Origin of the sequence: Rhodoferax ferrireducens, from assembly GCF_049302455.1 — a bacterium.
Lineage (GTDB): Bacteria > Pseudomonadota > Gammaproteobacteria > Burkholderiales > Burkholderiaceae_C > Rhodoferax > Rhodoferax ferrireducens_B.
In genome coordinates, this window is the sequence record NZ_JBAQMD010000015.1 from 55,273 (window position 1) to 164,787 (window position 109,515).

87 protein-coding genes and 1 pseudogene (1 of these 88 only partly in view) are annotated in these 109,515 nt (G+C 58.2%); 43 read left to right on the forward strand and 45 right to left on the reverse strand.

Annotated elements, in window-relative coordinates:
* Positions 1–459, forward strand: the end of a protein-coding gene (locus tag WA157_RS02045) for an NAD-dependent epimerase (RefSeq protein WP_422619366.1). Its footprint begins 549 nt before the window's first position; the window shows 459 of its 1,008 coding nt (coding positions 550–1,008); its start codon lies beyond the left edge, outside the window; its stop codon occupies positions 457–459.
* A 28-nt stretch (positions 460–487) separates the two neighbouring features.
* Here the strand turns inward: WA157_RS02045 and WA157_RS02050 are convergent, their stop codons facing one another.
* Positions 488–991 carry a low molecular weight protein-tyrosine-phosphatase gene (locus tag WA157_RS02050; RefSeq protein WP_422619367.1) on the reverse strand — a complete coding sequence of 168 codons (504 nt, stop codon included), beginning with the start codon at positions 989–991 and terminating at the stop codon, positions 488–490.
* A 288-nt stretch (positions 992–1,279) separates the two neighbouring features.
* On the opposite strand from WA157_RS02050, the gene WA157_RS02055 reads away from it, so the two are divergent.
* The 21 genes from WA157_RS02055 to WA157_RS02155 all read left to right on the forward strand — a co-directional run bounded on the left by WA157_RS02055 (position 1,280) and on the right by WA157_RS02155 (position 27,914).
* Entirely contained in the window at positions 1,280–1,846 is a 567-nt protein-coding gene (locus WA157_RS02055; protein ID WP_422619452.1) for an XrtA/PEP-CTERM system exopolysaccharide export protein, read from the forward strand.
* An 83-nt stretch (positions 1,847–1,929) separates the two neighbouring features.
* Positions 1,930–3,504, forward strand: a complete 1,575-nt coding sequence (locus tag WA157_RS02060; protein ID WP_422619368.1) for an XrtA system polysaccharide chain length determinant — start codon at positions 1,930–1,932, stop codon at positions 3,502–3,504.
* 7 nt (positions 3,505–3,511) lie between these two features.
* Complete coding sequence (locus WA157_RS02065) at positions 3,512–4,471, forward strand: XrtA-associated tyrosine autokinase (RefSeq protein WP_422619369.1); 960 nt, start codon at positions 3,512–3,514, stop codon at positions 4,469–4,471.
* Positions 4,472–4,539: 68 nt separating this feature from the next.
* The gene (locus WA157_RS02070; protein WP_422619370.1) at positions 4,540–6,027 is read left to right on the forward strand and encodes a TIGR03016 family PEP-CTERM system-associated outer membrane protein; all 1,488 of its coding nucleotides are present in this window, start codon (positions 4,540–4,542) and stop codon (positions 6,025–6,027) included.
* 3 nt (positions 6,028–6,030) lie between these two features.
* A complete protein-coding gene (locus tag WA157_RS02075; protein ID WP_422619371.1) occupies positions 6,031–7,137 on the forward strand; it encodes an XrtA/PEP-CTERM system-associated ATPase in 1,107 nt (368 codons plus the stop codon).
* On the forward strand, positions 7,134–8,330 hold the full coding sequence (gene wecB, locus WA157_RS02080; RefSeq protein ID WP_422619372.1) for a non-hydrolyzing UDP-N-acetylglucosamine 2-epimerase: 1,197 nt from the start codon (positions 7,134–7,136) through the stop codon (positions 8,328–8,330). Before WA157_RS02075 ends, wecB begins: the two co-directional genes overlap by 4 nt.
* Positions 8,327–9,202: an XrtA system polysaccharide deacetylase gene (locus WA157_RS02085; protein WP_422619373.1), complete on the forward strand. Its 876-nt coding sequence runs from the start codon at positions 8,327–8,329 to the stop codon at positions 9,200–9,202. Before wecB ends, WA157_RS02085 begins: the two co-directional genes overlap by 4 nt.
* Positions 9,203–9,209: 7 nt before the next feature.
* Positions 9,210–10,247: a FemAB family XrtA/PEP-CTERM system-associated protein gene (locus WA157_RS02090; protein WP_422619374.1), complete on the forward strand. Its 1,038-nt coding sequence runs from the start codon at positions 9,210–9,212 to the stop codon at positions 10,245–10,247.
* 126 nt (positions 10,248–10,373) lie between these two features.
* Positions 10,374–11,960, forward strand: a complete 1,587-nt coding sequence (gene xrtA / locus WA157_RS02095; protein ID WP_422619375.1) for an exosortase A — start codon at positions 10,374–10,376, stop codon at positions 11,958–11,960.
* A 53-nt stretch (positions 11,961–12,013) separates the two neighbouring features.
* Entirely contained in the window at positions 12,014–13,294 is a 1,281-nt protein-coding gene (locus WA157_RS02100; RefSeq protein ID WP_422619376.1) for a nucleotide sugar dehydrogenase, read from the forward strand.
* Entirely contained in the window at positions 13,295–14,473 is a 1,179-nt protein-coding gene (locus WA157_RS02105; RefSeq protein WP_422619377.1) for a TIGR03088 family PEP-CTERM/XrtA system glycosyltransferase, read from the forward strand. It abuts the gene before it with no gap.
* A gap of 5 nt (positions 14,474–14,478) precedes the next feature.
* On the forward strand, positions 14,479–16,404 hold the full coding sequence (locus WA157_RS02110) for an XrtA/PEP-CTERM system amidotransferase (protein WP_422619378.1): 1,926 nt from the start codon (positions 14,479–14,481) through the stop codon (positions 16,402–16,404).
* Entirely contained in the window at positions 16,401–17,618 is a 1,218-nt protein-coding gene (locus tag WA157_RS02115) for a TIGR04063 family PEP-CTERM/XrtA system glycosyltransferase (RefSeq protein WP_422619379.1), read from the forward strand. Before WA157_RS02110 ends, WA157_RS02115 begins: the two co-directional genes overlap by 4 nt.
* 9 nt (positions 17,619–17,627) lie before the next feature.
* Positions 17,628–19,553: an asparagine synthase (glutamine-hydrolyzing) gene (gene asnB / locus WA157_RS02120; RefSeq protein ID WP_422619380.1), complete on the forward strand. Its 1,926-nt coding sequence runs from the start codon at positions 17,628–17,630 to the stop codon at positions 19,551–19,553.
* Complete coding sequence (locus WA157_RS02125; RefSeq protein ID WP_422619381.1) at positions 19,550–20,764, forward strand: TIGR03087 family PEP-CTERM/XrtA system glycosyltransferase; 1,215 nt, start codon at positions 19,550–19,552, stop codon at positions 20,762–20,764. Before asnB ends, WA157_RS02125 begins: the two co-directional genes overlap by 4 nt.
* The gene (locus WA157_RS02130) at positions 20,761–22,077 is read left to right on the forward strand and encodes a nucleotide sugar dehydrogenase (protein ID WP_422619382.1); all 1,317 of its coding nucleotides are present in this window, start codon (positions 20,761–20,763) and stop codon (positions 22,075–22,077) included. Before WA157_RS02125 ends, WA157_RS02130 begins: the two co-directional genes overlap by 4 nt.
* On the forward strand, positions 22,068–23,135 hold the full coding sequence (locus WA157_RS02135; RefSeq protein ID WP_422619383.1) for a transglutaminase domain-containing protein: 1,068 nt from the start codon (positions 22,068–22,070) through the stop codon (positions 23,133–23,135). Before WA157_RS02130 ends, WA157_RS02135 begins: the two co-directional genes overlap by 10 nt.
* 85 nt (positions 23,136–23,220) lie before the next feature.
* Positions 23,221–24,255 carry a glycosyltransferase family 4 protein gene (locus tag WA157_RS02140; protein WP_422619384.1) on the forward strand — a complete coding sequence of 345 codons (1,035 nt, stop codon included), beginning with the start codon at positions 23,221–23,223 and terminating at the stop codon, positions 24,253–24,255.
* The gene (locus tag WA157_RS02145) at positions 24,252–25,631 is read left to right on the forward strand and encodes a phenylacetate--CoA ligase family protein (protein WP_422619385.1); all 1,380 of its coding nucleotides are present in this window, start codon (positions 24,252–24,254) and stop codon (positions 25,629–25,631) included. The genes WA157_RS02140 and WA157_RS02145 overlap by 4 nt, the downstream gene beginning before the upstream one ends.
* Positions 25,624–26,940, forward strand: a complete 1,317-nt coding sequence (locus WA157_RS02150) for a putative O-glycosylation ligase, exosortase A system-associated (RefSeq protein WP_422619386.1) — start codon at positions 25,624–25,626, stop codon at positions 26,938–26,940. The genes WA157_RS02145 and WA157_RS02150 overlap by 8 nt, the downstream gene beginning before the upstream one ends.
* On the forward strand, positions 26,937–27,914 hold the full coding sequence (locus WA157_RS02155) for a polysaccharide deacetylase family protein (RefSeq protein ID WP_422619387.1): 978 nt from the start codon (positions 26,937–26,939) through the stop codon (positions 27,912–27,914). The genes WA157_RS02150 and WA157_RS02155 overlap by 4 nt, the downstream gene beginning before the upstream one ends.
* Positions 27,915–27,924: 10 nt before the next feature.
* Here the strand turns inward: WA157_RS02155 and WA157_RS02160 are convergent, their stop codons facing one another.
* Complete coding sequence (locus WA157_RS02160; protein WP_422619388.1) at positions 27,925–29,541, reverse strand: hypothetical protein; 1,617 nt, start codon at positions 29,539–29,541, stop codon at positions 27,925–27,927.
* A 171-nt stretch (positions 29,542–29,712) separates the two neighbouring features.
* Between WA157_RS02160 and WA157_RS02165 the strand changes: the two genes are divergently transcribed.
* Both WA157_RS02165 and WA157_RS02170 read left to right on the forward strand, forming a co-directional pair.
* Positions 29,713–30,978: a hypothetical protein gene (locus WA157_RS02165; RefSeq protein WP_422619389.1), complete on the forward strand. Its 1,266-nt coding sequence runs from the start codon at positions 29,713–29,715 to the stop codon at positions 30,976–30,978.
* Positions 30,979–31,218: 240 nt separating this feature from the next.
* Positions 31,219–34,509 carry an Ig-like domain-containing protein gene (locus tag WA157_RS02170; protein WP_422619390.1) on the forward strand — a complete coding sequence of 1,097 codons (3,291 nt, stop codon included), beginning with the start codon at positions 31,219–31,221 and terminating at the stop codon, positions 34,507–34,509.
* 194 nt (positions 34,510–34,703) lie between these two features.
* Here WA157_RS02170 and WA157_RS02175 read toward each other — a convergent pair whose 3' ends face one another.
* Positions 34,704–36,377: an asparagine synthetase B family protein gene (locus tag WA157_RS02175; protein WP_422619391.1), complete on the reverse strand. Its 1,674-nt coding sequence runs from the start codon at positions 36,375–36,377 to the stop codon at positions 34,704–34,706.
* A 251-nt stretch (positions 36,378–36,628) separates the two neighbouring features.
* Here WA157_RS02175 and WA157_RS02180 point away from each other — a divergent pair, with 251 nt between their 5' ends.
* The 3 genes from WA157_RS02180 (at position 36,629) to WA157_RS02190 (ending at position 40,424) form a co-directional block, all read left to right on the forward strand.
* Positions 36,629–37,891 carry a glycosyltransferase gene (locus tag WA157_RS02180; protein WP_422619392.1) on the forward strand — a complete coding sequence of 421 codons (1,263 nt, stop codon included), beginning with the start codon at positions 36,629–36,631 and terminating at the stop codon, positions 37,889–37,891.
* A gap of 300 nt (positions 37,892–38,191) precedes the next feature.
* The gene (locus tag WA157_RS02185) at positions 38,192–39,667 is read left to right on the forward strand and encodes a lipopolysaccharide biosynthesis protein (RefSeq protein ID WP_422619393.1); all 1,476 of its coding nucleotides are present in this window, start codon (positions 38,192–38,194) and stop codon (positions 39,665–39,667) included.
* Positions 39,668–40,004: 337 nt separating this feature from the next.
* Positions 40,005–40,424, forward strand: a complete 420-nt coding sequence (locus WA157_RS02190) for a transposase (protein ID WP_422619394.1) — start codon at positions 40,005–40,007, stop codon at positions 40,422–40,424.
* Between the two features lie 152 nt (positions 40,425–40,576).
* Here the strand turns inward: WA157_RS02190 and WA157_RS02195 are convergent, their stop codons facing one another.
* The 3 genes from WA157_RS02195 to WA157_RS02205 all read right to left on the reverse strand — a co-directional run bounded on the left by WA157_RS02195 (position 40,577) and on the right by WA157_RS02205 (position 44,714).
* A complete protein-coding gene (locus tag WA157_RS02195) occupies positions 40,577–41,791 on the reverse strand; it encodes a Mur ligase family protein (RefSeq protein WP_422619395.1) in 1,215 nt (404 codons plus the stop codon).
* Positions 41,792–42,240: 449 nt separating this feature from the next.
* A complete protein-coding gene (locus WA157_RS02200; RefSeq protein ID WP_422619396.1) occupies positions 42,241–43,440 on the reverse strand; it encodes a Mur ligase family protein in 1,200 nt (399 codons plus the stop codon).
* 80 nt (positions 43,441–43,520) lie between these two features.
* A complete protein-coding gene (locus tag WA157_RS02205) occupies positions 43,521–44,714 on the reverse strand; it encodes a Mur ligase family protein (RefSeq protein ID WP_422619397.1) in 1,194 nt (397 codons plus the stop codon).
* Positions 44,715–44,927: 213 nt separating this feature from the next.
* Here WA157_RS02205 and WA157_RS02210 point away from each other — a divergent pair, with 213 nt between their 5' ends.
* On the forward strand, positions 44,928–46,700 hold the full coding sequence (locus WA157_RS02210) for an asparagine synthase-related protein (protein WP_422619398.1): 1,773 nt from the start codon (positions 44,928–44,930) through the stop codon (positions 46,698–46,700).
* 25 nt (positions 46,701–46,725) lie between these two features.
* Here the strand turns inward: WA157_RS02210 and WA157_RS02215 are convergent, their stop codons facing one another.
* Both WA157_RS02215 and WA157_RS02220 read right to left on the reverse strand, forming a co-directional pair.
* A complete protein-coding gene (locus tag WA157_RS02215; protein ID WP_422619399.1) occupies positions 46,726–47,814 on the reverse strand; it encodes a D-alanine--D-alanine ligase family protein in 1,089 nt (362 codons plus the stop codon).
* A 70-nt stretch (positions 47,815–47,884) separates the two neighbouring features.
* Positions 47,885–48,649 (reverse strand): tetratricopeptide repeat protein, encoded by a 765-nt coding sequence (locus WA157_RS02220; RefSeq protein WP_422619400.1) that lies wholly within the window; start codon positions 48,647–48,649, stop codon positions 47,885–47,887.
* A gap of 348 nt (positions 48,650–48,997) precedes the next feature.
* On the opposite strand from WA157_RS02220, the gene WA157_RS02225 reads away from it, so the two are divergent.
* On the forward strand, positions 48,998–49,693 hold the full coding sequence (locus tag WA157_RS02225; protein ID WP_422619401.1) for a hypothetical protein: 696 nt from the start codon (positions 48,998–49,000) through the stop codon (positions 49,691–49,693).
* Between the two features lie 3 nt (positions 49,694–49,696).
* Here WA157_RS02225 and WA157_RS02230 read toward each other — a convergent pair whose 3' ends face one another.
* From WA157_RS02230 to WA157_RS02250, 5 genes are all read right to left on the reverse strand, one after another.
* Entirely contained in the window at positions 49,697–50,563 is an 867-nt protein-coding gene (locus tag WA157_RS02230) for a hydrolase 1, exosortase A system-associated (RefSeq protein ID WP_422619402.1), read from the reverse strand.
* Positions 50,564–50,817: 254 nt separating this feature from the next.
* A complete protein-coding gene (locus WA157_RS02235; RefSeq protein ID WP_422619403.1) occupies positions 50,818–51,579 on the reverse strand; it encodes a PEP-CTERM sorting domain-containing protein in 762 nt (253 codons plus the stop codon).
* A 394-nt stretch (positions 51,580–51,973) separates the two neighbouring features.
* The gene (locus WA157_RS02240; RefSeq protein ID WP_422619404.1) at positions 51,974–52,831 is read right to left on the reverse strand and encodes a helix-turn-helix transcriptional regulator; all 858 of its coding nucleotides are present in this window, start codon (positions 52,829–52,831) and stop codon (positions 51,974–51,976) included.
* A 54-nt stretch (positions 52,832–52,885) separates the two neighbouring features.
* Positions 52,886–53,758, reverse strand: a complete 873-nt coding sequence (locus tag WA157_RS02245; protein WP_422619405.1) for a hydrolase 2, exosortase A system-associated — start codon at positions 53,756–53,758, stop codon at positions 52,886–52,888.
* 12 nt (positions 53,759–53,770) lie between these two features.
* A complete protein-coding gene (locus WA157_RS02250) occupies positions 53,771–54,022 on the reverse strand; it encodes an acyl carrier protein (RefSeq protein WP_422619406.1) in 252 nt (83 codons plus the stop codon).
* 127 nt (positions 54,023–54,149) lie between these two features.
* On the opposite strand from WA157_RS02250, the gene WA157_RS02255 reads away from it, so the two are divergent.
* The 12 genes from WA157_RS02255 to WA157_RS02310 all read left to right on the forward strand — a co-directional run bounded on the left by WA157_RS02255 (position 54,150) and on the right by WA157_RS02310 (position 70,971).
* Positions 54,150–55,766: an acyl-CoA ligase (AMP-forming), exosortase A system-associated gene (locus WA157_RS02255; RefSeq protein WP_422619407.1), complete on the forward strand. Its 1,617-nt coding sequence runs from the start codon at positions 54,150–54,152 to the stop codon at positions 55,764–55,766.
* 39 nt (positions 55,767–55,805) lie between these two features.
* On the forward strand, positions 55,806–57,050 hold the full coding sequence (locus WA157_RS02260) for a pyridoxal-dependent decarboxylase, exosortase A system-associated (RefSeq protein WP_422619408.1): 1,245 nt from the start codon (positions 55,806–55,808) through the stop codon (positions 57,048–57,050).
* Positions 57,034–59,001, forward strand: coding sequence for a hypothetical protein (locus WA157_RS02265; RefSeq protein ID WP_422619409.1), 1,968 nt, complete (start codon positions 57,034–57,036; stop codon positions 58,999–59,001). The genes WA157_RS02260 and WA157_RS02265 overlap by 17 nt, the downstream gene beginning before the upstream one ends.
* 251 nt (positions 59,002–59,252) lie before the next feature.
* Positions 59,253–60,587 carry a TIGR03013 family XrtA/PEP-CTERM system glycosyltransferase gene (locus WA157_RS02270; protein WP_422619410.1) on the forward strand — a complete coding sequence of 445 codons (1,335 nt, stop codon included), beginning with the start codon at positions 59,253–59,255 and terminating at the stop codon, positions 60,585–60,587.
* Between the two features lie 52 nt (positions 60,588–60,639).
* Positions 60,640–62,751 (forward strand): XrtA/PEP-CTERM system histidine kinase PrsK, encoded by a 2,112-nt coding sequence (gene prsK, locus WA157_RS02275; RefSeq protein WP_422619411.1) that lies wholly within the window; start codon positions 60,640–60,642, stop codon positions 62,749–62,751.
* Positions 62,748–64,109: a PEP-CTERM-box response regulator transcription factor gene (gene prsR / locus WA157_RS02280; protein WP_422619412.1), complete on the forward strand. Its 1,362-nt coding sequence runs from the start codon at positions 62,748–62,750 to the stop codon at positions 64,107–64,109. Before prsK ends, prsR begins: the two co-directional genes overlap by 4 nt.
* A 38-nt stretch (positions 64,110–64,147) precedes the next feature.
* Positions 64,148–66,922, forward strand: a complete 2,775-nt coding sequence (gene prsT / locus WA157_RS02285) for an XrtA/PEP-CTERM system TPR-repeat protein PrsT (RefSeq protein ID WP_422619413.1) — start codon at positions 64,148–64,150, stop codon at positions 66,920–66,922.
* A 171-nt stretch (positions 66,923–67,093) separates the two neighbouring features.
* Positions 67,094–67,747, forward strand: a complete 654-nt coding sequence (locus WA157_RS02290) for a hypothetical protein (RefSeq protein ID WP_422619414.1) — start codon at positions 67,094–67,096, stop codon at positions 67,745–67,747.
* A gap of 16 nt (positions 67,748–67,763) precedes the next feature.
* Positions 67,764–68,081 (forward strand): HPr-rel-A system PqqD family peptide chaperone, encoded by a 318-nt coding sequence (locus WA157_RS02295; protein WP_422619415.1) that lies wholly within the window; start codon positions 67,764–67,766, stop codon positions 68,079–68,081.
* The gene (locus WA157_RS02300; protein WP_422619416.1) at positions 68,078–68,992 is read left to right on the forward strand and encodes an HprK-related kinase A; all 915 of its coding nucleotides are present in this window, start codon (positions 68,078–68,080) and stop codon (positions 68,990–68,992) included. The genes WA157_RS02295 and WA157_RS02300 overlap by 4 nt, the downstream gene beginning before the upstream one ends.
* Positions 68,992–70,110 (forward strand): nucleotidyltransferase domain-containing protein, encoded by a 1,119-nt coding sequence (locus WA157_RS02305; protein WP_422619417.1) that lies wholly within the window; start codon positions 68,992–68,994, stop codon positions 70,108–70,110. Before WA157_RS02300 ends, WA157_RS02305 begins: the two co-directional genes overlap by 1 nt.
* Before the next feature lie 75 nt (positions 70,111–70,185).
* Positions 70,186–70,971, forward strand: a complete 786-nt coding sequence (locus tag WA157_RS02310) for a S1 family peptidase (protein WP_422619418.1) — start codon at positions 70,186–70,188, stop codon at positions 70,969–70,971.
* Positions 70,972–70,998: 27 nt separating this feature from the next.
* Here the strand turns inward: WA157_RS02310 and WA157_RS02315 are convergent, their stop codons facing one another.
* From WA157_RS02315 to WA157_RS02395, 17 genes are all read right to left on the reverse strand, one after another.
* Positions 70,999–72,495 carry a mannose-1-phosphate guanylyltransferase/mannose-6-phosphate isomerase gene (locus WA157_RS02315; RefSeq protein ID WP_422619419.1) on the reverse strand — a complete coding sequence of 499 codons (1,497 nt, stop codon included), beginning with the start codon at positions 72,493–72,495 and terminating at the stop codon, positions 70,999–71,001.
* A 36-nt stretch (positions 72,496–72,531) separates the two neighbouring features.
* Positions 72,532–73,662, reverse strand: a complete 1,131-nt coding sequence (locus WA157_RS02320) for a sugar phosphate nucleotidyltransferase (protein WP_422619420.1) — start codon at positions 73,660–73,662, stop codon at positions 72,532–72,534.
* A gap of 25 nt (positions 73,663–73,687) precedes the next feature.
* Entirely contained in the window at positions 73,688–74,707 is a 1,020-nt protein-coding gene (gene galE, locus WA157_RS02325; RefSeq protein ID WP_422619421.1) for a UDP-glucose 4-epimerase GalE, read from the reverse strand.
* Entirely contained in the window at positions 74,698–75,648 is a 951-nt protein-coding gene (gene rfbD / locus WA157_RS02330; RefSeq protein ID WP_422619422.1) for a dTDP-4-dehydrorhamnose reductase, read from the reverse strand. Before rfbD ends, galE begins: the two co-directional genes overlap by 10 nt.
* A 103-nt stretch (positions 75,649–75,751) precedes the next feature.
* Positions 75,752–76,813 (reverse strand): dTDP-glucose 4,6-dehydratase, encoded by a 1,062-nt coding sequence (rfbB, locus tag WA157_RS02335; RefSeq protein WP_422619423.1) that lies wholly within the window; start codon positions 76,811–76,813, stop codon positions 75,752–75,754.
* A 77-nt stretch (positions 76,814–76,890) separates the two neighbouring features.
* Complete coding sequence (locus WA157_RS02340; RefSeq protein ID WP_422619424.1) at positions 76,891–78,186, reverse strand: acetyl-CoA hydrolase/transferase family protein; 1,296 nt, start codon at positions 78,184–78,186, stop codon at positions 76,891–76,893.
* Between the two features lie 110 nt (positions 78,187–78,296).
* Positions 78,297–79,910, reverse strand: a complete 1,614-nt coding sequence (locus tag WA157_RS02345; protein WP_422619425.1) for a hypothetical protein — start codon at positions 79,908–79,910, stop codon at positions 78,297–78,299.
* A 57-nt stretch (positions 79,911–79,967) separates the two neighbouring features.
* On the reverse strand, positions 79,968–81,959 hold the full coding sequence (locus tag WA157_RS02350) for an acyltransferase family protein (RefSeq protein ID WP_422619426.1): 1,992 nt from the start codon (positions 81,957–81,959) through the stop codon (positions 79,968–79,970).
* A gap of 7 nt (positions 81,960–81,966) precedes the next feature.
* Positions 81,967–83,289, reverse strand: coding sequence for a UDP-glucose dehydrogenase family protein (locus tag WA157_RS02355; protein WP_422619427.1), 1,323 nt, complete (start codon positions 83,287–83,289; stop codon positions 81,967–81,969).
* Positions 83,290–83,410: 121 nt separating this feature from the next.
* Complete coding sequence (locus WA157_RS02360; RefSeq protein WP_422619428.1) at positions 83,411–83,890, reverse strand: glycosyltransferase; 480 nt, start codon at positions 83,888–83,890, stop codon at positions 83,411–83,413.
* Entirely contained in the window at positions 83,887–84,345 is a 459-nt protein-coding gene (locus WA157_RS02365; RefSeq protein ID WP_422619429.1) for a glycosyl transferase, read from the reverse strand. Before WA157_RS02365 ends, WA157_RS02360 begins: the two co-directional genes overlap by 4 nt.
* A gap of 22 nt (positions 84,346–84,367) precedes the next feature.
* Positions 84,368–86,269, reverse strand: coding sequence for a heparinase II/III domain-containing protein (locus tag WA157_RS02370; protein ID WP_422619430.1), 1,902 nt, complete (start codon positions 86,267–86,269; stop codon positions 84,368–84,370).
* A 335-nt stretch (positions 86,270–86,604) separates the two neighbouring features.
* Positions 86,605–87,786 carry a glycosyltransferase gene (locus tag WA157_RS02375; RefSeq protein ID WP_422619431.1) on the reverse strand — a complete coding sequence of 394 codons (1,182 nt, stop codon included), beginning with the start codon at positions 87,784–87,786 and terminating at the stop codon, positions 86,605–86,607.
* Positions 87,779–89,074 carry a polysaccharide pyruvyl transferase family protein gene (locus WA157_RS02380; RefSeq protein ID WP_422619432.1) on the reverse strand — a complete coding sequence of 432 codons (1,296 nt, stop codon included), beginning with the start codon at positions 89,072–89,074 and terminating at the stop codon, positions 87,779–87,781. The genes WA157_RS02375 and WA157_RS02380 overlap by 8 nt, the downstream gene beginning before the upstream one ends.
* Before the next feature lies 1 nt (position 89,075).
* Positions 89,076–90,527, reverse strand: a complete 1,452-nt coding sequence (locus tag WA157_RS02385) for a lipopolysaccharide biosynthesis protein (RefSeq protein WP_422619433.1) — start codon at positions 90,525–90,527, stop codon at positions 89,076–89,078.
* Positions 90,517–91,812, reverse strand: a complete 1,296-nt coding sequence (locus tag WA157_RS02390; RefSeq protein WP_422619434.1) for a glycosyltransferase family 4 protein — start codon at positions 91,810–91,812, stop codon at positions 90,517–90,519. Before WA157_RS02390 ends, WA157_RS02385 begins: the two co-directional genes overlap by 11 nt.
* A complete protein-coding gene (locus WA157_RS02395) occupies positions 91,805–92,644 on the reverse strand; it encodes an esterase-like activity of phytase family protein (protein ID WP_422619453.1) in 840 nt (279 codons plus the stop codon). The genes WA157_RS02390 and WA157_RS02395 overlap by 8 nt, the downstream gene beginning before the upstream one ends.
* Here WA157_RS02395 and WA157_RS02400 point away from each other — a divergent pair.
* Complete coding sequence (locus WA157_RS02400; RefSeq protein ID WP_422619454.1) at positions 92,582–92,761, forward strand: hypothetical protein; 180 nt, start codon at positions 92,582–92,584, stop codon at positions 92,759–92,761. The two genes, WA157_RS02395 and WA157_RS02400, sit on opposite strands and share 63 nt — an antisense overlap.
* A 119-nt stretch (positions 92,762–92,880) precedes the next feature.
* Here the strand turns inward: WA157_RS02400 and WA157_RS02405 are convergent, their stop codons facing one another.
* From WA157_RS02405 to WA157_RS02475, 15 genes and pseudogenes are all read right to left on the reverse strand, one after another.
* Entirely contained in the window at positions 92,881–93,798 is a 918-nt protein-coding gene (locus WA157_RS02405; RefSeq protein WP_422619435.1) for a glycosyltransferase family 2 protein, read from the reverse strand.
* A gap of 5 nt (positions 93,799–93,803) precedes the next feature.
* Positions 93,804–94,277, reverse strand: a complete 474-nt coding sequence (locus WA157_RS02410; RefSeq protein ID WP_422619436.1) for an acyltransferase — start codon at positions 94,275–94,277, stop codon at positions 93,804–93,806.
* Position 94,278: 1 nt separating this feature from the next.
* Positions 94,279–95,292 carry an acyltransferase family protein gene (locus WA157_RS02415; protein ID WP_422619437.1) on the reverse strand — a complete coding sequence of 338 codons (1,014 nt, stop codon included), beginning with the start codon at positions 95,290–95,292 and terminating at the stop codon, positions 94,279–94,281.
* Positions 95,289–96,518: an O-antigen ligase family protein gene (locus tag WA157_RS02420; RefSeq protein WP_422619438.1), complete on the reverse strand. Its 1,230-nt coding sequence runs from the start codon at positions 96,516–96,518 to the stop codon at positions 95,289–95,291. Before WA157_RS02420 ends, WA157_RS02415 begins: the two co-directional genes overlap by 4 nt.
* Positions 96,515–97,231, reverse strand: coding sequence for an exosortase-associated protein EpsI, B-type (epsI, locus tag WA157_RS02425; RefSeq protein WP_422619439.1), 717 nt, complete (start codon positions 97,229–97,231; stop codon positions 96,515–96,517). Before epsI ends, WA157_RS02420 begins: the two co-directional genes overlap by 4 nt.
* Complete coding sequence (xrtB, locus tag WA157_RS02430; RefSeq protein WP_422619440.1) at positions 97,228–98,115, reverse strand: exosortase B; 888 nt, start codon at positions 98,113–98,115, stop codon at positions 97,228–97,230. The genes epsI and xrtB overlap by 4 nt, the downstream gene beginning before the upstream one ends.
* The gene (epsG, locus tag WA157_RS02435; RefSeq protein WP_422619441.1) at positions 98,108–98,998 is read right to left on the reverse strand and encodes a chain length determinant protein tyrosine kinase EpsG; all 891 of its coding nucleotides are present in this window, start codon (positions 98,996–98,998) and stop codon (positions 98,108–98,110) included. The genes xrtB and epsG overlap by 8 nt, the downstream gene beginning before the upstream one ends.
* A complete protein-coding gene (gene epsF / locus WA157_RS02440) occupies positions 98,995–100,371 on the reverse strand; it encodes a chain length determinant protein EpsF (protein ID WP_422619442.1) in 1,377 nt (458 codons plus the stop codon). The genes epsG and epsF overlap by 4 nt, the downstream gene beginning before the upstream one ends.
* Positions 100,372–100,399: 28 nt before the next feature.
* Positions 100,400–101,257: a polysaccharide export protein EpsE gene (gene epsE / locus WA157_RS02445; protein WP_422619443.1), complete on the reverse strand. Its 858-nt coding sequence runs from the start codon at positions 101,255–101,257 to the stop codon at positions 100,400–100,402.
* A gap of 49 nt (positions 101,258–101,306) precedes the next feature.
* Positions 101,307–102,260: an EpsD family peptidyl-prolyl cis-trans isomerase gene (locus tag WA157_RS02450; RefSeq protein ID WP_422619444.1), complete on the reverse strand. Its 954-nt coding sequence runs from the start codon at positions 102,258–102,260 to the stop codon at positions 101,307–101,309.
* Between the two features lie 12 nt (positions 102,261–102,272).
* Positions 102,273–103,502 carry an XrtB/PEP-CTERM-associated polysaccharide biosynthesis outer membrane protein EpsL gene (gene epsL, locus WA157_RS02455; protein ID WP_422619445.1) on the reverse strand — a complete coding sequence of 410 codons (1,230 nt, stop codon included), beginning with the start codon at positions 103,500–103,502 and terminating at the stop codon, positions 102,273–102,275.
* A gap of 2 nt (positions 103,503–103,504) precedes the next feature.
* A complete protein-coding gene (locus WA157_RS02460; protein WP_422619446.1) occupies positions 103,505–104,926 on the reverse strand; it encodes an undecaprenyl-phosphate glucose phosphotransferase in 1,422 nt (473 codons plus the stop codon).
* 573 nt (positions 104,927–105,499) lie between these two features.
* Entirely contained in the window at positions 105,500–106,555 is a 1,056-nt protein-coding gene (gene epsA, locus WA157_RS02465; protein WP_422619447.1) for an XrtB/PEP-CTERM-associated transcriptional regulator EpsA, read from the reverse strand.
* A pseudogene (locus WA157_RS02470) lies at positions 106,515–106,913 on the reverse strand (FxDxF family PEP-CTERM protein); the annotation flags it as partial. The pseudogene WA157_RS02470 and the gene epsA, both read right to left, overlap by 41 nt.
* A 548-nt stretch (positions 106,914–107,461) precedes the next feature.
* The gene (locus WA157_RS02475; RefSeq protein WP_422619448.1) at positions 107,462–108,418 is read right to left on the reverse strand and encodes a 23S rRNA (adenine(2030)-N(6))-methyltransferase RlmJ; all 957 of its coding nucleotides are present in this window, start codon (positions 108,416–108,418) and stop codon (positions 107,462–107,464) included.
* A gap of 482 nt (positions 108,419–108,900) precedes the next feature.
* Here WA157_RS02475 and WA157_RS02480 point away from each other — a divergent pair, with 482 nt between their 5' ends.
* Positions 108,901–109,395: a hypothetical protein gene (locus tag WA157_RS02480; RefSeq protein ID WP_422619449.1), complete on the forward strand. Its 495-nt coding sequence runs from the start codon at positions 108,901–108,903 to the stop codon at positions 109,393–109,395.
* Positions 109,396–109,515 lie beyond the last annotated feature (120 nt).

Sequence of the window (109,515 nt, forward strand, 5' to 3'; positions counted from 1 at the left end):
GGGCCGTGGGGTCGGCCTGACATGGCCTTGTTCCTGTTCACCAAGGCGATCCTGGACGGCCGCCCCATCGACGTTTTCAACTACGGACAGATGCAGCGTGATTTCACATTTGTCGACGATATCGTCGAAGGTGTCGTTCGGGTACTGGATCGTGTGGCCTGCCCCAATCCGGTTTATGACCCGGCGCTGGCTGACCCGGCGACAAGCAACGCGCCCTACCGGGTGTTCAATATTGGCAATAACAAGCCCGTGCCCTTGCTCGATTTCATCGCCTGTATCGAGGAAGCTTTGGGCCGCAAGGCGGAGAAAAATCTACTGCCTTTGCAAGATGGTGATGTGCCCGCCACCTATGCCAATACCGATGCCTTGAACGATTGGGTGGGTTTTGTACCCGGCACCCCTATTGAGCAGGGAATTGCCCGTTTTGTGGCTTGGTACCGCGACTACTACCAGGTGTAGTTGGCTGCACAGTGGCAAGTTTTGGCCACTAGCCCGCTGGGGGTGCTGCGGCATCAATTTTTGAAGGTCCCTGGAGCAAGCGCCGGATCACGCCCCTGGCGCCAGCCTCGCATAACGCCAGCACCTGCTCAAACCCTTCCTGGTTGCCGTAATACGGATCGGGAACTTCCGTCTCACTGATTTCTTCGGCAAAGTCCAGCAGCAGGTGCAATTTGTGCCCCTGTTCGGCCGGGCACAGTCGGTGTAATTCAGTCAAATTACTGCTGTCCATCGCCAGAATCAGGTCAAAGGACTGGAAGTCCTGTTCTGTAATTCTGCGAGAACGAACGCGGCCCATCTCGTAGCCGTGACGCGCCAGCGTCAGCGCCGCTCTGGGGTCGGGCCGTTCGCCCAGGTGGTGCGCGTGGGTGCCCGCGCAAGCCACTTCAAATGGCTGCGCAAGCCCGGTCTCAAGCGCCAGTTTGCGAATCACGGCCTGCGCCATCGGAGAGCGGCAGGTATTGCCCATACACACCATCAGCAGCTTGGTCATAGCCGCCCATTTTATGGGCGCGGCACCCTCAAAAAGCAGAAATTTTGCAGTCTTCGGATCGTTGAGCAATGTGCAGTGTTTCTTGAGAAATATCAATTTAGGAAGTGCCGATCAGCGCAGACTTCAGGCGTGATTCGGCGGGTGGCGCCATAAGCCGGAACGGCAACCGTGTTCCAGCCCGCGAGCCCATCGAACGCCTTCAACCTGTACAGGGGATACGCTTTGAAAAGTTTATATTGCATTACTAAAACCGCGATCCGTTGGGTCGTTTTGGGTCTGATTACCGCCATGGTGGCCGCTTGCGCCAGCTCTTCGGCCTACCCGCCTGCGCCAATGGGCGCAGCCGCAACAGATTACAACTATGTGGTGGGTGCTGGCGACACGCTCAACATCATCGTCTGGCGCAATCCTGAGCTTTCCATGTCGGTGCCGGTTCGTCCCGATGGCAAGGTGTCAACACCACTGGTGGATGAGTTGGTGGCCCAGGGCAAGACCTCGGTCGAAATTGCCCGTGATGTGGAGAAAGCCTTGAGCAAGTTGGTGCGTGACCCGGTCGTGACGATCATTGTGACCAGCTTTGTCGGACCGTACAGCGAGCAAATTCGGGTTGTTGGCGAGGCCGCCCGACCCCAGGCCCTGCCGTACAAACAAAAAATGACGGTGCTCGATGTGATGATTGCCGTGGGTGGCCTGACCGATTTTGCCGATGGCAACGCGGCCTCCATCACACGTGCTTCAGAGGGCGACAAGCGCTATGCGGTGCGACTCAAAGACCTGATCAAGCGCGGCGATATCTCTGCCAATGTCGAGATGAAACCTGGCGACGTTCTGATTATTCCGCAAGGCTGGTTCTAAAGCCGCCTCCTCCTGGCCACCGGCTTGAGTCGCGTGACGACGGCTTGGTAGCGTTTCAACCCTGACCACAAAGATTAAATCCGATGGATGAGCTCATTAGCCAATTAGCCACCGCTGCCCGAGGCATGTGGAAGCATCGCTGGTTGGGCCTGTTGGTGGCCTGGGCGGTCACCGCAATCGGTTTGTTCGTGGTGCTTTCGGTTCCCGATAAATACGAAGCCAACGCCCGTATTTTTGTGGACACACAGTCGATTCTGAAGCCATTGATGTCGGGCTTGGCGGTGCAGCCCAATGTTGATCAGCAGGTGGTGATGTTGAGTCGCACGCTGATCAGTCGCCCCAATGTTGAAAAACTCGTTCGCATGGCCGACCTTGACCTGAAAGCCCAATCCAAGAGCGAACACGAGGCCTTGATTGATCGTTTGATGAAGACGCTTGAAATCAAGAATGTGGGCCGGGACAACCTTTACGTGCTGTCCTACCGCGACACGAGCCCTGACAAGGCCAAGCGGGTGGTTCAGTCCCTGGTGTCAATTTTTGTTGAGTCCAGTCTGGGCGACAGCCGCAAAGATTCCAAGACCGCGCGCAAATTTATTGATGAGCAGATTCAGACCTATGTGACGAAGCTTGAGGAAGCAGAGGCACGGCTGAAGCAATTCAGGCTTCGCAACATCGAGCTTCAGAACGCGGACGGGAAAGACATGGCCGGACAGATTGGTGCTGTCAGCAGCCAACTGAGCCAGGCTCGTCTGGACTTGCGTGAAGCAGAGAACGCGCGGGATTCGGCAAAACGTCAGCTCGATGCCGAAAAAGATCAGAACGCCAACATCACCTCTCGCAGTCTGCTCCAGGAGTCTGCCATGCAGAGTTCAACGCCCGAGATTGATGCGCGTATTGAGGCCCAAAAGCGACAGCTTGATGGGCTGCTGCAGCGTTTTACCGAGCAGCATCCCGATGTGGTTGGAACCCGGCGACTGATCCAGGAGCTTGAGAGCACCAAAGCCAAGGAATTGCAGGAACTGCGCAAGACTGCGCTGGCGAATCCGGCTGCAGCGTCTGCCAATAGCATGGCTTACCAGGAGCTCCACCGCCTGCTGGCCACCTCCGAGGTGCAGGTGGCTGCGTTGCGGGCCAGGGTGGGCGAGTACGAGGCCCGTTACGCACGGGCGCGCGAGTTGATGAAAACCGCCCCTCAAATTGAAGCAGAACTTGCGCAACTGAATCGGGACTACGACATCAACAAGAGGAACTACAACGACCTGGTTTCCAGACGAGAGTCAGCCGCCATGTCCGGCGACCTGGACAGTGCCGCAGGCATGGCCGACTTTCGCTTGATTGATCCGCCGCGTGCATCCCCCCAACCAGTGGCGCCCAACCGTCTGTTGCTGATGCCGCTTGCCCTGTTGGCCGGCTTGGGTGTCGGACTGGCTGCGGCCTTTGCCGCCAGTCAGTTGCGCGCTGTCTTCTACGACGGGCGTTCCCTGAAGGAGACCCTTGGGTTGCCGCTGCTGGGTGTGGTGACCCTGGTGCTGGACGATGGGGCGGTACTGAGAGAGAAATTGGAATTGAAAAAGTTTTGGGCCGCATCCGGCGGCTTGATAGGCGTTTTTTTAACCGGGATGATCATTTTTTCCGTGATGTCCGGACGGCTAGGATGAACCAACTATGAGTAGCCTAATCGAGCAGGCGGCAGTGCGCCTGGAGCAACTGCGTCAGGCTGGTGCCGAGATGCCCGTCGTGACACCTGCGGCTCACGCACCTGACGAAAATTGGAAACCGGTGACCGGGGTCCCCCAAGTTGCGGAGGCCGCAACGGCGCCAGGGGTTCACTCAGGCACAACGTCACGACGCATTGAAATCGATCTGGAGGCACTCGCAAGAGCTGGCATTGTCAGCCCGAATGCGCCACGATCCCAGATTGCGGATCAATACCGGGTCGTCAAGCGGCCCCTGATCAGCAACGCCATGGGCAAAGGCGCCTCCACTGTCACGAGCGGCAACCTGATCATGGTGACCAGTGCACTACCGGGCGAAGGCAAGACTTTTACCGCCATCAATTTGGCGATGAGCATGGCCACCGAACTTGATTACACGGTCATGTTGGTGGATGCTGACGTCTTGCGCCCCTCGGTGATGGCTGTGATGGGCGTAACTGAAGGCCCCGGTCTGCTCGATCTGGTGCTCGACGAATCGAAGGACTTGTCCAGCGTGCTGCTGAGAACGAATATTGACAAACTGTCCTTGTTGCCCAGCGGCACGCCGCATCCGCGCGCGACCGAATTGTTGGCAAGTGACGCAATGACTCGATTGCTCAAGGATTTGGCCACCCGCTATGCGGATCGGATCATTATTTTTGATTCGCCGCCACTGCTTCTTGCCACCGAGGCGCGCGTGCTGGCCTCCCACATGGGTCAGGTGGTGGTGGTGGTTCAGGCGGAAAAAACCCTGAAGTCAGATGTTGTGCAGGCGCTTGCCACGATTGAGGCCTGCCCCGTCAAGCTGATGTTGTTGAATCAGGCGAAAACCGCTTCAAAAGGGGGATATGGCTATGGGTATGGCTACGGCTATGGCTACGGACACGAGCCTGCGCAGTCGGCCTTGTCTTCCTTGTCGACGCAGTCATGATGCGTAGCCCCCTTGCATTGAGAAGGTTGCGGTTTCGGGTTGCTGGCGCCCCAACGGCCGGACTGCTCATGATGGCGTCGGTGGGTGCCTATGCGCAGGCAACAGTTGAAGACGCGGGGTCACGACGCCCGGTATCCGTTGTGCCGCGCATCTCGATCTCCGAAGTCCTGACGAACAACGTGGGTCTGAGTTCAACCAATCCCCAGGCAGATCAAATTACCCAGATCAGTCCGGGCATTCTCGTCAATGTAGCGGGCGCTCGAGTCCACGCGTATTTTGATTATTCACGCAATGAATTGTTCTACGCGCAAGATTCATCGCCCCAAAAATCGCAAAACGCCCTCAACACATTTGGCACGCTGGAGGTGATTGACAACTGGGCTTTTCTGGATTTCAGCGGCAACATTTCACAGCAATCGATTTCGGCGTTTGGCGCGCAGTCCATTGACAACACGTCTGTTAATCCAAATCGGACCGAGGTTTCAACCTATCGTCTCTCACCCTATGTGCGTGGCCGTCTGGGGAGTGTTGCCAACTATGAGGCGCGTTACAGTCGGACCGTCACCAGCAGCGATGCGGCCGTTGGCTCTGACGTGACGACGGTTGATGCTGCTGCCAAGGTGGGAGCAGATCGTGCCTTTGGGAATTTGGGCTGGTCGGCTGATGCCAGTCAGCAAAAGGCTGACTACAGCGCCGGTCGCGAAACTCAATCCGATCGACTCAACCTGGGCTTGTCGTATGCGATCACGCCGCAGCTCAGCGTGTCTGGCAGGGTTGGGCGCGAAGCCAATAACTACACCACTGTTGACAAACAAAATTACGACACCAGCGGTGTCGGAGTGAACTGGTCGCCATCGGAGAGGAGCCGGTTGTCAGCGTCGCTGGATCATCGTCCATTCGGCGATGCGCACAGCGTCAGCTTTGAGCACCGAACGGCCCGCACTGCCTGGAGATTTTCTGACTCAAAAGATGTTTTAACCACGCCCGTGCAAACCGGTCTCTCCAGCCTGGGTTCCGTCTACGATCTCTTGTTCAGCCAGTTCGCCTCCCTGGAGCCTGACGAGATCAAACGCGCCCAGTTGATCAATGCCTATTTGCAGACCAACGGCATCAGCCCCAATACCCCTGTCATCAGCAGCTTTTTGACCTCGACCGTGTCCTTGCAACGGCGGCAGGACCTGTCGTTTGTCTTGTTAGGGGTGCGTGATACCGTGACTTTTGCTGTCACCCGAAGCGAGAGCCGTCGGCTTGACACGGTGACGACCAGTGTTGACGATTTCACGACTTCTCCCTTGGTTCGCCAACGCGGTTTCAGCGTCAATTATGCGCATCGCCTGACGCCCGGCTATTCGTTGGGTGTTCTGGCATCACAGCAAGATACCACCGGGGAATTGAGCGTTCAAGATTCACGCTTGCGCTTGCTGAGTATCCAGCTCACGGGCAAAGTTGGGAAAAACGCCGCGGCGTCCGTCGGTGTTCGGCGTGTTGTTTACAGCAGCGTCACTGCGCCGTATGGCGAAACCGCCATTACCGTCAGTTTGAATGTGCAGTTCTGATCCATGTATGAAACATATTACGGGTTGAATAGCAAGCCTTTTCAGCTCAATCCTGACCCAAGTTTCTATTTTGGCAGCAAGCAGCACCGCCGAGCCAAGGCTTACCTTGAGTATGGTGTGCAACGAAACGAAGGTTTCATCGTGATCACGGGTGAAGTGGGGGCGGGCAAGACGACTATTGTGCGCGGCCTGCTCGCCAGTCTTGACCCCGACAAGGTCGTGGCCGCCAACCTTGTCACCACGCAGCTCGATGCAGAAGACACCTTGCGCCTAGTGGGCGCGGCTTTTGGGGTACGGGTTAAAGATGTTTCCAAGGCCGATGTGTTGATGGCGCTGGAGGCCTACCTGGTCAACCAGACCAGCCAGGGCAGACGCTGTCTGTTGATCGTCGATGAAGCGCAAAACCTCACAGCCAAGGCGGTAGAAGAATTGCGCATGTTGTCCAACTTCCAGTTCGGCCAACAAGCGTTGTTGCAGACATTTCTGGTGGGGCAGCCCGAGTTCCGCACGATTTTGCAGAGCCCGACCATGCAGCAACTCAGGCAACGCGTGACGGCCACTTGCCATATTGGGCCGATGGACAAGGACGAGACACGCGGCTATGTTGAGCATCGTTTGAAGTGTGCTGGCGCCAAGGGTCGGCCACGCTTCGACGACTTTGCATTCGAGGCCATTTTCAAGGCCTCTGGGGGCATTCCCCGTCGCATCAACCTCACCTGTGACCGCTTGTTGCTGTTTGGCTTCCTGGGCAACAAAGACGCCTTTGGTGTGGAGGATGTCAACGAGGTGGTGAACGAAATTAACGATGAGTCGGCAGTCCCGGTCAAGCCGAGTGCGTCGGCTGGATCTGCCTCTGATGACGCGCCCGTGCAAAGCCTGACCAGCTTTGAAGCCGGCGATATCGATTCAACCAAATTGCAAGCGGGGTCGGCGTTGGCCGGCGCCCTTTGCAGTCAAATCGATGGCTTGAGCGCCGAGCAATACGATGGCCGCTTGCGTCGTCTCGAACTTAGCATGCTTCGGATCGAGCGCATTAATCTCGAAGTTCTCGCCATGTTGCAAAAAATGGTGATGGCGGCGAGAAAACCGAGTCAGGAGAGCCATTCATGAATGATCAGTTGCTTGGGCGAGTAACGGATGCTGATCTTGGGCCTGTCATTTGCGTGGTGGGTGCGCGACCGAACTTCATGAAGATGGCGCCTATTCTCAGGGCCATGGCGGCGCATGTGCCAGCGCTGCCTGTGCTACTGGTGCACACGGGCCAGCATTACGACAAAGACATGAGTGAGCGCTTGTTTGAAGATTTGCGCTTGCCAACCCCGGATGTCAATCTTGAAGTTGGTTCAGGCACGCACGCGGTGCAGACGGCGGAGGTCATGCGCCGGTTTGAGCCGGTTGTTGATGCCTACCAACCGTCCTGCGTAGCGGTCGTTGGGGACGTGAACTCAACGCTGGCCTGCGCATTGGTGGCGGTTAAAAAAAACGTGCCGGTGGTGCATATCGAGGCCGGACTGCGTAGCTATGACCGTGCCATGCCGGAAGAAATCAACCGCATACTGACAGACCAGATCGCCGATCGGCTCTACACCACGGAGCGCACGGCGCAAGACAATCTGGCGCGCGAGGGTATCGCGTCACACCAGGTGTGCTTTGCCGGCAACGTCATGATTGACTCGGTTGTTTTTGGTCGGGCGAACGCCCGCAGCGTGAGCCACACCCTGCAAGCCTGCCACGTCGATCCCGGCGTCATTCGTCACCCGCTTGGGATGGGCGTGGTGACCTTGCATCGCCCTTCCAATGTGGATCATCCTGACTCACTGCGCGCCTTGCTGGGCGTGTTGGGGGAGGTTGCGACCAGTTTGCCCCTGGTGTTTGTGCTGCATCCGCGAACCCGCAGCAACATTGAGCGCTTTGGTCTGACGGACTTGATTGACCCCGCGCGCATGGTGCTGTTGCCACCGCAGGGCTACCTTGAAATGCTGGGACTGATGGCCGAAGCCACCTTGGTGCTGACTGACTCAGGGGGGCTACAGGAAGAAACCACGGCGTTGGGGGTGCCTTGCCTGACACTGCGGGAAAACACAGAGCGCCCGATTACGGTGGAGCAGGGGACCAATACGCTGGTGGGGCGCAATCGGGAAGCCATTCTGGGGGCTGTCAAAGACATCCTGGCGGGCAAAGGAAAGCGTGGTCGTTTGCCCGAGCTTTGGGATGGCCATGCTGCGCAGCGGATCGCCGCCGACATGTACCCGTGGTTGAAGCAGCGGCAAGCAGACATGGCGTCGAGGCTGAGAGTGCTATGAAAGACGCCCTGCCAGTGGAGCCCGTCACCAACGCGTTGACCATTGATGTGGAAGACTATTTTCAGGTCTCGGCATTTGCGCCGCACATTGCCCGCTCCGAGTGGAATCTGCGTGAATGCCGGGTCGAACGCAATGTTGACTGCATCCTCGCAATGCTCGCTAACAGCGATACCAAGGCAACATTCTTTACGCTCGGCTGGATCGCAGAGCGATATCCTGAACTGGTGCGACACATCGTGCGCGAAGGGCATGAGCTGGCCAGTCATGGCTACGGCCACGAACGCGCCAGCGATCAAACCGAAGCTGCATTTTTTGCCGATATTCAGCTGGCCAAGATCGTTTTGGAAGATCTATCAGGCAGTGAAGTGAATGGCTATCGCGCGCCGAGTTTTTCCATTGGTAGTGGCAATCTCTGGGCCTTTGACTGCCTGGCTCGGGCCGGCTACCGCTACAGCTCCAGCGTCTACCCGATCCGGCATGACCACTACGGCATGCCAGAGTCGCCGCGCTTTGCCTATGAAGTGCGTCCGGGGTTGATGGAAATCCCGATTACCACGTTGCGGGTATTTAACCGCAACTTGCCATCCAGTGGCGGGGGCTACTTCAGATTGCTGCCCTATGCCTGGTCACGCTGGATGCTCAGCCGGGTGAACGGCCATGAGCATGAGTCAGGTGTCTTCTATTTCCACCCCTGGGAGATCGACCCCGGACAGCCGCGCATTGACGGCATCAGCAGCAAGACACGCTTTCGTCATTACTTCAATATCGACCGGATGGAAGGACGTTTGAATCAACTGCTGGGGGACTTCAAGTGGGGTCGCATGGATCAAATTTTCCTGGACCGATTCAGTCAACCTGTGAGCGTCGCTTGAGCAGCCCATGTTGAACATCAAGCGTCTCATGCCTGCGGACATTGCCACGGCCAAGCGGTGGGACGCGTTTGTCATGGCGTGCCCGGAGGCGACTTTTTTTCATCGCGCCGGCTGGCAAAAAATTGTGCAAGATATTTTTCATCATGACACCTACTTTCTGTATGCCGAGTCTGATGAAGGCGTTCAGGGTGTACTGCCGCTGGGTCACGTCAATAGCTGGTTGTTTGGCAACTCCCTGGCAGGTTTGCCGTTTGCTGTGTATGGCGGCATCGCTGCTGCCAATGAGCAGGTGGCGCAAGCCCTGGAGCATGAAGCACAACAGATTGCCAGGCGACTGGGTGTGGCGCATCTTGAATGGCGCAACATCAATCCGCGCCATGCAGACTGGCCCAGGCAAGACCTGTATGTCACGTTTCGCAAGGAAATTCTGCCTGACGACGACGCCAATTTGTTGGCCATTCCGCGCAAGCAGCGGGCCATGGTGCGCAAAGGTATCAAGAATGGACTGGTAAGCACGATTGACTCTGACGTAGCGCGTTTTTTTGCCCTTTATGCCGACAACGTTCGCCGCCATGGCACGCCCGCTCTGCCCAGGCGCTACTTTCAGGCCTTACAGGCCGAATTTGGTGCAGATTGCGAGGTGCTGACGGTCAGTGACCCCGATGGCAGGGCATTGAGCAGTGTGTTGAGTTTCTACTTTCGGGGCGAGGTCTTGCCCTACTATGCGGGCGACTTTGAGCCCGCGCGCGAGCTCGCTGCCAACGATTTCAAATACTGGGAGTTGATGCGCCGTGCCTGTGCGCGCGGACTCAAAGTGTTTGACTATGGCCGCAGCAAGCTGGGGACCGGCTCCTACGCCTTCAAAAAAAACTGGGGTTTTGAGCCCACGCCGCTGCACTATGAATACTGTCTTTACAAGCGTGATGACGTGCCACAAAACAACCCATCCAATGCCAGATACAAGCTGTTGATCGCCACGTGGCGGCGTTTGCCCCTGGCGGTTGCAAACTGGTTGGGTCCCTTTGTTGTGCGCAACCTGGGCTGAATTCAGCATGGCCAACTTGCTTTACCTGGTACATCGGTTGAGGGTGCTTGAAGGCTACAGCCGGGCCGCGCATTGGGGTCGCATGGACCTCTATCTCAATGCCCGTCAGCCAGCACGAGAGGCACCATGAACGCCGTCGTCACTCCTTACGCTGCCGTGATCCGATCCGAGCTGAGTCAGCCCTGGCGGCAGGCGCTTGTCGCGCTGGTGCTGCTTTTGCTCTGGACGTTTGTGCTCTACCGCGAAACTGGCGCCGCCATGGTGACTATCTGGGCCCGGTCTGACACGTTTGCCCATGCCTTTCTTGTTCCGCCGATCGCCTTATGGCTGGTTTGGCGGCAACGTCAGGTGATCGCAGTGCAGGCTCCCCAGTCGACGCCCGCGGTGCTTGTGTTGATCGCGGCCGCTTCCCTGGTGTGGCTTCTGGGTGAGTTGGCGGCTGTTAATGCGGTGACCCAGTTGGCCTTTGTGGCGTTGCTGGTCTTGACGGTACCGGCCGTGTTGGGTTGGTCGGTCGCAGGTTTAATCATTTTCCCGCTGGGATTCCTTTTTTTTGCTGTGCCTGTTGGTGAATTTCTCTTGCCCCATCTGATGGAGTGGACCGCAAATTTCACAGTGTTGGCCCTGCGCCTCAGCGGCGTTCCTGTCTATCGTGAGGGGCTTCAGTTTGTCATTCCCTCCGGTAATTGGTCGGTGGTGGAGGCGTGCAGTGGCGTGCGCTACCTGATCGCTTCGTTGACCGTCGGTACCCTCTTTGCATACCTGAACTACCATTCGACCAAGCGTCGTGTCCTGTTCGTGATCGCCTCTCTGTTGGTTCCAATTGTTGCCAACTGGGTGCGTGCTTACATGATTGTCATGCTGGGGCACCTGTCAGGCAACAAGCTTGCAGTCGGGGTCGATCATCTGATTTACGGTTGGCTCTTTTTTGGCGTCGTGATGATGCTGATGTTCATCATTGGCACCCGCTGGACGGAGTCCGGGCAAGCGGTGAGTGCGCATGGTTCGGTTCCTGCTGAGAGTAAGCCAGCAATGACCGCGTCAAGGCTGTGGACGGCGACGGCTGGTTTCGCGGCACTGCTGGCGGCGCCGCATCTGGCCCTGTGGGCGCTGGAGTCCGGCACTGAGGGTGATACTGTGCAACTGACGGCCCCTGCGGCGCTGGCGTCAGACTGGCAAGTCAAGAGTCCGGACGTGGTGCATTTCAAACCTGCTTTTCAGAACCCATCCGGTGAAATGGCGGCAAGCTATGCCAGTCAGGGTCGTGTGGTGGGCCTGTATCTGGCTTATTACCGTCATCAGACCTACAGTCAGAAACTGGTTAGCTCCAACAATGTGCTGGTGCGCAGCAACGACCCGCAATGGGCTCAGGTGGCAAGCGCGAGCCGCTCAGTCGAATTGGCGGGTAAGCAGACCTGTGTATTGCGTACCGCAGAGTTACGTAGCGCCTCCCTGGATCAATCAGCCTATCAGGGCCGACTGATGGTTTGGCATATCTACTGGGTCAATGGAATCTTGACCGCGAACGATTACCTGGCCAAAGCTTACAGCTTGTTCTATCGGCTAACCGGACGTGGTGATGACAGCGCTGTCATTGTTGTCTACACCCCAAAAGATCAAACCGGGGGTGCAGAGTCGGTGCTGGAATCCTTTTTGATGGGTAACTACCCGAGCATCAATGCCTTGTTGCGCGCAGCGCAACAAAATAAGTGACGGACAAAAAAATTTAGTTTTCTTTAATAAATAAATGTCATGGAGGTTTCAAAATGAGTGTGGTTGCTGTGATCGGTTTGGGTTATGTGGGTTTGCCTTTGGTGGTGGAGTTTGGTAAACACTTTCGCACGATCGGGTTTGACATTTCAATGTCCAAAGTCGAGTCCTGTCTCAAGGGTGTGGACCCCTCGCGAGAATTGTCGGATGAGGAAATGCGAGCGTCGCCACAGGCCGTGTACACCGCCGACCCCACCCTGCTAGCCGAGGCAGACATCATCGTCGTGGCCGTGCCAACACCCGTAGACAACGCTCACATACCAGATTTTCGCCCGCTCATCGGTGCCAGCGCCAGTGTCGGTCGCAACATGAAAAAAGGCGCTATCGTCGTTTACGAGTCAACGGTTTACCCAGGCGCCACTGAAGAAGTATGTATTCCCGTGCTGGAGCGCGAGTCTGGCTTGAAGTGGAAGCAGGATTTTTTTGTGGGCTATTCTCCTGAGCGAATCAACCCCGGTGACAAGGAGCACACTCTTACCAAAATCCTCAAAGTTGTCTCGGGCGACGGCCCCGACACGCTGGACAAAGTGGCCAGGCTGTATGAGACCATCATCCTGCCCGGCGTCCATCGCGCATCCAGTATCAAGGCCGCAGAAGCTGCCAAGGTGATCGAGAATACGCAGCGGGATCTGAATATCTCCCTGATGAACGAGCTGTCCATCATCTTCGACAAGCTCGGTATCGACACCACCGAGGTGCTCGCAGCCGCCGGCACCAAATGGAATTTTCTTAACTTCAAGCCTGGCCTGGTGGGTGGCCATTGCATTGGCGTGGATCCGTATTACCTGACCCATAAGGCCGAGATGTTGGGCTATACCCCACAAGTTATTTTGGCTGGCCGGCGTATCAATGACGGCATGGGCAAGTTCATTGCCGAACAGACCATCAAGCAAATGATTGCGGCCGGCAGTTACGTCAAGGGCGCCAAGGTCAACGTCCTCGGGCTTACCTTCAAGGAAAACTGCGGTGACCTGCGCAACTCCAAAGTGATCGACATCATCAATGAGCTCAAGTCATACGGCGTCGAGGTGTTTGTGACCGACCCACGGGCCAAGTCGGACGAAGCCATGCATGAATACGGTGTGTCGTTGCTGCCCTGGGCCGACCTGCCCCGGGCTGACGCCATTGTCGCCGCTGTTGCGCACCGTGAATTTGCAGAGCTGACGGCGGAGGATTTCGGCAAAAAACTCATCCGGGGTGGCGCATTCATTGACGTCAAAGCCGCTTTCGACAGCAGCGCTATCGAAGGCGCAGGTTACAAACTCTGGCGCCTGTAAATGACAGACCGTCGCCCCCTCGTGCTGCATGTGATGCACCGCTTTGACACCGGTGGGCTGGAGAACGGTATTGTCAATCTGATTAACCACATGCCACCGTACGCCTACCGTCACGCTGTGCTGGCCCTGACCGAGGTAACGGAGTTCTGCCAGCGCATCCAGCGTGGCGATGTGGAGTTCATTTCACTGCACAAACCGCCAGGCCACGGTATCTGGCAATTTCCCAAACTGTTCAAGTTATTCCGTCAACTGCGCCCCACGATTGTGCACAGCCGCAACCTCGCGGCGCTGGAGGCGCAGGCCCCAGCCTGGGCGGCCGGTGTGCCAGTTCGCATTCATGGTGAGCACGGCCGCGACGTGGGAGACCTGGATGGCAGCAACGTTACCTACCAGCGCGTGCGCCGTTTCTACAAGCCCTTCGTTCACCAGTACACGGCGCTGTCGCGTGATCTGGCTGACTATCTGGTAGACAAGGTGCACGTATCACCGGACGCCATCACTCGGGCCTGCAACGGGGTCGATACCGAACGCTTCCATCCGTCTCCCGGTGGCCCGCAGCTCATCGCCGGTTGCCCTTTTGATCCGGCACAGCACTGCCTGGTGGGTACCGTCGGCCGCATGCAGACCGTCAAGGACCAGCTCACGCTGGCGCATGCTTTCGTGCAAGCTTTGGCCCTGGCTCCTGAACTGCGGCAACGCATGCGATTGATCATGGTGGGGGAGGGACCGTTGCGCGCGCAGGTCCAGGACGTGCTGGACACAGCAGGCTTGGGAGCACTGGCTTGGCTGCCCGGTGAGCGTAGCGACGTGCCAGACATCATGCGTGGTCTTCATATTTTTGCCTTGCCGTCACTGGCCGAGGGCATCTCGAACACGATACTGGAGGCCATGGCCAGTGGCTTGGCTGTCGTTGCGACGGCTGTGGGCGGCAATGCCGACCTGGTACAGCAGGGGCAGACCGGCGACCTTGTTGCTCCTTCCGATCCGCAGGCCATGGCCCTGCGCCTGGTGGCACTGGCCTTGAATCCGCAGCGGGTCCACAGCATGGGGCAGGCCGGTCGGCAACGGGCGCAGACCACTTTCAGCCTGCAGGCCATGGTCAGTACCTACCAGTCGGTGTACGACCAGCAGTTGCGCCGCCTGCGCCCTGTGCCGTTTGCCCAGCAACAACACCCATAGACATCATGTGTGGCATTACCGGAATTTTTGACACCCGCGGCGGCAGTGCCGTCAGCCAGGCCGTGCTCCAGCGCATGAACGACTCTCAGTTGCACCGTGGCCCGGATGAGGGCAGCCTGCACATCGAGCCTGGTGTGGGCCTGGGCCATCGGCGCCTGTCCATCATCGACATTGCCACTGGCCAGCAGCCGCTGTTCAACGAAGATGGTTCGGTGGTGGTGGTTTTCAATGGAGAAATTTACAACTACCAGCAACTCATTCCCGAGCTGCAGGCGCTGGGTCATGTGTTTCACACCAAGAGCGACACTGAAGTCATCGTTCACGCGTGGGAGTCCTGGGGTGCCGACTGTGTCAAGCGCTTTCGCGGCATGTTTGCCTTTGCCCTGTGGGACCGCAATCAGCAAACTTTCTTCATGGCGCGTGACCGGCTGGGCGTTAAACCCATGTATTACGCGTTGCTCGACGACGGCACCTTGCTGTTCGGCTCCGAGCTTAAATCCCTCCTGGCCCACGGTGGCCTGAGTCGCGACATGGATCCGCTGGCAGTGGAGGAATACTTCGCGCTGGGTTACGTGGCCGAGCCGCGCACCATTTTCAAACAATCCAAAAAGCTGTCGCCCGGCCACACCCTCGCCATCAAGCGCGGCGAGCCGCTGGGCGAGCCAGTGGCCTACTGGGATGTCCAGTTCAGTCTGGACAACCCGATCTCCGAAGGCGATGCCCAGGCCGAGCTGGTGCAGCGCCTGCAAGAGTCCGTGCGCCTGCGCATGATTTCCGAAGTGCCACTCGGCGCTTTTCTGTCGGGTGGTGTGGACAGCAGTGCTGTCGTTGCCGTCATGGCTGGTTTGTCGCAAGAGCCCGTCAACACATGCTCCATCGGATTTGACGATCCGGCATTTAATGAGTCTGCCTTTGCGCAAAAGGTGGCTGACCGCTATCGCACCAACCATCGTCTTGAGGTCGTCAAGAGCGACGACTTTGACCTCATCGATACGCTGGCGCGCCTGTATGACGAGCCCTATGCCGACAGTTCCGCCATCCCCACTTACCGAGTTTGCCAGCTAGCGCGCAAGCATGTGACCGTGGCCTTGTCTGGCGATGGTGGCGATGAATCGTTTGGCGGCTACCGGCGCTATCGCCTGCACCTGATGGAAGAGCGCATGCGCGCCGCGTTGCCGCTGGGCGTGCGGCGCCCCCTGTTTGGTGCGCTAGGCAGGTTTTACCCCAAGGCCGACTGGGCGCCGCGCATGTTTCGCGCCAAGACCACGTTCGAGGGACTGTCCCGCAGTTCGGTGCAAGCCTATTTCCATTCGGTCTCCATCCTGCGCGGCCCCATGCGTGAGGCGCTGTTCAGTCCGAGTTTTAAGGCCGAGCTGGCCGGTTACAACGCACATGAGGTCTTTCGCCGCCATGCGGTCCAGGCTGGCACCGACGATCCGCTGGCGCTCATCCAGTACCTGGACCTTAAGACCTATCTGGTTGGGGACATCAATACCAAGGTCGACCGCGCCAGCATGGCCCACTCGCTCGAAGTGCGTGAGCCTTTGATGGACCACGAGTTGGTCGAGTGGCTGGCTACCTTGCCGTCGAGCCAAAAAATCAAGGGCCAGGAAGGAAAGTACATTTTCAAAAAATCGATGGAGCCTTATCTGCCGCAAGACGTGTTGTATCGGCCCAAAATGGGGTTTGCCGTGCCGCTGGCGCGCTGGTTCCGTGGCCCCCTGAAGCAGCGCGTGCGCGATGCGGTGTTGGGCGACCGGCTGCTGGCGACCGGCTGGTTTAACCCGGTCTATCTGCAGCATTTGGTGGAAGCCCATCAGTCGGGTGCGCGCGACTACAGCGCACCGCTGTGGACGTTGCTGATGTTTGATGCCTTTTTGCGTCAGGTGGTCGATGGCCACGTAACTGAACCGGCGGCGGTGGCTGTATGAGCCTGCGTATCCTGCACGTGCTCGACCACTCCATCCCGTTGCACAGCGGCTACACCTTTCGCACGCTCTCGATTTTGCGTGAGCAGCGCAAGCTGGGGTGGGAGACCGTTCATCTGACAACGCCCAAACAAGGGTCCACAGCGTCCCTTCAGGAAACGATTGATGGTTTGACTTTTTACCGCACGCCGAGTGTTGGGCCCGTGGGCTTGCTGACCCAGATGCAACTCACCGCCGCGCGGCTGGGTGAAGTGACCCGGCTGACGAAGCCGGATGTGATTCATGCACATTCTCCGGTTCTCAATGCGTTACCCAGTTTGTGGGTGGGACGGCGCCAGCACACACCGGTGGTCTACGAAATGCGGGCCTCCTGGGAGGATGCCGCCGTGGACCACGGGACCACGGTTGAAGGCAGTTTTCGCTATCGCTTGTCGCGCGCGCTAGAGTCATTTGCACTGCGCCAATCGGACCAAATTACCACGATATGTGAGGGGCTGCGGGGCGATATCGCTGCGCGTGGCGTTCCGGCCGAGCGGATCACCGTGATCCCCAATGCGGTCGATGCCAGTGTGTTCCAGTTTGGCGTACAGCCCGATCCCCATTTGCGTCATTCGCTAGGGCTAGATGGCGCCACGGTGATCGGCTTTGCCGGGTCCTTCTATGGGTACGAGGGGCTTGATCTGCTGCTTGAAGCGGCACGCAGCATGCTGCCACGGCACCCGGATTTGCGTTTACTGCTGGTCGGCGGGGGGCCGCAAGAGAGCAATCTCAAGGCGCAGGCGGCTGCTGCCGGGTTACAGGATCGCGTTATTTTTACCGGTCGTGTCGCCCATACCGAGGTACAGCGCTATTACGAGCTTATCGACGTATTGGCCTACCCACGATTGCCGATCCGGCTGACAGAGCTGGTCACACCTCTGAAACCACTCGAGGCGATGGCGCAGGGACGCATGTTTGTTGCCTCCGACGTGGGGGGCCATCGCGAGCTGGTTCGCCACGGAGAAACGGGTTTTTTGTTCAAGGCTGGTGATGCTGCGGCACTTGAGAAAGCACTGGAAGACGTGCTGGCGCAACGCGAAATGTGGCCGCAGATTCGGCTGCAGGCGCGTCGCTTCGTGGAGTTGGAGCGGACCTGGAGTGGCAGCGTCGCACGTTACCGTGAGGTCTATCAACGAGCGTTGAGCCGTTATGACCGCACGCAACTCATTCGAGCCTGAGGTCTTATCGTGTGCGGCATCCACGGCATTTATCGTTTTGATGGGCAAGGTGTGGCTCCTGAGCTGTTGTCGGCCATGGGCAACGTGACCCGACATCGGGGGCCTGACGACGAGGGTATGCACATCGACGGCCCCTGCGGCATTGCCATGCGCCGACTGTCAATCATTGATCTGGCGGGGGGGCATCAACCCTTGTCCAACCTTGACGAAACACTCTGGTTGGTCTGCAACGGCGAGATATATAACTACCGGGAGTTGCGCTCTGAACTCCAGGCCAAAGGCTATCACTTCAAAACCGGGTCAGACAGTGAAGTGCTGTTGCACCTCTATGAGGCCGAGGGTGACGACTTTGTGCTGCGCCTCAATGGCATGTTCGATTTTGCGCTATGGGATCTTCGTCGTCATCGTCTTTTGATTGGCCGTGACCGGCTCGGGGTCAAGCCGCTCTATGTGATGCAAGACGGCCAGCGATTGGCGTTTGCGACCGAGGCCAAGGCGCTGCTCACATTGCCCGGCGTCAGCGCCGAGTTGAATCGCAGTGCTGTCGCCAGCTACTTGCACCTGGGCTATGTCGCTGCGCCCGACTGCATCTTCAAGGGTATTCGTAAATTGCCGCCCGCCACGCTTCTCGCCGTTGAAAACGGCCAAGTGCGCGAGTGGCGTTATTGGCGACTTTCCCCGCGCATGAATCAGGATCTGTCAGAGCGTGAGTGGATCGAGCGGGTTCGGGCGCAGCTAGACGCGTCAGTGCGCATGCAGATGGTGAGTGACGTGCCAATTGGTGCCTTCCTGTCGGGGGGTGTCGATTCCAGCGCCGTGGTCGGATTCATGGCGAAGCATTCCCAGCAGCCGATACGCACTTACGCCATTGGCTTTAGCGGCGGCGAAGCAGAGGCGCTCTACAACGAGTTACCTTATGCCCGTCGCGTGGCTGAGCTTTTTGGCACGCAGCATCGTGAGATTGTGGTTCGTCCCGACGTTGTTTCCCTGCTGCCCAAACTGCTGTGGCACATGGATGAGCCGCTGTCGGACACCGCATTCATCACCACTTTTCTGGTGTCCGAGTTCGCCCGGCAGGATGTGAAAGTGATTCTCTCCGGTGTCGGCGGGGATGAACTCTTTGGTGGCTATCGCCGCTACCTAGGCGACCACTATGCGCAGCAATACGGCCGACTGCCGGGCTGGTTGCGGCGGTCTGCTGCGTCTGTCGCCGGGTGCTTGCCGGTTGACCGCCACTCCGGCCTGCTCAATACCTTGCGCCTAGCCAAAGGATTTCTCTCTTCGGCTGAAATGGGTGCCGATGACCGCTACCGTAGCTACCTTCAGGTGCTGGATCGGGAGGCCGTCTCCGCGCTATTGATGCAAGCCGATGTTGCTCAAACTGATCCGCTGGAGCTGGCCTTTGCCGGGGCGGGCCATGAAGATTCCCTCAATCGCATGCTTGCTGTGGATGCGCAAACACAGTTGCCCGATGACTTGCTGATGTTGACCGACAAAATGAGCATGGCCGTCTCTCTTGAATGCCGCGTGCCGCTGCTGGACCATCAACTGGTGGAACTGGCCGCCTCCATGCCTGCTGCGATCAAAGTGCGCGGTGGTCACCTCAAACATGTCCTGAAGGAAGCCTTGAATGACCTTCTTCCCGCGGACATTCTGGAACGAAAAAAGCGCGGCTTCGGCACCCCCATGGGGGCATGGCTCAAGAACGAACTCGCTCCCTTGCTGGGGCGTCTGCTGGCCCCTGATGTGACGCAGCGGCGCGGACTCTTTCGGCAGTCTGTGATTGACCGGCTCGTCGCCGATCACCAGGCCAATCGTTTCGACGGCACCGATGTCTTGCTGGCCCTGCTCAATTTGGAAATCTGGAGCCGGATTTATCTGGATCATCGCGATCCGACTGACGTTGCGGCCGAACTCAAAGGCTACGCCTCATGAACATCCTGTATCTCTGCCACCGTTTTCCATTTCCACCCAAGCGCGGGGGAAAAATCCGACCGTTCAATATGATCCGCCACTTGTCGGCGACCGGCCATCAGGTGACTGTTTGCTCATTGGCCCGGTCGCCTGAAGAGGCCGAGGAGAGTAAGGGGATTACGCCTTATTGCGACGGTTTCGAGATAGGGCACGTCACCGAGTGGGTTCAGGTGGCGCGCATGCTCGTGCGACTGCCGGTGGCGACGCCGTCGTCGATGGGGTTCTTCTATTCCCCCGAGTTGGAAAAACATGTGCGCGGCTTATTGAGGTCAAAGCCGTGGGACCTTATTTTTGTTCATTGCTCCTCGGTCGCGCAATACGTTGAGCATGTTCAAGACGTCCCCAAGATTCTGGACTTTGGCGACATGGACTCCCAAAAATGGTTTGAATACGCCAACTACAAGCCGTTTCCCCTGTCGCTTGGGTACCGGTTTGAGGGCGCCAAGATGCGGGCCGCCGAAAAGCGTCTGGCCCGGCGCTTTGACCTGTGTAGCGCCACCACCCGGGCCGAGTGGGAGACCCTCGAGGCCTACGCTACCGGGGCTGATACCGACTGGTTTCCCAACGGTGTGGACGCAGATTTTTTCTGCCCTGCGGATGAGCCCTATGACGCTGACACCATCAGCTTTATTGGGCGCATGGACTACTACCCCAATCAGGAGTGCATGGCGCGCTTCTGTGAAGAGACCTGGCCCCTGCTCAAGAGCGCCCGCCCGGGCATGAAACTCTTGATTGTTGGGGCCGACCCGACGCCTGCGATGCGCAAACTGGGTGATTTACCAGGGGTCACGGTGACCGGCTCAGTGCCGGATGTTCGCTCCTTTGTCCGCAAGTCAGCCTTGATGGTGGCACCGCTCAACATTGCGCGCGGTACGCAGAACAAGATTCTGGAGGCCATGGCGATGGGCGTGCCGGTTGTGACCAGCAGCATCGCCGCTGGCGGCGTCGATGCCGAGTCCGAAACGCATTTTCTTGTCGCTGACACGCCGGTAGCCTGTGCGCAGGCCATTATGAATATTGTCGACAGTCCGGCCGAGCGCAATCGCCTGGCTGTGGCCGGTCGGCTGCGCATGCTCAGCCACCACGCCTGGCCCCGTTCAATGGCGCGCCTGGACGGCATCATTGACCGCGCCGTCAATAATTTTTCAAAAAGCAAGGGAGTAGTTGCATGAAGATCAGCATTTTTGGACTGGGCTATGTGGGGGCGGTGTCGCTGGCCTGTTTGTCACGCGACGGTCACGACGTGATAGGGGTTGACATCGACCGCACAAAACTTGACTTGATCATGGCGGGTAAGACACCGGTGGTGGAAGAGGGCATGGTCGATCTCATGGCGCAAGTGGCCACCAGTGGCAAGGTCACAGTGACCACCGATGCACAAGCCGCGGTGCTTGACAGCGAAATATCTCTGGTCTGCGTTGGCACGCCATCTGCGGCCAATGGCAGTCAGGATCAGGGTGCCATTCTTCGCCTGGCTGAAGAAATAGGTCGAGCCATTGCTGAAAAGCAGGAGCCGCATGTGGTCGTTTTCCGTTCAACACTGGTTCCGGGTACGGTGGAGGATGTCTTGCGCCCGATCATTGAAGCGCAGTCCGGCAAGAAAGAGGGAAAAGATTTTTTTCTTTGTTTTCAGCCCGAATTTTTGCGCGAGGGCTCCTCCATTCGTGATTACGACAAACCTCCGTTTACCGTCGTAGGCGCCAACCATGCCTATCCGGTCGAGCGTCTGCGAGAGCTGTTTGGCCAGTTGCCTTGTAAATTTCTCGAAACCACGGTGCGCTCCGCCGAGATGATGAAGTACTGCTGCAACAACTTCCACGCCCTCAAGATCACCTTTGCCAATGAAACCGCCCGCCTTTGCGATGCCCTTGGTGTGGACGCGTTCGAGGTGATGGACCTGATGTGCCAGGACACCCATCTGAATATTTCGCGCGCTTACCTGAACCCTGGTTTCGCCTTCGGTGGTTCCTGCCTGCCCAAGGATTTGCGCGCCACTACCTATCTCGCCAAGATACATGATGTTGAGATTCCCATGCTGGCGGGCATCATGCCGTCTAACCGCGATCATCTTGACCTGGCGCTGCAAAAACTGTTGGCCACTGGCAAGCGCAAGATCGGGTTTGTTGGTTTGTCATTCAAGACCGGCACCGACGACCTGCGCGAGAGCCCGTTGGTCAGTCTGGCCGAACAACTGATTGGCAAGGGCATGCAGCTTTCCATTTATGACCCCGAGGTCCGTCTGGCCCAACTGCTGGGTGCCAATCGCAGTTTTATTGAGAAACATCTCCCCCACATTGGGCAGATGTTGCGCGCCGACATAGAGGGCGTTATTGACGAGTCCGAGGTGTTGGTGGTCGGGCTCGCTGATCAGGCGGTTTTCGACACCCTGGCAAGTCGCTGTCGGCCCGACCAGCTCGTGCTCGACCTGGTCAACCTGCCCAACTGTGCAGCCATTCGGGCCAAGGTGGAAGGCTTATGCTGGTAAACGGGGACCAGTCGTCGGGCCTTGCATTGCGGTGGCGCCGTGGCGCCTGGCTCAGTCTCGCGGTGCTTGTTCTTTGCGTGTTGTCGCTTGCGCCGTACCTGACCAGCTCCACCGAGCTTGTGCGCATGCGCAATGCCTTGCTCTTGACTGACCAAACCCCAGTCAACTTCAATTGGACCCCTGCCAGCGTGCCTCCCAGCTTCTTGCAAGAGCGTGGGCCGGCTGATCCGTTTTTTGTTGACGTAGCGGCTCGTCTCGGGCTGGCTGCGCTGCCTGACGACTGGGCGCGCGCCTTGACCATCAGTCGTCATTTGTTGGGCAGCAGCCCGGTGCTGTTGGGGGGTGCAGTCAAGTCGGACCTGCGCGGCACTTACCGGCGCATTGTTGACAGCGGCGAAGGCTACTGTGGCGATTTTGTGGACGTGTTCATGGCCATCTCCCTTGCTGCGGGCATGCCCGTGCGGTCCTGGGCGTTCTCTTTTGACGGGTTTGGCGGCGATGGGCATATTTGGCCCGAAATATGGAATCGGCAACTGGGGCGATGGCAACTGGTTGATATTTTCAACAATTACTATTATTTCGAAACGGTGGGGGTGCCTCTGTCTGCCCTTGAGTTTCGTCAGGCCTTGCTCAGCAATTCACCGCAACTCACGCTGGCGCCGCTTTACCCGGGTGCCAGGGTTGGCTGGTCGATTGAAGAAAAAGCCTGGCGCTATTACCGTCGCGGGTTGCCCGAGTGGTACATGTGGTGGGGCAACAATGTGTTTACCTACGACCGGGCCTTGTTGGTTCGTACATTCTCCGGCGTCTCGCGCTCACTGGAGCAGTTGGGGGGCATTGCGCAAGGGGTATTTCCGCCGGTGAAACTGATGGTCACCGAGGCCAACCGCCGCCAGGCCAATGCGATGTGGCGTCTGCGCATGCATCTTTTCGTTGTTGTGTGGGTGGCATCTCTGGCGACGCTCGCAGCGCTATTTTGTTGGGTTGCGGCGGTGCGGGTCCGGCGTCGCCAGCACCCCGTTTTATCCAGGCCCGGCGCGGTACAAGATGGTCAATAGCGCAACATGCAAATTGGAAGCTTCCGCTGCGAACCCGTTGCCGCGTGTTGGCCTGGTCGGTCCCTTGCCGCCACCCTCGGGCGGCATGGCCAATCAATGCCAGCAACTTATCCTGTTGCTCCAGTCGGAAGGTGTGGTCGTTGAATTCGTACGAACCAATAGTCCGTATCAACCGCATTGGGTGGGTCGCATTCCCATGGTGCGCGCTGTCTTTCGCCTGGTTCCGTATCTGGCTCATTTGTGGCGGACTGCCGGGCGGGTGAATGTGATGCACATTCTGGCCAACTCCGGGTGGGCTTGGCATCTCTTTGCGGCGCCAGCGATGATTGTTGCGCGCCTGCGGGCGACGCCGGTTATCGTCAATTACCGGGGTGGGAATGCGGATCCTTTTTTTGCAAAGGCCCCCAAGTATGTGCTACGAATGCTTGCGAAGGCATCCATGCGCGTGACGCCTTCGGTATTTTTGCAGAGAGTCTTTGCCAATCACCGCTTGAGTGCCGATGTCATCTCGAACATTATTGATCTGTCACGCTTTACGCCAACGCGGCCGAGAGTATTCGGCGATTCGCCGCATATTGTTGTCACCCGAAATCTGGAGCCCATCTACGACATCCCGACCGCAGTCCGTGCCTTTGCGGTCGTTAAAAAGTCGTTCGCGGGGGCTACATTGACGATCGCCGGCAGTGGCCCCGAGCTTGCCAACCTGAAGGCGCTGGTGTTGAAACTTCAGCTGACGGATGACGTGCAATTTTCAGGTCGCATTGACAACGCCTGCATTCCAGCCTTGTACGCGTCAGCTGACTGCATGATCAATTCGAGTACGGTCGACAACATGCCCATCTCGATCCTTGAAGCCTTCGCCAGTGGTGTGCCGGTGGTTAGCACCTGTGCCGGCGGCATTCCGGATATGGTCGAGCACGGTGTCTCCGGCCTATTGGTGCCAATCGGCGACGATCAAGCCATGGCCCGGGAAGTACTTCGTGTCTTGCAGAGCCCCACTATGGCCGCGAGTCTGCGGCAGGCTGGGCTGGTCGAGGCAGAGAAGTATGCTTGGCCGCAGGTACGCGCCAAGTGGCTGGATGCCTATATCCGGTCTGCTACGCCAGGGAGGGCGCTATGAGTCTCTATACCGCACTATGTTCGAACGTTTTTTTTCCGCTCCACGAACGCATCAAAGGTCATGACTCCGTGGCACTGCGAAAACACTTGGAAGAAAGTCAGTGGTGGCCCGCTGAACAACTTGAGACTTACCGTGCCAAGAGATTGCGGCAGTTCCTGGTCGATATCGGACAGCGTGTGCCCTACTACCAACAGTTGTTCAAACAACTCAATTTCGCCCCGAACGCGGTCCGCTCGACCGCTGCATTGCAGCTGTTGCCATTGCTCGCCAAATCAGACATCCGGGAAAACGTCGACAAGCTGAAGGCCGAAGGCTATGGCCCATTGACCCGTTACAACACCGGTGGCTCTTCCGGAGAGCCCCTCATCTTTTACATGGGCAAGGGGCGCAAAAACCACGACGTCGCTGCCAAATGGCGCGCCACCCGTTGGTGGGGTGTTGATATTGGCGACTCTGAACTGGTCGTGTGGGGTAGCCCGATGGAGATTGGTGCACAAGACCGCGTCAGGCGCCTGCGTGATGCACTGCTGCGAAGCCGCTTGTTGCCAGCTTTTGAGATGTCGCCTCAAAATTTGGACCGGTTTGTGGAGACGATCCGCGTTACTCGTCCTACCATGCTGTTTGGCTATCCATCGAGTCTGTCTCTCATTGCACAGCACGCACGGCACAAAAGCGTTGCCATGAATAATCTGGGGATCAAGGTTGCATTCGTCACCTCCGAGAAGCTCTATGAAGAGCAACGAGCCATCATCAGTGAGGTATTTGCTTGCCCGGTGGCTAACGGCTATGGCGCGCGCGACGCAGGGTTCATCGCACACCAGTGCCCTGAGGGTAGTTTGCATATCAGCGCCGAAGACATCATTGTGGAAACAGTGCGTCCAGACGGCTCTCCTGCGGCCGCAGGGGAGGCTGGCGAAATTGTCGTCACACACATGGCAACTGCGGACTTTCCTTTCGTGCGCTATCGCACCGGTGATATAGGGGTTTTGGACGATAAGCCATGCGCGTGTGGCCGTGGCTTGCCCGTGCTGAAAGAAGTTCAGGGACGCACGACCGACTTTGTTGTGGCCCGCAATGGCACGATCATGCACGGTCTGGCATTGATCTACACAGTGCGGGATCTGCCGGGTGTTGAACGTTTCAAAATTGAGCAGTCGTCGCTGGATCAAACAATCGTCAAGGTCGTGGCGGGGCCAGCCTTTGGCGCAGCCGAAGAGGCGCGCATCATTCGCGACTTCAAAGCCCGGTTGGGTGAAGCCGTTGATATTCGCGTCGAAAGGGTGAGTGACATTGCCAATGAATCCTCAGGCAAGTTTCGCTATGTTGTGAGTCAGGTCAGGGTTTTTGGGAATGGCAAGGAGGTCAAAAGTGCGTGATTTACTGATGCTTGGTATCGTTCTTGGCGCTTTGCCATTTGCCCTGCGGCACACCTGGATCGGCATTTTGTTGTGGACCTGGATCAGCATCATGAACCCCCACAAGCTGGCGTGGGATTTTGCCCAAAACGCCCCGTGGGCAGCAGTAGTAGCCGGCGTCACGATTCTTTCGCTGTTTACTACCAGGGACAAACTGAATATGCCGTGGGAACCCCCGGTCAAAGTCCTGTTTGCGTTTGTCATCTGGATGTGCGTGACCACAGCATTCGCCTTCTACCCATTGATCTCATGGGAGCAGCTCAACAAGGTTTTGAAGATCCAGTTGATGACGGCGATTGCATTTGCCGCCTTGCGAGAGCGCAGGCACATAGAACTTTTCGTGTGGGTGAACGCTATTTCAATTGGGTTTTACGGTTTCAAGGGTGGACTTTTTACCATTGCTACAGGTGGTGCTAGTACCGTTTGGGGTCCGCCGGGTGGTTTCATCGAAGGAAACAACGAAATTGCGCTCGCTCTAGTCGTGGCCATTCCATTGATAAATTATCTGAGAATGGTTGCAGTGAACCGATTGATTCGAATAGGCCTTTTGGCCCTGATGGTACTTTCGGCAGTCGCTGCCATCGGTACGCAATCGCGAGGTGCGTTCCTAGCAATGTTAGCCATGGGTCTGGTGCTTTTGGCGCGGTCGAATCGAAAGGTCGCCACCGGCATCACCGTTGCAATTGTGGCGGCAACCATCATTGCCTTCATGCCGAATTCGTGGGAGAACCGCATGAGTACCATTCGGACCTATGAGCAGGATGGCTCTGCAATGGGCAGGATCAATGCATGGGGAATGACCGTCAACTTGGCCAACAGCCGGCTTTCTGGTGGCGGGTTCGAGAGTTATACACCCGAGATATTTTCCAAATTCGCGGCGAACCCAAGTGACGTGCATGTGGCACACAGTATCTATTTCTCGGTGCTCGGCGAGCATGGCTATATTGGCCTGCTCCTGTTCTTGCTGGTCTGGTGGCTGGCATTCCGGACAGCTGGCAGAATTCGCAGAGACGCCCTGGTGCGAGAGGAGACAAAGTGGATCTATTACCTGGCGGGGATGTGCCAGGTTTCTCTGGTGGGGTACATGGTTGGGGGTGCTTTTTTGAGTCTCGCTTATTTCGACCTGCCGTATAACATTCTGGTGATATTAGTGGTGTCATCACGCTGGCTTCAAGAAAAGCGATGGCAAACAGAGACTCAAGGTGTTCTCGGTGAAACGGCTCCCAAGAATCAAACACGGGCGGCCGCGATCGGAAAGCTTCAATCGTGATTTTGAAAAGTATTGCCGGAGCGTTGTCCCCCGGCGGAACGCAGGCTCGTTTGTCGATTCTGATTTTTCATCGTGTGCTTTCCCAGGCCGATCCACTGTTTCCTGGCGAGCAGGATGCTCGTCGCTTCGACGAAGTCTTGTCATGGATCGCGCGGTGGTTTCAAGTCATTCCACTTGATGAGGCGGTGTGGCGGCTTGGCACTGGCACCTTGCCGCCGCGCGCGGCCGCAATCACGTTTGATGACGGCTACGCTGACAATGCCATCAATGCGATGCCGATTCTGCTACGTCATGGCATGTCGGCAACATTTTTTATTGCCACTTCGTTTCTGGATGGAGGTCGCATGTGGAATGACTCAGTCATCGAAGCCGTTCGCGTCTTTCATGGCAAAGCGCTGGATCTGAGTGACGCGGGACTCGGCGTTCATTGTCTTGAATCACATGAGCAGCGCCGCGTCGCTATAGAGTCATTGCTTTGCCATATAAAGTACCTCGGGCCGCGCGAGCGCCAAGACGCAGTGGCGCAAGTAATTGACATTGCTGGTCGTGGCTTGCCTGATGACCTGATGATGCGATCAGAACAAGTGCTCGCGTTGCGAAATGCGGGGATGCAAATCGGCGCGCATACATGTTCGCATCCAATCCTGGAAAAGATCCCCGATGAGCAGGCGTTGCCAGAGATTTCAAATAGCAAAATCGTTCTTGAGTCCTTGTTGGGACAGTCAGTTTCCCTTTTTGCCTATCCAAATGGGAAGCCGGACATGGACTACTCTGCCAAGCACGTTGCCATGGTCCGGCAAGCGGGATTTGTTGCTGCATTTTCGACGGCGCCTGGCGTCGCAATGCAGACCGGCGACGTTCATCAGCTGCCGCGCTTTACTCCTTGGGACCGGACCCGATCAAGATATGGCATACGCTTGCTAACCAACTTGCGCCGTAGCGCACCCCAAGCGGTAGCCAGTGCCGTGACGTGAGAAGACGCCCTCAAAGGCGTTCGTTTCGAGGCCCGACGTAGGCGCGTGCAATGACTACAGCATCCATCCTAAAGTGCATGTTTCGAGGGGCAGGAACCATACCGCCGTGGTACCAGTTGAGCCAGAATCCTTGAATTCCCATCTCGGGATGCCGGCGCCACCGGAAATTTGTCCGTTCATAGGCCTGGACCCCATCCACCCAGACTCTGTACTCTCCATCCTTGATGGCCACGCCGTTGCCGGTTTCATCGAAGGGGCCCGCAATTGAATTCATCTTGATGTATTGTTCGATGCAATACCAGCGGCCTTTCCCGACGACAATCCCCGGCCACCTGATTGACTCACCGTACGGGCCCTCTTGATCCAGGTGATACATGTAACTACCAATCCAGAAAAGATCATCGTAGGGGTTGCCATCATTTGATCGTGTTCCGCCGTGCCCACGCATTGACGCTCCTTCGTACTCCCAACGATTCGCTTTTGCATTTCGTACCTTCAGTCCAGTGGGGCGTGACCCACCGTTACCGGTCGTGTTTTCCCAGTGGCCGGCGGAATTCCACCATCCAAATCGACCGTCCCACCCCGGCATCTTGTTCGCGTCGACCTCAGACCCCCAGTCGTCTTCAAGAAAGACATAGTAGCGACCATAAAGTTCAGTCTCAGTCTTGACTGGAACTCCGGCGCTGGTCCCACCAACGATCGTCCGCTCAAGCGTGCATCCTGCAGTCTCCCCCCTGGGAATCAGTCCCCGCAGGTAGGTTGATCCCGTGTTGGGGTCTTTCACTTGGCTCGTGATTGGGGCAACGCCGCCGGTTTGCCATCGCTTTCTTGAGATGTCAGAGAAATCGCCAGCGAAAACGACGCTTGGATGCGCACTCAATCCGCGATCAAACGGAAATTTGTTCGCCAACCCGGACCGTTTCGTCAGTGCTCCTGCCCCATTACGAAACTCGGGCGGATTCAGCTCAAAGACCTCCAATGTGCCGAAATATTTGAATGACAAGCAGGTCAGTGACAGCGTCGCGCTCTGCACTGGCTCAGTGAGCATTGAAATATCAAATTGCAACGCCGCGAACTGGTTATCTTTGGCGACCATAAACGTAGCCCGGCTGTCATTGGACTTGTACGTGCTGGGCGACCACATTGCATTGCACGAACATTCAATTACCGTCGTTCCGCTGCGCGACACAACTAGCAGTTGCGGACGGGCACTCACCACGCCATGGGTTCGTCCTGCAAACGTAAATGCCCAGTTCTCTCCAGATCTAAGATAGAAGCCGCGATTTAGCCCTGACCTTACCCATCGGTTCACCAAGCTGGTCACGTCGAGCTTAAGAGGACCCAAGGAGACCTTACCTGCTGCATAGGGCACGCTTCCCTGTGGCGCTTGCTTGGCATCAAGCCAATCGCCGCGACCGGAATTCACCCATGGCAACAGGAGCTTGCGGCTCCAAAATGCACGATTTGGACCACTACCACCATCCCATGTCTGGAACTGCCGGAATTCCGGGGGGGGGCGCGCAGGAGCAGAGGAAGTTGCTGTGTTACTGGTACTCCCCCCGCATGCGGGGAAAGTCAGGGCGCCTGCACCTGCCACGGTTCCAGCAACAAACTTACGTCTGTCCATTTTGATTCCTCAATACAAAAAAGTAGATGACCAGTGCTCAGGCGTCAAATGTAATTTTGATCTATCGTGAAAAAAAAGACCAGCATCATTTCACGTACCTGTAACTGATGAAAAGCTGTTGGCGTGTCTAAACTTATACTGGAAGAATTCGCCAGCTTCGGAGACCCTGCTATGGAAAATCCATTTGACCGGAGACAATTCTTGCAGTTCGCGTTGACGCAGGTGGGTGCCGTGGCATTGAGTGCCTGTGACATAGCACTGGCTGCACCAGTACCCGGAACAAATTGGGTGCCTGCAAGCGCAGGCGATATCAAGGCGGTTGTGACCGCGAATACCTTTCTTTCGCAAAATGGAAAGCTGGCTGGGTGGGAATACGCGTTCGGGAAGATCATTGACGACTACTCCGGGGGTGTCTTCAATCCGTATTGGGGTACTTTGGGGGCGATGGTGTTCCACGGCGGTGGGCACGCCGCCACCTTTGACAACAGCGTTGTGGTACTTGACTTGAACGACTTGACGTTCAAGCGCTTGTCGAATCCAACACCAAGCGCCAATGGTGCGAACTGGATTTCCACAATCGGACTGGCCCAGAAAGTCGATCCCGCGTTCAACTCGTCGCACTGTGAGTATGGCGATGGCCAGCCGGGTGCGGGTCATACCTATGACACGCTCGCCATATTGCCGCCCGCCGATGGCGGAGCCCCTTGCGGGTCATTGATCCGCGTTTCCAGCTATGCCGTTCACGTGAATATGTCGGGCTGCACTGGCTGGGCTCATCGATTTGATTTTCAATCCACAGCGATGCGCAATGGCAAGTGGGTGCGCTGGTCGGTGAATGGGCCGACCAGCTATTTGTTTCCCGGGGCATGCTCCGCCTACGATTCGCTTCGCAGGAGATTTTGGTGGATTGCGGGCCTATCGTCGGCCCCGCCCAAGATCCGCTACCTTGACGTCGTGACGCAACGGCAGTTGGAGATACGCTTTTCAAGTAAGGCACGATTAGCCCCTGCGGCGAATCCAGACAGCGTGACCATGCGGTACGACTCCGAGCGCGATATTCTTGTAATGACGTGCACCGTGGGCGGCAAACTGGTGCTTGCCTTCCTTCGCTGCGCCTCCCCGGAAATGGGGTGGATGGTGCCACCCCTCTCGACGAGCATTCCAGCTCGGTCCGGCTCATCCCACCCATTCGATTTCGTTCCTGAAGCAGATAAATTTGTGCTGTTGACGGGGGCGGATAACTCGGCGCTCTACGACATCGTTCCGCCGCAAGATCCAGCGTCAACATGGATGGTGACACGCCGACCACTGGTCGGTGTTTCGATTCCGACCGCCCACGTTGCCGGTAAACGATGGAGCTACGCACCAGCCGTCAAGTCATTTGTCTGGATGGCGCGCAGTTCGTCCGCCGTAATCGCCTACCGTCCATTCGTGTGAACGTCTGCCCAGGCATATTTTCCGCGCCGGCCTGTCGGAAAGGTTTACAGGTCAGCAACAGCGATTAAGTCAAGCGTCACTAACCCGTTGTTCCAGTTGGCTTTCAGGCCGCGAGCACGAAAATTGCTTATTGCGTGATGACCCATCACAAAACCATCGTTGCCCATGAATAGGCTCATCCCAAGCTCTTCACTCTGCCGGGTTGCACGTCAGAAATTGGGGTGCTTGGGCTATTGGCTCATGCTGGTTGGCCTGACGGCTTGTGGTGGTGGCGCTGATACCTCAGGCACGCCGACGTCGCCGACCCCGGCCAGCCTGCAACAGACGCTTGCCAATTTGGTGATTGACGTCACAAGTCCAGGGCTGGTTACCGAAGGCAGTTTCGACCACGTGACCGGCTATTTGGCCAAGAGCCCGCAGGTCTTGCGCAGTAATGGTGCAGCGAGTGCGCGCTTTGCATTGCAGGTGCCATACGCCGGTCACTATGAAGTGTTCGTCTGGTGGCCGCAGAATCTGGCGGATGCCGGTGCTGCGGATATCACGGTCGAATACAACGGCGGTCACAGCACAGTATCCCAGAGCCAACGCAGCGGTGGCGGCGCATGGCAATCGCTTGGAACATACCCGTTCGACCCCTCGATCCCCGGGGCGCTGCTGCTGCGTAGCGTAAACGGCGCGCCCTTGTACGTGGATGCGGTGCGCCTGCAGTATCTTGGCCAACGGGCACCAGCCATGGCATTTGCGTCCGACAAGCTGCCGGTTGGCCTGAAGGATGAACCCTACATTGCACAACTCAGTATGTCGGCTGGCATGCCGCCTTACAGTTATGCGATCGTGGATGGCGAGTTGCCTCCGGGTTTGGTATTGGATGGTGCGACCGGTGACATCATTGGCCGTCCGGCATATTCCGGTGAGTTCACCTTCACCGTGCGCTCGCAGGACGCCAAGCGTCAGCTGGCGTCCCAGACGATGACCCTTTACATTGGCGAGTCGGCGGGCACTGCCAGCACTGCGCCGGGTCTGGCCCCACGTCCGTTTGACGTCCCCAGTGCGCGCCGACAATCAACGGTCGCCACTGCCGGCACGCCGGACGTCTCTAACCTGCTCGCGGTCGTGGCCGGCATGGCCGAAGGCGAGTGGCGGCGTGTCAATCTGAATGCCTTCTCGTCGGTGTGGACCCCTCCCGACCTGCGCCCCTTGTATGGGTGGGGTAACCCCACGCCCTCGCGGATCATCCTCGCGTGGAGTGGCTTCGCCTGGGATTCCAACCGCGCCACGCTGCTGATTTATGGTGGTGGCCATGGGAATTACCGCGGCAATGATGTCTACTTGTGGCGCGCCAGCACACAGATGTGGGAGCGTGCCTCGCTACCAAGCGAAATGGTGCAGACCCAACTGGGCTACTGGAATGCGATTGACGGTGTCGACAAGGCGCCGGCATCCGCTCACACTTATGACAACACCATCTTTCTGCCGATTCTGGATCGCATGCTGGTGCTGGGCGGTGCCGCCGACCCTAATGGCGGGCACTATCTCACCCAGGCTACGGCCACAACAGCGCGCGTCACGGGCCCCTACTTGTTTGACCCAAGCCGCGCGCACGCCGACAGGGTGGGCGGTAGCACCGGCTCACACGTAAAACGTGTGGCGCCGTATCCTGAAATTGTCGGCGGAAATATGTGGTCGAACCGCGAGTCGTGGCTGAATGCGTCGGCATCATCAAAACCTCCGGTCGAAGCCCTGACCAACGGCTGCACCGGCTATGCTGTGGAGGCAGGCCGCGACGTGGTCTATGTGCGCACGGCCTACCGCTTGTACCGCTATGAAATAAGCGACTTAGCCACTCCCGCGGCCGATGTCTGGAAACAGGTCAATAGCTATTACTACGGCGGCTCTGGTGGCCAAAGCACCTGCGCTTATGACCCATTGCGCAAGATATTCCTGTCGACGCATCTCCAGACACCGTTCATTTTTTGGGACCTGTCAAATTCCAATGCGGGCAATCGGGACAAAATGATCACACCTGTCGACCCAAGCGGAGAATTTCCAACACTGCTGTCAACTGGTGCCATCCATATGAGCAACTGTGGTCTGGAGTTTGACCCCGTTCGCAATGATTTCAAGCTCTGGTGTGGTGATGGTCGCGTCTGGACCGTGACACCGCCGCCAACGCCGGTTGCCACGGGCTGGACCATTGTCAAGGCTTCCCTTCCGCCAAGCGCGGTACCGACCGAAAGTCTTGGCACCGGCATCCTTGGTAAGTGGAAGTACGTGCCAAACCTCGATGTCTTTATGGGACTGGCTGATTCGGTGCAGGGCAACATCTGGATCTACAAGCCGCATGGTTGGGTGAACCCGGCTGGAACTGGCAACCTACCACCTTCAGTGTCGATCACGGCACCCGCCAATGGCGCCAGCTTCACAGAGGGGGCCGGTATCGTGATGTCGGCCACTGCGACTGACGTCGACGGCAGTGTTGCCAAGGTCGAATTCTTCGCCGACAGCAACAAGATTGGCGAAAGCCTGGCCGCGCCTTTCGAGGTGCTGTGGTCTGGCGCGATGGTCGGCGCGCACACGCTCACTGCAGTGGCCACCGACGATGCGGGGGCCACCAAGACATCGGCCCTGGTTACAGTCCTGGTGAACCCGGTGGTAGTGCCCAACAATCCACCCACGGTTAACCTGGTACACCCCACCCCTGGCACCACCGTGCCCTTTGGCACACCGGTCACCCTTGAAGCCGCGGCGGGTGACAGCGATGGCACCGTGGTACGCGTCGAGTTTTACGTCGGCGTTGTCAAGCTCGGTGAGGCCACTGCTGCGCCGTTCACTTTTGTCTGGACCTCGCCTCCCTTGGGCGCCAGCGCCCTTTCCGCAGTCGCCACCGACGACCAAGGCGCGAGCACAACCTCTGCTGTTGTGTCGATTACCGTATCACCTGCCTCGGGCGGTACGGGGGCAGTCACGCTGCAGCGCGGTGCGGGCCCGTTCGTTGTCGCCGACGCCTATCTGTCTAACTATCACCAGACGCTGAACTTCGGTGCAAACACCAGTTTCCAGGACAAGTTAAGCGACTACTCGTCGCTGATGCGCTTCGCGATCTTCCAGTCCGAAGGGGGCCCTGTTCCGAACGGCACGAAGATCACCTCGGCGACCTTGTCCTTGTACAAGTTCTCGTACTACAACATGGTCTATGGCGTGCACCGCGTGTTAGTGGACTGGTCGGAGAGCTCCGCCACCTGGAATCGGCGCCTGCCGGGGCTGTCCTGGTCCACTGCTGGCGCCAACGGCCTGGGTATGGACATTGCTGCGACACCCGATGCTTTGGCGTCGATAAACTTTAATCCGGGTTGGATCAATTTCGACGTGACTTCCAGCGTGCAGGGGATGAGCTTGGCCCCGTCGCCCGCCAACTTTGGCTGGCGCCTCAAGGGGGTGAGTGGCTACACCAGTGCGATTAAGATGTTTTACTCGAGTGAGTTCGCTGGCATGCCGTCACTGCGTCCGAAGCTGGTCATCACCTACGAATGAGGGCAGCGCCCGCAAGTCCCTGCCTGCCGCCCGCTGCTTGAGGGCCGGGTGGGTGTTGGTCAACTTGTGCAACGCTTGACGTGTATACGATCCCGGATCAAGTCCGGCGTGACAGCCAAAGTCTGGGGTTCAGGCATTTAGGCCATCCCGCCCCCGTATTACCTACATAGCTTGCTATACAAATAATAGCTAATTCAATCGGCAAGCCTGTACTGCGGCGCCTTGGTTGCAAGCCACTGCTCCAGCATCATCAAGATCCACACCATCTCGCCAAAGTAGCCCGGGTGCTCGGGCAGGCGTTGCGTCAGCAGGGTCTGGACGAAATCGGCACGCACCACGCCGCGGCGCGCCAAGCTGTGCAGCGAGTCGGTAGCCAGCGCCTTGAGGGCCGGGTGGGTGTTGGCCCATACGCCAAACGGCAAGCCGAAGCCCTGCTTCTTCTTGGTGATGATTTCGTCGGGCAGAAAGCCGCGCAGCGCCTCTTTGAAGAACCAGCGCAGTTGCAGGCCTTTGAGCTTGTACGCGGTCGGCAGCTTGAGCGAGAACGCCAGCAGCCGCGCGTCGAGCATAGGAAAACCTACGCCCACCCCGGCACAGCCGGTCGCGCCCAGCACTTTGGGCAAGTCACTCTCTGCGAGGGTAAAGCGCCAGTCATAGGCCAGCTCCTTATTCAAATGGCTGCAGTTCTGGGGCATCTGCCACACCGCGCGTTCCAGTTGCAGCGGCGCCCCGGTGTCAATTTGTGCCATGAGCTGTGGCGTTAGCACTTCGCTGGCACCCAGGCGCATGATCAAGTTGTACATCTGCAGCCGGTCGGGCATGGGCACGCGGGCCTGCTCCACGTAGCTGCCCGCCTTGCGGGTCAGGGCGAAGGCCGCTGCGGCACGGGTGCCCAGCAGCGGTTCCATCAGGCCATTTTGAAGGAAACCTGGAACATGGTTGTACCAGCCAAACACCCGCTGCTTGGCATAGCGCGAGTTGCCGCCAAACAGTTCATCGCCGCCGTCGCCCGCCAGCAGCTTGCTCACGCCGTCTTCGCGCGCCATCCTGGCGCAGTAGTAGGCGGGCAGGGCAGACGAATTGCCAAACGGCTGGTCATACGACGCTGCTACCGTCGGGATGCTGCGCACCAGGTCATCCGGCGTGACGTAGTACTCGTGGTGCTCGGTCTTGAAGTGTCTGGACGCGAGGCGGGCATACTCCATCTCGTCATAGCCCTGCGCGTCAAAGCCAATCGAATAAGTGGCCGCCACCCTGCCGCTGGCCAGGGCCATCATGCCGGCCACCGTGGAGCTGTCGGTGCCACCGCTCAAAAAGCAGGCTGGTTTGCTGCCGTCGAGCTGGGTCGCGACCGAGTCCTGCAGCAGCTGCCTGAATTCATCCTTGAGCGCGTCAAACGAGGGGTTGCGTTGCTCTGCAAAGCTGGGCACCCAATACGGTGCGACCTTGAGCTGGCCGTTTTCAAACAGCGCATAGTGCGCCGGCGGTAACCTGTAAATGCCTTTGAAGATCGTGCGTGGCGACGGGATGACGTGAAAATAAAGGTAATCAAAAATCGCCTGCGGGTCAATCTGGGTGCTGGTGTCGGCCAATTCATCGGCGCGCGCGGCAAAGCGCAGTTGCCCGTTCTCCACCCTGTAGCACAGGGTGCAGATGGCAAAGCGATCCACCGCCAGAAAGATGCCGCCATCGGGCAAACGTAGCCCCACGGAAAAGTTGCCAGAAACCCCCAGAGCGGCGTCAGGGCCGTTTTGGGCAATTGCTTGGCGCCAGGCCGATACGGCGCCGGCGGTTCGCGCCAATTCGGTCAAGCGTGTATCTGCGAATTTGGGGGAGCCGGAGGCAAATGAATTATCGGTTGCAGCCATTTGAGAGTGACAGTTGATCGTGGTCAGCGAGATTCGCTGTTCTTTGTGTTGTTGGTGGATTATGCGCAACTGCATCCGGTTTCACGGTGCGCCGAATATGAGAATCATCAAGAACAGGCGAACAAATTGTCAACTTGCGCAATCAGTCGCCTCGGTTGTCTCGAATTCGCTGGGCGCTTGATCTTTCACATTTATGATTGCGATCACACTCAAGCGAGCGTGCCAGCGCCGCAACAACGACCGGAATCCACTTGAAACGAGTCCTGATGATTGCCTACCATTTCCCGCCGCTGGCGGGCAGTAGTGGCATACAACGAACGTTGCGGTTTGTACAGCATTTGCCGTCACTGGGATGGCAGCCGCTGGTGCTTAGCGCCCACCCCAGCGCTTATGAAAAAACCAGTGACGATCTGCTGGCCGATGTGCCCGCCGGTACCGTCGTGCGCCGGGCCTTTGCACTGGACACCGCCCGTCACCTGCAAATTGCGGGGCGGTATCTGGGCTGGATGGCGCGGCCCGACCGCTGGATCAGCTGGAAGTTTGACGCCATCCGACAGGGGCTCAAGCTGATTGAAGAGTTCAAGCCGGATGTGATCTGGTCTACCTACCCCATCGCCACAGCGCATGTGATTGCCTCGGCACTGCACCGTAAGACAGGTATTCCGTGGGTTGCGGATTTTCGCGATCCCATGGCGCAAGAAGGCTACCCGGCCGACCCGCGCACCTGGCAGAGCTATCTGGGCATCGAAGCAGATGCGGCAGCACAGGCGCGGTACTGTCTGTTTACAACACCCGGTGCGGTCCGCATGTACCAGCAGCGCTACCCGGCCGCTGCCAGCCGCATGGTCGTGCTGGAAAACGGCTATGACGAAGAAAGCTTTGCGTCTGCCGCACTGCAGCCAGGGCTATTGCCCCACAGCGCCAGTGCGCTGGGCGCTGGCAAGCGTCCGCTTCTTATGCTGCACAGCGGCATTGTTTACTCATCGGAGCGTGATCCGACCCAACTGTTCGTGGCGCTTGGCCGGTTGAAGAGTCAGGGTACGCTGGGCTCTGATGAGTTGCACATCCGCTTTCGTGCATCGGTGCACGATGAGATGCTTCAAAGATTGGCTCTAGCCCACGGTGCGGAGGACTTCATCGAACTGTGCCCGGCAATTCCTTACCGTGAGGCGCTGGCAGAAATGATGGCTGTCGATGCCCTGCTGGTCATGCAGGCCAGCAACTGCAATGCGCAGATTCCGGCCAAGATATACGAGTACCTGCGTGCTGGGAAACCCATTTTGGGGCTGACTGACCCCAGGGGTGACACGGCTGGCGTTTTGCGCGGGGCAGGCTTGACTGACATGGCGCGTCTCGATTCAGCGGACGAGATTGCCCGGGTATTGCCCTTGCTGGTGCGTTACTGGCGCCAAGGCAAAGCCGTGCTGCCGCAAGCATTGATCGTGCAACAGTCATCCCGGCGCGGGCGCAGTGAGGCGCTTGCGGAATTTCTCAACAAGGCCCTGCCTCTATAGTTTCAACAGTGGTTGCTTTAAAGAGTTTCAAGACGCATGTGAGGATGTACGTCACGGCATTCAGGCGGTTCGTCCCAGGCACGTTAAGGTCATTCACCCCCGATGATCTTCAGCATACGTTCGCTGGGCTTGGTATTGCGCGTGGCAGTATTGCACCGGTCCACCGATCGTTTGGCGCGATGCCTGGTTCGTTCCCGTTGTATGGGGGGTACATGCAGGCGGGCAATCCGAACTGGACGACCAAGCATCTGCGGGACGCTTTGCTGCAGCAGCATCGGCTTGAATTCTTGAACGACATATATGAGCCTTAGATCGCAAGCCCTGTCGGGCTTTCGCTGGACCGCCAGCGTGCGGCTGCTAAGTCAGCTGATCACTTGGGCCATCACGATCGTCGTGGTCCGGTTGCTGACGCCGACAGACTATGGACTGCTTTCGATGGCGACGGTCTTTATCGGATTTCTGCAGATGTTCTCCGAGCTCGGTCTCGGGCCGGCGCTAGTCCAGAAAACCGACCTCGACGAACGCACTCTGCGTCAGACGTTCGGCATAGTTCTCGTTCTCAACTTGGCGCTGGCCGCTGTGCTGGCGCTCGCGGCGCCGCTTATCGGCGCCTTCTTTGCCGAGCCGCGGGTGGTCCCAGTTATCAGAGTGCTTTCACTGCAGTTTGTTATCGGCGGGTTCGATGTTATTCCCAACGTTCTACTTCAGCGACGGATGGAGTTCCGCAAACGTTCGTTGCTGGACTTGACCGGTGCAATCATTGCCAGTGTAACGACGCTTGTAATGGCCTTCGCCGGTGCAGGCGTGTGGTCGCTCGTCGTGGGGTCGATTGCCGGCCAGACATGGAGAGTCATTGGGATCAATTTCCTCGCGCCCTTCTTGCACTGGCCGGAACTTTCGATGAGAGGAATGCGATCGCTTCTGACCTTCGGAGGGCACCTTACGCTTGCTGGACTATTCGGGACTTTTTTTAGTCAGATTGACGTCATCATCTGCGCCAAGGTGTTAGGCAATGAAATCCTCGGTTTTTATTCGGTCGGCATACAGCTCGCATCTTTGCCGAGCGATAAAATCGCCGGCCTCGTCAATCAGGTGGCGTTTCCGACCTTTTCGCGCATGCAGCACGATGTCCGAAAAGTGGGCGAGAGCGTGCTGTTGGGAGTCCGGATCTTGAGTTTCTTTGCATTCCCGCTGTTGTGGGGCATCTCTAGCATCGCGCCGGAGATTGTCGAGGTGGTCCTCGGCGCAAAATGGATGCAAGCGGTGGTCCCGCTGCAGGTGCTCGCATTGATAATCCCGTTTCGGATAATTGGTGGCTTCGTGGGAGTTGCTGTTCAGGGGATGGGTCGCTCAGATATCTTGCTGCGCAACACCATTTGGGCAGCTTTGGTCGCGCCTCCGCTGCTTTTCGCCGGCGCGTATGCGGACGGGCTGAGGGGCTTGAGTTTGGCGTGGCTCGTGCTGTCGCCCTCGTTGTTTCTTTTTGCCATGAAACGATCCGCGCCTGTCATTGGTCTGCGCACGAGGCAGGTCTTCGCGGCAATGGCGCCCGCGGCGGGCGCCGGATTGACGATGTACGGCGCCGTTATCGCGGTGCGGTTCATCATCGCGGGTTATGGGCTTGGGGGAGTGCTGCGCATGGGTGTTTTGATCGCGGTAGGGGCAATAGCCTATTGTGCGGTGTCGTTTGTGCTCAACCGCAAGGGCGCGCTCGAAGTGATCGAGATGGTGCGGAGCATTGCAACGTCCAAACGGGTGTCGCCGATGCAAACGTGAATGGCGCTATGACCGGCGGAATTGGGTTCTTGTGAATGGATGGTTATTTGCGGCTTGGGAAGAGGTCGAACGAATTGTCTCGTGGCGCTCACAGTGGCAGCGCGGGCAGCGGTTGTGTTGGTATGGCACCGCTCAACGGGTGGTCTGGGACATGGCGGTCAGGCTGGAAATGGTGAGGGGACTCCGCTCCGGCAGGGATGCTTACGCGGGACGAGTCAACGCGCTTCATCGAAAACTCGGAGTGCCTGCTGACTATGCGCGGCGAGGATTGCCTTTTCATCGCGAAGCTTGGAATCTGGTTGCAGTGTCATGCTCTCTTGACGGTGAGCCACGCGGGATGACGCCGGTGACCCGACCGCCATGGCTGGTCATGCAGGCTGCCGCTGCTGGAATGATCCCAGGCGCCAGCGGGCGGCAGGTGACTCTTGCACCCGGAAGAATGGCGGTGGGCGCAAGCCCGAATACCCGTCTCGTAATTGAAGGCATTGTGTTTATCCTGCGAACGGGCTGCCAGTGGAAGGCACTCCCGCTGAACGTTACGGAAGTGCAGGAAGCCGTACTCGATGCCATCGAGATCGAACGTGCCAATCCGCCACGTAGGCGACGCAAGCATTTGTATGCCGATGTTGGCTACACCGGAGCGCCTGCCCTGAAAGTCATTAAGGATGGCTACATCCCCGGATGTCAAGGGACGAGGACAAGAGGCTGCCGAACTCAAACGCTATCCCAAGAGGAAAGCCAGGCGCCGGGTGGTTGAAGTGGCACACAGTTGATTCAATCGTTTTCGCAAACTGCTGGTGCGATATGAGAAGCTTGATCGCAGTTTTCTTACGCTCAACCATTTGGCAGCATCAATCATTGCATTCAGAAAGATCAAGTTCGATGTAAATACTGTTTACGGATAGGTTCTTAATCTGCCCCTGCATTTTCAGCCGGGCCGGGATACATCTTTCGTTTCTCATCTATATCGCGCAGTCTCTCGACTACCCTTAACATGCGGGCTGAATGTGACCCTTTCACGAGCAGGCAATCGGCGAGACGGACCAGGCCTTCGATCCGGTCGGCGCAAGCCTCGCTGCTGGCAAACCAGATGTCAGGGTTATAGGATTTCGAAAGCTCACCGACGCCGATCAACACATCGGATCGGCTGCGCGCATAGATGCCTATTTCTTCGTGATAACGCGGGCTTTTTTCCGCCAACTCGGCCATGAAGCCCAAGATGGCTACTCGGCGACGATCCGGTCCGGCAGTCTCAGTCAGAGTGTCGAGCCCGAGCTTCATCGACATCGGGTTTGCGTTGTAGGTGTCGTCGATGACTGTCATGCCGCAGAGTTCCAGCCGCTCCAACCGCCGCTTGGGACTCTTGAAATCTCTCAAGCCTGATTCCATGACCTCCTCCGATATTCCCATGTGCCGGCATATGGCGCGCGTAATATTCCGTGAGAGTTCAATGCCGATGCCCGAAACCTTTACCACGGGCGCGCGCGCCACCTGCTCAAGCTGGAAAACATATTCGTGATCTTGTCCGAGTATGACCAATCCCGATGGGGGTGCTGCACGAACGAGGAGGCTTTTTTCCAGCATCACGCCTTCAAGCGACTGAAGCACTTCAAGATGCGCATCCCCTATCATCGTGACCACGGCCACATCCGGCGGCGCAATGTCCACCAGACGGTCGAAATTCGCGGTCGAGCCTACGCCGCACTCCAGTACCAACACTTTCGGATATAGCCCGATAAGAGCGAGCGAGGTCCTGAAAGGTATCAGGAACAGCATCCCCAGCCTGCGGGGGTAATCCCATGGAATTTCGAAGAAACCATTGAATCTGAGTACCGTAGCGGCTACACCCCAGTCGTCATTCATATTGTCCACAGTGCATCCGACCGGACCGACGATATGCACAGCGTCTTGATTCGAAAGGACAGAGGCTACCATCGCGGTCGTAGTGCTCTTGCCGACCGATCCGGTGATTCCAATGATGAACGGCTTGCGGGCCCGGTACACGAAACGTGCCCAAAATATCATATAGGATTCGAGTCTCCGCGTCGAAATCCATGGCTCCAAGAGGCTGCCAACAATGAAGCGCTTTACCTTCTGCCCGTGCCTGCTTTCGAACAACTTCATTTGCGTACTCCTAAGCATTTGGCCTGTTTGCAGCGAGACCATTGGGACGTCTCAACGTCACTAAGGCCATTCAAAGTCCAAAACCCCTTCTGTCCTCGCAGTAGGTGGCGTTCCAGGATGCTTGCGACCAGATCCTTGGTCGTGGTCTTCCTGGCGCTTCCCGTTATTCCGATAAATGCGGTCCTACGAAGCGATGGACGGCGCAAGAATGGGGAGCGGATATACGGATCGACTGCGGAGTTTCCATGCCCACCCGTTGAGCCGCCACTCAACACCTTTCCAGATACCTTTGAAAATTGACAGCGCTGGCTTGGCCCCTGAGTTTGACAATTCATTCCCCTTAAGTTCAACAGGCACGATTCGGCGGATACTCCGCCGACAGATAGTTCAGGATCCGTGATGGCTGCGGTCGCTCTTTGCCGTCCGAACATGGGGCCCTGCCACGGCACTCAGACAAGCAACGGCACACTCTGTTGCCGTTGCTTGGCTATCTCGCGTAGCTTCGTAACGACCCGACTCATTCGTGCTGAAGCCGAGCCCTTCACCAGCACGCAATCGTCGCATCGGAGCAGCTTTTCAATTTCGTTTGCACAAGCGTCGCTGCTGTCAAACCAATGATCAGGAGCGTAATGTCTGGAGAGTTCTCCTACGCCGATCAATAGATCGGACCGACTCCGCGCATAGTCGCCCAACTCCTCGTGATAACGGTGGCTTTCTTCGCCCATTTCGGACATGCTGCCAAGGATGGCCAATCTTCGCTGTCCTTGAGCAGCCGTGCTGGCCAACGTATCCAGGCCAAGCTTCATCGACAGCGGATTGGCGTTGTAGGTGTCGTCGATCACAACCATGCCGGCCAGGTCGAGACGAGTCAACCGTCCCTCGGGGCTCTTGAAGCTTTTCAGCCCCGCGCTGACGACCGCATCGGGGACACCCATGTGTCGACACACAGCTCGGGTAATGTTTTGCGAAAGCTCCACGCCTTGGCCGCCCACCTTGATGACCGGTGCGCGCGCAACCTGCTCGAACTGCGACACGTAATCATGGCCTTGACCCAATATGACCAGACCAGATGGCGAGACGGCGCGAACCAGAGCGCTCTTTTCCTGAACCACCCCATCGAGCGTCTTCATCAATTCGAGATGGGCTGCGCCAATCCTGGTGACCACGGCAATGTCTGGCGGCGCAATCGTGACCAGTCGGTGCAAATTCGCGGTCGAACCGGCGCCGCACTCCAGGACCATGACTTTGGGGTAACGTCCAATAAGGAGGCGCAAGGCCCGAGGGGGCAATGACAGTAGCAGCGCCACCCGGCCCGGATAGCTCCAAGGGATCTCAAAAACATGCTCGAAACGAAGCAAGGTGGCTGCCAGACCCACGTTGTCATTCATGTTGCTGAAGGTACAACCGACCGGCCCGACGATGCGCTCTGCATCTGGGTGCGAGAGAACCGCGGCGACCATCGCTGTTGTCGTGCTTTTGCCGACCGACCCGGTGATACCGATGATGAACGGCTTGCGAATCCGGTACACGAGATGCGCCCAGAAGATAAAGTAGGATTCCAGCCTGCGCAGAGGGACCAATGGCTCAAGGAAGAAGTTAACCACAAACTTCTTCGTTTTCGTTTTGAAATTTCCTTCAAGCGGTCGCATATAAAACCCTCATCCTTCCAATTTGACATGACCTCCTCGGTCAGTTGAGTACTCGGCTGCGTTGAGAATTTCCATGATCGTCAAGCTTGCACTGGTGGGCTCAGGCGCCGTTCGGCGATCTTGCGCAGTCTCTTGACGACCAGTTCCATTCGCGCTGAATGCGAGCCCTTCACGAGTACGCAATCGTCAAGATGGAGCAGGTTCTCGATGGCATCCGCACAAGCTTCGCTGCTGTCAAACCAATGATCGGGTTTGTAGAGTTTGGACAGTTCTCCGACGCCAATCAATATGTCAGTCCGGTTCCGGGCGTAGGCGCCTACGTCTTCGTGAAAGCGTGGGCCTTCTGGACCTAGTTCTGCCATGAATCCCAAGACGGCCAGTCGGCGATGTGGCGGCTTGGCCGTCTCGGCCAAGGTATCAAGTCCGAGTTCCATTGACATCGGGTTGGCGTTGTAGCTGTCGTCGATCACGGTCATGCCAGCGAATTCCAGTCGATTCAACCGCCCTTTCGGGTTTTTGAAGTCTTTGAGAGCTGAGTTCACAGCCTCTTCGGGGATGCCCATGTGTTGACATATGACCCGGGCAACATTCTGCGAGAGTTCAACTCCCTGACCGGGCACCTTGATTACCGGCGCGCGTGCCGCCTGCTCGAGTTGGGAAACATACGCATGACCTTGACCCAGGATCACCACTCCCGTTGGAGGGACGGCACGAACGAGCACGCTCTTTTCCTGCACAACCCCATCGAGCGTCTTCATCATTTCGAGATGGGCTGCCCCAATCCGGGTCACTACGGCGATGTTTGGTGGGGCAATCGTGACCAGTCGGTGCAAATTCGCGGTCGAACCAACGCCACACTCCAGGACCATGACTTTCGGGTAGCGTCCTAAAACGACACGCAACGCGCGGAACGGCAACCGAAAAATCATTGCTAACCTGCCAGCGTAGCTCCAAGGGAGGATCAAAAAGCTCTTAAAACAAAGCAGCGTAGCCGCCAAGCCAACATCGTCGTTCATGTTTTCCATGGTGCAGCCAACCGGGCCGACGATTTGCCGGGCGTCCCGATGCGAGAGAACAGCCGCGACCAACGCTGTTGTGGTGCTTTTGCCAACGGAGCCGGTGATACCTATGACGAAAGGCCTGCGAAGAAGAAAAACGAAGCGTGCCCAAAAGATGAGATCGGACTCCACTCGTTTGAGTGGGATCAAGGGCTCCAAAATGACGTCGACAATGAATTTTTTCACCTTGACCTTTCCCCGATTAGCGTAGTCCATAGCTGGTGTTTATATTCAGACCTTGGAGATTGCGAATTGAGCAAACGCAAAGGCGGACAAGCCCGGGGCAAATACACTCTGCCATTCAAGCTGAAGGCGGAGCGTTGGGCGCACAATTTGCCGGGAATCAGGGTTTGATTGGTAGAGCAGAGTCGTTCGCGCTGGCCAACAGAATCCGACGACAGATGGAAAAATATTGGAGTAAGAACATCAATGACAATTCTCGCCGGTGTCTTTAGTCGCAACCCTTCGGTACGCATCCCAGATTCAGTTTGCGATTCCTTGAAAAGGAACGTTTCCCGCAATCCCAAAGATCAGCCAATCGAATTCCGCGATGCCCAGGCATTTCTCGTGAAGGTCGACATGGGTGCATTCGACCGCCCTGCGCATCGCGAATCGCCCACAGGTTCATTCTCCGTACTTACCGGCGAGCCGTTGCTCACCTGCGAAGGGCCGGCTGGTCCGGGCCGCGACGCTCACCTGGCGTATCTGCAAACAAAGTGGGATGAAGGCGATTTTCAGAGTCTGCGTAGCGCCAGCGGGACATTTTGTGCCGCTTATTACGATCCGCGTAAGGGCACTGGCTACCTCGTTGCGGACCGACTGGGGTTGCGGCCGCTTTACTACACGGTTGTCAATGACTATGTCTACTTCGCCAGCGCGCTGCGTATCCTGGAGGCCCTTGCGGAAGTTCCCAAGACAATGGACGTACTCTCCGTTGCGGAGATCTCCGGCTTTGGCTATCCGTTCGGCGGGGGCACTCCTTACGCAGGCATCAAGATGCTTCTACCATGCGAGGTCGTGACCATTCATCAAGGCGATTTGAAGTCATCGCAATATTTTCAGTGGGACGCGATTGCCCCAGTGCAGTCAACCGAAGAAGAAGCGTTGATAGAAACCTACCGGGTGTTCCAGTCCGCCGTACGTCGACGATTGCGCGGCGACAAGACGACGTTTGCCTATCTCAGTGGCGGGCTCGACTCCCGCTGCGTGGTCGCGGCGCTTCTTGCAGAAGGCGCTCGGGTCTATACGTTCAATTTTTCGCTGGCGAATACGCAGGACCAGGCGTTCGCCTTGGAGTACGCGAACAAAAGCGGCGCCATTCACCATGAGTTGCCCACCGAACCGGGGCCGAACTGGTCAGCAGTGATGGCCGACACATGGCGCGCTTCACCCCGTCGGCATGAGCAAATGCCGGAACATCCCCAGGTTGTCTGGACCGGTGAAGGTGGAAGCGTTGGGCTTGGCTATGTGTATGTCAGCCCTGAGATCGTGAGCCTGCTGCGCTCGGGTGATTTGGATGGTGCCATCGATGTCTACTTGCGCCAGCAGCACAAGATCATTCTGACCAGAATTCTAGATCCCGAACTTGCCAAACAATGTCTTGGTCACCTGCATGCGCGACTGCGCCGCGAGCTTGAAGCGATTCGCCACCCCGATCCGGTACGTGCGTTTTATATTTTTCTGAACCTGAACGGCCCGCGTCGGCATTTGGTCAATCACTTCGAAACTATCGACCAACACCGCCTTGAGTTTCAGGTGCCGTTTTACGATAGTGAGTTGCTGGAGCACCTGATGGCGATTGCCCTAGACCCTTGCCTGTACCATGCGTTCTACGTCAAATGGCTGGCATTTTTCGAGCCGGCGGTACGCGAAGTGCCTTGGCAGGCCTATCCAGGTCATGTCCCGTGTCCGGTCTCGATTCCTGATGATTTGCCGGATCAGTGGACTACGCCTGCATCGAAGGCGCATCAAGCGGCACTGCAGCGGGACCTTCTTGATCGAAGCGCGGTCATGTTGAGAGACAAAACGTTTCCCCGGCCGGTATTGCGAAAGGGGTCTTTGCAATTCATGCGGTGGGCCTGGAAACTCGGATTCCGCAATTTTGATTACGCGCTGAAGGCGGCGTTGGCGTACTACCGCTACTGGAAGATTTCAGGCGGAAGATACGAATTGCCGCCCGCCCGAGCTGCAGGCCACGACTAGGCAGACTGGTAGCGACAAGCGCGGCTTAATTTTGGTAACGCAAGCTTTTCCTGCCCTCGTCCCGATTGAGGGCGAGAGTAATCAGCGTGTCCAGCAAATCGGGGTAGGCGAGGCCGGACGCCTCGCACATGCGGGGGAACATGCTGATATTGGTGAAGCCCGGAATGGTGTTGATCTCGTTCAGGAAGATAGCGCCTGTTTTGCGTTCCAGAAAGAAATCAACCCGCGCCATGCCCTCGCAACGCACTGCTGCATAGGCCGCTTGTGCGGTGCGCATGATGCGTTCACGGGTTGGTGCATCGAGGCTAGCCTCCGCCACGAGCTTTGCCCCGTCCGGGTCCGTGTACTTCGCCGCGTAGTCATAGAAGCTATGGCTCTTGTCCGGAATGATCTCCCCAGGCACGTATGCATGCGGTTCAGCATTGCCGATTACCGCGCATTCGATTTCCCGGGCATCCACGTACCGCTCAAGAAGCGCCCGGTTGTCAAATTGCAGAGCATGTGCCAGGGCTGCATCCAGTTCGCGTTCGTGGGTGACGCGCGAAGCGCCCAGGGACGAGCCGGCCGAGCACGGTTTCACAAAAAGGGGCCAGCCCAGGCGCGCTCCCGCAGCTTTTCGATCTTCAGTGGCGCTAGTCCGATGAATGACCTCGAAGTCAACGATGGGTAGACCCGCGTCCCGCCACAGGCGTTTCGCGGTCTCCTTGTCCATCGAAGCGGCGCTGCCCAGCACACCGGCTCCCACGTAGGGCAGACCTGCCAGTTCGAGAAGCCCCTGCATGGTGCCGTCTTCCCCAAAGTCGCCATGCAGCACAGGGAACACACAATCGATAGCGAGCTTGCCAGACGCAGCATGGATGCCGTCTGAAGGCACGATTGAGACCGAATGACGCGACGGCGCGATCGACAGCGAGTCTCCCTGGCCGGGCACCAGCGTTGATACGACCGACTCCTGTAGGTGCCACCGTCCGGCCCTGTCGATGCCAATGGCCGTGACCCTGTACTTCGCCGCGTCGAGGTTTTTTACAACGGAAGCGGCCGATTTAAGAGACACCTCATGCTCGCCCGACCTGCCGCCATAGAGAATACAAATGTTCATTGGTGCCGTCTCCATGTTCAATTCACTGAAGTTGTCTGTTGATTTCGTACGGATTCCGCAAATAGAGGACAGGGCAGGACGTGTTCTATTTTTGGTTCTCCTCGGGTGAGGGACTACTTAAGGTTGAATTCTTAATATCAGCCGATTCGCTGGTTGGCGTGGTCCCAGGCCCTATCACTGGCCTGCCCGATGGTTCAGTCCATTTGCCTACGCTCTGCAATTTGTCACGCAAAACCGTCTGGGGAAACCCAAGTTCATTCGCCTTGTGAGCCTGACGGAGTGCTCTGTCGTAGTCCTTCATATCGAAATAGATCAGGCCTATGTTGTAGTGAGAAAAGGCATTGTTTCCGGCGAAGGCAGTTGCCTGCTCAAGTTGTTGAATGGCTTCGGGGGCGCGCGCGGACTTTGAAAGATAGCTGGCGTAGATCATCCTCACAATCGAGTCGTCGGGGCGAAACCGCAGCGCACGGTCAAAGTAACATTCCACCGAGTAACTCGCGCCTGGCGGCCGAGATGACTTCATCTTCTCGCCGTATCGCACCATGGCAAGCAGGGCTCTGTGATGATTCGGAAATGCACCTAGGGTGTAGCTCAAATCGGGTCCTGGTATGACGCTAGAGCTTCCGCGGATCAGGGCTTCGACAGCGGGTGTGAAATGGTAATCTTCAACGATGCCCAACTTGGACCTGTCCGTGCGGTAATCGAAGGGGCCAAATTGCCCGGCTCGATGCAGCCGAAGCTCGCCACAGTTTGATTGAGGTGCTTGCGCGAAAACTGCTGCAGCGGTGAAGATTGCCATCAACAAGCCGACCAGCAGAGATCTGAGACCTGTTCTGAGATTAAAGTGCATCAGAAATGGCTCCGTCTGTTTGTAAATTCTGTTGCTCAGGCGTCTCTGGAAACCAGGCCGCTGCCGCGCCTTGGCCCCAAGAACACATATGCCAGCCGATAAACGCAGCGACTAACTGCCTGAACTCTATAGCGTCGCTTTCCGAATAACTTGATATTCCTCAAGAGTGGTGCATGTACAGAAGCGAGAAAATCGGATCTATTGGAGCGTCGCTCGTCTCCTGTTCTTCAAGGCTTGGCCGTCATCTGACGAAACAAATCGAATTCTTTCTTCTTTTTGGGATGGCATAGGCCTGTTCGAACGCTCACTGTCACAATGGTCATTTTTCAGGGGGTTCACTAGAGAATGATGTCATCATCTTGGCAGCGCATTCATCTTTTGGTTCGTGAATTGGGCGTCTCAGCCGCATTTTTGTATTTGTTGGATCGTCTATTGCGTCGAATCAGCAACACATGCGGTCTTTACTACTACCTCTTCGTCGCTCAACCTTTGGCCGATCAGCCGCGTCTGCCGCCGACGCGCGGCAAGTCGTTCACATTTCGGCTGCTACAAGCCCCCGAGCCTGTTTTGAATCGCTTGGATCGTCCAACGGCGGTGATAAACCAACGCTTTGTCCAGGGCGCCCAGTGCCTGGTGGCGACCAAAAATGACGTGCTGGTTGGCTGCATCTGGTTCATTCGCGATGCTTACGTTGAAGATGAAGTACGTGTCGATTATTTGCTCCCGCAGGACGGGCGCTGTGTCTGGGATTTTGATGTTTTTGTGGCCGAATCGGAGCGTCTGGGTTTCCTCTTTGCCAAGCAATGGGATGCTTTTGATGCGTTGCTCAAACCGCAAAGCATACGTTATACCGTGAGCCGAATCAATGCGTTTAATCAGCGCTCCATTGCATCGCACCGGAGTTTGGGGGCGAAAGACTGTGGGCGCGCACTGTTTTTGCGACTGGGGCAGTTTCAATGGATGCTGTCCAGCCAACGCCCGTTCATTGCTTTCGGGGGACGTCCAAAACTACACATAGGCCCGAAAGGGGCACCAGAGTCTTGAGGTTCAGGCTCTCTGGCCGAGTTGTTGCAGACCTTTTGCAAGTGTCAATTCTTCTGCCGTGGTGCGAGAGACCACGCTGGAAAATGTGTGGTCCGCATCCTGCAACTCGTGGCGAACCAAACGCGGATGCGTTAACGTGTTTGTCCAGGCGGCGTCAGTGCGCGCGTACTCCAGAAATTCTTTGGCCGTGTAGTCGTCGCCACTCAAGAGTAAAAAAATATTGCCATTGAAGGCATCCCAAGCGGCAGCCATGCGATGCTGAAAGGGCAATAGAGATGTCGTTGCCCCAGAACGCCGCGCACCTGTAAAAGCGACTCGAATATTCTGCACCAGACCAGGCAGCGCTTTCAAAGCTACCCCCCCATGAAGCAGCTTGGTCCAAAACTCTTTTTGCCTCAACCTCTGCGTGTAGTAGTGCTTGACCTGGGTGCGCGCCAGACTGGTCTCGGAGCGGACCCACGGGTTCAACAGGCACAGGCCACTGACGCGCGGGTCACGGGTTTCATGGCAGTAGAGCAGGGCGGCCGAGGCGCCATCGCACAGGCCCCAAAGCACCACCTGTTTGATGGCGGGCAGACGCTGTTGCAGTGCGTCAATGGCGGCGGCAATGTCGGCGCTCACCGCTTCAAAATTTCGCTGCTTGCCTTCGCTGTCACCCATACCCCGGTAGTCAAAGCGCAGCACCGCGTAGCCAGCCGCGGCCAGCGCGCGCGACAACAGCACAAACTGCCGATGGCTGCCAACCCGGTACTGCGGGCCGCCCACGATCACGACCACACCGACCTCTGACGGAATTTCAGGTTTGGCCAGAATGCCAAGCAAGGTGTCGCCTTCGCAGGCGAAGAGGGTGGTCTCTTCGGTGTAGGTCATGTCGGAAAATTTTAGGGCGCGGTCTTATAGAGATTGAAGTCGAATGTTAAAAGCAATTCGGGTTTTGGCTATTTGTGCACCCAATTCGATAACGGCAGATTGTCAGGCAACCGTACTTGACGCATCAAACGTCCTGTTCTTTTTGCAGGACGAACCGGAAGTTGATTGGGTTCAGCAGAGAGGACTTGCGCCCCGCAGGGAGCACCTTGAAAAAAGCCCCGCAATGGCGGGGCTTTGTACGGCGAGGCCGAAGCTCAGACCTTGCGGTGACGCGATACGGCCAGACCGGCAAGGGCCAGGCCGAAGAGGGCGAGGGAGGCGGGTTCGGGAATGGCGTTGCCGAACACCTGCACATTCACGTCGGAGGACTTGTCCCACCCCCAGCCTGGCGCGGCTGAATCCCACGTCCCTATGCTTAGCGGATCGACGACCCCGCCCGGAACATCCAGGTAAAGCATCGAACCATCCGCCCCGTCTTGGGGGGAACTACTCAATGCCGCGTTGGACGCGTGAACGAACGGAACGGTCGTGCCTTGGCCCGCAGCGGCAGCGCCAATCCCATCGAGGAAGAAGTCATAGGTCTGTCCGGCTAGCAATGTGATATTGACCGCGAAGTCAACCTGGGACATGTTCCGGAATGCGCCCGAGTAACCTTGGTAGGTGGTTGTGCCTACACCATCCGCGTAAAAGACCGGTGTCGATATCACACCTGCGCCTGCGGCCACGCCGATGGTTGATCCGTTAACTCCACCTAGAAGAACAGTCGAATCGGTTTGGCCTACCGTCCACAGCCGAATACTGCTAATTGACCAAGTCTGCGAACTTGTGTTGGTAAACGTGTCACCAACGACATAGGTGGGAGCAAATGCCCACGCAACATTGGAGCGGTTGGAGCCGGCGGCGTTGTTCAGGTTGGCCGTCGGTAAACCCCGATCCACGAGCATCGGCGCAGCGATGACGGTGCCGGAGAGCGCGGCGGTCAGCAGCGCGACAGTAATACATGACGATCGAAGCATTGAGGTCTCCTGGTATGCGTTACCCAAAAAGATAGGGGCAACGTAACAAAATGTTGCACGATGTGTGCCACATATTTAGGAAAATCTGCAAGTCATTGTTTTCATTGAAGTAACTTGTGAAATTCACCCACTTTTTTAGCCGCCAACCCTCGCCCTCGGTATCCATCTGTCAGCCCCACCACCCCCACACATTGGCGGGTGACGAATTCCAGTAATCCGTCAATCGGCCGTCCAAGAACCGCACGATCTCCAATGCAGGCAACTTCAGCGGTGTTTTTGGCGTGATTCCAGCCGAGACACCCAACACAATGCGGGGGTATCGTTTCCCAACCTTCGACGCGCAAGTGTAAAAAATCCCGACAGTCTGGCCGAAATGGGCCTGCTGGGGCTCGCCTTAGCGCTGCGCGACGCGGCGCAGTACGACCAGCAAGCCTCTGCGATCGGGTACACCGGTGCGCTGTTCCAGCGCTGCCAGATGCTCATTGGCCGTGTGGCGCGAGATGCCCATCGCCCTTGCGGCACCTGCCAGCGTCTGGTCCGCCAGCAAATGGGCGGCAAGTTCGCTTTGGCGTGGCGTCAGTTGCAGTTGTTCGGCCAACGCCAGGGCGAGTTCCATCGGGTCCGGCGCGTCCAGCAGCGCGGTGACGGCGACGTGCGTGGCATCTGGCAGCGCCCGCAACATAAAGCTCACGCGCTTGCCGTTGCCGTCGGTCCAGGGAAGTCGCGTGCGTGCACCCGTTTTGGCCAGAGCCTTGAGCAGCGCGCGGGCCCCACCCGGGCCCGCCAGCTCCAGCCGCGTACCCACCAGGCTGACGCGCTCGCCAGACTGGGTTAGCGCCTTGGCCGCCGGGTTGGCCTCGCGCACCTGGGCATTGCGGTCAACGATCCAGGTGGGTGGCAGCTGATCAAACAGCCCGGCCTGTAGCGTCTTGTGGGCCGCAGCCGCCGCAGTGTGCATGTGCACCGCGAATGCCGCGCAGAGGGCGCGACTGAGCGACGCGTCGCCGCCACATTCATCGCTGTAGGCGGCGCAGTGTGTCAGGCGCCCCGCCAGCGCCGCCAGATCGTCCGGCCCCAGTGGCGCGTCAGGCGCCAGATCGAGCACGCCATGGCACGGCGTGCTATCCCGAAAGGCCAGCAGGGTTTCGCGCCAAATATCCGGATTGGCGCGCGCTGTGTGCAGGCGCGCCGCCAATTGCAGCAACTGCGACGCCTGGTCCAATGACTGGCGATCAGGCCGATTCGATTTCATTGGCACTTTTTCTTGCTCCCTCATCAGGCATCACAGTGAGGTGTGCCAATTTTTTCAATCGTTACAGACAGCGGCAGTGGTGGCGGTAATCAAGGCCGGAGCATCTTCTATTTCGGTGGTTTGCCAGAACGCCGGGCCATGCACGATGTGGCCGCCCACCCTGTAACCCGCTTGCTGCCACTGGGTGATGGTTTTGGTCGAGATCGGGCTCAAGCCGGCATCCTCGCGCGTGGACAGCTCGAACCATTCCAGTCGCTGTGTCGGGCCTGGGCCGGCAGGTGGCACCAGGGCCGCTTGCTCCAGCCCGGATGCCAGTCCAGGTGACAGCAGGTAGCCCGCAATTTCTACCGGTGAGCCATTGGCGAGCTGCTGGCGCATGCCTTCCATGACGCCCTTGGCCTGACCGCCCAGCAGGTCGCCCACCACTTTGAGGCGCAAGAACTGTTGCAGCAGCGGCCTGCCGACAGCGGGCGGCTGCCAGAACAGAAAGTTGCAGGGCGCGTCAAGCTGCCTGGCCGCCTCCACCGCCAGCAGGCAGCCAGCGCGCAGGCCCCACAGCCACAGCGGCAGTTGGGCCGAATCCGCGCCAGGTGTGTTGCCGTGCTTGCGCAGCCAATGGCAGCCTTGCACCACGTCGCTCACCCAGCTTTGCCAGCTGGCGTCGCCAAAATCGCCCGAACTGTCGCCACAACCGAGCAGGTCCATCTGCAGCACCGCGTAACCCGCTTGGGCCAGCGCACGCGCCTGCAAGGCCGCCATGCGGCGGGCCTTGTTCATCTCTTCGGCAAAGGGGTGGATGTACAGCATCAAGCCGCGGGCTGCACCGCCACTCGCGTCACATTCAGCCGGGTAAAACAGGCAAAAACGCTGGTCGCTTTGGCTGGTCTGCGCCGCCCCGGCAGGCAGAAAAAAAGCTTCCGGTTGCACAGACGGGCCGCTTCAAGTCGCCAGTTTGCTGCTGACAAAGTCAGTCAGCGAGCCCACCGTGGCAAAGGTTGATCCATCGATGTCGTCGTCGTCAACCACCAGGCCAAACTGTTCTTCAAGGGTGGTGATGAGCGTCACGACCGCCATGGAATCCAGCTCGGGGATGGCGCCCAGCAAGGGGGTGTCGCGCGTGAAGGTGGCGGTGCGACCATTCAGACTTAGAACTTCGTCAACAACACGAAGCACTTCTTGTGATATGTTCAATTAAATCTCCCTGGGAAGCGATTTCGCCGATCAGGATTATTCTAGGGTTCAAAAGCGCGTGCGGGTTGTGTGATGTCTTGTGCCCGCATGGTTTTTCTCAATTGGCATGATTTTTTCTCTAATTTCTATGACCGAATCCACACTCCTACCCGAACTGATCACCCTGGCGGCCCAGCGCACGCCGCAGGCGATTGCACTGACCAGTGGCACCTCACATTTGAGTTACGCAGAGCTCAGCACCAGCGTCGGCCAGTTTGCCGCCGGCTTGTTGGGCCTGGGTCTGGATCGTGGTGAGCGGGTCGCCATTTATCTTGAAAAACGTTTCGAAACTGTCATCGCCAGTTTTGGCGCACCGGCGGCCGGGGCGGTGTTTGTGCCGGTCAACCCGCTGCTGAAACCGGAGCAGGTGGCATTTATTTTGCGCGACTGCAATGTGCGCGTGCTGGTGACGTCGCCGGAGCGTCTGGCCTCGATGAAAGAGGTGCTGGCTGAGTGCCATGACCTGCGCCATGTGGTGGTAACCGATGCCGTGGCCCCTTCAACCTCAGCCGACTTCACCCTGCCAGGCCCGTTGGCCTTGGTCTCCTGGCCTGACCTGCTCAGCAGCCCGGCCCGGCCCGGGCACCGTGTGATTGACGTCGACATGGTGGCCATTCTTTACACCTCGGGCAGTACCGGCAGGCCTAAAGGCGTGGTGCTGTCGCACCGCAACATGGTGGCGGGTGCCAAGAGCGTGGCCTCTTACCTGGAGAACAAGCCCGAAGACGTGCTGCTGGCGGCGCTGCCTTTGTCGTTTGATGCGGGCTTCAGCCAGCTCACCACGGCGTTTCACGCCGGTGCGCGCGTGGTGTTGCTCAATTACCTGATGCCGCGCGATGTGCTCAAGGCGATGGAGCGGGAAAAAGTGACCGGGCTGACTGCTGTGCCGCCGCTGTACATCCAGCTGGCGCAACTGGATTGGCCTGCGGCCATCAATGAGAATTTGCGCTATTTCGCCAACACCGGCGGACGCATGCCGCGTGAAACACTGAATCTGTTGCGCCAGCGCGTGCCCCAAGCCAAACCGTTCCTGATGTATGGCCTGACCGAAGCATTCCGCTCCACCTACCTGCCGCCGGATGAGGTAGACCGCCGCCCGGATTCGATTGGCAAGGCGATCCCGAATGCTGAAATTCTGGTGCTGCGTGAAGACGGGTCTGCCTGCAGCCCGGAAGAGCCTGGCGAGCTGGTGCACCGCGGTGCGCTGGTGGGCATGGGTTACTGGAATGACACTGAGAAGACGGCGGAGCGCTACAAGTTGCTGGCCTCTGACGCACCCGGACGTGAGGCTGGCCTGCAGTTGCCTGAATATGCGGTTTTTTCGGGTGACACGGTGCGCAAAGACGCCGAGGGGTTTTTGTATTTCATTGGCCGACGCGATGAAATGATGAAGACATCGGGTTACCGGGTGAGCCCCACCGAGGTGGAAGAGATTTTGTACGCCACCCAAATGGTGGGCGAGTGCGTGGCCTTCGGCGTCGATCACCCCAGCTTGGGCCATGCTATACAAGTGATAGCTACTAACGCAATAGGTACGGGGGCTAGAGGCCTAAATGACCTAATGAGTGAATGCCGTGCCCGCATGCCCGCCTACATGGTGCCGGCAGGCATCGAGTTCGTCGCCGGGCCGCTGCCGCGCAATCCCAACGGCAAGATCGACCGCAAATTACTGGCAACCGAGTGGCTTGAGCGGCATGCCGCTTGAGCGCCGCTTCGTCCTGAAATTGAAAGCGGAACCCAATTTATGACTCTGCCTGAACGCCAACTTCCCGTGCATGCCCCCATGAACCAGTTCTCCGTACGCGAGGGCGAATTGACAGTGGGTGGCGAGCGCTTGTCATTGCTTGCCGCGCGGGTGGGGCAAACGCCTTTTTATGCCTATGACCGCTCGTTGTTGCGCGCCCGGGTGGCAGCGCTGCGCGGCGTGTTGCCCGGGACGGTCAAGCTGCACTACGCGATGAAGGCCAACCCCATGCCTGCGGTGGTGGGTTTGATGGCCGGTTTGGTGGACGGTATTGACGTGGCTTCTGCGGGCGAGCTGAAGGTGGCATTGGATGCCGGCGCCAACCCGCTGGAAATCAGCTTTGCCGGACCGGGCAAGCGCGATGCCGAGTTGCGCCAGGCGGTGGCGTCGCGCGTGCTGATCAACCTTGAATCGTTTCGCGAAGTGGCGGCGCTGGAGGCCATTTGCGGCGAATTGGGCTTGAGCGCGCGGGTGGCGGTGCGGGTCAACCCCGACTTTGAACTCAAGGGTTCAGGCATGAAAATGGGCGGTGGCCCCAAGCAGTTTGGTGTGGATGTGGAACAGATTCCAGAGCTGCTGGGCCGCATCGGCCGTGCCGGTCTGGCCTTTGAAGGCTTTCATTTGTTTGCCGGCTCGCAGAATTTGCGTTCGGATTCGATTTGCGAAGCGCAGCAAAAGTCTTACGAACTGGCGCTGCGGCTGGCACAGCATGCGCCGGCGCCGGTGCGCTTTCTGAACCTGGGTGGCGGCTTTGGCATTCCCTACTTTCCGGGTGAACAACGGCTTGATCTGGCCCCTATTGGCGACAACCTGGCCCAACTGGTCCAGCGCGCGCAGACCGAATTGCCCGACGCCGCCCTGGTGATTGAACTGGGTCGCTACCTGGTGGGCGAAGCCGGGGTTTACGTGGCCCGCATTGTGGACCGCAAGGTGTCGCGCGGACAGGTGTATCTGGTGGCGGACGGCGGGCTGCATCACCATTTGTCCGCGTCCGGCAACTTTGGCCAGGTGATACGCAAGAACTACCCGGTGACGATTGGCAACAAGGCCGGCTCGCTGGAGACAGAAACAGTGTCGGTGGTCGGGCCTTTGTGTACGCCGCTGGATCTGCTGGCCGATCGCATGGTTTTGCCGGTGGCGCAAGTCGATGATCTGGTGGTGGTATTCCAGTCGGGCGCTTATGGCGCCAGCGCCAGCCCGCAAGGCTTTTTGGGGCATCCCGCTTGTCTTGAAGTTCTTGTTTAGGGGCGACCCCCTGAAGCATCCCCTCTGGTTGCTCGTCGCTTTGGGCAGCTTGTGTGCCGGGGCGGCGCTGGCCTGGCACCACCCTTTGTGGCCGATGGCGGTGTTGGCCGTCTTTTCGATCTGGTGCTTGATCGCGGCGTGGCGGCCGGGTCTATGGCTTTTTGTGGTGCCCGCCTTGCTGCCGCTGCTGAATTTTTCAAGCTGGACCGGCTGGCTTGTTTTTGAGGAATTCGACGTCTTGCTGCTGGGCGCCTTGGCGGGCGTTTATGGACGTCTGGCCTGGTCGCTGCCGCAGGGCCGCGAGACAAAGAATCCTTTTTCGTCGTGGCGGTCGACGGCCTTGCTGGGTCTGTTCGGTCTCGCCGGTCTGCTGGCCTTGCTGCGCGGCTTCGCCGACGCCGGTGGTTTTGCCTTTGACTGGTTCGCCGGGTACACCGATGCGCTGAACAGCTTGCGCGTGTTCAAGAGCCTGGGCTTTGCGTTGCTTTTTGTTCCCCTGTTGCAGCGTGAACTCAAGCAGTCAGGACAGCTGGCCCGTCAGCGGTTCGCGGGCGGCATGGTGGCGGGGTTGACGGTGGTCACACTGGCAGTACTGTGGGAGCGTGCTGCGTTTCCCGGCTGGCTGGATTTTTCAATGCCCTATCGCACCGTTGCCCTGTTTTGGGAAATGCATGTAGGCGGCGCTGCGATAGACGGTTACCTGGCGTTGGCGACGCCGTTTCTCGTGTGGGCCTTGCTCGCTGCCCGGCGTCCCCTGCTTTGGGTCGCGGCTGCCGTGCTCACCTTGCTGACGGCCTATGCTTGCCTGACCACATTTTCCCGCGGCGTCTACCTGGCTGTTGCGGGTCCATTGCTGTTGCTGGGCTTGTTGCTGTGGGCGCAGAAGACCAACTTCAATGCGCGGGACTTTTTTGGCCCCGTGTGGCGACGTTACCGGCCCGAGGGCTGGCGGGCGAGGGCCAGCCTGGCGCTGTTGTTGGCGCTGGTGGCAGAGGTGGCGGTGGTGCTGGGGGCAGGTTCATTCATGATGGACCGCCTGGCCAGCGCGGATCGGGACTTCGGCAGCCGTGTTGAACATTGGCGCCGTGGCCTTGATTTGCTGGATGGCCCGACCGACTGGTTGCTGGGCAAGGGGCTCGGACGTTTGCCAGCAAACTACGCGGCCCATGTTCCTCAAGGCGAGTTCTCGGGCGAGGTGAAGTGGCGAGAGGAGCAAAAGCCGGGCCAGGCCGCCAACGCTTTTGTGACGGTGCACGGTCCCCTTACTTTGAAAAGATTGGGGGGCCAGTATGCTTTGACGCAGCGTGTGGTCAACGTCTCCAAGGCAGACCATCGCGTCAGTCTGGATGTTCGGGTTCAGCACGCAGCCGACGTTTACGTGGAGTTGTGTGAACGGCATTTGCTCTATGACGGACCTTGCCAGCTGGCATCTAGTCGGGTCTTGCCAGACAAAAATGACTGGCAAAACATGGTGCTGCCACTCAAAGGGCCGACCTTGGCGGGCGGGCCCTGGTATGCGCCCCGTTTGTCCATGTTGTCCCTGTCGGTTGTGAATGCGGGCGGGGCTGCCGATTTTGACAATGTGAGCCTGATCGGGGCGTATCCGGCGCAGCCACTTGAAAATGGCGACTTCTCCGGCGGCATGGCGCACTGGTTCCCGCTAGCACAGTCCTACTTTGTGCCCTGGCACATCGACAACCTGTTTCTGGAACTGCTGATCGAGCGCGGGCTTGTGGGTTTGCTGCTTTTTGCCGCTTTGATGGCGTATGCCCTTTGGCATCTGGTCTTCGGGCGCGCCCGGGCCAGCGCGTTGGCGCCCTATCTGGCGGCGTCATTGTGTGGGGCACTGCTGGTGGGCCTGGTCAGCAGCCTGATGGACGTGCCCAGAGTGGCATTCCTGTTTTGCCTTCTTGCGCTTGTCTCAGCTCAAGTCGCCAGGGAAGTTGAATAACGGCCAACCCCGACGGCTTCATTTCTCGGCTGAATCGCCGATGTCCATGGTCTTCCCCGAGCTTGCAGGTGATGCAAAGCTGTAAAGACGAAAACTTGATCCAAGTCAGGACCATGTTTCTCTTGGTCGGTTGCGAAAAATCAAACGCTTCTGGGCTTTGCAGGGCAGACTCAATTCAGAGCAAGGGACTGTGGAGCTTGAACATGATAAAAATATTCGATCACTATTTTCACAGACGTACATTTCTACAAATGTGCTTTGATTTGGGACTGCTGGTAGTGACCGTGGCGGTGGCGGTTCTGTGGCGGGCGGAGAATCCAGCGTCAGTTTCCTCGGTGGTGCTGGCGGTGACTGTCTTGTCGGCCATCGGCATTTTGGTGATCAATATGGGTCTGGGCTTCTATCAGCGGGTGCACAACCGCACTTTGGGGCAGACGCGGGCCCGCGCCGTCTTGTCTTTGTGTCTTTCGTTGTCGTTGGCCTACATCATTTTCCGTCTGTCACCGCTCACACCACAAGATGAGAAAACATTCTTGTTGGCGCTGATCGCTGCTGTGGCCCTGTTGCTGATACACCGCATCTACATGGCGCACGCCACGCCCCGCGCCATGATGCGTCAGCGTGTGTTGGTCTTTGGCTCGGGGGAAAGAGCCAGGCTGGTGGGCCGCACCCTGAAGAATTCGGATCCCAGTGTGGATCTGGTCGGCTATTACGCCAGCCCCAATGAAGCGGTGGCTGAGATCTCCGGCTGGGCGCTGCTGTCGCCTCAGAAATCGCTCACAGACATTGTGATCGACGAGCGGGTCGATGAGATTGTGGTGGCTTTGAGCGAGCGCCGTGGCGGCAGCATGCCCTTGCGCGAGTTGCTGGACTGCAAGTTGCACGGTGTGCGGGTGGTTGACATTGCCACCCACTTTGAAAAGACTTTTGGCCAGATTCGTCGTGACTCAGTGTCCGCGGGGTGGCTCATTTTTGGTGACGGATTCAGACAAGGCGTGGTGCGCACTGCGGTCAAGCGAATTTTTGATCTGCTGTGTGCGACGCTTTTGATCGTGCTGGCCTCGCCTTTGATGTTGCTGACAGGCGCCTTTATTTTGCTGGAGAGTGGCGGGCCCATTTTGTATCGGCAGGAACGCGTCGGCTTGAACGGGCGGCTCTTCAATGTGATCAAGTTTCGCAGCATGCGCCTGGATGCTGAGCAAGACGGCAAGCCGCGCTGGGCCCAGGCGGCCGACGACCGGGTGACGCGGGTCGGTCGTTTTATCCGCAAGCTGCGCATCGATGAACTGCCGCAATTGTTCAGCGTCCTCAGTGGGGACATGAGTCTGGTGGGGCCGCGCCCGGAGCGGCCTTATTTTGTCGACAAGCTGACACAGGAACTGCCGTACTACGCGGTGCGCCAAAGTGTGAAGCCAGGGGTCACCGGATGGGCGCAGGTGCGTTACCACTATGGGGCTTCGGTCGAAGATGCGGCGGAAAAATTGCAGTACGACCTTTACTACGTCAAAAATCATTCCTTGTTTCTTGATCTGGTCGTGTTGTTTGAGACGGTGGGCGTCGTCCTGATGGGCAAGGGTGCGCAGTAACATGCTTCCTGCTTGTGCGACGAGGCCGCTGTCCTGCGGCAGGGGTTGAGCCATGGATAGAGCCAATCTTGTACTGACGACGTGGAGCTATGGCGCGGTGGGTTTTGCCTATTCGGCTTTTGCCCTTCGGCTGCTTCAGCTCGGCTACGGGCACTCCAGGCGTGAGCGGTCCGAAGTGGCGGTGCTGGCGGCCGTTTCTTGGAGCGCTTTGTGGGGTTGGTTTGGGTTGGCGCTGCTATTGACCGGCTCGCCCTTGTTTCTGTTGTTGAGCTCCTTGGCTGACCTGCTGCGCTATGCCTGTTGGTACGCCTTTCTTCTGATTTTGCTGCAACCCAGTCGAGCATCCGGCGCCGCGATTGGCACGGCCTGGATGGTCCCGCTGGCGGCCGCAGTGGTGGGCTTTGGCGTGCTGGCACTCGCTTTCGCCGCCATGCGTATCAACGCGCTGGGCGACGCTTCAAAATTGATCTTGTTGAGCTCCATGGTGTCGTCAGTATTGGCCATGATTTTGTTGGAGCAGATATTCAGAAACGTGGCGGAAGAGGCACGCTGGAACATCAAACCCTTGTGCCTGGGTTTGGCGGGTGCATTTTTATTCGACTTGTATTTGTTTTCAGAGGCCACTTTGTTCAACCGTCTCGACGCCGATGCGCTCAGCATCCGTGGCGCTGTGCACACGCTGGTGGTGCCGCTTCTGTTGCTGTCCACCACGCGGCGAAGCGATTGGATCGCAAGCATCCGCCTGTCACCCAGGGCCGCTTTCCATTCGGCAACCTTGCTGATGGCTGGAATCTATTTGCTGTTTATATCCAGTGTCGGCTACTACGTGCGCTACTTTGGTGGCGAGTGGGGGCGGGCGCTCCAGTTGGCATTGATATTTACGGCCCTGGTGCTCCTTCTTGTGCTGGTGCTGTCGGGCTCGGTGCGTGCCCGGCTTCGGGTATTTCTGGGCAAACATTTCTTTCGTTACCGTTTTGACTACCGCGAGGAATGGCTCAAATTTACCCGTACCCTGGCGGCCAAAGACTCGCCGCAGGAGATGGGGCAGCAGGTGATCCGGGGTTTGGCAGACATGCTGGAGAGTCCGGCCGGCGGTCTGTGGATGAGGGTCAAGGGCGAAGCTGCTTTCAGCCAGACGGCGCGCTGGAATCTGGCGCAGACGCTGGAGAAAGAGGACATTAACTCGCCCCTTTGTCAGTTTTTGACCAGCAGTGGCTGGGTGGTGAATCTGGAGGAATACCGTTCCTACTCCCGGCGCTACGGTGCACTGAAATTGCCGCGCTGGCTGCAGGACTTGGCGCAGGCCTGGCTGGTGGTGCCGCTGATGGTCGGACCGGAGTTGATCGGTTTTGTCGTGCTGGCCAGCGCGCGCACGCGGGTCGATGTGAACTGGGAGGTGATTGATCTGCTGAAAACAGCGGGCCAGCAGGCGGCCAGCTTTCTGGCGCAGATGCAAGCGACGGAAGCCCTGCTGGAAGTGCGCAAGTTTGATGCGTTTAATCGCATGTCGGCCTTCGTGGTGCATGATTTGAAAAACATTGTCACGCAGCTTTCCCTGATGCTCAAAAACGCCAAGCGCCTGGGTGATAACCCGGAATTTCAGCAAGATATGCTGCTAACCGTTGAAAACTCACTGGACCGCATGCGCCAGTTGATGCTGCAGTTGCGTGAAGGCGCGACGCCGCCAGGGACGGCATTCGGGGTCAACCTGGGTGGCATCATTCAGCGCATTGAGGCGCAGGCAGCCGGGCAGGGTAGGACGCTGGAGGTTAATCTGTCAGAGCCCGTCGTGACACGCGGTCATGAGGAGCGCCTGGAGCGGATCATCGGCCATGTGGTGCAGAACGCATTTGATGCCACCGACCCGTCCGGGCGGGTCTGGGTCAATCTGGATCGCGCGCGCGGTCAAGCCAGAATTGTGGTGGGTGACACCGGGCAGGGCATGTCGCAGGACTTCATCCGGGAGCGACTGTTCAAACCGTTTCAGAGTACCAAGGCCTCCGGCATGGGCATTGGCGCCTATGAAAGTTTTCAGTATGTCAAAGAGCTGGGCGGCCAGATCGAGGTCGACAGCTCGCCCAATCAAGGAACGACGGTCAAGATGCTCTTACCCCTGTTTGAGGCGCAAATGACCTCCGACTTGCACGCGCTGGAGGCTGCATGACGCCGGAGACCGTACGCTCGTTGTTGATCGTCGAGGACGATCTGGCACTGCAAAAACAAATCAAGTGGTCGCTCGACCGCTTTGAATCAGTGACTGCCCATGATCGCAGCAGCGCCTTGCTGCAATTGCGCAAATGCTTGCCGGCGGTGGTCACGATGGACCTGGGCCTGCCGCCCGATGCCGACTCGGTGTCCGAAGGGCTCAAGTTGCTGGAGCAGGTGATGGCGTTCGATCCCGATATCAAGGTAATTGTCCTGACCGGACAGAACGACCAGGCCAATGCCCTGCGTGCGGTGGCCATGGGCGCCTATGATTTTTTTGCCAAACCGTTCGAGCCCGAGCTGCTTAACTTGACGGTGGAGCGCGCCTTCAGGATGTTTGAGCTGCAAAGGGAAAACCGGCGGCTGCAGGCGCTGCAGCAACCCGATGCCATGGCAGGCCTGATCACGCGTGACCCCGAAATGCTGCGCATCTGCCGCACGATTGAGAAAGTGGCAAGCAGCAATGCCACTGTCATGTTGCTGGGCGAAAGTGGCACAGGCAAAGAGGTGTTGGCGCGCGGCTTGCACCAGGCGTCACCCCGGCGGGCGGAGAAATTTGTGGCCATCAACTGTGCCGCCATTCCCGAGAACCTGCTGGAAAGCGAATTGTTTGGCTATGAAAAAGGTGCGTTCACGGGTGCCGCCAAGATGACTTTGGGCAAGATCGAAATGGCCCACGGCGGCACCTTGATGCTCGATGAGATAGGCGATTTGCCGCTGTCATTACAGGCCAAGCTGCTGCGATTTTTGCAGGAAAGAGTGATCGAACGCGTCGGCGGTCGGCAAGAAATTGCGGTTGATGTACGCATTGTTTGTGCGACCCATCAGGACCTGGCTGCCTTGAGCAAGGAAGGACGGTTTCGCGAAGACTTGTATTACCGTCTGGCTGAGATTGTGGTCAACATTCCGCCCCTGCGCGAGCGTGTGGGCGACGCCGCCTTGCTGGCACACGCTTTTGTGCGACGCTTTGCCCAGGAGCAGAACCGCTCTGCCATGACGCTGATCGAAGACGCGGTGCAGGCAGTTGAAAACCATCCTTGGCCGGGCAACATTCGCGAGCTTGAGAATTGCATCAGACGCGCCACCATCATGGCCGATGGCAGTCAAATCGGCTGCGACGACCTGGGTCTGAAAAGTCTCCAGAACGATGAAACCGACACCTCCCTGGATTTGCGTGTGATCCGTGACGACGCCGAGAAACGGGCGATTGTGGCGGCGCTGGGTCGCGTCAACGGCAATATGGTCAGGGCCGCTGATTTGCTTGGGGTGAGTCGTCCCACGTTGTATGACTTGATGCACCGACTTGCGTTGAAATGATTTTTTTTCTTCTTCCACCGTCTTATCAGGGTGACAAAATGAACGTCAAGAAAATACAGCCTCGGATCGCGTTGTCGGCGCTGCTGGTGTCGATGTTGCTGGCAGCTTGCAACGACAAGCCGGAGGTCATGCTCAGCTCGGCCAAAGACTACATGGCCAAGAATGACAACAAGGCGGCGGTCATTCAGATCAAGAACGCGCTGCAGAGCAACCCCGACTTGCCTGAGGCGCGCTACTTGTTGGGTACCGCACTGCTCGACACGGGAGACCCGGTTGGCGCTGAACTGGAACTGCGCAAAGCGCTGGACATGAAGCATCCGCAAGATGCGGTGGTGCCGCAACTGGCCAAGGCGCTGCTGGCGCAAGGCAAGGCTCGCAAAGTGACCGAGGAGTTCGCCAAGACCGAGCTCGGCGCAGCGTCGGCCAAGGCCAGTCTTCAGGTTTCGCTCACTTCGGCCTATGCGATGCAGGGCGAGCGCGAGCAGGCACAGGCGAGCCTGCAGGCCGCCTTGCTGGCGGACCCCGGTTTTGCGCCGGCTTTGCTGGTGCAAGCCCGGCAGAAGGCGGGGCAGCGCGAGTTTGACCAGGCGCTTGCCTTGACCGAGGAGGTGCTTACCAAGTCGCCTCGCAGCACGGAGGCCTGGGTATTCAAAGGCGACTTGTTGCTGCATGTCAAAAATCAGCCTGACGAGGCCTTGGCTGCTTACCGCAAAGCGCTTGAGATCAAGCCCGATTTCATGCCCGCTCAGGTGTCTGTGATCACGCTGCTGCTGCAGCAAGGCAAGCTGGTCGAGGCCCAGCAACAAATTGAACACTTGAAAAAAACAGCGGTCCGGCATCCGCAGACCCAATTTTTGGAAGCGCAGTGGGCCTATCAAAAGAAAGATTTCAAATTGGCCCGGCAACTCCTGCAGCAGGTTTTACAGCTGGTTCCCAAGAGTGCTCAGAGCTTGCAGCTGGCGGGCCTGGTCGAACTGCAACTCAATGCCTTGCCGGCGGCGCAGGACTATTTGAGTCGGGCGGTGCAGGGGGCCCCCGAGTCATTGCTGGCGCGCCGGGCGCTGGTCATCAGCTATATGCGCGCCGGGCAAGCGGCCCAGGCACTGAGCGCCTTGTTGCCAGGTCTGAGCCGGGAACACGTTGATCCCAATTTGCTTTCCGTGGCGGGCGAGGTCTATCTGCTCAATGGGGACCTGAAAAAGGCGGAAGAATATTTTGCCAAGGCGGCCCAGCAGTCGCCCCAGGACGGCAGAAAACGGACGTCGCTGGCGCTCACCCGTTTGGTGAGTGGCGCGACAGACGGTGCTTTTGATGAGTTGCAGACCATCGCCGCGTCAGACACCGGCACCAGCGCCGACCTGGCCCTGATCAGCGTGCACTTGAAACGACAGGAATTTGACCAGGCCTTGAAAGCGATCGACGGGCTGGAGAAAAAGCAGCCGGACAAGCCGTTTGCGGCGCAGCTGCGGGCCAGAACACTGCTGGCCAAAAATGATGTGAGCGGTGCCAGAAAGAGCTTTGAGCGCGCTTTGGTGATTGACCCCCGCTATTTTCCGGCCGTGGCCAGTCTGGCCGCGATCGATTTGGCCGACAAGAAGCCTGAGGCGGCAAAAAAGCGCTTTGAGGCGGTGCTGGAGAAGGACCCCAAAAACGGCCAGGCCTGGTTGGCGCTGGCTGAGCTCGCGTCCCGGGCGGGGGCGGCCAAAGATGAAGTCGCCAAGCTGATTGGCAGTGCGGTGACCGCCAACCCCACGGACGTGAAGTCACGTTTGTTGCTGATCGATTTTGATCTGCGCCAGCGAGATTTCAAGGCGGCTGTCTCGGCGGCCCAGGACGGCGTGGCCGCCTTGCCAGACAGCCCTGAGTTGCTCGATGCATTGGGTCGGACGCAACAGGCGGCAGGCGAGCCCAACCAGGCTGTTGCCAGCTATACCAAGCTGGCTACCATGCAGCCCCTGTCGGTGCTGCCTCATATGCGCCTGGCGGAGGTGCACCTGGCGGGTAAAAACACAGAGGCGGCGCTTGCCAGCCTGCGCCGGGCGCTTGAGATCAAGCCCGACCTGCTGGAGGCGCAGCGGGCCTTGATTGTGCTGGCGCTGGACAGCAAGAAGCCTGAGGAGGCACTGACCATGGCGCGCTCGGTGCAGCAGCAACGCCCCGAAGAGGCGGCGGGCTACGCCCTGGAGGGCGACATCCATGCCTCGCAGAAGAGTTGGGACCGCGCCATCACGGTTTATCGTGGCGGGCTCAAACACGTCAAGGCGCCGGAGCTGGCGATCAAGCTGCACGCGGTCCTGGTGGCGGCGGGTCAAGGCGCGGAGGCTGACAAGTTTTCCAGCAGTTGGCAGAAAGAGCAGCCGAAAGATGGCGCCTTTTTGCTTCATCTGGGTGATGCGGCGCTGGCACGCAAGGACTACGCAAGCGCCGAGAAGAATTATGCGGCAGTGGTCAAACTGCAGCCCAGTAGCGCACTGGCCTACAACAACCTGGCCTGGGTGAGCGGAAAACTCAACAAGGAGGGCGCCGTGGGCTTGGCCGAGAAGGCCAATGCCCTGGCACCCAACCAGCCCGCTTTCATGGACACACTGGCGGTTTTGCTGTCAGACAAAGGTGAGTACGCCAAAGCGGTAGCGCTTCAGAACAAGGCCCTGGCGCTGCAGCCGCAGAACGCCTTGTTCAAACTCAACCTGGCGAAAATTCATATCAAAGGCGGAAAAAAAGATCTGGCCAGGAAAGAACTCGACGGCTTGACTCAACTGGGCGACAAGTTCCCGGCGCAGGGTGAGGTTGCAACTCTCCTGACAGGTTTGTAATGCTGTCGATTGTTTTTACACTTATGAATCCAATGGCGCGTTTTCAAAACTAAATATCGAATTAAATCAACGATCTAATTCATACGGCATGGAATTTGCATTATCCCTGGCGAGTGGAGGCTATTGGAGTTGAAACCGGCCGGTGAGGTATGTTACGAGTGAGGCTAGTTTATGAACCAAATCAACAAGCAGACAGAGGTGAGGGGCGAAGTGGCTGCAGGCGCCGAAGAGGAGACGCGTCCGCTTGCATCCCCATCCCGGCGTCGGCTCATCAGACTGGGGGCTTCAGCCGTGCCGGTGCTGGTCACCTTAAGCAGCCAGTCAGCGCTTGCTGGGCAATGCATTTCAACGTCTGCGTGGGGCTCGGCACAAATCAGCAACAGTGCGAGCGAAGCGGCCAGGCACGCTAGCCACGCCGTTGAGGTGACAACGGGCTACACAATATCGGCCTGGAATTCGACTGACAGCACCAATGCGGCATGGACGGCGTTTACGGGCGTTTTTGGAAGCAGCCCGGCCGCGAATGCGCTCACCTTCTCAGATCTGTCTACCAAACTTGGCACCATCTATTCGCCCTATTTTTGGAACCCGTTATCTTTGGGGTTTGCCCCGTCGGACTTGGTCATGGGCCACCTGACGAACGATGACAAGGGCTACTTCCTGGTTGCCCAGCTGAACTACGCGGTGGGGGCCAAGCCGCCCACCACCTGCGTGACCGATGCCAATTGGCAGGCGATCGTGGCTGGAACGTATCCAGTAGGCAATCCGTGGACAGTGTTTCAAATTCGAACGTACTTAGAGAACAACTACATTGTCCAAGCGTGACGGACTGGGCTGCGCCGTGGCCCATCCCTTCATTGAGCGCACCGTCTTGGCCTTGTGGTCGACCGTTTCACCCGCCAGGCTGAGCTTCGCATCATGGGACGATGATGATTTGGCGGTGGTCTACGACAAGGTGACTGGCGACACGCATTTGATTGAGTCTTCGGCGATTGAAATTCTCCGCTTGATTGAAAAATCCCCCGCTTCTGCAGAGGCGATTGCGCAAGAGCTGGCTGACCTCATCTCGGCAGACGATCAAGACAAATTGCCGCAGTTCATTTCAGCAACTTTGCTACAGTTGCGCGCTATTGGACTCGTTACCGACACCCCTGTTTGAAAATCTCTGAAGTTCCTTTGGCAGAGTTGGCTCGCCTGTTGCGTTGTGGCGACCTGTTGTTGCGCCTGACACCCTTTGTGGCGCGGGTGGCGAGCGATGTGCCTTCCCTGGCCCAGGACATTGCCCTCATGTATGCAGACTTTGATATCTGCCGGCCAGATGTGTTTGCTGATTTCCATGTTCAAGTCTGGCGCGACTCGGGTGTTCGACGCTGGATCAAGCCCCAGGCGCGGTTTTCGTTCGACGGCCAACCCTCTTTTACCGGCTTGCCGGTCGCCCAGGCGTTTGCCATGCTGGAGTGGGGGCTGAACTGGTGCGTCGCAGCGCACAGCCACCAGTATCTGGTCATCCATGCCGCGGTCATTGAGAAAAACGGCAAGGCGGTGGTGTTGCCGGCGCCACCGGGGTCGGGCAAAAGCACGCTGTGCGCTGGCTTGGTCATGAAGGGTTGGCGCCTGCTTTCAGATGAGCTGGCGCTGTATGAGCTGCAAAGTGGCTTGATTTACGGTATGGCGCGCCCCATCAGCCTGAAAAATCAATCGATCGACATCATCAAGCGTCTTGCCCCCGATGCCGTCATGACGGCGCCCGTTCCAGACACCACGAAAGGAACCATTGCCTTGCTGCGTCCGTCCGTGTCCAGCGTGATGCGGGTCAAAGAGCCGGTACAGGCCACATGGATTGTCTTGCCCAACTACGTGCATGGCTCGCCGCCTATCCTGGCCCCGCACAGCCGGGCCCGCACCTTCATGCTGCTTGCCGAGCAATCTTTTAACTATGACACCCAGGGGCAAAATGGTTTTGACGCGGTAACAGCCTTGGTCGACAGGACCCGGTGTTATCAATTCACCTACAGCAGCCTCGATGACGCCCAGCGTGTTTTTGACAATTTGCTGCAGGGGCAGGTTTGATGGCGCCGCCGCGTGATTTGATTGTGACCGCGCTGCTCACCCCAGCGGTGATTACCCGGTTCTCAGGTCAGCAATGGGATCTGCTCATTCGACAAGCGCGCCGCACGAGACTGCTGGCTCGTCTGGCGCATACGCTAGAGGGCGCTGGCTTGCTGAAAACAGTGCCAATGGCACCGCGCCTGCATCTGACTTCTGCATTGAAATTGGCGAGCCGGCAAGATAGATCCCTGCGTTGGGAAGTCGCCTGCATTTGCAAAGAGCTCGCTGATGCCGGCGTTCGGGTGACGCTGCTCAAAGGTGCGGCCTACGCCATGGCCAAGCTTGCGGCCGCGAACGGGCGAAGTTTCGCCGACATTGACATCCTTGTCCCGAAGGCGGCATTGCTTAACGTCGAGAGCGAGTTGATGCTGCATGGCTGGCAGGGCGGGCATCATGATGCGTATGACCAGCGCTATTACCGTCGGTGGATGCATGAAATTCCCCCGCTGCGCCACGTGCGCCGCGGGACCACCCTTGACGTGCATCACGCCATCCTGCCTGAGACCGCCCGAGTTAAGGTCAATACACCCGCGCTGCTGGCGGCCGTGGTGCCGCTGCAAGGGCACACAAACCTGTACGTCTTGCAGCCGGTGGATATGCTGCTGCATAGTGCAACTCACCTTTTCCATGAGGGGGACTTCGAGAAGGGACTGCGTGACCTGTTCGACCTGGATAGTCTGCTTCGACAGTTGGGAGCCGCACCCGGCTTTTGGGAGCAGCTTGTGCCGCGCGCAGTGACGCTGGGTTTGACACGATCTCTTTATTACGCGCTGAGGTACACCACGCTGATGCTGGACACGCCTGTGCCAGCGCATGTCCTCGAAGCGGCCCAAATTGGCAAGCCCCCGGCATTGGTCGCATGGGTGATGGATGCCTGCTATGTGCGAGCGCTGCGACCCGTGCATGTCAGTACCAATTCACCCGCGACTTGGGTCGCACGGTTTGCACTGTATGTTCGATCACACTGGATCCGGATGCCCTTTTATCTGCTGGCATACCATCTGGGGCGCAAGGCGCTTATCCGCCCCAAATTGCACGACGACGAGAAACCGGTTGTCAAAGTTGATCTGAAAGCTTGATGGTTGGCCCTCTCCCTGGGTATAAATGGGGTGGGCAAATCGCGTCCCTTGAATTGAATTCATGGAGGGTGAAAGATGAGATCCAGTCTATTTGTTGTCGTGCTTGCCGCCGTTTTTTTTGCCGGACCGCTCAAAGCCGACCTGCCCGGCGCGATCGCCAAAGTCAAGCCCTCGGTGCTCATTGTGGGCACCTACAAGAACACCGACAACCCGCGATTTTCCCTGCGCGGAACCGGTTTTGTCGTGGCCAATGGAAACCTGGGCAGCAGCAACCTGGCCATCACCAACGCCCATGTGCTGCAGCAACCGGGAAAAGAAGATGTGGAAGCGGCGTTGGTCGTCCATGTCAGGGTTGGTGAAAAAGACTGGCAGATGCGCCCGGCGGCCGTGCTTGAAGTGGACAAAACCCATGACCTGGCCTTGCTGCGGTTCGAGGGCCCGGCGGCACCGGCGCTGCGGGTGGGCGACTCGGGCGCGGTTCAGGAGGGGCAGACCATTGCCTTCACGGGCTTCCCGATTGGGGGGGCTCTGGGTTTCTCACCGGTCACGCACCGCGGCATGGTGTCGTCCATCGCCCTGGCTGCTTTGCCCACCGCTTCAGCGCAGCAACTGAATGAAAAAGTGATACGCAGCTTGCGCGGTGGCCCCAGTTTCAATATTTTCCAGCTCGATGGCACGGCTTATCCCGGCAACAGCGGCGGGCCCGTATTTGACCCGGACACCGGTGAGGTGCTGGGCGTGATCAACATGGTGTTCATCAAAGGCACGCGGGAATCGGCCTTGACCCATCCGTCGGGCATCAGCTACGCCATACCTTCGAGCCACATTCTGCAATTGCTGCAACGCAGGCAGAACAACTGAGTCCGCAGGTCATTCCTGACGGGGCTCTCAGCGTCCGTACACATCCTCAAAGCGCACGATATCGTCTTCACCCAGGTACGAGCCGGACTGCACCTCAATCATTTCCAGCGCCACCCGGCCGGGGTTTTCCAGCCGGTGCGTGGTACCCAGCGGGATGAATGTGGATTGGTTTTCAGACAACAAAAATGCCTTTTCGCCGCAGGTAACCCTGGCCGTGCCGCTGACCACAATCCAGTGTTCGGCGCGGTGGTGGTGCATCTGTAGTGACAGCGTGCCGCCCGGCTTGACCACAATGCGCTTGACCTGAAAGCGATCTCCCGCATCGACGCCGTCGTACCAGCCCCAGGGGCGAAATACCTTGCGGTGGATGATGCCCTCGGAGCGGCCCTGCTGCTTGAGGCGATCGACGATTTTCTTCACGTCCTGCGTCTTGTCCTTGTGCGCGACCAGAATGGCATCGGCCGTTTCCACCACCACCAGATCGCTCACGCCCACGCAGGCGATCAGGCGGCCTTCGGACAGTGCCAGTGTGTTCTCGCAATCTTGCAGCAGCACATCGCCCTGGCTGACGTTACCCGATGCATCTTTGGGCAGCACTTGCCACAAGGCGTCCCAGGCGCCGACGTCCGACCAGCCGGCGCTCAACGGAAGCACGACCCCGATCGGCAACACGGGCGCATCAACGTCAGACCCGGCTGCGCCTGCCGCAATCCGTTCCATCACCGCGTAATCGATCGAGTCGCTTGGGCACTGGGCAAAAGCCTCCTTGCCGACGCGCACAAATTCGCCATCGGTTGAGCCCTGCCGCCACGCGTTTTCGCAGGCCGCCAGAATGTCGGGGCGGCAGGCCTTCATGGCGGACAGCCAGACCGAGGCGCGCAGCATGAACAGGCCACTGTTCCACAGGTAAGAACCCGCTGCCAGGTAGCCTTGCGCGGTGGCCAGGTCGGGCTTCTCCACAAAGCGGGCCATCAGGCGGGCGTTGGCCTCTATCGTGCCTGATGCCCCGGCTTTCCCGGTATAAGCGGCGCCGGACTGGATGTAGCCATAGCCGGTCTCCGGCGCATCGGGCGTGATGCCAAAGGTGACCACCGCGCCATCAAACGCGAGCCGTGCGCCCTGGCCGACCACGCTTTGAAACGCGGCGATGTCGGTGATGACGTGGTCTGCCGGCATCACCAGCAAGACCGGGTCTGCATCGTTTTTAATAGCAGCTAACGCAGACAGCGTAAGGGCTGGAGCCGTATTTCGTCCACAAGGCTCAAGCACGATGGTGCCTGGTTTGCCCAAGAGGCGCAGTTGCTCGGCGATGACAAAGCGGTATTCCTCGTTGCACACCACCATCGGTGGCGCCATATCAAAGCCGGCAATGCCGTCGACGCGGCGCACGGTGGCCTGCAAGAGCGAGTCAGTGCCCATCAGCGGCAGCAGTTGCTTGGGGTATTTCTCGCGCGACAGCGGCCACAGGCGCGTGCCCGAGCCACCGGAGAGAACAACGGGTTGGATCAATAGAGTAGGTGTCATGTCAAGGTCAAAAATGGGGTTGCAGGGCGGCGGCGATCAGGCTCGGGCATCGCCCCAGCGCAACTGTGAAGTGTCGTCGCCGCGGTACAAGGTTTCGCCGTGGCGATCAACGCAGTAGTCGGGCGAGACAATCATTTCGTTGAAGCGCATGTCGGCCGCGATGCGGGTGTACTCAAACAAGATGCTGCGCACCAACTTGGCGCCGGTGCGAATGTGGGAACCGTGCCCAATCCAGGCCGGCCCGGTGATGGTGACGCCGGGCTCGATGCGCACGCTGGAGCCGATATAGACCGGGCCTTCGATCGTGACCTCGTCCCAGGCAATATTGGTGTTGAGCCCGACCCAGATGCCGGGTTTGACTTCGCGCCCGGGCATCTTCATTTGCTCCACTTCACCGCGCAGCACGCGCTGCAACACCGACCAGTAATCACTGACCCGGCCAATGTCGATCCAGTTGAAGGGCCGGTTCTGGACATAAAACGGCAGCTTCTGCTCCACCAGTTGCGGAAACAGCTGCGAGCCGATGTCATAAATCGTGTTGGGAGGCACCAGTTTGAGCACCTCGGGTTCAAAAATATAGATGCCGGTGCTGGCCAGCGTGGATTTGGCCTCGGCCGGTGCGGGCTTTTCCTGAAAGGCTTCAATGCGCCCGTCCGGTCCTGCCACCACAATGCCGTAGGACTGCACCTCGGCCAGCGGCACATCGAGTGCGACGACGCTGGCGATGGCACCCTTGGCCTTGTGTTCAGCAATGGCCGCCGTGATGTCGAGGTCAATCAAGGCATCGGCGCACAGCACCAGCGTGGTCTGGTCAAAAAAGCCGCCGAAGTCCTGGATACGCCGCATACCGCCGGCCGAGCCCATGGGACGGGGCAGGATGTCGCCGTGGTCACGCACGCCCTCGTAGGCATAGCCAATCTCCACGCCCCAACGACTGCCATCACCAAAATATTCTTCAATTTTCTGGTGGTTCCAGGCGACGTTAACCATGATCTCGGTGATGCCGTGGCGGGCCAGATGCTCAATCAGGTACTCCATCACCGGTTTGCCGAGAATCGGCACCATGGGCTTGGGCAGGTCCAGGGTCAGGGGGCGCACGCGGGTGCCTTGGCCGGCGGCCAGAATCATGCCTTTGGTCATATTTTTCCTGTTCTTTCTCGGTTTCATATCTTTTTCCCTTGGTGATTGCAATTCAGGCCTGCGCATAGCCATTGGGGTTGCTGCTTTGCCAGCGCCAGGTGTCGGTACACATGGCATCGAGCCCGCGCTGCGCGCGCCAGCCCAGCAGCGACAGAGCCAGCCCCGGATCAGCGTAACAAGCCGCAATATCACCGGCGCGGCGCGGCGCAATTTTGTAGGGCACGGGCTTGCCGCTGGCCAACTCAAACGCACGCACCATGTCCAGCACGCTGAAGCCAACACCGGTGCCGAGGTTGATGGCCCGGCACTCGGTGTGCTGTTGCAGCCGTTCCAGCGCCTTGAGGTGGCCCAGCGCCAGATCGACCACATGGATGTAATCGCGCACGCCGGTGCCGTCCGCCGTAGCGTAGTCGTCGCCCCACACGTTCAGAAACTCGCGTCGCCCGACAGCGACCTGGGCCACAAACGGCAGCAGGTTGTTGGGCATGCCCTGAGGGTCTTCACCGATCAGGCCGCTGGTATGCGCACCGACCGGGTTGAAGTAGCGCAGCAGGCTCACGCGCCAGCTTGGGTCGCTGTGGTGCAGGTCGCGCAACATGTTTTCGATCACCAGCTTGGTCTGGCCATACGGGTTGGTGCATGAGAGCGGATGGTCTTCAGTCAAAGGCAGGCGCTGCGGGTCGCCATAAACCGTGGCCGACGAGCTGAACACCAGCGTCTTGACGCCGCACTCAAGCATCGCTTCCAGCAGGCGCAGCGTCCCGACCACGTTGTTGTCGTAATAGGTCAGCGGCTGCTGCACCGACTCGCCCACCGCCTTGAGACCGGCGAAATGGATCACGGCGCTCGCGCCGCTCTGCGCCAGGGCCGCGACCAGCGCGGCGCGGTCACGAATGTCGCCCTGCACCAGCTTGGGTTGGCGGCCGGTAATGCGCTGCACCCGCGCCAGCGCCTCGGGCTGGCTGTTGCAGAAGTTGTCAAACACGGTGACGTCATGGCCCGCATGGAGCAATTCGACGCAGGTGTGGGAGCCGATATAACCGGCACCGCCGGTGACAAAAATCATGGACATAGGGTGGGCTGCCGGCGTGAGGGCATCGCGGCGCTGGTTGAGGTCAGGGTTTCGGCCAGCATGCGCGTCACGCCTTGCTGCCAGGGGGGTAGGACCAGGCCGAAAGCGGCCTGCAGTTTGAGCGTGTCCAGGCGCGAATTCAGCGGTCGGCGCGCCGGGGTCGGGTAGCTGGCAGTCGCCGTGGGCAAGACTTGATCCGGCCCGGCCTTGAGTTGGCAGCCCAGCGCTTGCGCCTGACCCAGCACGTAGCGGGCGTAGCCGTGCCAACTGGTTTCGCCGCCAGCCACGCAGTGGTACAGGCCGGCCAGCTCGGGCTCGCGCATGGCCTTGACCAGTGCGTGCGCCGTCACGTCGGCCAGCAGTTCGGCCGAAGTCGGCGCGCCGATCTGGTCGTCAATCACGGTCAAGGATTCGCGCTCGCCGGCCAGGCGCAGCATGGTCTTGGCAAAGTTGCCGCCCCGGGCGGCGTAGACCCAACTGGTGCGGAAAATCAGATGCTTGGCACAGGCGCTGACAAGGTGTTCGCCTTCGAGCTTGGTCTGGCCATAAACACTCAAGGGGCCGGTGGCGTCGCCCTCGCGCCAGGCTTGCTGGCCGCTGCCGTCAAACACATAGTCGGTCGAATAATGCAGCAGCCAGGCGCCCAGTTTTTGCGCCTCGGTGGCCAGCACACCCGGGGCCAGTGCGTTCAGGGTGCGGGCCAGTTCGGGCTCGGCCTCGGCTTTGTCCACGGCGGTGTGCGCGGCGGCGTTCACGATCACGTCGGGTTGGACACGGCGGATCGTTTCGGCCAGCCCGGGCAGATCTCGGAGGTCGCCGCACAAGCCGTCCGGATTGTGGGATGCGTCAAAGTCCAGCGCCACCAGCTCGCCCAGCACCGACAGACTGCGCTGCAGCTCCCAGCCGACCTGGCCGCCACGGCCAAAAAGGAGAATTTTCATGACGTGAAACTTTGCATTGAAATCCTGAGCACTATAAATTTAGTAGCAACATAACGAGGTAGGACGGGGGCTAGAGGCCTAAAATGTATAAATCAATTGGCCATCAATGGCCATACTGTTTGGCCACCCAATCGCGGTAGCCGCCGCTTTGCACATTGGCCACCCAATCGGGGTGGTCCAGGTACCACTGCACGGTTTTGCGGATGCCGCTCTCGAAGGTCTCGGCCGGTTTCCAGCCCAGTTCCTGTTCGATCTTGCGTGCGTCAATGGCGTAGCGCCGATCGTGACCGGGGCGGTCGGTGACATAGGTAATTTGATCTTTATAAGGCTTGCCGTCGGCACGTGGCTTGAGCTCGTCGAGCAGGGCGCAGACGATGTGCACGATGTCCAGGTTGGGCTTTTCGTTCCAGCCGCCAACGTTGTAGACCTCGCCCACCCGGCCTGCTTCGAGCACGCGGCGGATCGCGCTGCAATGGTCCTTGACATACAGCCAGTCGCGAATCTGCTGGCCGTCGCCATACACCGGCAGCGGCTTGCCGGCCTGCGCGTTGATGATCATCAGCGGAATCAACTTCTCGGGGAAGTGAAACGGTCCGTAGTTGTTGGAGCAATTGGTGGTCAGCACCGGCAGGCCGTAGGTGTGGTGGTAGGCGCGCACCAGGTGGTCGCTGGCCGCTTTGGAGGCTGAATACGGGCTGTTGGGCTCGTAGCGGTGGGTTTCGGTAAAAGCGGGCTCGGTTTTGGACAGCGAGCCATAGACCTCATCGGTGGAGACGTGCAGCAGCCGGAAGGCGGCCTTGGGTGCAGCGTCCAGCGTGCTCCAAAAGGCCCGCACCGCCTCTAACAGGTTGAAGGTGCCCACGATGTTGGTCTGGATGAACTCACCTGGCCCGAGGATGGAACGATCCACATGCGACTCGGCGGCAAAGTTCACCACCGCACGCGGCTGGTACTGCGCCAGCAAACCCGCCACCAGCGTGGTATCGCCAATGTCGCCTTGCACAAACACATGGCGCGCGTCGCCCGCCAGTGAGGCCAGGTTTTGCAGATTGCCCGCGTAGGTGAGCTTGTCGAGGTTAATGACCTGCTCGTCGGATTTGTCCAACCAGTCGAGCACAAAGTTGCTGCCAATGAAACCGGCGCCGCCGGTGACAAGAATCGTCATGTTGTTTGTATCCCTGAAAACTTGAAAAACTACTTCAATTATCGCCAATGCGAGCCATGCTGACCGGCCGAGAGTGGTTACAGGATGTGCATCTGTTGGGCCGCTTCGGTCAGTTCGGCGCGGAAATCCGGATGGGCAATCGAGATCATTTCCTGCGCGCGCTGTTTGGCCGACTTTCCGCGCAGCTGGGCGACACCGAATTCGGTGACGACGTAGTTGATGTCGTTCTTGCTGGTGCTCATGTGGGTGCCGGGTGCCAGCGTTGGCACGATGCGCGTGATCCGGTCGTTCTGGGCCGTGGACGGCAGCACGATGAAGGCCTTGCCGCCGCGCGAGCGGTTGGCAGCGCGCACAAAATCGGCTTGGCCACCGGTGCCGGAATAGGGCACCGAACCCAGACTCTCCGAGCCGCACTGACCGAGCAGGTCGATTTGCAGCGTGGCATTGATGGCCATCAGCTTGTCATTTTTGGCTGCCAGATACGGATCATTGGTGAAGTCAACCGGGTGGATTTCCAGCGCCGGGTTGTGGTCCATGAACTGGTACAGTTTTTTGGATCCGAGCGAAAAAGTGGCGATCATTTTGCCCGGCAGATAGGTCTTTTTGCGGTTGGTGATGGCGCCGCTTTCAACCAGCGTCAGGATGCCGTCGCCAATCATTTCGGTGTGCACGCCCAGGTCATGCTTGTGGGTGAGTTGCATCACCACCGCGTCCGGAATGCCGCCGTAGCCGATCTGCAGCGTGGAGCCGTCGTCGATCATGTCGGCCACATACTTGCCGATGGCGACCTGCACCGGGCCAATCTTGGGCAAGCCCACTTCCATCACCGGCTCGCTGCTTTCCACCAGCGCCGTCACCTGCGAAATATGCACATGGCAATTGCCATAAGCGAACGGCACATTCGGGTTGACTTCCAGCACCACGGCGCGCGCCTTGGCCACCGCGGCCATGGTGTAGTCGGCGCCCAGACTGAGCGAAAAATAGCCGTGCTGGTCCATCGGCGACGCCAGGGAAAACACCACGTCGGCCGGAATCTGGCCGCGCTCGATCAGGCTCGGCATTTCCGAGAAATAACTGGGAATGAAATCGATCCAGCCGCTCTGGCCACCCGAGCGGGTAGACGCACCAAAGAAAAACGCCACGTGGCACACATGCTCCACCGTTTCCGGATCGATGTAGCCAAACTTGCGCACGGCCAGAATCTGCGCCACCTTCACACCCTGGAAGCGGCGCCGCTGCACGGAGAGCTCGGTCAGCAAGGTGGGCGGCTCGCCAACCCCGGTGGGGACGATGATGAAGTCACCGTTTTTGACCTGATCGATGGCATCTTGCGCGGTGCCACGTTTTTTTTTGTACTGGGCCTGAATTGACATGGTGCGTGATCTTCCCTGTGGGTTGGTATGGTGACGTGCATTTTGCAACCTGCAATGGTAGTCCAGGCCCGGTGAGCGGCCCGGGGCCCGCCTGCACATCGCAGCCGGCATCAGTGCCTGCAGACCTGAATCCACAAGCGCCCCTCAAACGTTTCCCCCGGCGCCAGCAGCACCGGCCTGGTCACGCAGACCGGCTCCACACACACAAAGCGCCGCCAGTCGCCAGCCGGCAAATCGGCCAGTGCCCTGGCGCCGGCTTCGCCGGGGTTCCAGATCATCCATTGGTCAAAGCCGCTGGCGCTCAGCCGCAGTGAATAGCCGCCTGTCTCCAGCGTCACCGGCGGGCAAGCCTCGTACAGCCGTTCAAAAGGCTGCTCAGTCCAACACAGGTCGCCGGGCGGCTGGCTTCGCAGATCAGTGTCATAGCGGTCTTGCACCCCCAGCCCGGCCAGGCCTGCGGCGCTGCTGGTCAGCACATCCTGCACCGCAAAATAAGGATGCAGACCACCGGTCCAGTTGAACGACTGGTCACCGGTGTTGCTGACCCGCAGTACCAACACCAGTTTATCAAGCTTGGACTTGACCAGCAAACTCAGCCTAGCGGCGTGCGGCCAGTTGGCGTCATCCTGCGGCGCCACATCCAGTTCATAGCGCAGCTGGTGCACCCCTTGAGCGGCTGTGTCCTGCAGCAAGCGCCAGTGCGCCGTGCGCACCAGACCATGCTTGGGTAAAACGCCCTGGTCGGCAAACTGCGGAAACAGCACCGGCACGCCACCGCGCGCTGGCGCGGCGGCTGAACCGGGGCGGGGTACGCTCACCGACAAAGGGCTCAGGTAAAAAACGGGCGCTGCGTTGTCAAGCCAGGCCTGCAGCACCTGTGCGCCCAAGTCCTGGTGCGCCAGCCGGGGCGCTGTTGCAAGCGCGTCAACCATTTTGCTGGCCCGCAGCCACTCGCCGTTTTCGTCGCCGATCAGCGGCCGATCCGCATCGCCGTCAGTCGACAGCAGGGCGTCAAATGTGTGTTCGCGCGCCCACTGCCGGGCCTGGGCCACATCTTGCGGGCGCACCGCTTCGGTGTCGATGGGGACAAACGTATCGGTACGACCCAAGGCCAGCACCTGGGCACCGAGCCCTTCCAAAATGCGGCGCAACACATCACGTCCCACGCTGGAATGCTCGTACACCGCCACCCGCAGGCCGGCCAGCGCACCGGGCTCAAAAAAATCGAGATAACGCCGCAGATAGGCCTCACTGGCCAGCGGGTCGGCCAGGGGCAGTGCCACCGGCGTCACGGCATCGGGCAGGCTCACCAGCGCATTGAGCATGGCCTGTTCGTCGGCCTTGGAAATCTCACCTTCGGCACGGTAGAACTTGATGCCGTTGCGGTCAAACGGAATGTGGCTGCCCGTCACCACCATGGCCGGCGCCCCCAGCTGCGCGGCGTAAAAGGCCAGGGCCGGGGTGGGGAGGGCACCGGCGTAGACCAGTTCACGGCCAGAGTCCTGAATGGCCGCCGCGCAGGCCGCGGCAATGCGCGGGCTGCTCGGGCGCAGGTCATGACCCACAAGCACCTTGTCTGCCGCACCGGCCACGCTTTGCAAAAAGACCGTGGCATAGGTGTAGCAAAGGGCGTCCGACATGTCGGCCACCAGGCCGCGGGCGCCGCTGGTGCCAAAAAGAACCCCGCAGCGGGTCATGACTTCTTCAAAACGACTCATCTTCATTGACATTTCCTCCTATGAATCTGCACCGGCACCGTCAAGGCCATGCCGGGCGGATGCTCAAATTGGCAGTGGCTCAAAAACCAGGGCGAACATCGGCACGAGCAGCTTGTTGCCGAACTCGCTCAGGTGGTTGTCGTCGTAGTACAGGGGTCGCCCATCTTTGGTGCCATGACAGCGACCGTCCCAACACAGGTAGGGCAGGGGGTCGAGGATTTTCACCCCGCATTGGTCGCGCGCGACGTCCTGTGCGGCCCAGACGAAATCGTGGCGCTGGTGGTAGGCCGCCAGAGAGATGGACACTTCTTCACGTTGACCCCGAACCACCATGGCGCGCGCGGTGTGCGGCACATTGACACCCATTTCAGGAAACGGCCGCACCAGATAAACAGGACGCGCTTTGGCCAGCTGGCAAGCGGTGTCGGTCAGGCGCTGGGCGAACTCCGCCAGAAAAGCCGGGCTGGCGACATCGGATGGCTGCGTGAAATACACCAGCGGCGTGTTGAGATCCTTGGCTCCAGCTTCGTTATGCCCCATGGCGTAAAGACTGGTCCGGTTGACGATCACCAAGGGAACGTCTTTGGGCACATCGACCAATTTATCCTTGGCCCAGTCGAGAAAACGGCCACATTGGGACTCGGCGGCGAGTGTCCGGTGCGGGGCGGGCAACACGCCGAACAGAGTCGGACAACCGGTGTAAGACCATTCCATCACACCATCACCTTGCTGCGGCGCGGCCGCGGCCAGGGCGGACACGACCGCATCAGCATGGCTGTCACCCAGCAAAATAGCGCGCAGCCGGTCGCCACCAAACATGCACGATGGCGACGCAACGCCGCTGGCGGGATGGCAGTTCTTGTGGCGCGGGTTTCGGTTCAGCGCCTCCTGGCTGACGAGTTCGACCTTGGGTGAGAACCGTCCGGGTAGGCCTTGTTTCCATTGCGCCAGCGCGCCCGGCGCCGCGACCACAACGGCGCCGCAAACCAAAGCGGCGGCGCCCCAGCCGCCGCGCAGCTTGACCAGCTGCTGGCGCGCCGGTGTCTCGACCCAGTGGTAAGACAGGTGGCCCAGCAGCAGCGTCAGCAGCAGTCCGCCCGCCATCGCCAGCGGCTCGTCCTGCCACTGTGCATAGACCGTCGCCACCACGATCGGCCAGTGCCACAAATACAGCGAATACGAGCGCGTGCCCAACCATTGGGCCACGCGGTGGCCGGTCCAAAAAGTGTTGGAGCGCGCGGCCAGCAGCACCAGCACCGCGCCCAGCACGGGCACCAGCGCACGCCAGCCCGGCCATTCGGACGAGGCGTCGAAGCCGACGATGGCCCCCATCACCAGGCCAAACCCGGCCAACTCCAATGCCATGCGCTGGCGGGCCGTCAACACCAAGCGGTGTGCCAGCAGGTAAACCAGACCCCCGGCCAGCATTTCCCAGGCGCGGGTGGGCAGCAGGTAAAAGGCTGAGGTGGGCATGCGCGGCGTCAATACGATTGACCAGGCGAGCGACCCGAGCAGCCCGGCAACCATGACAGCCGTGAGGGCCTGGCGGCTGGGGCGCAACTTCCACACGCCCAGCAGAACCAGGGGCAGCAGCATGTAAAACTGCCATTCCACCGCCAGGGACCAGGTATGCAGCAGCCATTTTTCGTGCGACGCGGCGTCGAAGTAACCGGCCTCGCGCTGGAACGTGATGTTGGAGAGAAAAGTGAGAGCGGCCAGCGCATGTTTGCCCAGCATCTTGTAGTCCAGCGGCAGCAGCAGCCACCAGCCGAGCGTCAACAGCACAAGGCACAGCACCAGCAGCGCCGGCAGAATGCGGCGCGCCCGGGCCATGTAGAACGACCAGACGGAAAAGCCGCCTTCGCGCGCCAGGCCGCCCACCACGATGCCGGTCATCAGAAAGCCGGAGATCACGAAAAACACGTCCACCCCGACAAAACCACCACCAATGCCCGGGACACCAAAGTGGTAGAGGATGACGGCGACAACGGCCCAGGCGCGCAGGCCGTTGATGTCGTTGCGGAACCCGGAGGGCGTCTTGGCGTGTTGGCTCATGTGAATGTCAGCGCCCGATCGCCAGGTACTCGAAGCCCAGGCCACGCACCAGCTTTGGGTCGTACATATTGCGGCCATCGAAAATCACCGGCGTCTTGAGCTTGGCCTTGAGGGTGTCGAAGTCGGGGCTGCGAAACTCTTTCCACTCGGTCACGATCACCAGCGCATCGGCGTTTTTCAGCGCGGCGGTCTGGTTCGGCGCGTAACTCAGGCCTTTCAGGTCCGCAAAGCAGTGTTGGGCCTCGGGCATGGCCTCGGGGTCGAAAGCGGTGACCGTGGCGCCGGCGGCCAGCAGGTCCTTGATGACCTCGCGGCTGGTGGCCTCGCGCATGTCGTCGGTGTTGGCCTTGAAGGCCAGGCCCCACAGCGCAAAGTGCTTGCCGGCCAGGTCGTTCCCAAAGCGCGCCTTGATCTTGGTGCCCAGCACATGCTTTTGCGCGTCATTGGCGGATTCCACGGCGGTGAGCACCTGCAGCTCCATGCCGGCGTCCACCGCGGCGGTCTTGATCAGCGCCTTCACGTCCTTGGGGAAACACGAGCCGCCATAACCGGCACCCGAATACAAAAAGTCGTAGCCGATGCGCGGGTCGCTGCCAATGCCCTTGCGCACGCTCTCGATGTCGGCGCCCAGTTTCTCGGCCAGGTTGGCCAGCTCGTTCATGAAGCTGATGCGTGTGGCCAGCATGGCGTTGGCGGCGTATTTGGTCAGCTCGGCGCTGCGGATGTCCATCACGATCAGGCGGTCGTGCTTGCGCTGGAACGGCGCGTACAGCGCCCGCATGTACAGCACGGCCTGCTCGTCGTCACAGCCCACAATGATGCGGTCGGGTCGCATGAAGTCCTCCACCGCCGCGCCTTCTTTCAGGAACTCGGGGTTGGAGACCACGCTGAACGGCGTGTCCACGCCGCGCTTTTTGAGCTCCTCGGCCACGGCCGCCTTGACAATGTCGGCCGTGCCCACCGGCACCGTGCTCTTGTCCACGATCACCTTGTAGTCGGTCATGTACTTGCCGATGTTGCGCGCGGCTGCGGTGACGTATTTCATGTCGGCCGAGCCGTCCTCACCGGGCGGCGTGCCCACGGCAATGAACATGATGGTGCCAAAGTGCGCGGCGCGCTCCAGGTCGGTGCTGAAGTGCAGGCGTCCGGCCGCCACGTTGCGGCGCACCATCTCTTGCAGGCCGGGCTCAAAGATCGGAATGCCGCCTTCTTCCAGCGTCTTGATCTTGGCCGGGTCCACGTCCAGACACAAGACATCGTTGCCGACCTCGGCCAGGCAGGTGCCCGACACCAGGCCCACGTAACCGGTTCCAATGACAGTAATTTTCATGAAGATGTACTCCTTTAAGACAGAAATTTATAACAAATAGGCCTCTAGCCCCCGTCAATCAAGCGTATGCAGCTACTTTTTTAATAGCAATTTCTGCGCGTGACGGGATCGGCCGGCGGGCTCAGGCGAGATCGATGCAGTCTTTCAGGCGGTCCGTGAACGCGGGCTGCGCGTATTCGCTGATACCGTCGCCTGACTTGAGCTGGCTTCTTGAACTCAGAATCGTGGCAATGTCATTCGCTTCATCCGCCACAAAAATGCCCGACTTCTGGCCCAGCCATTTGGCGGTGGCGAGTTGGTGCTCATTGCGGTGTTCCCCCAGCGAGGCTTTGCGCGGCAGGACCAGAATCGGCTTCTGGTACTTGAGCGCGGTCAGGATTGAACCCATGCCGGCGTGCGAGATGATCAGGTCGGCCGTGCGGATCAGCTCATTGGCTTTGTCGGGTGGCACAAAATCGGCAAACGTGCAGTTTTTGGGTTTGTATTGGCCCGGACCGATTTGCGCAAAAACGGTTTCGCCGGGCTTGTTGCCGGCCCAGACATCAACCGCTTCAATCAGCCGGTCAAACGCGAGTTGCGTGCCTACGGTGACGAAAATCATAAAACCGCCCCCCAAAATTGCGGGCCTTGCGGTTTGGCCAGATGTTCCCACTGCGTCAGCCAGACGTGGGCAACCCGACCCGCTTGCTTGCCCGAGTTGGAGAGCTCCTCAGAGTTGGCGATGCTGTCGACCCAGATCGTCCTGGCGCCGAAAAGGCGCGACAGGACAACCGCGGCAAAACCGGGCGCCGCGCCGGTGGTGATCACGATGTCGGGCCGGATGCGCAGCAGGTGCATGAACACCTCAAAAAACATGCGCAGCAAGCCCAGTTTGTCCCAGATGTTGGCATCCCTGACGGTGACCAGCGGCGCATCCACGTCCTTGGCGTAAGCCGCGTTGGTGGTCATGAAGGTGACGTCATGGTGCAAATAGGCGGGGCGCAAGCGCAGCAGCTGCACCCAGTGCCCGCCACCCGAGGCCACTGCCAGAACTTTTTTTGGTTTCAATGTAGTCATTCGTGCTTGTTGTTAATGGAAATCAATAGATGGGTGAAAGTGAGCTCGATAGCCAACCGCCATTGCCGGGCTCCAGCTCGATGTAGAGCGCTGTTCTTTGGCGGGCCGGGGCCAGCGCTGGCGATTCGCCGCGCCATATCCTGAAAGGACGGGAGCCCGAAACAGCGAACATGAATTGCTGCTGCCCACACTGCAGGGTCAGGGTCTTGAGCTCGGAATCCGTGTGGATCAAGGACCAGTTGGATATGTGCCTTGACAGCGCGAGGGGCGCGACGGCCTCGGCTGGTACGGCCAGTGCCGGCGCCGCCAGGGTGCAGTCGCTGTGGTAGAGAACACCCGTAGTTTTGGGGACGGCGGTCTTGAAGGTCACCGCATCGGTGAAGCGTCGATTACCGTCAACCGAGAGCGCGCGCGTAACGGTGACGTCCTTGCTATAGCCCTCAAACTCGGCAGACACCCCGTTGTCATCCGTTCGCGTTCGACTCACCGGTTTGAACCAGTTGCTGCCGCCCTGGCCGTCCACCAGGGGAACGCTGTGCGCCGCCGCCAACTTGTAGAAGGTGCGGTGCAGCTCCGAGCCATACGCGGGCGAAACCGAGTTTCGAAGTACCCAGGTGTCGCCGAATTTCAGCTCGACCGACAAAGCGTCCTGGTGGGCGTGAAAGCGCGCGCCTTGCCCGGCCCGCAGCAAAGCGACCCAGCCGTCGTCCTTGAGATAAAGCGACTTCAGTCCGGCGACCCAGGTGTAGGAATCGGTCGCCGCATCGAACACCGGGTATTTCAGCGGGGCGGGCAACTCGGTGACGGGATCGAGCAATTCGTTCCAGCCCGGCGATTTTTGGGATTCGGCGATGCCCACATCGGTCGGCACAACACGCCGGGCGCGCTTCGCCAACGCCAGATCCGGAATCTGGACCTGCCGGTTCATGTCGTTGATGATGGGGCCATCGCCGCCACCGAAGGCAACTTGGGACGGCGCCACCATCAGGCTTTGCAGATAGGTGCCAACTTCCTCGAAGCGCTTGGCCTCGCCTCTGAGCGATGCTGAAATCAGCAGATCAGTCAGGGCGCTCGCCACATACGACTGGTATTGCGGCGACAGCTCAAACCAGAAGCCATCCTGGCTGACCCCGGTCTTCAAGAGAGTGGACAGTCCGAACGTGCCTGCTGCCGCGGTATCCAGCATGGCCGCATCGCCACATTCCATGGCCATGATGGAGGCGCCCACGCCATACCAGACGGCCACGTTATGCACTTCACGTTGCTGACCCAGCATGGCCCGGCCCATGGGAAGAAGCAGATTCCCGCACCAGCCATCAACCCGGCCCGCCGGGACGCGGCCTCGCAACAGCCGTGCGGTGTCCGCCAGCGACGCGGCCACGGTGCTTTCATCCAGGACCTGCAGGAACAGTTTGCCCGACGACGTCGACCCATCGGTGCGGGGCGTCATATAGATCGACTGGTACAAATCGAGCTGCGTAGCGGCCCAATCGGCAAATTCCACCTTGCCGCTGAGGCGGTACAAGCGCGCCGCAGTGAGCATCATGGCGATGTTGTGCTGGCGCTGCATAAAAATGCAGGCCTTGAAGGTTCGGCTGGTCTCGGTTCCGAATTGCTGACAGTCCATGCCCGGGGTCCACGCCAAAAAGGCACCGGTCCGTGGGTCCACCAGGTCGTGCGCCCAACCTGCAATCCAGCGCGGGTTGTCGCGGGGGACGGCCATCCAGCTGCGCAAAGCGTTGGCTTCCTGCTGGACCCAGGCATCCCAGGGGGGCTGGGTGGCCAACTGAGTGGCCGCCTCAAAATGCTCAAGCGCAACCCGGCCTGCTTTTTCCTCCAGCTCCGACGCGGACCCCGGGGCCGAAAATGAAAATGCCAGACCACAAACGATCAGGATGTATTGCCAGCGAGTAAAAAGTTTCATTGAGAAGTCGGTCCCGGTGTTGAAAGGTGTTGCCTAAACCGCTGCAAAACAAACTGCAGCGGTGTCATAGGCATGACGGTGTGTTCTTGATGCCATTTGAATAGTTGGCCGGGTGTTTTATATAAGGGATAAGGGATGTGACTTATCACCAGCGCCGGCAGAAAAATGCGAACCTCTGTTGGCCTCGCAATATAAAATTTTCCATGGAAACCTGCATAAACAAATTCACGTACCGGCTATTGCGGCTTTGAATCCAGGTTACTGCAGGCAGTCTCAATATTTAAGCACATGATTCACCCTGTATATAAAAAAGTGTGTAACAAAAACCCCATCAATTACTGCAAGATGAGGCCCGCCGCCTCAGGTAAAAAGTGAGTACGCGCCTTGTTGCGCTCGTCCATGTCAATGGCGCCAAAACTATTAATGGCCGTGAGTACAAGGTTGGCAAAATCCTGCGGATCTTCAGCCTGGAAAAAACATTTCTTTACCTGATCGGGTAATCCACCCAGACCGATTGGCGTGGCAACCAGTTGGCAGGGTGTAAACAGCATCTCAACAGACTTCACATTCACACCGCTGCCGCCAAATACCGGATTAACCAAGACCCTGGCATTGCGCAGGACCGGAACAATATCGGGCGGGTTGGCTAAAACGTCAACGCCGGCCAATTTGGCCAGATCCAGTAATTCCTGAACCGGTTTGCTGCCGGCAATAAAAATTCTTGCCCTTGGGGATTTGGATCGTATGGCGGGAACGACTTCCTTTAAAAACCAGACCAGACCATTGACGTTATTGGGCATGAATAGATTGCCCAGATAACCAACATCATATTCAGGAGAATAATTATTGCCCGCGGAAAGCCGCAAGGCCAATTTAATATCGACAACAGGTGGCAGCCAGTGGCCGTGTTGAAATCCCTTCTGCTGCCAAAAAACAAGATCCTCGAAGGAAATGTCATAAAACCTGCTGGCCAAACCAATCGCCTTAAATTCCAACGACTCCATGCCGCGGGAATTGAAAAACCATTTGATCCTGTCGCGCGGCTTCCTGGCCAGCAGGAACTGTTTCTTCAAATAGAGATGCTCGATGTTATGGCTGCGATAATAAAGCCTGATACCCAGGGACTTCACCAGTTTCTCAGCCAGCAGATAGCCGTAAACGGAATCGAGAAAAATAATATCGGGCGCAAAATCCTTGACTTTGAGCAGCACCGACTGGAAGCGTACGTCGGTCAGGGAACGATTACTGACCGAGCGCGGCAGAAATAAGGAGCCGCGCAGCTGCCGAAGTTTATGGAGGAATCCATCGTGAAATGGGAGAAGAATAAGTTCGTCAACCACGGCGCGCACGGCATCGATGGACGCCGCGTCGTCAGTCACTTGAGGATCGGCCCAGGCCACAAGACAAACTCTGGCCCCCAGCTCCTTCAGTGCACAAATACGTCGCCACACATCCACCTTGCCACCGTGGGTCGGTGGATAGGGGAATTCATTGGCGATGATGACAATGCTATTCAAGGGAAGCCCCGGTTGCGGCCAGCGTGTTAAGTGCTGACAGCTGTTTGACGCCGGCCCAGGATTCATTGACCGCGCTTGTCAACTGAGTCAGGTTGTTAACCAGGAATGAAAGAGCCAGAAATATATCGTCCTCCAGGCTCATTGATTTGGGGTCAAGCATCAATTCGCCGGGCAATTTGAAATAACTGAACAAACCTTCGAATTTCCCCTGGTAAGTCAACACGCCAACCGGTTTCTTCATGCCCAGTGTGGCGATGCAAAGATGCATTCGTGCCGAAAAAACGGCATCCATATTCCCGGCTATGAATTTCAGCTCAGTTGCACTATAGGGATGGCGGTCCAGATAAACTCTATCGCCGGCGTCGTTCTTCAGATTGGTGTAGATGCTCTCCAGCAGTCCCAGGTCGGCCTCATTTGAACCCCTGAAATCATGGGAAATCAGCAGCACTGAAATGGGAAGTTCGCCCACAGCGTGAAGCAAGGCTCGGGAGCAGTCCTGGACAAACTTTTCTTTGACAGCCGGATCAGACATGTCAAACAGCATGGGATGGACATTGAATCCAACAATTTTCGAGTTACCCGTTCGCCTCGCATCAATCCAGTGCAGCAAATTATCCATTTGAGGAATGGCTTTTGATTCATTCAGCTGAAATGCGGCATCGGCGGCACATCGTGCCTGTCGGCCAGTCGCCTTTTCAAAACGGGCATGCGAAACCGGGTCACGCAATAATATGTTCACTCTGGAAGATATCTTCTTGATGATATTGATGATTTTCGGGTCGGGCTTCGAATTGAATGAAAAACCCAATATGGTCGAGTTTTTCCCGAGTCTGGCCACTGAATCCGCAACGACCCATAGTCTGGATGAGTTCAGGAGAGAGTAATGACCATCCATGGTGTCGGCGCCGACAATCATGACCGAATCAAAATCAGAACAGACCTCCAGTATTTTTTTCAGTGACCATGTCGGGTTGGCCCATTTTGGAATGACGCCAATGTCGTATTCCAGTAAAACAGGATGCTCGAAGTCTGCATAAGTCAGCAGGCTGATGACGGCATCAGAGTTCTTTGCCCGGATGGATTGAATCATGGCAATCATCATGGCTTCGTCGCCCCGGGAGCCAATGACTGTTTTTTGATCACAAGGGATGATCAGGAATCTCTTCATGGAACTCGACGGGAGGCTGGGTTTGACTCCAATCCCATTAACCACCTTTTTCCATTCTCTCATCAGCAATGGAAGGCGAATATATTCTCGCAGTCTGGATTTCAAGGGAAGTTTTTGCATATCAAGCGACCTTAAACTTATTTTTGAATAGCGACAATAAATAGCGAAAGTCTTTATTGAACAGGATAAAGAGGGTGGCGAAGTAGATGACACAAGACGCCGCCACGGTGAGCGCCAGAGTCGCGGCTTTGGGAAGGGTCTCAAAGTGACTGACGATAAAATAGCATCCCAGCCACATGAGTGCGGATGCCACCATGAATGGAAATATCGTCTTCGCTACCAGCAGCGGCTTCAGTTTCAGCCTGGACAATCCAAAATAGAAACTGATGGGGCTTGCCAATAATTGACCGATGACGAAGGCAACGATCAGAATGTTCAATCCGGAGGCGGAAAAAATGAACAGGGAAATAAAGGCGAACAATATTTTGAAAAAGACGGTTATCAACGTGAGATTGCTTTTGCCCAGTGCATTCAGGCAAGACCCGTTGTAAAACTGAAGAACTTGAACCGCTCCCAGCAAGGAGAGGGCACTGAAGACATGGGAGCTCTCTGACCATTTGCTGCCGAACAGTATTGGAATAATGAGGCTTGCCGTTGCGGAGAGAAAAATAAAGACAGGAAAGGCGATGGCACTCGAAATCTTCAATGCGTTGAGGTAGGCCTCACCCAATTTGTCGATCTGTGATGAAAGCCTTGAAAATCCGGATAGGGCAACGTCCAGGACGACAGAGCTCAACATCTGCATTAATATCAGATACAGTCGCGCGCCAACCGAATAGAAGCCCAGACTTACCGCGCCCAAGGCGTAACCAATAAAAACATCGATTGATTTTTGAGAAACAAAGTCCAGCAACTTGGTCAGAAATACATTGATGCTGAAGCCAAGTAATTTGAACGCCGGTTTTATATTGAGGCTGAAGGTAGGGCGCCAGACAGGGTAGCGCCAGACAAAGGCCGCGTTAATTGTGCACAATATCAAAAATTGAATGACCAGGCTATAGGTTCCAAACCCATAAAATGCAAAAGCAACTCCGAAGACACCGCTTATCAGCGAGGCTACCAGGCTGCGAACGGCGAGCATTTTGTATTTGAACTCGCGCCGATAAAGTGCTTGCTGGCATAGCGCGGTTGAATTTATCAGTATCGAAAGCGAGCCAATCCGGATTATTGGTGCCAAATCCGGCATTTTCATCTGCTGCGCCAGAACGGGCGCGGAAAAATAGACAACAAGAAAGACAACAAACGAAAAGCCGATGTTGAGCCAGAACACTGCATTGATCAATTCATTGTTCAGTTCATTGGTTTGAATTAGGGCGTCACTCAGGCCCTGATCCACAAAGAGTTCAAAAAACAGGAATATGACGGTTGCTGCAGCAAACAGACCGAATTCATACGGTGTCAGCAGGCGGGAAAGTACCAGGAAGACAGCCAATGAGGACAGCCGGCTGCCCCAGCTCCGCACGGCTGACCACAGCAGTCCTGACGATACCTTTGAGCTCAAATTATTTGGCATTTTGAGTACTCGGCGAGCCGGTGGCATTCGGTTGCAGCAGCGATGCCATTTGACAATTGAAATTGGCGCGGGAAAAGTAAGTCACATAGTCTGGAAGCAGTGCGCGTGCCCCTTGCAGCACTTCGTCGTTTTGAAGCCATTCAATCACCGCGGTCGCATAAGTCCCGGCGTCGCTGCCGATACGAATCGCGGAGGGCGAGACGCGGGGAAACCCAGTGGCCCCGACCTCGGTGGTGATGCAAGGCAGACTGTGCGCGAAATAGTCCAGCATTTTTATTTTCAGCCCGCTGCCGGCCAGGACCGGGTTAATGGCAAAGCGGGTGTTGCGCGCAATGGCCGCAATGCTGTCAACACGCCCATGAAGCACAACGTTCGGGTGAGCTTGCAGGCCGTCGCAGATCGACCCCGCCACATCCAGTACCGCATCGGGAACGATGGTCAGGACCTGGGGCCAGACTTCCTCCAGAAACCACTGCAGACCCTGCACATTGTGGTGTGCTCGACTGCCAAGGTAGAGCACACGCATGCCAGGACTCTCCGAGCGTGCGCCGGTTACAACGACGTCCAGCGGCGACATCAGCGTTGAAATGGCCGCAGCCGGCGCCAGCGACCGCAGCAGTGCGGCGTCCTCGTCGCTGATGGCAATGACGCGGTCAAATTGACTCAATACTGCAGCTTCATCTTGCGCGCTCACCCACGGTCTGACCGGAATGTCCTGGGCGGCGATGGACTGGCAACGCTGGTGAAAAACATCGTGGGCAATCAAGGCCAGCATGGGCGATGAGCGCAGGAATGGAATGAAGCCAGCCCGGAATAGGGTGTCCACGAAAACCCAGTCGGGTGCCAACGAATCCACCAGGCTGGCGATAGACAGGGACTCCGCTAGATCAAGTCGGCGGCCGATGACCGCCGCTTTCGCCGCCGCCTGGCGCTTGCGCGATGGCCAGAGTGACGCCATGCTTTGCAGCCAGGTACGCAGTGCGGTGGGCAGACTTGCATGAACGGCGCGCACCATGGCGGCGCGTGTTGAAGGAATCCGCAAGCCTCCCAGCGCAAATGCGTGCAGGTAGTGAAAGACGGGCTGGTTCGAGCCCAATTGATGGGCCGGCTTGAAAATCAGGCCGGGCAGGCGTGGTCCGGTGATACAGAGATGAACTTGTATCCCGGCCGCCAGAAAATAGTCCAGAAACGCGCGGTTGTAGGTTGAATAACCGTTGTGGCCCTGGCACGGTAGCTCTTCAACGACCAGGAGAATCTTCTTGGCACTTGCTTTGTGATTATTCATTTGATTGGAAATAGTCACTGTCAATTTTGGAGAGTCTGAACTGGAGCAGATTCGTTGACTGGATGGGTAAATAGTTGTCGTCAGACAGCATGAAAATCTCGCATGAACCATCGGGCGAATCGATGACGGAAACACCTTCCATGTTGTCAACGTGACTGGTCCATGAATCGGTCGCCAAAAGAGTCAGGCCTTTCAGGCTGCTTCCCGCCTTGATGCTGCTTGATGGAATCAATTTCAAACGCATTTCAAAAAAGCCAAGCCAATTCAGTTTTCGCTCCAGGACAAAAAGCCCGCAGCTCTTTGAAAATGTGGCATCGGAGACGTCGAATCCTGGTGTGGGTTCATACCGCAGCGCCTGCAGATCAGCGCTGTCCGGTGTGGCTGGAAGCAGCCAGGCGGGGATGAAACCAGTGCCTGACTCCGGATTGCGTTCAGCAATCGCCAGCAACTGTGGCGCAAGACCGTCCCGCTCCATATAAGCCAGCGCCTCTATGCCGCGGCCTGTGGGTAATTTCTTCAAGGCCGCGCGCCGCTTGAACGGTTGAGCAGGCGCCGCGAGCGAGCCCGGCACATGGGGGGCAAAGAAAACCGTTGAGCCATAGCTTTCGTCAGCCAGGTAAGCGCCGTTTTGTCCGAACGCCATCGCCTCGATGTCACCATGCCCGCTGGATTGCAAGGAGCGTCCCCCAGCGGCTTGCACCGGTGCCATCACGGCCTGTTCCAGCGCCACCAGTTGGCCATCCCGCCAAACGGGCGTGGCACGCAGCCAATGTCCGGTGTCGGTGATGGCCAGCAGAGCGGCACGGTCTTTGGACAGGTGCAGCGCAGACAGTCCGCCGAAAGCCTCAAACCCGGTTTTCAGTGTGATTCCATGCTCGAAACGAAGTTGCGGCGCAAGTTCAGCATGTTTGAAGAAGGCGAACCGGTCAAGTGTGTCGATGGGGATTGATTCGATAGTCAGGCTGACTCCGCTCGTCAAATCCGTGTGCGGCTTGCCTGCGAATATGAAAATCCAGAAGGCAAAGGCTGCCGCCACCAGACCCGCGAGCACAAGCGTACGGCGCAGCATCAAGGTGCCGTGATCTCTTCAACCAGCGGTGTCCGGTGGGCGAAACCTTTCAAGGCACACCGAATACTGGCCATCAACTGGGGCGGCTTTAACTCGCCCTTGGCAAACAGAAAAATGCCAACCAGCATCTTCCTGACAAAGGGCCACCACAGCCGAGTGTCGCCCCGGGCCGCTCGCGCCAAGGCAAACAGGCTACCGCCAAAATAGGTGGAACGAATCCAGACCTGCCGGTCCCGGTGCCCGACCAGTGGCAGGCGGCTGATGAGTGTTTTCCCCGTGTTGAGGGTGAACGCGCGCAACGCAAAATCGAGATCCTCACCCCCGTTGATTGGGGCGCCCACACCCAGGCGTTCGTCGAAAAAACCAACTGACCTGGCGATGTCGGCCCGCAGGAACAGCGTGTTGGACGACACGGTCCGCACAAATTCGGCGCTGCTGGTGAGGACTTCAAACGCACCCGAGTTGGGCGTGGCGGCAACGGCTGTCGGTGCTGATGCGTATTGGCAGGTGGCCATGCCCACATGAGGCGCGCTCAAGAAAAGCGTGGTTATGCGTCGAATAAAGCCTGGCGGGTACCAGGCATCGTCGTCCGGGAATGCAAGCCAACGTGCGCTGCTCAACACGCCATCCAGCTCGACCTGATGCAGCATGAGGTTGCGCGCGCGCGAGAGGGAAACACGGCCCGGCAGACTCAGGAAACGAAGGTCGTGCTGAACCCAGTCGGTCGGCAGCGCGGCCGCCTGCGGATCTGCGCGTTGCAGCAAGACGTAGTGAACGACACGGACACCATCTACCTGCACTTGCTGGCTGATGCTGTCGAGCAAGCGCAGCAATTCATCGGTACGGCCGCCCTGCATATCACAGGTTGTCAGCAGCAGGGCGTCAAGCGTTGGGGGTGTAAGGGCGGTGCTTTGCATTTGAATCACTCCAGGTTGTTTTCGCGCGACTGTCGGGTTTGGGTCTCGTCGGCGTCGCTCAGGCGGCCATAGCGGCCGGTTGCAATGCCCTCGCGCACGACCTTGGCGGGGTTGCCCGCCACGATGCAATGGGCTGGCACATCCCGCACCACGACAGAGCCGGCGCCAATGATGGAGCCGTCGCCGACCAGCACCCCGGGCAGGACGATGCTGCGTGCACCGACAAAGCAGTTCTTGCCAATTCGCGTGTGCACGCGCAGGCCCCGCGTCAGGTCATGCGTCAGGATGGCGGCGTCAAACGCCACGTAGCTGTATTCCCCGACGTGCACGCCGCGTGGGTTGGTCTTGTCGAACTTCGCCGACAAGGAGAAATTGCAGGTGGGGTGCAAATCCATCTTGAACAAGCGAACATAGATCAGCCGAACGACCGTGATGATCATTGTTCGCAACGATGAAAGATGTGCGAGACGTAGTGCCATATCAGCTGAGGTACTTTCCAATGGTTTTGTTCAGAGCGGGGACCAGGTCAACCGTTTTTTTCAGAAGAATCGGGCCGAATAGTCCCGCGACAAAGGTCATGATCAACAGGAGTCCGAAGAATTGATAGGAGGATGGAACAAGCATGGGGTAGGCCACTTTTGCCATGCCAATGAAGATCACATTGAACAGATAAATCGTCATTGAGAGGCGACCAAAATACGCCAGGATGGTGCTCGCGCGCTCAGGCAGCACGTCGACAAAAGCGGGCACTGCCAAGCAGGAGACGAGTCCGCATACCAACAGGCCGTAGTCACGATTCCAGGGGGCTAGCAACAAGAGCATGAACCCGGCCATCGCTGCGAATCTCAACCGCGATGCCGAAAAGCGTTGCAGGAACTCCCGGTCTGCGGCGATGCATCCGGCAACAAAGAATACGTAATACTGAACAATGCGGTTGGCGTACAGGATGTCGTCCAGGCGAATGAAGTAGATGGCCAATGCAAACAGTCCCAACCAGGCCCAACTTCTTCGGAACAGAACAAAGAGTGCAGGAGTCACCAGGCAATACACAAGCAGTACAAATAGATACCAAATCGTCAGGACCGGACTGGACTCCGTGTTGATGAAAATCGACGCCAGGCCCGCAACCAGGCTCGATGGCGCCTCGTCTATCGGGAACCACATGGCGGAGAACCATTTGCCAACGATGGTGATGACACCGAGAAAGAGAAAAGGCACCAACAAGCGGTTGGCGCGTCGACCGGCGAAACCGGAAAAATCGGTCAACGCGCGTGTGTGGTGATTGGCATGGCGAAAGACATAACCGCTCATGAACATCAATAGCGGCATGTGGAAAAGGTAAACCTTGAACTTGAAAATGGTGTACCAGTCCGGCACACCGGGGGTGCCAAACTTGACCAGGTGCGCCGCGACCACAAGAATGATGCCTAAGCCCTTCACCGCCTCGATCAGCGCAATCCTTGCATGGGGCTGTAACTGCAATGGTGTGCTCATGGCTTGGCGGTCGACTGCCCGTGTGATGGCATGGGGGCCGGGGGAGCCCAGGAGATCACAAGCGCAATCAATAAGCTGTAACTGAGAAAGAAGACGTTGTCGGTCGACGCGTAGACAAATACAAGTAATACAAGCGCCAGCGTCTGGAAAGTGATTTTTGAGAAGGAGCTTGCGGACGATTGCACGAAGAGCAGAAAAAGACCGGCAAGAAAAACAGGGGCACCCAGATAACCGAGTTCAACCAGGGAGCGCAGGTATTCGTTGTGAGCCGCTGAAGTGCGGGTCAGCTTGGTGATCGACTCGGGTATCAGCAAGCCATGGTGACCGAAACCCACGCCAACCAAGGGGTAACGAACGACCCACTCGTTAAGTACGGCCCACATATCCTCACGCCCACTGGTCGATCCCGACATGAATCTCACCAGGATCTGATCGCCAAACGTCATCAGGAAAATCACGGCCGCCGCCAAGCCCAGTCCAATAATGCCGACGCGAGAGGCTCCGCCCCGCGTTGCGCCGACGATGACCAGCGCACAACTTGCGACCGCGCAAACGGATGGCATTCTCGTGCCCGACAAGAGACAGATCACGATGCTGGCTGCGCAAAAAAAGAGATAGCGAAAGGACCTGTGCTGAGAATATAAGAAAGCACTGCTCAGTGCTCCCGCATAACTCGCTGCCGCCAGAAAGGCGGGATGCAGCGCGCCCCCCAGGCGCTGTGCACCGGTATGGTCGCGGAAAATAATGGGGTTTCCAGTTGCCATCCAAAGCGCCACCCCATAAAGTACGAGAACAAATGGAGCAAGGGCAATGCTTTTCAGTGCCAAATTACGCTCGCGCTCGCTTGGCCGTGCCAAAAAGAAGGGAACCAGAGCGAATAGAGCTGTCACCGCTGAGGCGGTGCGCCCCCAGGAGAAGGAAAAAAATCTGGTAAAAAATGCGCAAATAAAAATGGTCAACAAGATGATCAGCGCGCTGATGGTTGGGCCCCAGTTCAAGGGTTTGTTTGCGAGGTAAATCAGTCCTGCAACCATGAACAGCGATTTTTCCAGGGCATTGATGTTGCCCAGGCCAGCTACCGTGCCAAGATTGAGTACGAGCAACAGGAGCGCCAGTAACCAGCTTGCCTTGAAAAGATGAAAGAAAACATTCTCTCTGCTCGCGCCAGCTTCTGCAGCATGGGGCTGCACGAGAGACTGGCTCAGTCTATTTTTTTCTAGGATCATTTGCTTTGAGTTGGCAGAAAAACAGATGGTTTTTTGCCGGTAAAAAAATCACGATCATTGGCCGGAATGGCCTGAATCAGGTCGCTGACAAAGCCTCTTTGAGTCTCATAGCCTTGTTCTGGATTCGCAGTAATTGAGGAAACCCGAAATAGAAGTCCGTCAGGAATTTGACCTTTGAAACCATATTGCAGGCTGAGAAGTTTTGTGTCGATGCCACGTCGCACTGGCATATTGCCCAGTGTCGTCCAATAGATGATGGGCTCGATCCGGTCGCTGGATTTGGCCAGCAGTTTCTGGACCGGCAAGGAGCTGTTGTTAATGTTTAACTCCTCTTTGCCGAGTGACTTCATTTCAAAGCCCTGAGCGGGATAACAAGCTTCTGGATAGTGAAGTGCGAATGAGTCACTTTGATTGGAACTGTATGCAATAGACAGCATGACGACATGCCCTTGGTCATTCACGTAGCTACGAGAAAGTGTTTGACTGTAGAGCTTGTTCAGTATTTCAACGGTTTGTGGATTTATGATGCGTCCCGCCTGTTGGGGCAGCAGTTTCCATTGGCCAAACTGCAACGGTATTATTTGTTCCAGCTTGGGTGAAGGACGCAGTTCGGCAATAAGTATTCTGGGGCGCATCCACCATGCCATCAATGCTGCAATCAGTATGAGGCTCAATAAAATTAGCTGACGCCGAAGTGCAAATTTTCCATTCATGGCGAATAGGGTTTGATTTGACGGCGGACCTGCCAGGCTTCAAGCAGCTGTAAAAATGAATCAAAGCCCATGATTAACAACAGCGCACTCAAGAATAGAGCCATGCCAGCAAACCCATGTAGAAAGCCCTGGCCCGCTGCATCGCCAAAGTGGTATGTAATCAGACTTAGCGCCATGACCCGGATGACGTTGGCTGCAAATGATATGGGCACAATCAAAAGCGCCAGGCCGACGTTTCTGAACAGCGAGTCGCGCCGTACGATATTGAGATAAAGCAGGCCAAGGGCTTCCAGCGTCAGAAGTGTGTGTAGCCCGGCGCACGCGTCGGCCACCAGCAGCATGTATTGGCCAATTTGCAAAATGACGCCATTGCGGCCAATTGGGTAGCCGGCCCAGAACAGAACATTCTCGGCGGCATATGACACGGCCAACTTCATGGGCAGCGTCACGGTATCGACCACCGCGCCCGGCAGCGGCACCATAAACAGCATAAAAAACAGGGCAAACCATTGCGCCTTCAACGCGGCGGTTCCCCGCAGCAGCAACAGCAAGCCCGTGAGTAACCAGATCACTGAGCCAATCTCAAACAACAAGATATCTTGCGAGCGACCCAACGCATACAGAAGCAGACCCAAGACAAAGAAAGACCAACCCGTTGAACTGGTGGCCTGACCGTCGGCCGCCCGCTCCATGGCAGACCAGTTGCGATAAAGCAGCCACAGCGAGATGCCCAGCACGACGGGGCCGTGCATTTGGTCGTCCTGGCTCCAGATGCCCTTGAACAAATCAAACAGACTGGGCACATACAACACGGCCAGCCCGAGAATGATGGGCAGCCAGGCCAGCAACGCGGCGCGCCCGGACGGCGCGGTTTGACTAGGCATCGTTAAGCACTGAGCCCATCAGAGCGACGCCACTGTCCTGCAGGCGGCGGGCCAGCATGGCGGTGCTTTTCAGATGACTTCTGTTTTTGCGTGCCACCATGAGCGCAGCGCCTGCGCGGGAGGCAATAATTTCTGCGTCGGCGTAGGCGTTTCCCGCCGGGGTGTCAATGATGATGACGTCGAACTGCTCTCTGGCTGTGATCAGCAGTTGGCCAAAGTTGGGGCGACTCAACAATTCCTGGGGGTTGGGTGGCACAGCGCCTGCAGACAGCACAGCCAGGCCAGGTAAACCAGGCACCGGTTGAACGGCTTCCCGCCCGGCGCGGCCGGCCAATATGCTCGACAAACCTGCATTTTTTTCCAGCTTGAACAAGGCCTGTTGACCCCCCGCAGGCGGCGCGCGCAAGTCGCCGTCGATGAGCAAGGTGCGTTCGCCCAGTTGCGCAAAAACGATAGCCAGGTTGGCGGCAATAAAGCTGCGGCCCTCACTGGCACCAGGGCTCACCACCGCAAGCACTTTGTGCATGGGGTTGCCGTTAAACCAGCGAAGCACGAGCTGGCTGCGCAGCGCGCGCAGGTCTTCACCCACGCGGCTAAACGGTTTGTAGGCTGCCACAAGCGCGGGGCTGAGGCCGGGGTCCAGCTCGGTCAGGTAGGCGTAGTCGAACTGTTTGCTCAAGGCAAAGTCGATATCGTCTTTGGTGAGCACCTTCAGGGCCAGGGCAGCATCGCCAAACTGGAGCTTGTTGACCTTTTGATGCTGCACGATGCGTGTTGCATCTTCGGCGCTCAGCCGGCCGCTGGCCACCAGAATTTCTCCAATGGACCTCGCTGCGCCGGCGGGTGTGATGAGGTGTGGATAAAGTGAGGTGACTGTGTTCATGCGCGAAATCCGATGGAGGCATGCCTGAGCAAGCCGGCTGCTGAGCTAACCGAGCCCAGCACGGTTAGGTTGAGTGCGTCAGCCAGGTCTTGTGCCGAGCGCACGCGGCGATTGCTTAACTCCAGCATCAGTGCCAGGCCCAGGCCCAGCAGGGTGCCTAAAAAGATGGAGGCCAGTATGTTCAGCAGCACACGGGGCTTGGACGGGGCGGTCGGCGCAGACGCGGCGGTAAGCACCGCAATGTTGGTTTGGTTGGTTTGACTCTCGATGTTGGTTTGTGTGGCGCGCTGGCTCACCAGCTCAAAGGCGCGTTGGGCCGACTCAATATCACGGCGCAACACGTTGAGTTCATCGCGTTGTTTGTTCAGCACCAGCACGCGGGCCTTTTGGGCGCCCACTGAGCCTTGCAGTTGCCGCTCACGCTGTTTGCTGACCTGGTAGGTGGTTTCTATCGAACTGGTGATTTTGCGGGTCTCGGAATCAAGCTGGGCTTTGAGAGTGGTCAGCTCGCCCTCGGTACGCTGGGTTTGGGGGTGGTTCTTGCCGAGATTGATGTTGCTCTCGGCCAGCTTGGCTTCAAGCCGGGCGATGTCGGCTTTCAGGCCGTTGATCAGCGGGCTTTGCATGACCTCGGCCACCGTGTCGGTCTTGGCATGTTCGCGTTTACTTTGACTGTCGGTGGTTTGGCCCTGCACGACGGTGAGCTGGCTGGAGGTCTCATTGAGCTTGGCGGTTTCAAAGTCGAGCCGCTCGTCGGTGGCGGTAATGCCACTTTTCTGTTGGTAGCTGGAAAGGGCCAACTGGGCTTGTTCCAATTTTTCGCGAGCGGTCTTGGTTTGTTCTTCAAAAAATGTGGCGTACTGCCGGGCCGGGCCCACGCGCAAGTCAAGGTTGACGTTGATGTAGGCCTGGGCAAAGGCGTTGGCTACGGCGGCGGCAAAGTCGGGGTCGGTGCCGGTGTAGTTGATGCTGATGACGTTGCTTTCACGCGAGGGCTTGACTTCCAGGCCTCTTTGCAAAAGTGAGGCAAGCCAGTCGACCAACTGGCCTTTACCTTGCGTGGCCTCTTGCCACTGCTGGCGAATGGCCGCGCTTTCTTCCATGCGCAGCAGCTTGACCACGGTCTTGGTCACGCGGTCGCTGTTCACAATATCCATTTGCGTGGCCATGTAGCCTGGAGCTACCATACCCTGCGGCAGGAGGCCGCCCATCTGGTCCGGCGATTTGACATCCACCACCACAGCGGTGGTGGCGGTGTACTGGCTGGGCAGCAGCAAGCTGATGATGACTGTGGCGGCAACGGTCACCAGCAGAGTGATCAGCGCTGCCTTGTAGCGGGCGCGCAGGATGATCAGAAGTTGTTGAAATGTCATGGTTGTGATGTTCAGGGCAGTGTTCGGCTCAGAAGATGCTTTCTTTGACGTAAATGACGTCGTTGGGCAGCACGGGGTCGGTCAGCTTGGGCTCGATTTGCTGGACGCTGCCATCGGCCGCCTTGCGGTGCAGGCGCAGGCGTTTCTCGCTGCCGCGTGTGGTGGGGCCGCCGCCTTGCGCCAGGGCCTGCATGACGGTCATGCTGCGATCAATGCGGAACGAGCCGGGATGTTGGGCTTCACCATAGATATAGAACATGGGCGCGCGGTCGACATAGATGCTGTCGCCGCCTTGCAGGACGATGTTGTCTTGCTGCTTCTCGGCCAAAAATAGGGATGGAATGTCGATCTGCTTGCGAAACGGCTGGCCATTGCGTACGCCGGCCACGACGGCGATGTCGGCACCAGCTGCGGTGGCGCCACCCGCGTTGGCCAACATGTCGCTCAGGCGGGTATTGGCGGTTTCAAGCGGAAACCGGCCAGGGCGGTTGACCTGGCCCAGCACGGCCACCTGGTTGCCACGAATCTGCAAGAGCACGATGTTGACTTGAGGTTTCTGGATAAAGCCGCCTTTTTGCAGGGCATCCGCAATTTTCTTGCCGGCTGCGGCAATCGACAGGCCACCCAAATCTACAGCGCCGATCATCGGGTAGGTGATGGATCCGTTTTCAGAAACGCGGGTTTCAATGGTGAGGTCGGGATTTTGAAACACCTGAACCCGAATGGAGTCGCCAGCACCCAGCGGGTAATCGGGCTGGGCCTGGGATGCGGATTGCACCGGGGCGGTGGTCTGTGCATGGCCGGTCAGGCCCGCAAAGACCAGACTGGTGGCCGCCAGGAGTTGTGAAATTCGAAGCGTTGGCAAGCCAAGGAGGCGCTGTGTCATGGTGATGGGTCCCGGTTAGATAGTGAAATGTGTGTGGAAGGTGAGGGCCTTACTTGAAAGCGGCCACACCCTTTTCGATCGCCGTTCTTGCTTTGTCGTCTGTGGCTTCAGCCTGACTTGTCGTGGCTAGAACAGTTGTAGGTGCTGCGCCCTCGGATTTGGCAAAGTCGCCCATGTAGGTGATTTTGGTGTCGGTCCGCAACTTCCTGATATTGGCAGCCACCGCCTCACTGGCGCGTTGGTTGCCCAAAAACTGCTCGATGCGCGGCAGCGCAGTGGCCTCGTCAACGGGTACCCGCTGTGAGGAAATCACATGGAGCAGCGTGATCGACTCGGGCGCTTCAAGCACGGTGCTTTGGCCGTCTTTGAGGGCACTGACTTGTGCCAGCAGCTCCAGCGGAATTTCCTCGGCGGCGCGTGTGGCGCTGCCAGCAGCAAACTTGATGTTCTTGCTCTTGAGCCAGGCTGCGGCTTCGTCAATGGGTTTGCTGGTCGCGGCCAAGCGGCGCAGTTGCTCGGCTGTGCCCGCCGCCATGGGCGCGACGATTTCCTGCACGTTGAAAATGCGCCGCTGCGAGAATAGCTGGGGGTGCTCGGCAAAATAGGTCTTGGCGTCTTCCGCGGAGGGTTTGGGTAAGGCACTGGCAATTTTTTGCATGTAGGCACGGGTCAGAATTTCCCGACGGGCGGCTTCAATCTGCGACAACACCTCGGGCGTGCGGTGGAGTTTGTTCTCGATAGCCTGGTCAACGGCAATTTGTTGGTCGATCAGTTTTTCAAGCACGACGCGACTCATGGCCTGTGCGGCGTCTGGTGCGGTGCCTTCGGTGAACGTGCGGCTGAGCACCTGGTTGATCTGGTGCACCGAGATCTCTTCAGAGCCGACTTTGGCCACCACCTGGGTAGCAACGTTTTTGCCGTCTTTGTTGCCGCAGGCGGACAGGCCGAGTACGAGAGCTGCCGACAAGAGAGAAAGGGCGAAACGGGATTTTGATAAGGTCATGATGTTTGGAGATCAATAGCTGAACTGGGCGGAGACCGTGGCCATGTTGCTGCCGTAGTCAAGATTGGCCACGTTGGAGGTCCGGGTTGCCTTTTGCAGTGAGGCGCCGAGCGTGACGTGTTTGTAAGGCTGCCAGGCCACTGCGAGAGAGATATTGCGCAGTGTGTCGCTACGCTGGGTTGCGGCGTCCAACCCAGTCGGTGAGCCCTGGTAGTCGCGCTGTGCCACTTCGTAGTTCAGGCGTACCACCGTCTTGGCACTGGCTTTCCAGACCGGGCCGAGGGAAAAACGGTTGGTCCGGACGTGGGTGGAGTTGTAGTTGTAGCTGTCGGCGCCGGCGTCATGTCGATCGCTCGTCAGCTCGCGCATCCAGCCGGCAGCCAGCGCGGTCTTTCCCGTGATGTTCCAGTTGAGTTTGACGCCGGTGTTCAGGCCGCTGTAGTCGAGCCGAGCGTCTGGATGGGTGCGGCTGATGTGGGCTGCGCTGATGTCGGCCGTGGTGTTGCCGGTGAGGATCCAGTGCAGGCGCAGTTCGTTGTCGCGCTGGCTGAAGCTCTCGTTAAATGTACCGTCGTTAAGGTAGTTGCCCTGGGAAGTCCTGGCGGTGTAGGTCAGGGCATTGCCTGATGTAAACGCGTAGCGCAGGCCCATGTCGGCAGAGTTGACCTCGGCGTCGGTTCCGCTTACCGGGGCCGTGGAGTCGGTTTGGTCCGAAGTCAATTTCGATGTCGACACGCCGCCCAGCACACGCCAGACGCCGTCGAGTTCGTACACACCGTCAAAACGGGTGTTGGTGTTGGTGCGCAGGACGCCCGGAACTTCCGTGCTACTTTCGGGTGAATCTTTTTGATCGGTGTTGATGAAATAGCTGTTGAGCGATTCCTTGCGATCGCTGGTGAGGTTGCCGTGCATGCGGGGGGTGAGTGCCCAGCGCCAGGCGGCGTTGTAATTGTGCGCGGTGAAGTTGAGGTGGTCGAAGTTTTGGTATTTGTAATCGATCAGGTTCAAGTCCAGCTCGAACTGTTGCAGGCTTTGCCGGGTGCTGAAATTGAAACCCAGCGTCGTGGTGCCAATTTGGTCTTCAGTACCGGCTGGCACGCGACGCGGATTGCTGTCGGTCAGCAGCGAATATCCGGCATTAAGCTGGAAGGCAGGCTCGTCTTTTTGCGCCCAGGCAGGCGCGGCGCTCCATAAAAGCAGCAGGGTAGATGGCGCTAGCCAGTAACGGTGGTGTGTCAGCATGATCAGTAAGCCTTCTGGTCTTTGGCGACCAGGCGGATGGTTTTGAGAATAATGTGAATGTCCATCCGCAGCGACCAGTGGCGCAGGTAATCCAGGTCATAGTCGATGCGCCCCTGCATCTTGTCCAGCGTATCGGTTTCACCCCGAAAGCCATTGACCTGGGCCCAGCCGGTGATGCCGGGCTTGACTTTGTGGCGCACCATGTAGCCCTTGATGAGTTTCCGATAAAGCTCGTTGTGGGCGACGGCGTGCGGGCGGGGGCCCACGATGCTCATGCGACCCTGTAGTACGTTGACGAACTGGGGGAGTTCATCAAGCGAGGTCCGGCGTAAAAAAGCACCCAGTGGGGTAATGCGCGGGTCATTTCTTTGCGCTTGCCTGATGGCGCCACCGTCTTCGGTGACGCTCATCGAGCGGAATTTGTAGACCAGGATTTCTTCGCCATCCAGCCCGTAACGGCGTTGCTTGAAGATGATGGGACCGGGCGAGCCGCGCTTGATCGCCACCGCAATCGCCAGCAGCACGGGCGAGATCATGATCAGAATCAGCAGCGAAAAGAATACGTCGCTGAGTCGTTTGATAACGCCATTGGCGGCTTTGAAGGGCGATTCGCAAACGGAGATGACGGGCATGCCGCAGACCGAGCCGGGCTTGCCCTGAATCAGGTCGGTGACGAACATATCCGGCACAAAATAGATTGACGCGGTGGTATCTTTGAGTTCATCGAGCGCCTGCAGGATTCGCGGCTGCGACGCCATCGGCAGAGACAGGTAGATGATCTGGATGCCTTTGGTCTTGACCAGGTAGGCCAGCTTGTCGAGTTTGTCCAACAGTTTGTACGGGTGCGCGGTGTCCAGGCGCTGGGTGCTGCGGCTGTCCACAAAGCCGACGAGTTCAATTCTGGAGTACGGCGACTCAGTGATTTTGGTGGCAAGTGCCAAGCCCTGTTCGTTCATGCCGACCACGATGGCTCGGCGCTTCGGGCCTTGCAATTTGAGTATCGCCGGCGCGGCGCGACGCAACCCGATACAGGTACCAAGTTCGGCCAACGGGGCTACGCATAACCAGGCAATCAGCACCTGATCAGAAAATTCACGGATGTAGCCGGTGGTGAAGCCGGTGACAAGCAACAGGCTTGCAATCCAGATCCAGTTCACGGTGATATCGACCACCAAAGAACTTGTTGAAGACTGCAGCCGCGCATGGGACGGAAAGGTGAGGGCAAACACCAGTACCGAGAGAATCAGGTAGGGCGGAGGGACTTCACCTTCTACGTAATACGTCAAGGCCCACAAGGAAAAAACGAACGCTGCCGGGCCGATGAGGGATTCAATCGTTCTGAGCAGGCTGTCTTTGCCAAGCGAGGTTTGGGCCGGCTGTTTGGTCAGGGCCTCGGCGGATAGGGTGCTATGGTTCTCAGGCATTGTTAACAAGAGTTTTGCGCTTGCAAAATGCCGGCACGCGGTTGCTGACCTGAAGTGTCTTGAAGACGCGTTCTCTATCGCGTTGCGCCCGAACGGGCACAGCGAAAGGGCTGCGCATCGTTACGGAATTCAAACGAAACTCAGGGTTGTCTATGGAGTTCATACTATTCCCGGTGTTAAAACTGTCCCCAATAGGGGGGCGATCTATCTTGACTGACTTTAGCGTTTGTGGCCTGTCAAGGAAGTAGGCCACCGCCAGCAATTTTTGTAGGAGATGGCCGGTCGTGCGCACAATGCATCAGCACTTCCTCTAGCGCCTTCCCTGCGGGCCTTAGACCAGTAGGAGCACCTTTCAAGGCTTTAGCGGAACTGCCGATGCTGAGGTGACTGGCGTAGAAATCAGGGCGGATCGATGACCGCCAGGCATCTCCGTTCCAGCGCGCCAGGTACAGCACCTGACAGCAGATCGCCTGCTTTTTGCCGGCGACGTGTTGCCCCTAAATGCCTGTGATGCAGTCAGACCTGCTGTGTATCCAATAGCGATTTATGTGCGCTACGTGACGCAGACCCATGTCAGGCATCATTGATCAAAGCCTTGTATTTGCCAACGGCCTGTGCCCGGTTGCTGACGTCAAGTTTCTTGAAGACTCGCTGCATGTGATTCTTGACGGTAAACGAACTGATGCTCAGGATGCTGCCGATTTCAGGGTTTGTCTTGCCCAGGGCAACCCAGCACAGCACTTCGGATTCACGGTCTGATAGCTCATGGACCTGTGTCAGGAGCCGGGCGGGATCACTCGACGGGTTGGGTTGAAGCTGTGACTGGTGCGGCAGGTGGGAAACCTGGCGCAAGGCGGTGTCTATATAGGGCAACACCATGGCCATGGCATCGCGCACGGGTTCACTGAAACACTCTCGGGTACTGAAAGCGACATACAAACAGTCATGGCTACCGCGCTCGTCGTTGATGCCATGCACTATGGCGCAGTGCATTTTTTTCAATGCCTCACCCAGCGCACATTTCACGCCTGTGTCTTCCAGCAGGAATCCGCCTTCTCCGGCGTTGAAGGTAAATGGTTTCTTGCCAAATTCCGACCAGCGGGCAAACAGTTGCAGCAACAGTGGTTTGATGGTCTCGGGGTTGGCTGACTTCGATCGAACACCAGCCATGGTGGAAATGATGTCGTACTGGACCGCGCCATCATTAAAGTTGCCCCACGCTGCAATCAGGATGTCGTGCGGCAGAAAGCGCTGCATGTCGCCCTGCAGCCATACGAGCACATCAAAATGGCTTCGCACGTCTACCGAATACTTGACAACACGATGGTAGTTGTGAAGGTCTTCGGTTGACAGCGAGGGCAAAAAAGCCATTGGAATGCGATTTGATAGATGGAAGTTAGGTCCCGGACGCGCATGGCGGCGGTTTGTCTTTCGGCAGGCCGCCACTACACGAACCCCGGAATGCTGGGTCAAGTTTAACGGGTTCCACCTGTGAAAGGTTTCACCGGTATTTGGTGTAGCGTACTTCAACAACATGTTTGTCAAGTTATTTATGGGAGATTTCCAGGTAATGGCCTGTGTGCGCAGTTCACTCAATAGTTGATTTGTTACGACGGCGTGCAATGGCACCCATCAAGCCCAAACCAGCCAGTAGCATGGCAAAGGTCTCGGGTTCCGGAACGGCGGATACGGGCGCGGCGAAGATGCTGCCGCCGTAAGAAGCACCAGCTCCGGCGTTGCCAGAGACATTCAGGGTGAACAACCCAGCCGGTACGTGTGAGCTGCCAGCCAGCACCTGGGTTGTTGCCGAGACGGGCCCGATGTTGGATCTAAGCGAGGATAGATTCAAGAATGTTGTGCCGTTCAACAAAGCCGTGAATCCAGTGATCCCGCCGTAAGCGAATGAGCCCAGTGTGACCGCCACGTTTGAGACGGCGGCAGCGACGGTCGAAGCGGAGCCCAGATTGAAAGTCCAAGTGTCAGTGAAGTTGCCAGCGACGGTGCTGGCAAACGATGCGCTGGGGTTCAAGGTGGTAGCAGCAAAGCTGTTGGTGACGCCGGCGACTGCGATGACTGCGGTGGTAATCAATGATTTGATTTTCATGGTATTTCCTTCAGAGGTTTGATATGAGACAAGTGACGCGTCAATAATAGGACTAGGGATTACCCTGGTCCATAGACCGTTCGGACTACGAGAACGCTGTAAAACTCCTTTGAATGTGAGCTTTGTGTAAGTTCTGCTTCGGCAGTCCAACCCATGGAACAGATTGTTAGCAATGGTTCGTGCTGTCGACACCCGTGGTGCCACGAGTTCGCGAAGCTGGCCAAGTTGGCCTCAGTGCCTGACGAGTCCTGCCGCACAGCGCGCCAAGACAGCACTTTCACAGGCGCAGGACAAGCTGCCAGCGCTGATCGCAGAAGGTGTGTTGCGGCAACTCGCCCGTGTTGGCAGGCTGTGACTGGATGTGGATCAGACCGACAAACGCGCCTGGTAGCGCTGGGCAAAAGAAATGCAGGTCAGGAATCGGACTTGCCTCACCCGCCTGAATCAACTGTGGAGGCGGCGTGCTGGTCTTGCCCGAGCAGCTCGACCAACTGCGGTAGCGCCAGCTGCAATGCCGCCTTCAAGGTGTGGGGCGGGTTGATGATGAACATGCCGCTGGCGGGCAGGCCCGGGCGGATGATTTCGCCCTCTTCATCGGATGTCAGCTTGCTGGATTTGACGGTTAGTGTTGCGTTCAGCCAGGGCTTGCCGGCTTTGGTGACCAGCGTCTTGAGCTTGCGCGGAACGTCGTGCGCCTCGGGGCGGGGAATGATCGGGTACCAGACGGCATAAGTGCCGGTGGCAAAGCGGGTCAAGGCATCCGCCACCATGGCGACCACGCGGGTGTAGTCGGTTTTGATTTCATAGCTTGGGTCACTCAACACGAGAGCCCGTCGCGCTGGCGGTGGCAGAAATTTCTTGATGCCTTCAAAGCCATCCTCGCGGAGCACGGCCACCTGGCGCCCGGCTTCGAGTTGCGCAATGTTGGCGGCCAGCGTCTTGGCGTCGGTGGGGTGGATCTCGAAAACTTTCAGCTTGTCGCGCTCACCCAGCAGGCGCTGAATGATGAACGGCGAGCCCGGATACACCTTGTGGCTGCCCTTGTTGTTGAAGCTGGCCACCAGGTCCAGGTAGTCTTTGAGGGCAGGGGCCAGGGTGTCGACTGTTATTTTTGAACCAGCTACTTTTTTTGTAGCTGCTTGCGCCTGACTGACGGGGGCTGGAGGCGTATTTAGTGCGGAAACCAGACGCAAAAAACCTTGACCTGCTTCACCGCTGGTGGCGGCGTATTCACCGTCGAGCCGGTACAAACCGGCCCCGGCGTGGGTATCAAAAACGGTCAGTGCCGTGTCTTTTTGCAGCAAATACCGCAATATGGCCAACAGCACGGTGTGTTTGAGGACGTCGGCATGGTTGCCGGCATGAAAGGCGTGGCGGTAACTAAACATGGGGCTAATGGTAACCGGCACCGGGTTGCCATGTCACTCTGCGGCGGGTATGCCGCTGCTGTTGACCCTGTCGTTCAGTGAGCGGGTGGGTGGGACTGGCGGACCGGGTATCCGCTCTCTGGCCCACGCTCGCGGGCTTGCAGGGCTGGTTCGCCGTCGTTACAGCCTCAAATTGTCCTTTTTGTGTGCCTGCATGGTGGTCACCGCGAATGGGGCCGCCGATCAGACACCCGATCCACCAGCCCGAGTGGCGATGGGGGTGGCTGGAGGAGTCAAATGCGATGCTGCAAGTTTCTAGGTGGTTGCGGAGTGCTATGGCTGGAATGGTGCTGGGAAAATGATCAGTTGCTTCAGAACTCCCCGCTGATTCTTATGCCGCGGGGGCGTCTTTTTGACGTGTTAGCCACTGGGCTATAGTGCTTTAAAAGTGGATCGCTTAGGTATTCACTGAGCAGCAGCTTGCGTTTTCCCATAGCCCACAAATGACCATTATTCTCGCCCTAGATGCAGCGTGGACCGCGACCGAGCCGACGGGCGTTGCCCTTGTTGCCTCTGAAGGAAATGGATGGCGCTCCGTGGCGGTTGCGCCGAGCTACGATTCCTTCCTTAACCTGGCTGACGGCATTCCCGTTCCTTGGACGCAAGCGCCGTTCACAGGAGGTGTGCCCGATATTCCGAAACTCCTGCACGCAGCGAAGCGACTTGCTAACTTGCCAGTGGATCTCGTGACTATAGACATGCCAATAGCGACTTCGTCCATCAAAGCACGTCGAGTAGCAGACAACGTGATTTCTAGGAAGTTTGGTCATCGAGGTTGCTCAACACATACACCGAGTTCCACGCGTCCGGGCCCTCTTGGTGCAAGCCTGTCGACGGCTTTCTGCAGCGAAGGTTTTCAGATTGCCACGGAAAAGACATCGGGTTCTCTGGCATATCATTTACTTGAGGTCTATCCCCATCCAGCGTTGCTGGGATAAAGCAACATCTATTCTGTAAATTTCGATTTTGGTTCTGTGTTGTTGCGCAATAGCGTCGGGTCAAGGCTTCATGTTCAGGTAGATTTTTGCGGTCATCCACTCCTCGTCTTGTTCGGCCAG

Excerpts from the sequence above, each read along its gene's own strand:
- WA157_RS02200 (WP_422619396.1), bottom strand. The coding sequence starts at position 43,440 with ATGCGACCGCTTGAAGGAAATTTCAAAACGAAAACGAAGAAGTTTGTG.
- WA157_RS02230 (WP_422619402.1), bottom strand. The coding sequence starts at position 50,563 with ATGACCTACACCGAAGAGACCACCCTCTTCGCCTGCGAAGGCGACACC.
- WA157_RS02420 (WP_422619438.1), bottom strand. The coding sequence starts at position 96,518 with ATGATCCTAGAAAAAAATAGACTGAGCCAGTCTCTCGTGCAGCCCCAT.
- WA157_RS02365 (WP_422619429.1), bottom strand. The coding sequence starts at position 84,345 with ATGACTACATTGAAACCAAAAAAAGTTCTGGCAGTGGCCTCGGGTGGC.
- WA157_RS02205 (WP_422619397.1), bottom strand. The coding sequence starts at position 44,714 with ATGGACTACGCTAATCGGGGAAAGGTCAAGGTGAAAAAATTCATTGTC.
- WA157_RS02210 (WP_422619398.1), top strand. The coding sequence starts at position 44,928 with ATGACAATTCTCGCCGGTGTCTTTAGTCGCAACCCTTCGGTACGCATC.
- WA157_RS02195 (WP_422619395.1), bottom strand. The coding sequence starts at position 41,791 with ATGAAGTTGTTCGAAAGCAGGCACGGGCAGAAGGTAAAGCGCTTCATT.
- WA157_RS02190 (WP_422619394.1), top strand. The coding sequence starts at position 40,005 with ATGACGCCGGTGACCCGACCGCCATGGCTGGTCATGCAGGCTGCCGCT.
- WA157_RS02255 (WP_422619407.1), top strand. The coding sequence starts at position 54,150 with ATGACCGAATCCACACTCCTACCCGAACTGATCACCCTGGCGGCCCAG.
- WA157_RS02305 (WP_422619417.1), top strand. The coding sequence starts at position 68,992 with ATGGCGCCGCCGCGTGATTTGATTGTGACCGCGCTGCTCACCCCAGCG.
- WA157_RS02410 (WP_422619436.1), bottom strand. The coding sequence starts at position 94,277 with ATGGCACTACGTCTCGCACATCTTTCATCGTTGCGAACAATGATCATC.
- WA157_RS02140 (WP_422619384.1), top strand. The coding sequence starts at position 23,221 with ATGGCCAATCAATGCCAGCAACTTATCCTGTTGCTCCAGTCGGAAGGT.
- WA157_RS02125 (WP_422619381.1), top strand. The coding sequence starts at position 19,550 with ATGAACATCCTGTATCTCTGCCACCGTTTTCCATTTCCACCCAAGCGC.
- WA157_RS02135 (WP_422619383.1), top strand. The coding sequence starts at position 22,068 with ATGCTGGTAAACGGGGACCAGTCGTCGGGCCTTGCATTGCGGTGGCGC.
- WA157_RS02170 (WP_422619390.1), top strand. The coding sequence starts at position 31,219 with ATGCTGGTTGGCCTGACGGCTTGTGGTGGTGGCGCTGATACCTCAGGC.
- prsT (WP_422619413.1), top strand. The coding sequence starts at position 64,148 with ATGAACGTCAAGAAAATACAGCCTCGGATCGCGTTGTCGGCGCTGCTG.
- WA157_RS02460 (WP_422619446.1), bottom strand. The coding sequence starts at position 104,926 with ATGCCTGAGAACCATAGCACCCTATCCGCCGAGGCCCTGACCAAACAG.
- WA157_RS02115 (WP_422619379.1), top strand. The coding sequence starts at position 16,401 with ATGAGCCTGCGTATCCTGCACGTGCTCGACCACTCCATCCCGTTGCAC.
- wecB (WP_422619372.1), top strand. The coding sequence starts at position 7,134 with ATGAATGATCAGTTGCTTGGGCGAGTAACGGATGCTGATCTTGGGCCT.
- WA157_RS02240 (WP_422619404.1), bottom strand. The coding sequence starts at position 52,831 with ATGAAATCGAATCGGCCTGATCGCCAGTCATTGGACCAGGCGTCGCAG.
- rfbB (WP_422619423.1), bottom strand. The coding sequence starts at position 76,813 with ATGACGATTCTTGTCACCGGCGGCGCCGGTTTCATTGGCAGCAACTTT.
- epsF (WP_422619442.1), bottom strand. The coding sequence starts at position 100,371 with ATGACATTTCAACAACTTCTGATCATCCTGCGCGCCCGCTACAAGGCA.
- WA157_RS02060 (WP_422619368.1), top strand. The coding sequence starts at position 1,930 with ATGGATGAGCTCATTAGCCAATTAGCCACCGCTGCCCGAGGCATGTGG.
- epsG (WP_422619441.1), bottom strand. The coding sequence starts at position 98,998 with ATGAACACAGTCACCTCACTTTATCCACACCTCATCACACCCGCCGGC.
- prsR (WP_422619412.1), top strand. The coding sequence starts at position 62,748 with ATGACGCCGGAGACCGTACGCTCGTTGTTGATCGTCGAGGACGATCTG.
- WA157_RS02380 (WP_422619432.1), bottom strand. The coding sequence starts at position 89,074 with ATGCAAAAACTTCCCTTGAAATCCAGACTGCGAGAATATATTCGCCTT.
- WA157_RS02085 (WP_422619373.1), top strand. The coding sequence starts at position 8,327 with ATGAAAGACGCCCTGCCAGTGGAGCCCGTCACCAACGCGTTGACCATT.
- WA157_RS02225 (WP_422619401.1), top strand. The coding sequence starts at position 48,998 with ATGTCATCATCTTGGCAGCGCATTCATCTTTTGGTTCGTGAATTGGGC.
- WA157_RS02350 (WP_422619426.1), bottom strand. The coding sequence starts at position 81,959 with ATGAGCCAACACGCCAAGACGCCCTCCGGGTTCCGCAACGACATCAAC.
- WA157_RS02050 (WP_422619367.1), bottom strand. The coding sequence starts at position 991 with ATGACCAAGCTGCTGATGGTGTGTATGGGCAATACCTGCCGCTCTCCG.
- WA157_RS02175 (WP_422619391.1), bottom strand. The coding sequence starts at position 36,377 with ATGGCTGCAACCGATAATTCATTTGCCTCCGGCTCCCCCAAATTCGCA.
- WA157_RS02390 (WP_422619434.1), bottom strand. The coding sequence starts at position 91,812 with ATGAATAATCACAAAGCAAGTGCCAAGAAGATTCTCCTGGTCGTTGAA.
- WA157_RS02370 (WP_422619430.1), bottom strand. The coding sequence starts at position 86,269 with ATGAAACTTTTTACTCGCTGGCAATACATCCTGATCGTTTGTGGTCTG.
- WA157_RS02220 (WP_422619400.1), bottom strand. The coding sequence starts at position 48,649 with ATGCACTTTAATCTCAGAACAGGTCTCAGATCTCTGCTGGTCGGCTTG.
- WA157_RS02100 (WP_422619376.1), top strand. The coding sequence starts at position 12,014 with ATGAGTGTGGTTGCTGTGATCGGTTTGGGTTATGTGGGTTTGCCTTTG.
- WA157_RS02075 (WP_422619371.1), top strand. The coding sequence starts at position 6,031 with ATGTATGAAACATATTACGGGTTGAATAGCAAGCCTTTTCAGCTCAAT.
- WA157_RS02415 (WP_422619437.1), bottom strand. The coding sequence starts at position 95,292 with ATGAGCACACCATTGCAGTTACAGCCCCATGCAAGGATTGCGCTGATC.
- WA157_RS02405 (WP_422619435.1), bottom strand. The coding sequence starts at position 93,798 with ATGCAAAGCACCGCCCTTACACCCCCAACGCTTGACGCCCTGCTGCTG.
- WA157_RS02105 (WP_422619377.1), top strand. The coding sequence starts at position 13,295 with ATGACAGACCGTCGCCCCCTCGTGCTGCATGTGATGCACCGCTTTGAC.
- WA157_RS02340 (WP_422619424.1), bottom strand. The coding sequence starts at position 78,186 with ATGTCAATTCAGGCCCAGTACAAAAAAAAACGTGGCACCGCGCAAGAT.
- WA157_RS02355 (WP_422619427.1), bottom strand. The coding sequence starts at position 83,289 with ATGAAAATTACTGTCATTGGAACCGGTTACGTGGGCCTGGTGTCGGGC.
- xrtA (WP_422619375.1), top strand. The coding sequence starts at position 10,374 with ATGAACGCCGTCGTCACTCCTTACGCTGCCGTGATCCGATCCGAGCTG.
- epsL (WP_422619445.1), bottom strand. The coding sequence starts at position 103,502 with ATGCTGACACACCACCGTTACTGGCTAGCGCCATCTACCCTGCTGCTT.
- WA157_RS02055 (WP_422619452.1), top strand. The coding sequence starts at position 1,280 with ATGGTGGCCGCTTGCGCCAGCTCTTCGGCCTACCCGCCTGCGCCAATG.
- WA157_RS02070 (WP_422619370.1), top strand. The coding sequence starts at position 4,540 with ATGATGGCGTCGGTGGGTGCCTATGCGCAGGCAACAGTTGAAGACGCG.
- WA157_RS02480 (WP_422619449.1), top strand. The coding sequence starts at position 108,901 with ATGACCATTATTCTCGCCCTAGATGCAGCGTGGACCGCGACCGAGCCG.
- WA157_RS02310 (WP_422619418.1), top strand. The coding sequence starts at position 70,186 with ATGAGATCCAGTCTATTTGTTGTCGTGCTTGCCGCCGTTTTTTTTGCC.
- epsI (WP_422619439.1), bottom strand. The coding sequence starts at position 97,231 with ATGAATGGAAAATTTGCACTTCGGCGTCAGCTAATTTTATTGAGCCTC.
- WA157_RS02315 (WP_422619419.1), bottom strand. The coding sequence starts at position 72,495 with ATGACACCTACTCTATTGATCCAACCCGTTGTTCTCTCCGGTGGCTCG.
- WA157_RS02145 (WP_422619385.1), top strand. The coding sequence starts at position 24,252 with ATGAGTCTCTATACCGCACTATGTTCGAACGTTTTTTTTCCGCTCCAC.
- WA157_RS02400 (WP_422619454.1), top strand. The coding sequence starts at position 92,582 with ATGTCCGGTGTCGGTGATGGCCAGCAGAGCGGCACGGTCTTTGGACAG.
- prsK (WP_422619411.1), top strand. The coding sequence starts at position 60,640 with ATGGATAGAGCCAATCTTGTACTGACGACGTGGAGCTATGGCGCGGTG.
- WA157_RS02270 (WP_422619410.1), top strand. The coding sequence starts at position 59,253 with ATGTGCTTTGATTTGGGACTGCTGGTAGTGACCGTGGCGGTGGCGGTT.
- WA157_RS02320 (WP_422619420.1), bottom strand. The coding sequence starts at position 73,662 with ATGAAACCGAGAAAGAACAGGAAAAATATGACCAAAGGCATGATTCTG.
- WA157_RS02260 (WP_422619408.1), top strand. The coding sequence starts at position 55,806 with ATGACTCTGCCTGAACGCCAACTTCCCGTGCATGCCCCCATGAACCAG.
- WA157_RS02160 (WP_422619388.1), bottom strand. The coding sequence starts at position 29,541 with ATGGACAGACGTAAGTTTGTTGCTGGAACCGTGGCAGGTGCAGGCGCC.
- WA157_RS02450 (WP_422619444.1), bottom strand. The coding sequence starts at position 102,260 with ATGACCTTATCAAAATCCCGTTTCGCCCTTTCTCTCTTGTCGGCAGCT.
- rfbD (WP_422619422.1), bottom strand. The coding sequence starts at position 75,648 with ATGAAAATTCTCCTTTTTGGCCGTGGCGGCCAGGTCGGCTGGGAGCTG.
- WA157_RS02110 (WP_422619378.1), top strand. The coding sequence starts at position 14,479 with ATGTGTGGCATTACCGGAATTTTTGACACCCGCGGCGGCAGTGCCGTC.
- WA157_RS02185 (WP_422619393.1), top strand. The coding sequence starts at position 38,192 with ATGAGCCTTAGATCGCAAGCCCTGTCGGGCTTTCGCTGGACCGCCAGC.
- WA157_RS02385 (WP_422619433.1), bottom strand. The coding sequence starts at position 90,527 with ATGCCAAATAATTTGAGCTCAAAGGTATCGTCAGGACTGCTGTGGTCA.
- xrtB (WP_422619440.1), bottom strand. The coding sequence starts at position 98,115 with ATGCCTAGTCAAACCGCGCCGTCCGGGCGCGCCGCGTTGCTGGCCTGG.
- WA157_RS02290 (WP_422619414.1), top strand. The coding sequence starts at position 67,094 with ATGAACCAAATCAACAAGCAGACAGAGGTGAGGGGCGAAGTGGCTGCA.
- WA157_RS02065 (WP_422619369.1), top strand. The coding sequence starts at position 3,512 with ATGAGTAGCCTAATCGAGCAGGCGGCAGTGCGCCTGGAGCAACTGCGT.
- WA157_RS02215 (WP_422619399.1), bottom strand. The coding sequence starts at position 47,814 with ATGGAGACGGCACCAATGAACATTTGTATTCTCTATGGCGGCAGGTCG.
- epsE (WP_422619443.1), bottom strand. The coding sequence starts at position 101,257 with ATGACACAGCGCCTCCTTGGCTTGCCAACGCTTCGAATTTCACAACTC.
- WA157_RS02165 (WP_422619389.1), top strand. The coding sequence starts at position 29,713 with ATGGAAAATCCATTTGACCGGAGACAATTCTTGCAGTTCGCGTTGACG.
- WA157_RS02475 (WP_422619448.1), bottom strand. The coding sequence starts at position 108,418 with ATGTTTAGTTACCGCCACGCCTTTCATGCCGGCAACCATGCCGACGTC.
- WA157_RS02345 (WP_422619425.1), bottom strand. The coding sequence starts at position 79,910 with ATGAAGATGAGTCGTTTTGAAGAAGTCATGACCCGCTGCGGGGTTCTT.
- WA157_RS02235 (WP_422619403.1), bottom strand. The coding sequence starts at position 51,579 with ATGCTTCGATCGTCATGTATTACTGTCGCGCTGCTGACCGCCGCGCTC.
- WA157_RS02130 (WP_422619382.1), top strand. The coding sequence starts at position 20,761 with ATGAAGATCAGCATTTTTGGACTGGGCTATGTGGGGGCGGTGTCGCTG.
- WA157_RS02360 (WP_422619428.1), bottom strand. The coding sequence starts at position 83,890 with ATGATTTTCGTCACCGTAGGCACGCAACTCGCGTTTGACCGGCTGATT.
- galE (WP_422619421.1), bottom strand. The coding sequence starts at position 74,707 with ATGTCCATGATTTTTGTCACCGGCGGTGCCGGTTATATCGGCTCCCAC.
- WA157_RS02090 (WP_422619374.1), top strand. The coding sequence starts at position 9,210 with ATGTTGAACATCAAGCGTCTCATGCCTGCGGACATTGCCACGGCCAAG.